Source organism: Allobosea sp. 117 (assembly GCF_000702305.1).
Classification (GTDB): Bacteria; Pseudomonadota; Alphaproteobacteria; order Rhizobiales; family Xanthobacteraceae; genus Ancylobacter.
Window position 1 is genome coordinate 225,826 of the sequence record NZ_JNLC01000017.1, and the last position, 92,283, is coordinate 318,108.

The window sequence follows — 92,283 nt, forward strand, 5'->3', positions numbered from 1 at the left end:
CATGTAATCGAATGTTTTCGGGATATTGCGGCCGCTCATGGTCTATATTGCTCGCGTGAACGACCTTTCCGGCCCCCTGCAGACGCACTCCGTACTTGGACGCGTGAGCGTTCATCGCAGCTTCGCGCCGGCCGCCTGTGCCTGGCGCCAGTTGGAGAGCGAGGGGCTGCTCACCCCCTATCAGCATCTCGACTTCGTCGAGACGTGGTGGCGGGAGATCGGCCAGAAGGACAATCAGCGCCTTCTGATCGCGGTCGGGCGCGGTGCGCTGGACGAGCCCACCTTCCTCTGGCCGCTGAGGGAGCGGCGCGTCGGCCCGCTCGTGCTCGCCGAGCCGCTCGGGGGCAAGCATGCGAGCTATCATTTCGGACCCTGGAGCCCGCGCGTGCTGGCGGAAGGGCCAGCGGCCATCAGCGCGGCGGTCGCCCAGTTCGCCGCCGCCGCCCCGCATGTCGATGCGCTGATCCTGCCGCGGCAGGTCGCCGAATGGCGCGGGCACGCCAATCCCATGGTGGCGCTCTCGTCCTCCCCCTCGGTGTCGAACGCCTATCGCACCCGGCTGGAGGCGGACCCTGATGCGCATATGCGCCGGGTGATGAGCCACGACGCGCGCAAGCAGGTGCGCTCCAAGACGCGCAAGTTCGAGGCCCTGCCCGGCTTCCGCGTCGTGCGGGCGAGCGAGCCCGGCGAGGTCGACCGCCTGCTGGACGCCTTCATGCGGCAGAAGGCGGAGCGTTTCGCCGAGCTCGGCATCGCCAATCCCTTCACCGTGCCCGGCACGCTCGACTTCTTCCGCCTGCTGGCGAATGAGACGCGCGACGAACCCTCCTTCTCCTTCGAGCTGCTCGGCCTCGAGGCGGGCGGCGAGGTACAGGCGGTCATGGGCGGGATCGGCGACGGCCGCCGCTTCTCGGCGATGATCAATTCATTCGCGGTGGAGCCCCATGGCCGGCTGACGCCGGGCTACGTGATCACCGGGCTCCTGATCGCCGATCTCTGCCGTCGCGGGTACGAGGCCTTCGACCTCGGCGTCGGCGAGGCGCGCTACAAATCGCAGTTCTGCGATGAAACCGAGACGCTGGTCGATGTGCGCATACCGCTCACGGCGGCGGGGCGCGCCTATTCCCGTGCCAGCCAGGAAGTGCAGCGGCTGAAGCGGACGGTGAAGCACACACCGGCGCTGTGGAGCACGGTCTCCCGCCTGCGACGGGTCTGGACCTTCTAGAGCTGTTACGCCGCCTCGGCGGCCGTCGTCTCAGTGCTCTCAGCGAAGGTCACCATGGCGATGTCGCTGAAGCCGCGGCGGGCGAGCCCGTCGAAGGTCTCGACGGCGTCGGTCGCCGCTCCGCCCGGAGGCGTGACGAGGATCACCGTCGGCTTCAGCGCGGCGATGCGCTCGGCGCCCTCGACATGGCCGAGCGGCTGCGCGGCGACCACCACATGGTCATAGGTCTGGGCCAGGGCGCTGAGGATCAGGATCAGCCGGTCCGCGGAGGCCAGACCGTCCGGGTTGCTGCCGCCGCGGCCCGGCGGGATCACATGGCAGCGCGATCCGGTCTCGCGGTGGATCGCCTCGGAGAAGGTGGCGACACCGAACAGCAGGTCGGTGAGGCCGGGCGCGCGGGGGTCGGGCGTGAGCTGGTGCAGCGCCGCGGCATCGGTGTCGAGGCACACCAGGGCGCTGCGCCGGCCGGAAGCGGCGAGCGAACGGGCCAGCGCGAGGGCGCAGCGGCTGGCGCCGTCGTCCCCTTCCATGCCGGTCACCACGACGAGGCGCGCCTCGGCCTCGCGCAACTGGATCAGCCGCGTCAGGTCGGCGAGCGTGCTCTCCGGGGCGGAGGAGCCGTTCGCCATCGCCTTGTCGCCGAGGTTGTCGTCGGACGAGCGGCCGCCGATCCACGGCAGATGCTGCGGGCGCCCATTGTCGGCCGGGCCGGGAACCGGCGACGGCGTGCTGGGGCCGGTGGGGGCCGGCGCGCCGAAGATGGCGCTGCCGACGGACAGGGACGCGATCAAAAGGAAGGTGCCGAGCGTCACGATGAGGATGATGGGCACCTTCTTCGGGAAGGTCGGCTCGAGCGCGGGAGCGGCGCGCGAGATGATCCGCGCATCGGGCTGCACGGAGGCCGGGTCCTCGCGGGAGGCGGCGTCGCGATAGCGGCCGAGATAGCTTTCGAGCAGCTCGCGCTGGGCACGCGCCTCGCGCTCCAGCGCACGTAGCTGCACATCCTGCTCGCCGGCGACGCTCGCCTGCTTCTTGAGCTGGTCGAGCTGGTTGGCGATCTGCTCGGCGCGAACGCCGGCGATGCGGGCATCGTTTTCGAAGCTGCGGACCACCGCCTCCGCCTCGCGGCGGATCTGCTGCTCGAGGTCGGCAAGCTGCGCCCGCAATTCGCGGATGCGCGGGTGGCGCGGCAGCAGGGTCGCCGACTGCTCGGCGAGCGCCGCCTGCAGCAGGATGCGGCGCTCGACCAGCGCGCGGATGAGGCCGGAATTCAGCATGTCGGTCGATTCGATCGAACCGCCGCTCCGCAGCATGGAACGGATCGCCGCCGCCCTGCTTTCGGCATCGCCCTTCTGGGCGCGCGCGGTGGTGAGCTGGGTGGTCAGTTCGCCGAGCTGCTGCGCCGAGAGAGTGACGCCGCCGGCGCCGACATAGAGATTCGCCTGCGAACGGAAGGCTTCGACCTTCGCCTCGGCTTCCGCTACGCGCGGACGCAGGCTGGCGATCTCGTTGGACAGCCACTGCGTGCTCTGCCGGGTCGCGGCGGCGCGCGAGACCTGCTGCAGGCGCAGATAGGCGTCGGCAACGGCATTGGCGATGCGCGCCGCGAGCTCGGCATTGGTCGAGGTGAACTCGATGACGATCACGCGGGACAGGTCGACGTGATAGGCGTGCAGGTTCTTCTGGAAGGCCGCGAGAACCCGCTCTTCCTGCGTCTGCACCGACGGGCCGACATTGATGCCGAGCCAGTTGAGGACGCGGATGAGCCTGCCCGGCTTCTGGGCGAATTCGGGAAGCTGGTCGAGCTTCAGTTCCTGGATCACCTCCCGCGCCAGATCGCGCGAGGAAATGACCTGCACCTGGCTCAGGATCGCCTCGGGATTGACGACGTCACTGCCCTGCCCCAACGAGTCGCTGGCCGGCCGGTTGAAGACCGTCTGCCCGCTCTCGATCAGGACGCGGGCTTCCGAGGAGTAGTAGGGCGCGATGAAATTCACCGCGACCGCGGCCAGCAGCCCGACGACGATCGTCGGTATGATGATCCGAAACCGCCGCCGCCAGAGGTGGCGACCGAGGGCGCGCACGTCGATCTCCCGTCCGCCTTCGGCGTAGGGCGACGATTCCCGGGGAAGACTCGCATTCTCGATGTTCGACATGGCGGCATAGTGCGAGATGTTGGTTTCCACCACGTTAAGGATGCGACATCCGCCGGTTACCAATCATTAACCATGGCGCGGCACTACTGCATTGCATTCAAGAACTGGGGCCGGGGATTCTTCATGTATGCGCGCCTTGCGGTGGTGCTGTTGAGCCTGCTGATTTCGGCGTGTGCGTCGCGTCAGGCGATAACGGTCGATCCGGCTTTCGAGGCCCCCTACACGCTCGACGCCGGCGACCGGCTGCGCGTCGTCGTGTTCGGCCAGGCCAGCCTGTCGAACACCTATGCGGTCGACGCCTCCGGCAAGATCGCGATGCCGCTCGTCGGTATGATCGAGGCGCGCGGGCGGACGACCTCGGAAATGCAGAAGGCCATCCAGGCGAAGCTGAGCCAGGGTTTCGTGCGCGATCCGAACGTCGCGGTCGAGGTCGAGACCTACCGGCCCTTCTTCGTGCTCGGCGAGGTGACCAATGCAGGCCAGTTTCCCTATGTCGCCAATCTGACGGTGGAGACCGCCGTTGCCATCGCCGGCGGATATTCTCCGCGCGCGGTAAGGGATTCTGCACGGCTTTCACGCAATGTTGACGGCCAGATCGTCACCGCGACGGTGCCCTCCACCTATCCGGTTCGCCCCGGCGACACCGTCAACATCCAGGAACGCTGGTTCTGATCATGGACGCGTCCGAACGCCCGCTGCGCATTCTGCATGTGCTCCGGGCGCCCGTCGGCGGCTTGTTCCGCCATGTGCTGGACCTTGCCGCCGCGCAGGCCGAGCGCGGGCACCGCGTCGGTATTCTCGCCGATTCGATCACCGGCGGAGCGCGCGGCGCCGAACAGTTGGCGCGGATCGCGCCGGAGATGGCGCTCGGCGTGAAGCGAATCCCGATGAACCGCCTGCCGAGCCCGCTCGACATCCCCGCCATCTGGAAGGCTTCGGCCCATGCGCGGGCCGTCAAGGCCGACATCATCCATGGCCACGGCGCCAAGGGCGGTCTCTATGCCCGTCTCGCCCGCGGCGGGGCGGCGACGGCCTATACGCCGCACGGCGGCAGCCTGAACTTCAACCGGAACACCCCGGCCGGGTTTCTCTATCTGAGCTGCGAGTCGGCGCTGCGCGCCTTTACCGACATCTCCCTGTTCGAGAGCGCCTACGCCCGCAACGTCTACGAGGCGAAGATCGGCAGGCCGCACGGCGTGCAGCGCATCGTGCACAACGGCATCGCACCCGCCGAGTTCACGCCGGTCGAGCCGGCCGCCGACGCGACCGACCTGATCTTCATCGGCGAGATGGCGGTGCGCAAGGGCGTCGACATCCTGTTCCAGGCGCTGAACCGCCTGAATGCCCGCAACGTCCGGCTGACCCTCACCGCGGTCGGCTCGGGACCGGAGGAAGAGGCGCTCAAGCTTCTTTCGCAGGAACTCGGACTGTCCGGCCAGATCACCTTCCGCCCTCCGATGAACGCCCGGCAGGCCTTCGCGCTCGGCCGGGTGCTGGTCGTGCCGTCACGGGCCGAGTCGCTGCCCTACATCGTCCTCGAAGGCCTCGCGGCGGGCCGGCCGATGGTCGCGACGAATGTCGGCGGCATGCCGGAGATCTTCGGTCCCCATACCGATTCACTGGTTCCGGCCGGTGATGTCGAGGCGCTCGCCGCGGCGATCAGCAAGGATCCCGGCGCCCTTGCCGCCCAGACCGCGGACCTGCGCGATTTCGTGAAACGCGGCTTTTCCATCAGCGCGATGTGCGATGGGATTATGGATGCTTACCGCGCAGGGTTAGATTTGCGACATTCGGCTTAATTATTGCTCGACCGGAAGCTGGCATGATCCGTCCGCGCTTGAGGGGGCGGGCAGTTTCGACCGGCCGATGGGATTGCATTCAATATGACCGATGAAAATTCGCGTGGACCGTTGCAGGCATCCGCCATCGACGTGTCGTCGCTGGGGCGTGCCCGCAATACGTCGGGCCCGACAATCGAACTCGGCCCGCTCGCCGCGCAGATCGCCGCCCGGCCGGTCGTTCCGGCGATATCGCGCGTCGTGCTGGCGGGCGCCGTGCGCCTGGTCGATTTCGCGCTGATCACGCTCGTCGGCCTCGCGCTGCAGCTCGCCTACGTCTTTCCGGTCGAGGGCATTCCGCTCTCCTATGTGATCGCCATTCCGGCGACCGCCCTGCTCGCGGTCGCCTCCTTTCAGACCGCCCGCGTCTACGACGTGAGCACGCTGCATCAGATCGTGCCACAGCTCGGGCGCATCGCCGCCGCCTGGGCAGCCGCCTTCGCGATCGCGCTCGCGGTCGTGTTCTTCGCCAAGCTCGACGGCATGTTCTCGCGCGTGTGGCTGACCACATGGTTCTTCGCCGGCTTCTTCGCGATCATCGCCGAGCGCAGCATCCTCGCGCGGCTGACATCGCACTGGATCGCCGAGGGTCGCCTGACCCGGCGCACCGTCATCGTGGGCGGCGGCGAAGCGGGCGAGGAGCTGATCGAGGCGATCCAGGACGACGAGCATGGCGACGTCGAGATCATCGGCTTCTTCGACGACCGCAGCGACGACCGCTCGCCACCCATGCTGCGCGGCATCGCCAAGCTCGGCACGGTCGACGACCTCGTCGAGTTCGCCCGCCTCACCCGCATCGACCTGCTGATCGTCTCGTTGCCGGTCACCGCCGAGGAGCGGGTGCTGGAGATGCTCAAGAAGCTGTGGGTGCTGCCCGTCGACATCCACCTGTCCGCCCATTCTAGCCGGCTGCGGCTGCGCCCCCGCTCCTATTCCTATATCGGCTCGGTGCCGGTGCTGCCGATCTACGACAAGCCGATCGCGGACTGGGACGTGGTGCAGAAATGGCTGTTCGACCGCATCGTCGGCGGGCTGATGCTGCTCGCCTTGTCGCCGGTGATGCTCGCCGTCGCCATCGCGGTGAAGCTCGACAGCCGAGGCCCGGTATTCTTCCGCCAGCGGCGCTACGGCTTCAACAACGAGCTGATCGAGGTGTTCAAGTTCCGGTCCATGTATGTGGACCAGAACGACGCCACGGCGGCGAAGCTGGTGACCAAGGGCGATCCAAGGGTGACGCGCGTCGGCCGCTTCATCCGCAAGACCAGCCTCGACGAGCTGCCGCAGCTCATCAACGTGGCGATCTTCGGCAATCTGTCGCTGGTCGGCCCCCGCCCCCACGCCCTGCACGCCAAGGCCGAGAACAAGCTCTACAACGACGTCGTGGACGGCTATTTCGCCCGCCACCGGGTGAAGCCGGGGATCACCGGCTGGGCGCAGATCAATGGCTGGCGCGGGGAGACCGACACCAGCGAGAAGATCCAGAAGCGCGTCGAGTATGATCTGTTCTACATCGAGAACTGGTCGGTGCTGTTCGACCTGATCATCCTGATACGCACCCCCTTCGCGCTGCTGAAGACCGACAACGCCTACTGAAAGGCGCGCCGCTCAGGGCGCGACGAGGTAGTGCTGGCCCCACTCGTCCTTCGGGATGGCGTCGCCGAGCGAATAGTCGAAGGAGCGGACGTCGAGACCGTCGGCCGTCGTCTCGCACTGATAGGACATGTGGTACCAGGTGCTGCCGCTGCGGATCGCCGCGCCGGGCGCCTTGATGGTCGAGCCGGTGATCTTGGTGTCCTTGTAGGCATAGGCGACCAGCTCGTCGGGCTTCATGTCCCTGTGGTCGCGGCCGACCTCGCCCATGCCGCGCGCATTGCAGCGCTGCTCGATGCGGGCGGTGGGATCGAGCTCCAGCATCTCGTTTTCGCGCACGCCCTTGTCGCGCGCCGCGGCGGTCTCGGTGCCCGAGCGCTTCGCCTCGGCGGCGGAGCTGGCGATCGCCATTGCCGCCGCCAGAATCAAGAGGGTGTGACGCTGCATGCCGCTGCCCTATGTTCGAACCTGTCGCCACCTTCTCGCGAACGGATGTGGCGGCACTGCGTCGAACCGCGCCGGCGAAGGCCCGTTCGGCCCGCCACCGGATACCCGCATGTGGGGCGAGATGAGAATGGTCGGAGCGAGAGGATTTGAACCTCCGACCCCCAGTCCCCCAGACTGGTGCGCTAACCGGGCTGCGCTACGCTCCGACGGAAACGGCGCGGACTATAGTGATAAGGTCCTGCCGGCGCAACAGCCGGAAAAGCGTTGCAAACACTGAAATCGAGACCGGGCTTTCGCGATGCACCATCACGCTCACGCTGCTTCCGCGACCGACGAGGCCGATGCCGCGCCGCTGCTGATTCCCGAGAGCGCGGAGATGCTGGCCCGGCTCGAGCAACGCCGCTCGGTGCCGCTGCGCTCGCTCGCTGAACCCGGCCCGACCGCCGGCGAGCTCGATCGCATGCTGCGGCTCGCGGCGCGGGTGCCGGACCATGGCCGGCTGGTGCCGTGGCGATTCGTGGTGATCGAGGGCGAGGCGCGTCGCGCGCTCGGCGCGCGGCTCGACGCGCTCTATGCCCGGCAGAACCCCGGCCTCGCGCCGGCGAAGTCGGACATGTGGACGCTCTATTTGATGCGCGCGCCGGTCACCGTCGTCGTGGTCAGCCGGCCCGATCCGGGCGCGAAAGTGCCGGAATGGAACCAGGTGCTGTCCGCCGGGGCAGCCGGCATGGCACTGACGGTGGCGGCGAGCGCCATGGGGTTCGCCACGCAATGGCTGCTCAAGTGGCCGGGCCGCGACCGCGAGGCCGCCACCCTCCTCGGCGTCTCAGCCGGCGAGAGCGTCGCCGGCTTCATCCATATCGGCCGGCCGACGCGGCTCGCCGAGGACCGGCCCCGGCCGGACCCGGCGAGCATCGTCACCCGCTGGAGCGCGGATCAGTCCTCGATGTCGAACGACACGCCCTGAGCCAGCGGCAGGGTGCGCGAGTAGTTGATGGTGTTGGTGGCGCGCCGCATATAGGCCTTCCACGCGTCGGAGCCCGCTTCGCGCCCGCCGCCGGTCTCCTTCTCGCCGCCGAAGGCGCCGCCGATCTCGGCGCCGGACGGGCCGATATTCACGTTCGCAATGCCGCAGTCCGAGCCTTCCGCCGAGACGAAGGCCTCGGCCTCGCGCATGTCGTTGGTGAAGATCGAGGAGGACAGGCCCTGCGGCACGTCGTTCTGCAGGGCGATCGCCTCCGGCAGCCCGGTGACGCGCAGCACATAGAGGATCGGCGCGAAGGTCTCCTGACGCACGATGTCCGCCTGCTCGTCGATCTCGACGAGGGCGGGACGCACGTAATAGGCGCCCGATGCGCGGTCGGCATGGACGCGCTCGCCGCCATGCACGCGGGCGCCGGCGGCGCGGGCGGCGTCGAGCGCCTTCTGCATGCCGGCGAAGGACGCCTCGTCGATCAGCGGGCCGATCAGCGTGCCCGGCGCGCGGGGATCGCCGATCGCCACCGAGCCATAGGCCTTGATCAGGCGCGGCACGAGCGTGTCGTAGACGCTCTCATGCACGATCAGACGCCGCAGCGTGGTGCAACGCTGGCCGGCGGTGCCCATGGCAGCGAAGGCGATGCCGCGCAGCGCGATGTCGAGGTCGGCCGAGGGGCAGACGATGGCGGCATTGTTGCCGCCGAGCTCCAGGATCGAACGGCCGAAGCGGCGCGCCACGCGCTCGCCGACGATCCTTCCCATGCGGGTGGAGCCGGTCGCGGAGATCACCGGCACGCGGGCATCGTCCACCAGCGCGGCGCCAACCTCGCCGGCGCCGACGAGCACCTGCGACAGGCCCGCGGGGGCATCGCCGAAGCGGGCGGCGGCGCGCTCGAACAGCGCCTGCACGGCGAGCGCGGTAAGCGGCGTCTTCTCCGACGGCTTCCACAGCACGCTGTCGCCGCAGACGAAGGCGAGCGCGGCGTTCCACGACCACACCGCGACCGGGAAGTTGAAGGCGGTTACCACGCCGACCGGCCCGACCGGGTGCCAGGTCTCCATCATGCGATGGCCCGGCCGCTCGGAGGCGATGGTGAGGCCATAGAGCTGGCGCGAGAGGCCGACCGCGAAATCGCAGATGTCGATCATCTCCTGCACCTCGCCGAGGCCCTCGGAGACGATCTTGCCGGCTTCCAGCGTGACGAGGCGGCCGAGCGCGGTCTTGTGCGCGCGCAGCTCCTCGCCGAGCAGGCGGACGAGCTCGCCACGGCGCGGCGCCGGCACGGTGCGCCAGGCGCGGAACGCCTCGACCGAGCGGGCCACGGCGGCGGCGACATCCGCGACGGACGCGTCGCTCACCTGGGCGACGACCTCGCCCGTCACCGGCGAGCGCACCGCTCGCCCCCCACCCTGCCAGGCGGAGGCCGGCACGCCCATGCCGTTGAGCAGCTCGGCAACCTCGGTCGCGGCGTCGTTCAGATTGGGCTGGATGGTCATGTCAGGGCTCCCGGCACTGGTGGCTTCCGGCTGGCGTCGAAGCCGCTTTCCTTATCACTGCGGCGGCGCGTCGCAATCCCGTCGCTCGTCGCGGCCTCGCCCCGACATATGCCGCCATGGCATGACGGGAGACGATCTCGTCATCGCAGCATCGTAATAATAAGCGCAAAAATCGTCTAAATAAGCGGCTTTCCAGACCATCGCGCGCGATGTAAAGCTCATCTCTTCCGCAGTGCGAAGACCTCCGATTTCACCTTGCGGATCTACGCTATGCAGAGCGTGGCATTACGGCCGCAGCCGGCCGTAATGCGTATCCGAGGATCCAGTCTTCTCGAAATCGCCACAAGGTGGCACAATCGCGGCCACATTTTCTTGTTCATCGACCGTTCACCTGTCAACGGGAGAAGGAACGAGCGATTGAAGGCTTGGGGATTTGGACGAATCGCCCGCATGGGGGTTCTTGCGGGTGGTGTCGCCGTCGGTGCTTCCGCCCTTGCGTGCACCGGGGCCGTCGCAGGCGAAGCCAAGAGCGGCGCCAAGGCCGGCACCATGAGCGGCATGGCATCCTATTACGGCTATGGCGGACGCACCGCCAATGGCGAGCGGCACAACGCGCAGGCCATGACCGCCGCCCACCGCACCCTGCCCTTCGGCACCAAGGTGCGCGTCACCAACACCTCGAACGGCCGCTCGGTCGTGCTGCGCATCAATGATCGCGGTCCCTTCGTGAAGGGACGGGTGATCGACGTGTCGACCGGCGCCGCCGAAGTGCTCGGCTTCCGCTCGCGCGGCGTGGCCAAGGTGCAGCTCGCCGTCGTCGAATAATCAGCGGGAACGCGCCGGCACGGCCGGCGCTCAGCCCTTGCCTCCCGACGCCGCGTCGAGGATGCGCCGGCATTCCTGCAGCTCGTAGAGCGTGGCCTGCAAGCGGCGAACGTCGTCGCGCGACAGGTTGAACTGGGCCTCCGGCACGAAGCGGCCCGCTGCCGTCTGGGATGCCTGCACCGGCTCGCGAGGCGGCGGTGCCGCCTGGGGCTGGCGCGGCTCCGGTGGCGGAGCGCTCTCGCGCGGCGCCTCCTTCGCGCTGCCCGGCCCGGCGGGCCGGAACGGGAAGCTCGGCATGTCGCTGCGGGTCGGATTACTCCACGCCTCCTGCCTCGGGGCCGGCGGCGGATCACGGCGCAGCAGCGGCGCGGGATGAGGCTCGCGCCGGGCTTCCGGAACAAGCCCGCGTGCCGGCTCCCGACGCGGCGGCAGGTCGAGAATGTCCGGCAGCTCCTCGGGCAGCACGGGGCCCTTGGCGTCGTCGCGGCCGCGCAGAACGGGAAGCAGGTTGAGCAGCCCGCCGAGCGTGCCCCCGTGCTGGCCTTCGGAGCCGCGACCGGCCTTGCGCGCGGCCGGAACGCCGGGATGGCCCGCATCCACCAGCTCGGCCGCGACCTGATCGGCCAAGCCGTCGGGCTCCTCCCCCTCCGCCTCCAGCCAGATCATCTGGACATAGCGCGGCCCCTGCTCCTTGAGGATGCGCTGGACGCCGCGGATGGTGTAGCCCTCGGAATAGAGCAGGTGCCGGATGCCGCGCAGCAGCTCGACGTCGTCGGGGCGGTAATAGCGCCGGCCGCCGCCGCGCTTCAGCGGGCGGATCTGCGGGAAGCGGGTTTCCCAGAAACGCAGGACATGCTGCGGCAGACCGAGGTCTTCGGCGACCTCGCTGATCGTGCGAAAGGCGTCCGGTCCTTTCTCCACGTGCAGCTCCTCCGGCAAGGCGGCGGCACCAGGGCCGACGCATCGAGTTCCAGTCTGGCGGGCTACTTGCCGTCGGCAGCGCCGCCGTTGATCTGCTGCTTCAGTATGTTGGACGGCTTGAACACCATGACACGGCGCGGCGCGATCGGCACTTCCTCGCCGGTCTTCGGGTTGCGGCCGACCCGCTCGCCCTTCTGGCGCACCACGAAGGAACCGAAGGAGGAGAGCTTTACCGTCTCCCCCCGCGCCACGCAGTCAGCGATTTCGGAGAGCACGGTCTCCACCAGCGCGGCGGATTCCGTCCGCGACAGGCCGACGCGCTGATAGACCGCTTCACACAGGTCCGCGCGCGTAATCGTCCGACCGCTCATGAGCTTCTCCGTCCCCTGACAGGCTGTTTTGACAAAGCGTTAGCCTAGGCGCCGCCGCCGTCAATGGTCAACGCTGATGCGGTCCTACCACCGTACCAGTGCCGAACCCCAAGTAAAGCCGCCGCCCATCGCCTCCAAAAGCACGACATCGCCTTGCTTTATGCGCCCGTCCGCATGGGCCGAGGCGAGCGCCAGGGGGATCGAGGCGGCCGAGGTGTTGCCGTGCTGGTCGACGGTAATGACCACCTTCTCGGGCGCGATTCCGAGCTTGTGGGCACTGCCGTCGATGATGCGGCGATTCGCCTGATGCGGCACGAACCAGTCGATGGTGCCGGCGTCGATGCCGGTCGCCCGGAAGGCGTCCTCGATCACGTCGGTGATCATGCCGACGGCATGGCGGAACACCTCGCGGCCTTCCATGCGCAGATAACCGACCGAGCGGGTCGAGGAGACGCCGCCGTCGACATAGAGCTTGGTCTTGTAGCGTCCGTCCGAGCGCAGATGCGTGGTCAGCACGCCGCGCTCGTCGTCCTTCCCCTCGTCCGGCACGGCTTCGAGCACCAGCGCGCCGGCGCCGTCGCCGAACAGCACGCAGGTGGTGCGGTCGGACCAGTCGAGGATGCGCGAGAAGGTCTCGGCGCCAATGACCAGAGCGCGCTTGTGGCTTCCCGATTTCAGGAAATTGTCGGCGGTGGCCAGCGCGAAGACGAAGCCGGAGCAGACCGCCTGCAGGTCGAAGGCGGCGCCATGGGTGATGCCGAGGCCGGACTGCACGCTCACCGCGGTCGCCGGGAAGGTGTTGTCCGGGGTCGAGGTGGCGAGCACGATGAGGTCGATGTCGGCCGGCTCGAGCCCGGCATCTTCGAGCGCGGCGCGGGCGGCGCTGAGCGCGAGATCGGAGGTCACCTCCCCTTCGGCGGCGATGTGCCGCGCGCGGATGCCGGTACGCTGGACGATCCATTCATCGGAGGTGTCGACCATGAGCGCGAGGTCGGCATTGGTGAGGATACGCGCGGGCAGATAGGAACCGACGCCGCGTACGACCGATCGAAGATGACTCACGATTGAACCTGCAAATCGTCCGAATGCTCGGCGTCCTGCGCCGACCCGGCGGAAGCCGATCCGGAGACGCGCGGACGGCCGCTGATGCCTGCCTCGATGCGCGACAGAAGATCGTAGCGCACCATGTCGTAGCCGATGTCGACGGCGGAGGCGAAACCCTCCGCGTCGGTGCCACCATGGCTCTTGATGACGACGCCGTTGAGGCCGAGGAACACGCCGCCATTGGACTTGCGCGGATCGAGCTTCTCGCGCAGCGCGCGGAAGGCGCTCCGCGCGAAGAGATAGCCGATGCGCGCCATGAAGCTGCGCTGGATCGCCGCGCGCAGATAGTCGGCGACCTGCCGCGCCGTCCCCTCGGCGGTCTTCAGCGCGATGTTGCCGGCGAAGCCCTCGATCACCACCACGTCGACGGTGCCCTTGCCGAGGTCGTCGCCCTCGACGAAGCCGCGATAGTCGAGGCCGGGATGGTTGGCGGCCCGCAGCGCGGCACCGGCCTCCTTCACCTCCTCGACGCCCTTGATCTCCTCGACGCCGACATTGAGCAGGCCGACGGTCGGTCGGTCGATGTCGAAGACGATGCGGGCCATGGCGGCGCCCATCACCGCCATGTCGATGAGATGCTGGGCGGTGGCGCCGATGCTGGCGCCGATGTCGAGCACCACGCTCTCGCCGCGCAACGTCGGCCACAGGCCGGCGATCGCCGGGCGGCCGATGCCGGCCATGGTCTTCAGATTGACCTTGGCCATCGCCATCAACGCGCCGGTGTTGCCGGCCGAGACCGCGCAATCCGCCTGATGCAGGCGCACCGCATCGATGGCGCGCCACATGGAGGAGACCCGCCGGCCGCGCCGCAGCGCCTGGCTCGGCTTGTCGTCCATCTGCACCACGACATCGGTGTGGAAGATCTCGCTCGCCGCCGCGAGCTTGGGGCGCGGCGCCAGCAGCTCGCGGATGCGCGCCTCGTCGCCGAACAGCAGGTAGCGGATGTCGGGATGGCGGGTCAGCGCCATCTCGGCGCCGGGAATGACGACTTCCGGCCCATGGTCTCCGCCCATGACGTCGAGCGCGATGCGGACGAGCGATGACATAGACGGCGTGGATCCCGGTCGGTCAGAAGGTGGGGTGGTCGCCCCGATGTGGTTCAGGGCATGCCCCAGTCGCGGGGGCGTGACAATAGCGGCTCGGCGTTCCGGCGCAACTATTCCTCGTCATCGGGCTTTGCTGCGCCGCGGCGAAGCCCCGCGAGGGCGGCGAAGGGCGAGCCCTCGCCCGTCGTGTCGGCCGGCGGCTGGAATACGGCGCCCGGCTTGCGCGGATAGGGATCGAGCCCGAGGGCGAGAAACTCGCTCGCCACCGCGCCGACATCGATGATGCCGTTGACGATCGGATCGGGGATGTCGTCCGCGCTTACCTCGACCTCGGAGCCGGGGCGCACCTCGGGCAGCCGGCCCTCCGGCACGAAATGCATCTCGATCTCCTCCGACAGCGGCGCGTCGAAGGGCTCCAGCGTGGCGACGCAGGTCTGCCGCACCGTGGCGTCGACGCGGCCCTCGACATTCACGCCGCCGCGTCCGTCCGGCACGAGATGGACGATCGCCCGCAACGCCGGGACGGCGACGATGTCGAGCTGCTTCGCCAGCGCCGCGCGGGTGCCCTCGTCGGGTTCGAGATGGAAGGTCGCGCCGCCTTCCGGTAGCTGCGCGACGACGACGGGATGGCTGAGGGCGGGTGCGGCGGTCATGAGGGCTGTCCTTGCTGCGCGATGCGTCCCTGCGCGGCGGGGAAATCGATCCGCCCGGACGCCAGCGTCTCGAACGGCTGGGCGGCGAGGCCTGTGGCCGCCGCCCTCATATAGTCCGCCAATGCGGCAGCCTCGCGCAACCGTCCCTCGGCGCCGGCATAGACGTTGCGCAGCAGGGCGGCGGCGAGCTCGCCGGGGTTGGGGGCGGCGAGCGCGGCGTCATAGACGCCGACCCGGCCGTAGAAGGCTTCGGCGACGCGCTTCATCTTCTTGGGCACGGTGAGATCGCCGACGCCCATCTCGCGCAGGTTCGCGTCCATGTCGAAGCAGAACCGGTCGAACACCTTCTGGCCGAGCGCGCGGCGCTCCTCCGGCTCGTCCCTGAGCCGGTGGAACAGGGCGAAGGCGTGCACGAGGATCATCTCGAAGCGGCCTTCGATCGTGTCCGGAACGCCATAGTCGGTGTAAAAGGCCGGATCGCGCGCCTGCGCCACGATCGCGCCATAGAGGCGCTGAATGGTCTCGCCTCCGTCGTCGCGGCGGAACCACCGCAGAATCATGGCAGGCCCTCCCGCCTGTTGCGCAGGCCCCAGGCCTGCTGCGCGGCGGGTTAGCGCGGGCGTGGACGGGTGGCAAGGGGCGTGGCGGCCGCACGGGTCGCGCCGCATCTGCCCATGCGGCATGGTAAAGACGGCCGGTTTCGCGCTAGACAGCGCACCGGACGACGACTGGACCGGAGAGTTGATGGTGTTCGACCGAGTGATGAACGGCGCGCCCCGCGGCGGCTCGAAAGGCGGCTTGGGACGCGGCGCTGCGCGCGCCACCCTGCTCGTGGCGGCAGCCGCGGGCCTTGCGGTGTCGGGCTGCTCGAACATGCCGCTGCCGACCGCCAGCCTCGGCCTGGCCCGCAGCCCGACCGGCTTCGTCACCGAACAGCAGCGCGGCTATGTGACGGCACAGGGCGCGCTCGACCAGATTCCCATCGGGTCCAGCCAGGAGCAGGTGCTGCTGGTGCTGGGCACGCCCTCGACGGTCGCCACCGTGGACGGCGACGTCTTCTATTACATCTCGCAGAAGACCCGGAAGGTGATGTTCCTGAAGCCGGAGATCGTCGACCAGCGGGTGCTCGCGGTCTATTTCGACCCGAAGGACAAGCGCGTCACCCGCATCGCCGACTACGGCATGAAGGACGGCGTGGTGTTCGATTTCGTGTCCCGCACCACGCCGACCAGCGGCCAGGAGCTCTCGATCCTCGGACAGTTGCTGCAGGCATCGCTCGGCATGAACCCCTAGCGGCCGCGTCGCGGAGGACTCCCGCCGCCGGAGCGGCGGGAGCAGTTCCCTCAGAGCCCTTCCGATCAGGTGGAATCACCTGATCGGGAAGAAAGTGCTCTCACTCAATAGTTTGGAGCATGTTCTCATCGCGAAAGTCTTTCAACTTTCGCGGAACATGCTCAGTGGGCCAGCATGGCCAGCAGCAGCAGCGCGACGATGTTGGTGATCTTGATCATCGGGTTCACGGCCGGGCCGGCGGTGTCCTTGTAGGGGTCGCCGACGGTGTCGCCGGTCACCGCCGCCTTGTGGGCGTCGGATCCCTTGCCGCCATAGTGGCCGTCCTCGATGTACTTCTTGGCGTTGTCCCAGGCGCCGCCGCCCGAGGTCATCGAGATGGCGACGAACAGGCCGGTGACGATCACGCCGAGCAGCATGGCGCCGACCGCCGAGAAGGCCGCCGACTTGCCGGCCGCCCCGCCGCCGGCGATCACGTAGATCGCGAAATAGCACACCACCGGCGAGAGCACCGGCAGCAGCGAGGGCACGATCATCTCGCGGATCGCCGCGCGGGTCAGCATGTCGACGGCGCGCTTGTAGTCCGGCTTGTCCTGCCCGGTCATGATGCCGGGCTTGTCGCGGAACTGCCGGCGCACCTCCTCGACGATCGAGGACGCGGCCCGGCCGACCGCGGTCATGCCCATGGCGGCGAAGAGGAAGGGCAGCAGGCCGCCGAACAGCAGGCCGACCACGACATAGGGATTCTCCAGCGAGAAGTTCGGCTGCACGCCCTCGAAATAGGGATGGGCCGAGACATTGCCGATGAAGAACTTCAGGTCCTGGTTATAGGCGGCGAACAGCACCAGCGCGCCGAGGCCGGCCGAGGCGATGGCGTAGCCCTTGGTGATCGCCTTGGTGGTGTTGCCCACCGCGTCGAGCGCGTCGGTCGCCTTGCGCACGTCCTTCGGCAGGCCGGCCATCTCGGCGATGCCGCCGGCATTGTCGGTGACCGGGCCGAAGGCATCGAGCGCCACCACCATCCCGGCCAGCGCCAGCATCGTGGTCGCCGCGATGGCGGTGCCGAACAGTCCGGCGAGCCCGTAGGTGGCGAGGATGCCGGCGATGATGGCGATCGTCGGCAGCGCGGTGGATTCCAGCGAGATGGCGAGGCCCTGGATGATGTTGGTGCCGTGTCCGGTCACCGAGGCCTGCGCGATGGACGTCACCGGGCGATAGCCGGTGCCGGTGTAGTACTCGGTGATCCAGACGATGGCGCCGGTCACCGCGAGGCCGACCACCCCGCAGAGGAACAGCGACAGGCCGGTCATGCCGGTGGTGCCGATCGGGCCGAAGCCGATCAGCAGCCAGGTCACGATGGCCACCGCCACCACCGAGAACGCCGCCGTGGCGAAGAAGCCGCGATAGAGCGCACCCATGATCGACTGGTTCATCGGCAGCTTCACGAAGAAGGTGCCGGCGATCGAGGTGATGATGCACACGCCGCCGATGGCGAGCGGATAGAGCAGCATCTGGCCGAGCAGCACGCTGTCGCCGGAGAAGAAGATCACCGCCAGCACCATGGTGGCGACCAGCGTCACCGCATAGGTCTCGAACAGGTCGGCCGCCATGCCGGCGCAGTCGCCGACATTGTCGCCGACATTGTCCGCGATGGTCGCCGGGTTGCGCGGGTCGTCCTCCGGAATGCCGGCCTCGACCTTGCCGACGAGATCGCCGCCGACATCCGCGCCCTTGGTGAAGATGCCGCCGCCGAGGCGGGCGAAGATCGAGATGAGCGAGGCGCCGAAGCCGAGCGCGACCAGCGCGTCGACCACGGTGCGATCGCCCGCCGCATAGCCGAGCCCGTGGGTGAGGAAGGCGAAATAGACGGTGACGCCGAGCAGCGCGAGGCCGGCCACCAGCATGCCGGTGACCGCGCCCGCCTTGAAGGCGATGTCGAGGCCGCCGGCGAGCGAGAGCGTCGCCGCCTGCGCGGTGCGGACATTGGCGCGCACCGACACGTTCATGCCGATGAAGCCGGCGATGCCCGACAGCGCCGCGCCGATGAGAAAGCCGATGGCGACCAGCCATCCGAGCAGTGCCCCGACGATCAGGAAGATGACCACGCCGACGATGCCGATGGTCGTGTATTGCCGCGCGAGATAGGCCTGCGCGCCCTCGCGAATCGCGCCGGCGATCTCCTGCATGCGCGCGGTTCCGGGGTCGGCGGCCATGACGGAGCGTATCGCCCATACGCCGTAGACGATCGAAAGCGCTCCGCAGAGTACGATCAGGAAGAGAGAAAGCATGAGTTCGATCCCACCTAGGCTTGTTTCCTCGAAGGCGGGATCGTTCTTGCTGTTATGAGCTCGCGTTGGCGCGGCGTCGTCGCCCCTGCCCGCCGTCCGGAGCGCGAATGCGGGGGAGCGTGCCAAAAAGCCGCGCCTGCCGCAATGCGGCAATCATCGGCAGACAAAGGAAATCTCTGGAATACCAAATACATAAATCCAGACACGGAACGCGCCCCGCCGAGGTCAGCCGAACCTCGCGACGCTGAAGGGCGCGGGATCCGTGAAGGGCGCCTCGCCGGTCATCATTTCCGCCATCAGCCGCCCGGTTACCGGGCCGAGGGTGAAGCCGAGATGCTGGTGGCCGATGGCGAGCCAGAGTCCCTTGCGCGTGCGCGCCGGTCCGATCACCGGTAGCATGTCCGGGAAGGCGGGCCGGTAGCCGATCCACGGCTCGGGATCGACCCGGGCGCCGAGAGGAAGCAGTTCACGGGCGATCTTCTCGGTCCAGTCGAGCAGGACGGGCGTCTTCGGCGCATCGCGGCGGGCGAACTCGACGCCGGTGGTCAATCTTATGCCGGCTTCCATCGGGGTGACGACATAGCCGCCCTCCTCGTCCAGCACCGGGCGCGTCAGGCCGCCGCCGGGCGGCACCGCGTAGTGCATGTGATAGCCGCGCTTGACCGCCAGCGGCAGGCGGATGCCGAGCGGACGCAGCAGGTCGGACGACCAGGGGCCGAGCGCGACGACGGCGTTCTCCGCCGTCTCGCCGCCATGGGGACCGGCGGTCACCGCCTTCCAGCCGCCCGGCACGGGGGCGAGCGCCCGCGCATCCGCCTGCACGATCCGGCCGCCCAGCGCCTCGAAGCGCGCGGCATAGGCCTTGGTCACGCCGCCGGGCGAGGAGACCGAATGCGGGTCCGACCACAGCACGGCGCCGTGGAAGATCGGCCGCAGGCTCGGCTCCAGCGCCAGCGCCTCGTCGATCGTGAGCTCGCGGGCGGTCAGTCCGTATTCGCGGGCGAGCGGGAACTCGGTGCGCTCATTGGCGAGCCCGGCCTCGGTCCGGTAGAGCTTCAGCCAGCCGCCCTCGCGGAAATAATGCGCGGCGCCGCTCTCCGCCGCCAGCGCATCGTGCTCGGCGACGCTGTGCGAGAGCAGCTTCTGCATGATGCGGGCATAGTCGAGGATGCGGTCGGGGGCGCTCGCCTTCCAATAGGCGTAGAGCCACGGCGCCAGCCCCGGCAGCGCGCTCCAATGGTAGTTGGCCGCCGGGTTGCGCTTCAGCGCCACCTCGATGAGCGCGCGGAGCGAGCGCGGGAAGGCAACCGGATAGAGCGAGGCCGCCTCGACGAGGCCGGCATTGCCGTAGGAGGTCTCCTCACCCGGCGCCTTGCGGTCGATGAGCGTCACCTTCTGGCCGCGCTTGGCCAGATGCAGCGCGATCGAGGTGCCGACGATACCGGCGCCGAGGACGAGCGTATCGGTTTTCATGATGGCTCCAGACATGCGAACGGCGGCGGGTGGTCTCCCGCCGCCGTAGTGCGCCCTGCCCGTTCAGTTGATCGGGAAGGGGAAATATTTCGCGTTGATCTTCTGGTAGGTGCCGTCGGCGACGACCTCCTTGATCGCCTTGTTCAGCATCTCGCGCAGCTCATTGTCTTCCTTGCGCACGGCGATGCCGGTGCCCTGCGGATTGACGTCCTTGAGGTCCGGGCCGACGAACTTGCAGCACTTGCCGGCGTCGGTCTTCTCGAGCCACTCATAAAGCACGAACTTGTCGGCCAGCACGGCGTCGAGGCGGCCGGCCGCAAGGTCGGCATTGGCTTCGTCCTGCGTCGCGTAGAGCTTGATGTCCGAGCCCTTGTAGGTGTCCTCGAGATAGGTCGCGCCGGTGGTCGAGGACTGGGCGCCGATGGCCTTGCCCTTCAGTGCGGCGGGCGAGATGTCGGTGATCTTGGTGTCCTTCGGCGCGATGAAGTTGCCGGGCGTCAGATAATAGGGATCGGTGAAGGCGACCTTCTGCTTGCGCTCGTCGGTGATCGACATCGAGGCGACGATGGCGTCGAACTTCTTGGCGAGCAGCGCCGGAATGATGCCGTCCCAGTCCTGCGCGACGAAGGTGCACTCGACCTTCATCTTCTCGCACAGCGCCTTGGCGATCTCGATGTCGAAGCCGACCAACTGGCCGGAGGTGTCGACCGAGTTGAAGGGAGGATAGGCGCCCTCGGTGCCGATGCGGACCTTCTTGATCTCGGCATGGGCGAGGCTCGCCGAGAGAGCGAGAGCAGCCGCTGCGGCCAGTAGCTTTGCGATTTTCATGTCGGTGTTCCCGATGCTGGAAGCCTGGAGCGCGCCTGCCGCGCGAGCGGCGGAACGCTCCGGCGCGACCGAGGCTAGGGCGGCGATTCCACAGTGGCAATCGGAGTTTTACTAGCCTTTGGTACAGGCTCAGAAATGCGAGAAGCTGCCGCGCGCGAGCGTCATCGGTGCGCCGTCCGCGCCGACCACCTGCAGCCCCTCGCCTTCGCCGGTGCGGCCGATGACGGTGACGGGAATGCCCAGCGCCGTCGCCTGCACGCCGAAGATGTCGAGCCGGTCCGCCGGCATGGTCGCGAGGATCTCGTAGTCGTCGCCGCCGCCGAGCACGGTCTCGATCAGCCGGGGATCGGCCGCGACCGCCGCCCGCGCAGCGGATGACATCGGCACGCGGGTCGCTTCCAGCCGGCCGGCGACGCCGGAGACGGCGAGCAGCTTGGCGAGGTCGCCGACGAGGCCGTCCGAGACGTCCATGGCGGCGCTGGCATGGGTGCGCAAGGCCTTGGCGAGCGCCAGACGCGGGCGCGGATGCAGGTAGCGTTCCAGCAGATGATCCCGTTCCGCCGCCGGGAGGCCGGCGAAGGCCGGTGCATCGGGCGTGAGGCGCAAAGCGAGGCCGAGCGCGGCATCGCCGACAGTGCCGGTGACGATGATCGCTTCCCCTGCCCGCGCACCCGACCGGCGGACCATGGTGCCCGAAGGCACGGCGCCGAGCGCGGTGACGGAGACGGTGAGCGGACCCGGCGTCCTCACCGTGTCGCCGCCGAGCAGCGGCGCGCCATAGGCCGCGCAGTCGTCGCCGAGACCGGCGGCGAAGGCTTCCAGCGCGGCCGCGTCCATGTCCGGCGGAATGGCGAGGGCGAGCAGCACGCCGAGCGGCTCGGCGCCCTTCGCCGCGAGGTCGGAGAGGTTCACCCTCAGCGCCTTGCGGGCGACGGAGGCCGGCGGATCCTCGGCGAAGAAATGCACGCCGGCGACCAGCGCATCCTTGGTCAGGACGAGGTCATGGCCGGGCGGCGGGGTCAGCAGGGCCGCGTCGTCGACGAGGCCGAGCGCGCCGGGGTGGCGGGCGATCGGCTTGAACAGCCGGGCGATCAGCCTGTCCTCGCCGGAACCGCCCTCGCCCATCGCCACGCATCCTCAGCCGGTGAACTCGTCGGCCCGCATGTCGCGGGCGAGCCCGTCGAGCACGGCATTGACCATGCCGGTCTCCTCGCGGTCGAGGAAGGCGGCGGCGACGTTGGTGTACTCGTTCACCACCACCCGCGCCGGGATGTCGGTGCGGCCGGAAAGCTCGTAGGCGCCGGCGCGCAGCACGGCGCGCAGCACGGTCTCGATGCGCTTGAGCGGCCAACCCTTGACGAGCGCCGCGTCGAGCACCGGGTCGATCTGGCGCTGCTCGCGCAGCACGCCGCCGACGATGTCGCGGAACAGGGTGAGATCGGCCGGGGCGATCTCGTCGCCCTCGATCTCCTGCCCGATCCAGTGGCTCTCGAACTGCGCGAGGATCTCCGGCAGTGGCGTCGCGGCGACGTCCATCTGGTAGAGCGCCTGCACGGCGTTGAGGCGGGCGGCGCTCTTGCGGATCGGCTTGTGGTTCACCGGCTTGGGCGTCGCGGGCGCTTTGGGGGTCACGGGCGCTTTGGGGGTCACGGACATGGCGGCCTCACGCGATGCCGCGCTTGAGGCGCAGCAGGGCGAGCGCGGCCAGCACGGCGCCGCCGCCCTTGTCGCCGCCATTGTCGACGCGGGCACGCGCCCAGGCCTGCTCGTCATTCTCGACGGTGAGGATGCCGTTGCCAAGCGGCACCCGGCGGGCGACGGCGAGGTCCATCAGCGCGCGCGAGGACTCTCCGGCGACGATCTCGAAATGATAGGTCTCGCCGCGCACCACGCAGCCGAGCGCCACCACCGCGTCATAGGGACGGCCGGAGGCCTCCCCCGCATCGAGCGCGATGGCGATGGCGGTCGGGATCTCGAGCGCGCCGGGCACGGTGACGACCTCGTAGCTGGCGCCCGCCGCGGCGAGCGCCGCGGTCGCGCCGGTCAGGAGCTCGTCGGCGATATCGTCATAGAAGCGCGCCTCGACGATGAGCACACGGGCGCTGCCGAGAGGCGCCACGGCGTCGGATGCACGCGGCGGGCGGGGGCTCGCCATGGATTACCTCATAAAGCTGGTCGGGCCGACGACGTACAGGCGTCAGCGGAACTCCGCAAGCCGCGCGGCGTAGCGGGCCATCATGTCGACTTCGATATTGACACGCCGCCCGACATCGACCTCGCCCCAGGTGGTGACCGCAAGCGTGTGCGGAATGAGCAGGCAGGAGAAGCGGTTGCCGTCGACCTCGTTCACCGTGAGCGAGGTGCCGTCGAGGGTGATCGAGCCCTTCATGGCGATGAAGCGGGCGAGATCGGGCGGCGCGGCGAAGGTGAAGCGCGTGGTCTCGCCGAGGTCCTCGCGACCGACCACCTCGGCGACGCCGTCGGCATGGCCCTGCACGATATGGCCGCCGAGCTCGTCGCCGATCCTCAAGGCGCGCTCCAGATTGACCCGCGTGCCGGACCGCCAGTCGCCGACGGTGGTGACCGCCAGCGTCTCGGGCGCGGCCTCGACGTCAAAGGTGCCCTGCCCGGTCGAGACGACGGTGAGGCAGACGCCCGAGCAGGCGATCGAGGCGCCGAGATCGATGCCGGCGGTGTCGTAGCGGGTGAGAACAGTGAGCCGGCGCACGTCGTTGCGCGGCGTGACGGTGGCGATCTCGCCGATGTCGGAGATGATACCGGTGAACATGATACTCAGGGGCGCCGCAGCACGGTGAGGATGTCGGGCCCGTGCCGCTCGGTTTCGGTTTCCGTCAGATAGGCATCGAGAGCGGAGAGCGGCAAGCCCTCCAGCGCGTCGATCGCGCCAGCGCCCAGTTGCAGCGGCGCCATGAAGACATTCGCCTCGTCGACGAGACCGGCCTTCAGGAAGGCGCCCGCGACGCGTGGGCCGGCCTCGACCATCAGCCGGGTGATGCCGCGCAACGCAAGCAGCCGGGCGACCTCGTCGAGATCGAGCCCCCCGGCAGCGCCCCGCGGCACCCGCATCACCTCGACGCCGGCCTCGCGCAGCGCGAACTCGGCATCCGCCGGCGCGTCGATGCCGGCGATCACCCACACGGGGGCCTCGGACAGCGTGCGCAGCAGCGCGGCGCCGAGCGGCAGGCGCAGCGCGCTGTCGAGCACGACGCGAACCGGCGAGCGGTCCTCAATGCCCGGCAAGCGGCAGGTGAGCTGCGGGTCGTCGGCGAGGATGGTGCCGATGCCGGTGAGCACCGCGTCATAGGTGGCGCGCATCATGTGGACGCGCCCGCGCGCCACCTCGCCGGTGATCGGGGCGGGCCGGCGGCCGGCGAGCCCGGCCTTGCCGTCGGCCGAGACGGCGAGCTTCAGCATGATGTGCGGCCGGCCTCTGGTGACGCGGCTGATATGCCCGGCATGGGCGAGCCGTGCCTCGGCGGCGCCCGGCCCGACGCCGACCTCGATACCGGCGGCGCGGAGCATGGCGTGCCCCCTGCCCGCCACCCGCGCGTCGGGGTCCTCGATCGCCGCCACCACGCGCTTGACGCCGGCGGCGATGATCGCCTCGGCGCAAGGCGGCGTGAGGCCGTGATGCGAGCAGGGCTCCAGCGTCACATAGAGCGTGGCGCCGCGCGCCGCCTCCCCGGCCGCGGCGATCGCCTGCGGCTCGGCGTGCGGGCGTCCGCCGCGCGCGGTCCAGCCATGGGCGAGCACGACGGGGCCCGTTGGTGTCTCGCGCACCAGCACGGCGCCGACGGCGGGATTGGGCCAGGTCTGTCCGAGATTGCGCCGGCCGACCGCGAGGGCGGCGGCCATCAGCGCCTCATCCCGTGCGGCGCCCAGCGACGAGGCCGCGCGGGGCGGCGCGTTCATTCATCCGCCCCGGCGCGGCCGGGTTTCGGCTCCGCCTTGCCGTCGGCGTCGGCCTTCGGGTCCTCGGACTTGGTGTCCTCGGGCTTTCCGAGCTCGCCGAGCACGGCGGAGAAATCCTTGGCCTCGCGGAAATTGCGATAGACCGAGGCGAAGCGGACATAGGCGATGTCGTCGAGCTGCTTCAGGCTCTCCATGACCAGCTCGCCGATGGTCTCGGAGGAAATCTCGCTCTCGCCCTGGCTCTCGAGCCGGCGGACGAGGCCGGAGATCAGGCGCTCCAGCCGCTCCGGGTCGACCGGGCGCTTGCGCAGCGCCACCTCGATGGAGCGGGCGAGCTTGTCGCGGTCGAACGGCACGCGCCGCCCCGACCGCTTGACGACGGTGAGCTCGCGCAACTGCACGCGCTCGAAGGTGGTGAAGCGGCCGCCGCAATCCGGGCAGATGCGGCGGCGCCTGATGGCGGAGCTGTCCTCGGTGGGACGGGAATCCTTGACCTGCGTGTCGAGGCTCCCGCAATAGGGACAGCGCATGACGCGACCTCAGTTGTAGATCGGGAAGCGGGCGAGCAGCGTGCCGACCTTCTCGCGCACCGCGGCCTCGACCAGGCTGTCCTCGTCGACGCCCTTCTGCGACAGCACGTCGAGCACCTCGGCGATCATGTCGCCGACCTGCTGGAACTCCGCGATGCCGAAGCCGCGCGTCGTGCCCGCCGGGGTGCCGAGCCGCACGCCGGAGGTGATCGCCGGCTTCTCGGGGTCGAACGGGATGCCGTTCTTGTTGCAGGTGATGTGAGCACGGCCGAGGGCCAGCTCCGACACCTTGCCGGTCAGCTTCTTCGGACGCAGATCGACCAGCATCAGATGCGTGTCGGTGCCGCCCGAGACGATCGAGAAGCCATGACCCTTGAGGTTTTCCGCAAGCGCCTTGGCGTTTTCCACGACGTTCTTCGCGTAAAGCTTGAACTCGGGACGCAGCGCCTCGCCGAACGCCACCGCCTTGGCGGCGATGACGTGCATCAGCGGCCCGCCCTGGGTGCCGGGGAAGACGGCGGAGTTGAACTTCTTCGCCAGATCCTCGTCATTGGTCAGGATCATGCCGCCGCGCGGGCCGCGCAGGGTCTTGTGGGTGGTGGTAGTGGTGACATGGGCGTGCGGCACCGGGCTCGGATGCGCGCCGCCGGCGACGAGGCCGGCGAAATGGGCCATGTCGACCATCAGATAGGCGCCGACGCTGTCGGCGATGGCGCGCATCTTCACGAAGTCGATGTGGCGCGGATAGGCCGAGCCGCCGGCGACGATCACCTTCGGCTTGTGCTGGTCGGCGAGCGCGGCGACCTCGTCATAGTCGATGCGCTGGTCGTCCTGGCGCACATTATAGGGAACCGGCTTGAACCACTTGCCCGACAGGCTCACCGGCGCGCCGTGCGTCAGGTGGCCGCCGGCCGCGAGGTTGAGGCCGAGGAAGGTGTCGCCGGGCTGCATGAGGGCGAAGAACACGGCGGTGTTCGCCTGCGCGCCCGAATGCGGCTGGACATTCGCGAAGCCCGCGCCGAACAGCTTCTTGGCGCGGTCGATGGCGAGCTGCTCGGCGACGTCGACGAACTGGCAGCCGCCGTAATAGCGCCGGCCGGGATAGCCCTCGGCATATTTGTTCGTCAGCACCGAACCCTGCGCTTCGAGCACCGCACGGGAGACGATGTTCTCCGAGGCGATCAGCTCGATCTCGTCGCGCTGGCGACCGAGCTCGGCGTCGATGGAACCGGCGAGTTCCGGGTCGGTCTCGGCAAGCGAGGAGGAGAAGAATCGGCTGATCGCCGAATCGGCGGCGTGGGCTTCAGATGTCATGAACCGGCCTCCATGGCTCGGACTGGGGATCGATGGCGGCGTCTGTGGCGCCTGGCGACCGCAAGTCAGAGCGGTCGCTTACCACAGCGCTCACGGTGTTCAAAGCACGCTGGACGCAGCCCCGCCTTGCACGGAGGCGACACCGGCGGCGGAGCAAACACCGCGCCGGCGATAGCGGCTTGCCGCCGCGCCGCGCAGCTTATTGAAATGGAGCCCTTTCCTGCCGATCAGGCGATTCCACCGGATCGGAAACGGCTCTAGTAACGTGCGATCCCCAGTAAAGGGCACACAGGCTGGAACGTCCACATGAAGACCGTCTATTCCCCCCGCCATTTCGGCCATTCCGGCCATGTCGAGCTCTATGACGGCGCCGTGGTGCCGGCCTTCGAGAAGCCCGAACGGGCCGAGATGATCCGGGCCGCCATCGAGGCGCGCGGCTTCGGGGAGATCGTGGCGCCGGCCGCGCACGGCCTCGACCCCCTCCGGAAGGTCCACGGGGCGGACTATGTCGGCTTCCTCGGCCGCGCCTGGGAGCTGTGGACCGCCGAGGGGCGGACCAACCCGGCCCTGCCGAGCTTCTGGAAGGCGCCGGGCATGCGCGCCATCGAGCCGGAGGCGATCGACGGCAAGCTCGGCCATTTCTCCTTTGACGCCGGCTGCTGCCTCGTCGCCGGGAGCTGGGACGCCATACAGGCCTCGGCCGACGCCGCGCTCACCGGCGCCGACCTGATCGCCGGCGGCGCGCGGGCGGCCTTCGCGCTGTGCCGGCCGCCGGGCCACCACGCCCACGCCGCCAATATGGGCGGCTATTGCTACATCAACAACGCCGCCGTGGCGGCGCAGGCGTTCCGCGACCGCGGCGCCGGGCGGGTCGCGGTGCTCGACGTCGACTACCATCACGGCAACGGCACGCAGTCGATCCTCTATGAGCGCCCGGACGTGCTGGTGTGCAGCATCCATGCGGACCCTCGGCTGGAATATCCCTATTTCCTCGGCCATGCCGACGAGACGGGGGCCGGCGCGGGCGAAGGCTTCAACGTCAATTTCCCGCTGCCCTGGGGAACCGATTTCGAGAGCTGGCATGCCGCGCTGGAGGCGGCGGCGCGTCGCATCGGCGACTATGGCGCGGAGATCGTCGTGGTCTCGCTCGGCGTCGACACCTACAAGGGCGACCCGATCTCGCGGTTCCGCCTCGACAGCCCGGACTATCTCTCGGTCGGCGCCCGCATCGCGCGGATGGGCCTACCGACGCTGTTCGTGATGGAAGGCGGCTATGCGGTGGAGGCGGTCGGCCTCAACGTCGCCAATACGCTGGAGGGTTTCCTGCAGGGGTGAGGCCGCTCAGGCCCGCACCTGGTTCCGGCCGCCGCGCTTGGCGCGGTAGAGCATCTCGTCGGCGCGCTCCATCACCGCATCCAGCGGCTCGTCCGGCCGCGCCTCGGCGATGCCGAAGCTCGCCGTGAGGGCGCTTTCCTTCACCGCGCCGAGGCGCAGCTCGCCGATGCGAAGGCGCAGCCGCTCGGCCAGCGCCCGGGCCTCGTCGAGGCCGCCGCGCGCGAGCAGGATGACGAACTCCTCGCCGCCGATGCGCGCGGCGCAATCCTCGCGCCCCAGCTCGCCGGCGACGAGCTCGCCGACCGCCCGGATGACCTCGTCACCGGCGGCATGGCCGTAGCTGTCGTTGATCGCCTTGAAGCGGTCGATGTCACAGTAGATCAGTGCCGCTGGCGCGCCGTGCAGCCCGGCCAGCCGCCGGCCGGCCTCCTCCTCGAAGCCGCGTCGGTTGAGCAGCGGTGTGAGGCTGTCCTCGTTCCGGTCGCGCCGCAGGTCGTCGACGACGTCGAGCGCCACGGCCAGCAGGAAGGTGAGGCACAGCAGCAGCGCCAGAATGACCAGCGCGAAGCTCAGCAGCGAGTAGAACAGCGAGCGCGCGAAATTCTCCGGCGTGATCATGCCGGCGGGCACGTCGACCAGCATGGTCAGTATGGTGCGCGGCAGGAAATGCAGCCCGGTGAGCAGCACCACCCAGAACAGCACCCGGTCGATCGGCTTGCGCGCCGGCGCCGTGCGCAGGCGGAGCGCGGCGAAGCACAGCATCGCGCCCGCACCGAGGTTCTGGACGTAGATGCGCGTGCTCAGGCTGTCATGGACGTAGAAGAAATAGGCGATTGCGCCGAGGATGACCGCCGAGATGGCGAGGATCCATCGCCGGTTGTCCACCAGGCCGACCCGGGTGAGCATCGCCTCGACGAAGAGCCCGATGGCCGACTGGTAGAGCACGGCCGAGACCATCGTGTTCAGCCCGACCCTCGGCATCGGCGGGATGGTTATCTGCGCCGTCACGGCAAGCGCATAGGCCGCCGAGGCGCCGGACATGAGCAGTATGTAGGGGCGGTTGCGCTGGTTGAGCCACAGCAGCAGGAACACCGTCGCGAAGACGATGCCGATGGCCGGGTTCAGCAGGGTGAAGAGGCGCAGCGGAGTCACGATGGGGCGGCTCTGACCGAAGGCAAGGGCGGCATGCCTCGCCGCCCGGCCTTGGTATCAGATAGCGGGGCCCGCGCCGAACGCGGCCTCGCTCACAGCCGATACAGGATCTGGTCGGTCCAGAAGCGCTCCAGGCGCTGCAGCGCCTTGTTGATGACCACGAAGTCCGCCGGGCCGATGCCGCCGATCTGCTCGATGGTGGCGATGTGCTTCTGGTAAAGCTTCGCGATGATGTCCCGGACCTCCTCGCCCTTGTCGGTCAGCTTGATGCGGACCGAGCGGCGATCGATGCGCGAGCGCTGGTGATGCAGATAGCCCATCTCCACAAGCTTCTTGAGATTGTAGGAGACGTTCGAGCCAAGATAATAGCCGCGGGTGCGCAGCTCGCCGGCGGTCAGCTCGGCATCGCCGATGTTGAACAGCAGCAGCGCCTGGACGGCATTGACGTCCGAACGGCCGCGGCGGTCGAATTCGTCCTTGATCACGTCGAGAAGTCGGCGGTGGAGGCGCTCGACGAGGGTGAGCGCCTCCATATAGAGCGGCCGGATCTCTTCACGACGTTCGTCACGCGGGGCGGTTTCGACCGCCTTAGCTGAGCTCTTCATGTCAGACGCCTCAAGTTTTATTTTGATTTGAGAGATTACTTCCCTCTGATGCGTACTGTTTTACGTGAAGCTCTCTAAAATCCGTTTAAACGGCACGATGAATGTTTAGTGACCCGTCATTGTTTACGGTCAGTGAATCGGATAGGCAAAACCAAAGGACTTCAAAGGTTTGTGCGCCAACTGGCGCGACGGCCCGGCGCGCGCCATTTACACGGGCCTAACCATTTCAGCCGACTTCGAAATTCGGCGCAGACCGAAAAATCAGTCTTCCATCTCGCGCGCCGCCTTGTAGGCGAGGAAGCCGTAGCCCGCGACAAGAAGGGTCTCCACCACGGCGACGACGATCAGGCTGCCCACGCCTTCCGGCGCCGAGGCGTTGATCATGATCTGCACCATGGTGGTGACCAGCCACAGCACCACGCCCCAGGCCGCGCCGAGCCACAGCCCGACCGCCGCCACCGGGTTCATGATGGCCGCCCAGATCACCGCCGACTGCGCGGCCAGCGAGAGCGTCTCGAAACGCGTCGTCTGGCCGTCCCAGATGCCGCAGACCAGCGTCCAGCTATAGACGGTCTTGAGCAGCAGGAAGCAGGCGAGCGCGCGCAGATAGAGCAGCACCCGCTGCTGCCACGGGCCCAGCGGGTTGGTCGCCGGACCGAGCGCGGCGTCAATCGGATCGTAATGCGTCATCGGCGGGGCCGGCCTCAGGAGGGAAGGACGAGTTCGTCGGGCAGAGGCTGGTCGAACAGGGCGGCTATGGCGGCGGGGTCCACCTCCTCCAGCCGGTCGGGCTTCCAGCGCGGCGCCTGATCCTTGTCGATCAATACAGCACGCACGCCTTCATAGAAATCGTGACCGTCGAGAACGTGGGTGACCGCGCGGAATTCGAGCCTGAGGCAGCCGGCGAGATCGTGCTCAAGACCACGGCGCATCTGCTCGAAGGCGATATGGACGCTGGTCGGCGAGACGCGCCGCAGCGTCGCCACCTGCAGCGCGGCGAATTCGGCGAGCGCTCCGGTGCCGCGGGCGGCATGTTCGAGGGCGGCCAACACCGCCAGCACCGAGCCGCCGGCGAAGATGCGGTCGATCTCGCCATAGAGCGGCGCCAGGGCGGGCGCCGGCGGCACCACGGCGAAGCGGTCCAGCAGCGGCCCCATCTCGTCACCGGCGGCGAGCGCGTCCAGAAGGTCCGGCCAGCGTTCCGTCGGCACGTGGTGCGTATAGAGGCCGACCGCCATGGCGTCGGCCATGCCGATGCGCGCGCCGGTCAAAGCGAGGAAGGTGCCGGTCCAGCCCATCAGGCGCGGCAGCACGAAGGTGCCGCCGACGTCCGGAAACAGGCCGATGGCCACTTCCGGCATGGCGAAGGCGAGCTTTTCGCCGGCGACGCGGTAGCGGCCATGGCCGGAGACGCCGAAGCCGCCGCCGAAACACAGGCCGTCGACCAGCGACAGATAGGGCTTGGGATAGCGCGAGATGAAGTGGTTGAGCGTGTATTCGTCGCGCCAGAAGGCACGCGCTTCCTGCTTGCCGTCGGCACGTCCCAGATCGTGCATCGCCCGGATGTCACCGCCGACGCAGAAGGCCCGCTCATTTGCCGAGCGCAGCACGACATGGGCGACCTCGGGGTCCGCCGCCCAGGCGTCGAGCCGCGCCTGCATGGCGCGGATCATGCCGTGCGTGAGTGCATTCAGCGCCTTCGGGCGGTCGAGGATGATGATGCCCGCATGCCCGCGCCGCTCGAACCTTATGCCTGGTGCCTCGTTCACGAATCCCTCGATCGGTTGCCCTCGGCAATATCGCCTGCCGCGCCGTTTGATAAGCCGCGTGCCCGTAGGGCGGCGGTGCCCCTGCGCATCGATAGAGCCGTCTCTCCCGTCCGCGTCAACGTGCCCTGCGGCCGAATGACGTTTGCCTACGCAATGCTGCGGGTGTCTTGCTCGCGCTCAGGCGATTATGACGTTATAAGCGTTCGAAACTGGCCGAGACCGAGATGACCATGCCCATCCCCTTCGCCCGTCCGCGCCACGCCACGGCGACGGAAGCCTCCTCCCGGCTCGATCTTGCGCAGCGCCTGCGCCGCAACCGCAAGGCGGAATGGTCGCGCCGGCTGGTGCGGGAGAACACGCTCACCGTCGCCGACCTGATCTGGCCGATCTTCGTGATGGACGGCAGCGAGGCACGGGTCGAGGTCGGCTCCATGCCGGGCGTCGAGCGTCTCACCGTGGACGAGGCGGTGCGCGAGGCGGAGCGGGCGGCCTCGCTCGGCATTCCGGCCCTCGCGCTGTTCCCCTATACCGATCCGGAGCTGCGCACGGCGGACGGGCGCGAGGCGCTCAACACCGGCAATCTGGTGTGCCGCACGCTGCGCGCCATCAAGGCCGCGGTGCCGGATATCGGCCTCATCACCGACGTGGCGCTCGATCCCTATACGAGCCACGGCCATGACGGCCTCGTCTCCGAGGACGGCCGCATCCTGAACGACGAGACGGTCGCGGTGCTGGTCGAGCAGGCGCTGGTGCAGGCCGATGCCGGCGCCGACGTGATCGCCCCCTCCGACATGATGGATGGCCGGGTCGGCGCCATCCGCGCCGCGCTGGACGCCTCGGGCCATCTCGATGCGCAGATCCTCGCCTACAGCGCGAAATACGCCTCCGCCTTCTACGGCCCGTTCCGCGACGCGGTCGGCTCGTCCGGCTGCCTCAAGGGCGACAAGCGCACCTACCAGATGGACTTCGCCAATGGCGAGGAGGCGCTGCGCGAGGCGGCGCTCGACGTCGAGGAAGGCGCCGACATGCTGATGGTGAAGCCCGGCCTGCCCTATCTCGACGTGATCTACCGGCTGAAGGAGACCTTCGGCCTGCCGACCTTCGCCTATCAGGTGTCCGGCGAATACGCGATGATCGAGGCGGCGGCCCGCAATGGCTGGCTCGACGGCGAGAAGGCGATGATGGAGAGCCTGATGGCCTTCAAGCGCGCCGGCGCCGACGGCATCCTCACCTATTTCGCCCCGCGGGTGGCTGCGAAGCTCGCCCGCGAGGCGTGATAGCCGCCGGCGTCTGGCGCCGGTCCCCGAGAGATAAAACTCAGGACGCGGCGCGCCTGCCCTGCCGGCGCAGATAGACGATCTGTGCGCTCACCCCGACGACAAGGGCGACGAGGATGCCGGCCATAACGCCGAGAAGAAGCGGCGACTTCGGATCCGTGACGATGGGATGGCCGTCGGGGACGCGGCGCAGCGTTTCGGAGACGGTCGGCACCATCAGCAGGAACACCGTCAGGCTCAACAGGACGGTTTCCAGATAGCGGGCGGCTCGCCCGAGGCCCGGCATCCGTCCGACCCCGTAGCCCGCGAGCAGCACCACGATCGTCACCGCGCCAATGCCGCTGCTGATCGGCTGCTTGGCGACAAGAAACACCGTGGTGGCGCCGATCAGCATCGAGACGAAATAGATCGCGCCGGCCGGCGACCGGGGCACGATCCGGCCGTATCGGGCAATCATGTAGAACGCTGCGGGAATCGCCGGCAGGCTGCCGAGCGTGTGCACCCAACCGAGGGGAGAAATACCGAACATGACGATGCCTTTCATCGTGTAGAGAAATGGCTACCTACTAGTCGGTAGCCTGCGAGGGCGAAGAGAGCGCAGACCCTGCCCCAAGGTCATAGGGTTCACTGTGGAACGGCCAGGCGTTCCAGCATCGGACGGGTGACGAGGCCGAACATCCCGGCGTCACCATAGGCGCGGGCGGAGAGCATGGCGCCGTGGACGGTGGCCAGGAAGATTTCAGCCTCGACATCGGCGGTCGCGGTCAGCCGGACGCGGCCCTGCTTGGCACCGCGCTCCAGCACCGACGACAGCCATGCCGCCAGTGCCCGGAAATGCGCACGCACCTCGCGCGCGACCTCTTCGGGAAGCTGCGGGAGCTGGCTCGCGAGCAAAGCGCAGACACAGAATGGAGCGGTGCCGTCGCCTATGCAGGCTTCCCAGTAGCCGACATAGGCACGAAGCTGCTCGACCGGATCGGAGACGTGCTGCTCCAGGGCTGCAAGCCCGTGCTCGGCCTCCTCGCGGTAGCTGGCGACGAGCGTGCGGACGAGATCGGACTTGCCGGGAAAATGATGGTGGATGCTCGCATTGCGGATGCCGACCACTTTCGCGATGTCGGCATAGCTGAAGCCGTTATAGCCACCCTCGACGATCAGCGCGCGGGCACAGTGAAGGATGTCATCGGATGTGGTGGACGGGTTGGGCATGGCCGATATCTACCTTCTAGTAGGTAGATGGTCAAGTGCTATCCCAGAGTGGTCCCGACTGCTGGCCGACGTGCCGAGACTGTGTCACGAAACGTCGGTGCGCCAGCCTCCGCCCTCTCCCGTTCGAAGCGCGCCACCGCAACAGAGCCCACCGCCACGCCATGCGCCCGCTCCTGCTCCTCGTCTCCATGCTGCTGCTCGCGGGCTGCGCGCGGGTGATGGACGCGGACCAAGCGCGGCTGTGCCGGGCGGTCGCCCCGGCGCTGCACGAGGACGACACCGTCATCAAGGAGAGCGCGCTGGCGCCGCTGCCCGGCTCGCAGACGAGCCTGCGCCTTGCCTATACCGCGCGCCGGTACGGCGTGACGCGTCCGCACTGGATCATCTGCACCTTCGGCGGCACCTCCGGCGTCGACCGCTTCGACCTCGTCGCCGTCGAGACCGACCGCGGAACGCTGAGCGATATCAAGCTGGCGATCATGAAGCGCTGGTGGCTGCCGGATGCGGTGGCAATGCAGGCCGAAGCTCCCTTCCGGCTCGACGGCCGGTCCGCCTACTGGCTGCAGCAGGCGATGAACGGCCTGTCCCTCGCCGGCATCTACGGGCTTGTCGCCGTCTCCTTCGCGCTGGTCTACGGGCTCGTCGGGCGGATCAACCTCGCCTTTGGCGAGATCGCGGTGGCCGGCGGCGTCAACATGCTGATCGTGACCGGCATCGCCAGCGGTTCCGGCCGGCTCGGCGGCCCCGCCCTCATCCTCGCGCTCGCCGCCGGCGTGGCGGCGGCGGCGCTGTGGAGCTGGGCCATCGGGCGCTGGGTCGTGCTGCCGCTCACCGCCCGCTCGCGCTCGCCCCAGCCCGTTCTCATCGGCACGATCGCGCTCGCCATCGTGCTGGGGGAGCTCATCCGGATCACCGCTCGGCAGCGCGAGAACTGGCTGCCGCCGCTGATGAACCTGCCGGTGCCGATCGCCGGCGGCGCGGAGTTCACCGCGACGGTGACGCCCGCGCAGATGCTGACCGCCGGCCTCGGCTTCTCAGCCGCCTCCTTCGTGCTGGGACTGCTCGCCTTCACATCCTTCGGACGGGGCTGGCGGGCCTATGCCGACGACCCGCTGATGGCCGCGCTCATCGGCGTTCCCATCCCGCGGCTGCTGGCCGGCACCTTCCTGCTCTCGGGCGCGACCGCCGGGCTGGCGGGCACCATGGTCGTGTTGTCCTACGGCACCATCGAGGCCGGCGCGGGCATCGGCATCGCCCTCAAGGCGCTGATCTGCTGCCTCATCGGCGGAATCGGGTCGATTCCCGGCGCGTTTCTTGGCGCAATTCTTCTCGCCGGTATCGAAACGCTCTGGTCTGCGACCTTCAATATCGTGTATCGCGACGTGGTGATCTATTCGCTGCTGGTCGCCGTCCTCGTCTTGCGGCCCGCCCGCAGTTCCCTCCCCCCGCGGGAAATCTGAGCCTCGTCATGACCCTGCCTGTCTCGCCTGCCGATGTCGCCGCCGCACGTCACCTGCTCACCGGAGCGGTGCTGCGCACGCCCACGCTTCCGGCGCCCCGGCTTTCGGCGATTACCGGCGCGCATGTTTTCGTGAAATACGAGAACCTCCAGGTCACCGCGAGCTTCAAGGAGCGCGGCGCGCTGGTGAAGCTCGCCAGCCTCTCGGCCGAGGAGCGCTCGCGCGGCGTCGTCGCCATGTCGGCCGGCAACCACGCGCAGGCCGTCGCCTATCACGCCCGGCGCCTCGGCATCCGCGCCACCATCGTGATGCCGGAGTCGACGCCAATCGTGAAGGTCGCGGCGACGGAGGCGCATGGCGCCCGCGTCGTCCTGCACGGCGAAACCGTCGCGGAGGCGAGCGAGGAGGCCGACCGCATCGCGCAGGCCGAGCGCCTCGTCTGGGTTCACCCCTATGACGACCGGCACGTCATCGCCGGCCAGGGCTCCATCGCGCTGGAGATGCTGGAGGATGCGCCGGACCTCGACGCGCTGCTGGTGCCGGTCGGCGGCGGCGGCCTGATCTCCGGCATCGCGGTGGCGGCGCGCGACCTGCGCCCGAGCATCGAGATCGTCGGCGTCGAGACCACGCTCTTCCCCTCGATGTGGAACGCGCTGCACCAGCAGGATCGTCCCTGCGGGGGCGCGACACTGGCCGAGGGCATCGCCGTGAAACACCCCGGCGTGCTGACCCGCGAGATCGTCTCGGCGCTGGTCTCCGACGTGGTGCTGATCGACGAGCCGACCTTCGAGCGGGCGGTCAACATCTTCCTCACCCAGCAGAAGACGCTCTCGGAAGGTGCCGGCGCCGCCGGTCTCGCGGCGCTGCTGGCCGAGCCGGACCGCTATCGCGGGCGCAATGTCGGCCTCATCGTCAGCGGCGGCAACATCGATCCGCGCATCGTCGCCTCGATCATGCTGCGCGAACTGGAGCGCGAGGAGCGCATCGTCTCGTTCCGCTTCTCGATGCTCGACCGGCCGGGCGAGCTCGGCATCATCTCGACGCTGCTCGGCCAGCTCGGCGCCAACATCCTCGAAGTGGAGCACAAGCGCCATTTCCTCGACGTGCACGCCAAAGGCGCCCGCCTCGACGTCACCGTCGAGACGCGCGACCGCGCCCATGCCGAACAGGTCTACCAGGCGCTGGTCGCCGACGGCATGGATGTGGTCCGCGTGGACTGGCAGTCGGGCAACTGAACGCCACGCGTAATTTCCTACCGAGAGCCCTTTCCGATCAGGTGGAATCGCCTGATCGATAAGAAAGTGCTCTCAATTCAACAGGCTGGAGCATCCCCTGATCGCGAAAGTCGATCAACTTTCGCGGGAAATGCTCTAAGGGCATCAGGAGACGGCGCCGGCTCTTGCCGGCGCGGTCCGGCCGCACCACCTGATCGGCTGAGAAGCAGGAGCCGGCCATGTCCGACATTCATCGCATCGACAGGTCCGAGGGCTACAAGCCCTATGCCTACGATCCGGCGACGCAGCCGGAATATTTCGACGGTGTGCTGTCGCGCCGCATCGTCGCCTTCTGCATCGACGTGGTGATCATCTTCGCGCCGATGGTTCTGGCGGCGCTGTTCATCTTCGTGTTCGGCCTCGTGACCTTCGGGCTGGGCTGGTTCCTGTTCGGCCTGCTCAGCCCGGCCTTCGTGCTCTGGGCGCTGGTCTATACTGGCCTGACGCTCGGCGGCGACAAATGCGCCACGCTCGGCATGCGGGCGGTCAATATCGAGATGCGCCTGTGGTACGGCGCGCCGATGTACCATCTGCTGGCGGTGCTCAGTGTGGTGATGTTCTGGGTATCGGTGAGCGTGCTGACGCCCTTCGTGCTGCTGGTCGGCCTGTTCAACAGCCGCCGCCGCCTGCTGCACGACCTGATCCTCGGCACCATCGTCGTGAACAACGAGGAGCGGGCGACCAGCCTGCGTCGCCCGCGCTGAGCCGGCCGGCCGCCCCGTTCATCACAACTTCTACAAAGTAACGAACAGGCTTTGACGCGGCGGCCGGCGCGCGCGATCCTGATGCGAGTCATCCCGACGCAACAACCGTGACCGAACACCCGCGCGATACACCGCAATTCTACCTGACGGCACCCTCGCCCTGCCCGTACCTGCCCGGACGGGAAGAGCGCAAGGTGTTCACCCATCTGGTCGGCGAGCGGGCGACGCAGCTCAACGATGTGCTCACCCATGGCGGGTTCCGGCGCAGCCAGTCGATCGCCTATCGGCCGGCCTGCGAGAACTGCCGGGCCTGCGTCTCGGTGCGGATCTGCGTGGACGATTTCCGCGAGACGCGCGGTTTCCGGCGGGTGCGTCAAGCCAATGCCGACCTCGTCGGCGACATGCGCGCGGCGGTGCCGACCGCCGAGCAATATTCGCTGTTCCGCGCCTATCTCGACAGCCGCCACAGCGATGGCGGCATGGCCGACATGAGCGTGCTCGACTACGCGATGATGGTCGAGGACAGCCATGTGCGCACGCGCGTGATCGAATATCGCCGGCGCGGACCGGACACCGCGATCCACGGCCGCGGCCAGGGAGCCGTCCATGGAGTCGCGCTGACCGACGTGCTCGCGGACGGGCTTTCCATGGTCTATTCCTTCTACGAGCCGGACGAGCCCGCACGCTCGCTCGGCACCTTCATGATCCTCGACCATGTCGACAAGGCGCGCTCGCTCGGCCTCGCCTATGTCTATCTCGGCTATTGGGTCGATGGCTCGGCCAAGATGGGCTACAAGAGCCGCTTCCTGCCGCAGGAACGCCTCGCCCCGCATGGCTGGGAGCGGGTGGAGCGCTGAGGCCCTCCCCGCTCACTCGTCCAGCATGGTCTCGACGAAGCTCTCCGGCGCCAGGCAGAATTCGCGCATCATGCGGAAATGCATGGTGTCCCTGAGTTCGGCGGGCGTCAGGCCGTATTTGTCGAGCATCAGCAGCCGCGCGCCGGGATAGGCCATCAGGAACGGCGAATGGGTCGCCATGATGATCTGGGCGATACCGCTCTTCTCCATCCGCCTGAGAATCCTCATGAAGTCGATCTGGCGGCTCGGCGACAGCGCGCTTTCCGGCTCGTCGAAGATATAGACGCCCTGCCGGTCGCCTCGTTCGCTGAAGAAGCTGAGGAAGCCTTCGCCGTGGGATTTCATCAGCCAGTCGGGCGGCGCCGCATGGACCTCGATGGCCGCCCTCTCGACATATTCGGCAACGTCGAAAAAGGTCTCGGCGCGGAAGAAGAAACCTTCGCCGATCTTGGGCAGCCAACCCAATTTCAGCGTACCGGCGAGCGTAATCTCGTGGCGCGTGGTGCCACCCGCGTGCGCGCTGCCGCCGCCGAACAGGCCGAAGCCGGCGGCGATAGCAATGCCCTCCAGCAGGGTCGATTTGCCGACGCCGTTCTCGCCGACGATGACCGTCACCGCATGGTCGAACGCCATCTCGAAGCTGCGATGCCGGAACAGCGGCAGGCAGAAGGGATAGGCGTCCCAATCGCCGACCCGCTCCGGCATGAGTTCCACATGCCGGAGATAGGGAGCCGGGAGGCGGATGTCGCGCTTTGCTTTCGCCATAGGTTTCGACCGTTCGGATATGGTCGCCATTCTAGCCCGAGGATGCAGCGCCTTCGACGGTCGCGCAACGGAATACCTCCCGACTGTCATGGCTCTGTGACGCGGTCGGCCTAGCAATCTGGAACCGATCCAGATTGTCTAACGCCGGAGCTTGCACCATGACCGATCCCCGTTCGCCCGCCCATGACGATGACGTCTCGCCCTTCCGCACCAGCCTGCTGGAGGAGGCCGACGGCGCCGGCTCGAACCCGACGGCCAACCCCACCATGGGCGAACTCATCTCCATCCGCTTCTCGCGCCGCGGCCTGCTCAAGGGTTCGCTCGCCGTCTCCGCCATCGCCTCGACGGTCAGCCCGCTCGCGCTGCTGACGGCGGAGAAGGCCAAGGCGGCCTCCGGCTCGGCCTTCACCTTCACGGAAGTGGAGGCCGGCGTCGACCCCAAGCATCACGTCGCCGAGGGCTACGACGCCGACGTGCTGCTGCGCTGGGGCGACGCACTGTTCGCCGATTCGCCGGAGTTCGACCCGAAGAACCAGAGCGCCGAGGCGCAGCGCCGCCAGTTCGGCTACAACAACGACTATGTCGGCTTCATCCCGCTGAACGGCTCGGCGGAGCACGGCCTTCTGGTGGTGAACCACGAATACACCAACGAGCACCTGATGTTCCCGGGCATCGTCAGCGTCGCCGAGGGCAAGCTGAAGGTGGCGCCGGCCGACCAGAAGCGCGTCGACATCGAGATGGCGGCGCATGGCGGCACCATCGTCGAGATCCGCAAGGTCGACGGCAAATGGCAGGTGGTGCGCGACGGCAAGCTGAACCGCCGCATCACCTCCACGACCCCCATGGTGCTTAGCGGCCCGGTCGCCGGCCATGACCGCGTGAAGACCAAGGACGACACCGCCGGCACCCGCGTCATCGGCACGCTCAACAACTGCGCCGGCGGCGTGACGCCATGGGGCACCTATGTGATGGCCGAGGAGAACTTCCACGGCTATTTCCTCGGCAAGCTGCCGGAAGGCCACAAGGAAGCCGCCAACTACAAGCGCTACGGCGTGCCGGAAGGCGCCTATGAGTGGGGCAATTTCTACGAGCGCTTCGACCTTTCCAAGGAGCCGAACGAGCCGAACCGCTTCGGCTGGATCGTCGAGGTCGACGTGAACGATCCCAACTCGGTGCCGAAGAAGCGCACCGCGCTCGGCCGCTTCAAGCATGAGGGCGCCGAGTCGATCGTCGCCAAAGACGGCCGCGTGGTCTTCTATCTCGGCGACGACGAGCGCTTCGACTATGTCTACAAGTTCGTCACCGCCGGCCGCTTCAACCCGAACGACCGCGCCGCCAACATGGACCTGCTCGACGAGGGCACGCTCCATGTCGCGAAGTTCGAGGCCGACGGCTCGCTGACTTGGATGCCGCTGGTGTTCGGCCAGGGGCCTCTGACCGCCGCCAACGGCTTCGAGAGCCAGGCCGACGTGCTGATCGAGACGCGGCGCGCCTCCGATCTGCTCGGCGCCACCAAGATGGACCGGCCCGAGGACGTCCAGCCGAACGGCGTCAACGGCAAGGTCTATGTCATGCTGACCAACAACACGCGCCGCAAGGACGACCAGATCGACGCCGCCAATCCGCGCGCCAAGAACGCCTTCGGCCACATCATCGAGATCGCCGAGGCCGATGGCGATTTTGCCGCCACCAAGGGCAGGTGGGAAGTCCTGCTGAAGTGCGGCGATCCCTCCGTCGCCTCGGTCGGCGCGTCCTTCTCGACCGACACGACCAAGAACGGCTGGTTCGGCATGCCGGACAATTGCGCGGTCGACTCGGCCGGTCGCCTCTGGGTGGCCACCGACGGCAACAATCCGAAGGAGACCGGCCGCACCGACGGGCTGTGGGCGGTCGACGTCGAGGGCGAAGCGCGCGCCACCTCGAAGCTGTTCTTCCGCGTGCCGGTGGGCGCCGAGCTCTGCGGGCCGCTGTTCACGCCGGATGACCGCACCGCCTTCGTCGCCGTGCAGCACCCGGGCGACGGCGGCACCGACTGGGCGCCGTTCGGCCGGCCGTCCTACTATGAGGACCTGTCCACCCGCTGGCCGGATTTCCGCGACGACATGCCGGTGCGCCCGGCGGTGGTGGTGATCACCAAGCAGGACGGCGGCAAGATCGGCGCGTAACCGCACCTTCGGGCGGCTACCGGCCCTAGCTATCGACCGCATTCGCCCGGGCGTCCGCGTCCGGGCGAATTTATTTCAGGCGAATTTGTTGTTGCGCGGGAAGCCCTTGGGCGGCAGGCGGCCGGCGCCGGCACGCTCGCCCTGCCATTCGGCGAGCTCCGTCACCGTCCATGTGCGGCCGGAGGTGTCGGTCCAGGTGAGACCGTCCGCCAGCGTGAACACCTTCATGTCCGACAGGCCGCCATCCTTGTAGCGCTGCAGGCGCACGCCGCGCCCGCGCGCCATCTCCGGCACTTGGCTGAGCGGGAAGAGCAGCAGCTTGCGGTTCTCGCCGATGGTCGCCACCGTGTCGCCGACCGCAGGCACGACGCGCATGGCGTCTTGCCCGTCGACGCCGAGCACCTGCTTGCCCTTGCGGGTGTTGGCGACGCAATCGTCCTCGGCGACCACGAAGCCCCTGCCCTCCTTCGCGGCCACCAGCAGCCTGCGCCCGCCCTGATAGGCGAAGACGTCGACGATGTCGGCCTCCTGCTCGAGGTCGAGCGACAGGCGCAGCGGCTCGCCATGGCCGCGCCCGCCCGGCAGCTTGGAGGCCTCGAGCGTGTAGAACCGGCCATTGGTGGCGAAGACCAGCAGCTTCGACGTCGTCTCGGCGAAGAAGGACAGCTTCAGCTCGTCGTCGCCCTTGAAGGCGAGCGAGGCGAGGTCCGCGACATGGCCCTTCAGCGCGCGGATCCATCCCTTCTGCGAGACGACGACGGTGATCGGCTCGCGCTCGACCAGCGCCTCGCTCACCGCGTCGGCGTCGTGCGCTGCCGCCTCGCCGAAGCCGGTGCGGCGCCGCCCGAGCGGCGTGTCGGGAGCGAAGCGCTTGCGGGTCTCGCCGAGCTCCCAGGCGAGCGTCTTCCACTGGCGCGCCTCGGAGGCGAGCAGCTTCTCGATGCCGTCCTTCTCCGCGGTGAGCGCGTCATGCTCCTTGCGGATCTCGAATTCCTCGAGCTTGCGCAGGGAGCGCAGCCGCATATTGAGGATCGCCTCGGCCTGCACGTCGGTGAGCTCGAAGCGTGCCATCAGCACGGGCTTGGGCTCGTCCTCCTCGCGGATGATGCGGATCACCTCGTCGAGGTTGAGATAGGCGATCAGATAGCCGCCGAGCACCTCCAGCCGGTGCTCGATCTGGCCGAGGCGGAAGCGCGAGCGGCGGATCAGCACGTCGCGGCGGTGGTCGAGCCATTCCAGCAGCGCCTCGCCAAGGCTCACCACCTTCGGCACGAGCCCGCCGACCAGCACGTTCATGTTGAGCGGAAAGCGGATTTCCAGCTCGGTGAGGCGGAACAGGCTCTCCATCAGGAGATCGGCGTCGACGTTGCGCGCGCGCGGCTCCAGCACGAGTCGCACATCCTCGGCGGATTCGTCGCGGACATCGGCGAGCAGCGGCAGCTTCTTCTCGTTCAGCAGCTCGGCGATCTTCTCGACGAGGCGCGACTTCGGCACGCCGTAGGGGATTTCCGTCACCACGACGAGATAGGTGCCGCGGCCGGTCTCCTCCTTGTGCCAGCGCGCACGCAGGCGGAAGCCGCCGCGCCCGGTCGCATAGGCGTCGGCGATCACCGCCGGCGGATCGATGACCACGCCGCCGGTCGGGAAATCCGGCCCCTTCACGAAGGCGAGCAGCTCGTCCGTGGTGGCGTTGCGGTTGTCGATCAGGTGCAGCGCCGCGTCGATCAGCTCGGCCGCGTTGTGCGGCGGGATCGAGGTCGCCATGCCCACGGCGATGCCGGTGGAGCCGTTGGCGAGCAGGTTCGGGAAGGCGCCGGGGAGGACGACCGGCTCCTCGGTGGTGCCGTCATAGTTCGGGCGGAAGGCGACCGCGTCCTCGTCGATGCCTTCCAGCATCAGGCGCGCGACCTCGGTCATGCGCGCCTCGGTGTAGCGGTCGGCGGCGGCGTTGTCGCCGTCGATATTGCCGAAATTGCCCTGCCCGTCGACGAGGGGATAGCGCTGCGCGAAATCCTGCGCGAGGCGCACCATGGCGTCGTAGATCGCCGCATTGCCGTGCGGATGGAAGGAGCCCATCACGTCGCCGACGATCTTCGCCGACTTGCGGAAGCCGCCGCCGGGGTCGAGCCGCAGCAGCCGCATGCCGTAGAGGATGCGCCGGTGCACCGGCTTCAGCCCGTCGCGCGCATCGGGCAGCGCGCGGTGCATGATGGTCGAGAGCGCATAGGCGAGGTAGCGCTCCTCGAGCGCCGCCTTCAGCCCGACCGGCTCGATCGAACCTTCACCCGGTGGAATCGGTCTTTCTCCCATCCTTCCTCGGTACAAAAATCAAGCCGCCGGAACAAGACGCGAACGCGCATGGAGCCCCCGCGCGGCCTGCGGCACGGCACGCCCATATTAAATTTCGGCAATCTTCACGGCGCCGGCGAGGCCGGAACGGCGCCATTCGACCAACATCCTACCGTTCCGGCGGCCGCTGTTCTGCTTCCGTTAATATGGCTGAACGTCCATTCAGCTCTGTGGCTGGACTTGGATATTCCAAACATTTTCGGAACTCAATCTGCGAATACTCAATTCTCCTGTCGGTTCATTTGATCTTTCGAGATCGATCAGGAGGCACTCATGCGTAAGGTTCTGCTTGCCGCCATTGGTTCCGCTGCTCTTGGCCTGTTCGCGGCGGGAACCGCCTCGGCCACTCCCCTTTCCGCCGGCGGGCGTGCCGTCATCGGCACCGAAGCCACCGCCCCGATCACGCAGGACGTCGCCTGGCGCACGGTCTGCAAGAAGCGCGTGGTCTGGCGCCGCGATCGCTGGGGTCGCCCGATCCGCGTCGCGGTGCGCGATTGCGACCGCGTCTGGGTGGGCCACCGCTATCCGCCGCGCTATTACGGCGCGCCGCGTCCCCATGGCGGGTACTACGCCGAGCCGTACTACCACCACCCCCGCCCCTATTATTGATCGGTCCGGCGTAGCCGCCCGATAGACGCCAGAAACGCCGCGCGGGTCTCCGGCATCGGGAGCCCGCGCGGCTCGAAGACCCGGCGGGCGAGGAAGAAGCCGGTCAGCTCGAAGGCCGCGTCGACATCGCCCGCCGCCGGCACCTCGGCCACCTCGCCGACCAGGAAATAGGGCAGCGCCAGCAATTGCGTGCGCCAGGGCTCTCCGGCGTCGCGGCTCACCGCCCGGCCCGATTTCGGCGAGACATAGAGGAGATCGTGGCGCCCGCCGGTCGCCGCGCAGCGGTCGAGCTCCAGCCCGAAGCCGAGCTCCGACAGCATCATCAATTCGAAGCGCGCCACCAGCATCCCGGCCATGTCGGGCTCGGCGAGGTGCTCCAGCACGAAATCCAGCGTGTCGTGGAGATCGGGATGCGGGTCCCGCTCGGGCAGCATGCGGACCATCGCCGCCAGATGCGCGAAGGCATAGGCGGCATGGGCGCTCGCCATCAGCCGGTCGGCGCGCGCCCGCGTCGCCTCGATGACGAAGCTGCCGAGATGCTCGTCGAGCCGCGCCCGCCATGTCGCCCGCACGCCGTTGCCCGGCTGCAGCGCCGGCGCCTGGCGCCGCGAGCCGCCGCCGCGCACGAGGCCGAGATGGCGCCCATGCGCAGCCGTCAGCAATTCGACAATGGCATTGCCCTCGCCATGGCGGCGCAGGCCGAGAATGATGCCGTCGTCGATCCACTCCATGCGATATCGCGTCCGGCCTCGCGCCCGTCCCTGCCGCCCGTCAGTCCGGCGGGGGGAAGTCGAGCCCCATCTCGCGGTAGCGTTCCGGATCGTCAGCCCAGTTCTCGCGCACCTTCACGAACAGGAAGAGGTGCACCTTGCTCTCGACGATCTCGGCGAGCTCCGCGCGGGCGGCCGAGGAGATCGCCTTGATCGTCTCGCCGCCCTTGCCGAGCACGATCTTACGCTGGCTCTCGCGCTCGACGAAGATGGTCTGCTCGATGCGCACCGAGCCGTCGCGCAGTTCCTTCCACGACTCGGTCTCGACGGTGGAGCGGTAGGGCAGCTCGTCGTGCAGCCGCAGGAACAGCTTCTCACGGGTGATCTCGGCGGCGAGCATGCGCATGGGCGCGTCGGAGATCTGGTCTTCCGGATAGAGCCACGGGCCGGGCGGCATGGTCGCGGCCAGCCACTGGCGCATCTCGGCGAGTCCGTCTCCCTTCAGCGCCGAGATCATGAACAGCTTGTCGAAGCTGAGCTTGTCGGCGATGGCGCTCGCCAGCGTCAGCAGGTTCTCGCGCGGGATCAGGTCGATCTTGTTGAGCACGATGGCGCGGGGCCGGCGCACCTCGGCGAGCCCGCGCATGATGGCGTCGACCTCCTCGGTGATGCCGGCGCGCGCGTCGACCAGCAGCATCACCGCGTCCGCGTCCCCCGCCCCGCTCCAGGCCGAGCGCACCATCGCCTTCTCCAGGCGGCGCTTGGGCGCGAAGATGCCGGGCGTGTCGACGAGGATGATCTGCGTCGCGCCCTCGATGGCGATGCCGCGCACGAGGCTGCGGGTCGTCTGCACCTTGTGCGAGACGATGGACACCTTGGTGCCGACCAGCGCGTTGGTGAGCGTCGACTTGCCGGCGTTCGGCGCGCCGATCAGGGCGACGAAGCCGCAGCGCGTATCGGATGTCTGGTCGGTCATGCCTTCACCTGCGCGAGGAAGGCGGCGGCGGCCGCCTTCTGTGCATTCTGCTTGGAACGGCCCAGACCTTCCACCGGCTCGTGGCCGGGCAGCTCGACCGCGACGCGGAATTCGGGGCTGTGGTCGGGGCCGTGCTGGTCGATCATCCGGTAGTTCGGCGGCGGCAGGCCGCGCGCCTGCGCCCATTCCTGCAGCGCGGTCTTGGCGTCGCGTAGCTCGCCCTGGAAAAGCGCGAAGCGCGGGCGCCAGAAGCGCTCCACCGTCTTTTCCGCCGCCTCATAGCCGGCGTCGAGATAGACCGCCGCCAGCACCGATTCGGCGATGTCGGCGAGGATGGCGCGCCGCTCGTGGCCGCCCGCCCGCACCTCGCCGGCGCCGAGCCGGATGAACGGGCCGACGCCCATCTCGCCGGCGACCTCGGCGCAGGACTTCTCGCAGACGAGCTCGGCGAGCCGGCGCGACAGCTCGCCCTCCTCGGCGTTCGGATAGGCACGGTAGAGCATGTCGGACACCACGCAGCCGAGCACATGGTCGCCGAGGAATTCGAGCCGCTGATAGGAACGCACCCGCGCCGCCGCGCCCTGCACGCCGATGACGGCGCTGATGTGGGTCAGCGCCAGCGCCAGATGGCTCCGGTCGGCGAAGACATGGCCGAGACGTTCTTCCAGTGCGCCGAGATCGGCGTCACCGCCCGGGCGCTTGCCGCCCCTCGTCATCTGACGAAGGTGAAGAGACGGTCCCAGCGGACCGTCCACGGCCATTTCCAGAACTGCCACGCGGCATCGCCCTCGTGCACCGAGAAGAAGATCATCTGCGCGCGGCCGATGAGGTTCTCGTAGGGCACGTAGCCGACCTGGCTCAGCACGCGGCTGTCGGTCGAGTTGTCGCGGTTGTCGCCCATCATGAAGAAATGGCCGGGCGGCACGGTGTAGACCGGCGTGTTGTCGTAGAAGCCGTTGTCGACGAGATCGAGCGTGTAATAGCTCACCCCGTTGGGCAGCGTCTCGCGCCAGCGCTTGACCTTCTGGACGTTGCCGCCGCCCTCGTCGTCGTCCCAGGTGCCGGCCGGCTCGCGCTGGACCGCCTGACCGTTGATGTGCAGCACGCCGGCGATCATCTGGATCTGGTCGCCCGGCAGGCCGATCACGCGCTTGATGTAGTCCGTCTCCTCGTCGCGCGGCAGCTTGAACACCACGACGTCGCCGCGATTGGGCTGGGACCCGAAGATGCGACCGTCGAACAGCGGCGGCGAGAGAGGCAGCGAGAAGCGGCTGTAGCCGTAGCTGAACTTCGACACGAACAGATAGTCGCCGACCAGCAGCGTCTCCTTCATCGAGCCCGAGGGGATGTTGAAGGGCTGGAACAGGAAGGTGCGGATGATGATGGCGATGAGGAACGCGTGGATGACGACGCGGACGGTTTCGCCGAGGCCGCCTTCCTTCTTCGGTTCCGTGGTCGAGGTCATGTCGGATTCCGCTGCGGAGCGACGCCGCGGAAAGGGTCCGAGCGCCGCATGGGTCCGCTCCTATAGCCGCTCGGCCGGCCTGCGGCAACGCGCACCGGTCACGATCCGACGAGCTTCCGCACGGTCACGGCGCGGGTGCCTTGGGCACGGCGCTGATGATCACGAAAGCCTGCGCCATCGGGCCGTCATCGGTGATGGTGAGGTCGATGCGGGCGTCGAAGCCCGGCGGCGTGATGGCCTCGAGCCGCGCGCGGGCGCCGCCGGTCAGCAGCAGGGTCGGCGCGCCCGAAGGCAGGTTGACGACGCCCATGTCGCGCCAGAACACGCCCTGCGCCAGGCCGGTGCCGAGCGCCTTGGCGCAGGCTTCCTTGGCGGCGAAGCGCTTGGCGTAGCTCTCCGCGCGCCGCTTGCGGCGCTCCGACTTCGCGCGCTCGACGGGCGTGAACACCCGCTCGAGGAAGCGCTCGCCATGGCGCTCCAGCACCTCGGCGACGCGCCGGGCGTCGATGATGTCGGAGCCGATGCCGAGGATCATGGAAACCTCATCACGGGTCTGCCTCGTGCTCAGGCGACGGCGAGCGCGGCCTTGCGCCCGTGCGCGATCACCTGACGCATCCGGCGGACCGAGGCTTCGAGACCGACGAAGATCGCCTCGCCGATCAGGAAATGCCCGATGTTCAGCTCGCGCAGCTCGGGAAACACCGAGATGGCCTCGGCGGTTTCATAGTCGAGGCCATGGCCGGCATGGACCTCCAGCCCGAGCGCCGCGGCCTGGGTGGCGGCACGGCGCAGGCGCTCGAACTCGGCTTCGGCCTCCGCGCCATGGCCGGCGGCACGCAGCTCGCACCAGGCGCCGGTGTGCAGCTCGACGACGGCCGCGCCGATGTCCGCGCTGGCGGCGATCTGGTCCGGATCGGGCGCGACGAAGAGCGAGACGCGGATGCCGGCCCTGGCCAGCGTGTCCACATGCCGGGCGAGAGTAACGCCGCCGCCGAGCACGTCGAGGCCGCCTTCCGTGGTGCGCTCCTCGCGCCGCTCGGGCACCAAGCAGCAGGCATGGGGCGCGGCTTCTAGCGCGATGCCGACCATCTCGTCGGTCGCCGCCATCTCGAAATTCAGCGGCACCAGCAGCTCCGCCTTCAGCCGGCGGATATCCTCGTCACGGATGTGGCGGCGATCCTCGCGCAGATGCGCGGTGATGCCGTCGGCGCCGGCGGCGACCGCCAGCAGGGCGGCGCGGACGACGTCGGGATGGACGCCGCCGCGCGCGTTGCGCACCGTGGCGACGTGATCGACATTGACGCCGAGGCGGATCGCCGGCGGCTGGCGGTGAAGTGCGGTCACGGCTTTGCACCTTGAATGCCGCGGCTGCCGGGCTTCACCGCCGGGATGGCGGCGAGTTCCGGCGGCAGCGCGTCGGGAGCATAGGTCGGGATGTCGACCGCGGCGAGCGCGACCAGCGGCACGCCGAGATCGGCCTTGCCGCCGGAGCGGTCGATGAGGCAGGCGGCGCCGACCACGGTGCCGGGCGTGTCGGCGATGGCGGCGAGGCATTCGCGCGACGAAAGCCCGGTGGTGACAATGTCCTCGACCATGACGACGCGGGCGCCCTCGGGGATGCTGAAGCCACGGCGCAGCGCGAACTTGCCGTCCTCGCGCTCGACGAATACCGCCTTGGCGCCGAGCTGGCGCGCCGTCTCGTAGCCCGGCACGATGCCGCCGATGGCCGGGGAGACGACGTAATCGATCGTGCCGAACCGCGCCTCGATCTTGTGCGCCAGCGCCCGGCACAGGCGTTCGGTGCGCGCCGGGTCCATGAAGATGAACATCTTCTGCAGGAAGACCGGGCTGCGCAGGCCGGAGGAGAGGATGAAATGGCCTTCGAGGAGCGCCCCGGCGTCGCGGAACTCCTGCAGAACCTCGTCTTGAGTCATGTCGGGACGGCCCAGCGGTGACGGATCGGCGCTAGATAACTGATCCGCCCCGCGCCGTCATCCGCCCTCACAGCCTGTTTGGGCATGAGCGAAAGGCACCGTGGTACGTCCTTCGAGGCCCGGCTGCGCCGGGCACCTCAGGATGACGGCGTTTCTAAAAGCCGATGGACCAACGGCGTCATGCTGAGGCGCTCGCCCGCAGGGCGAGCCTCGAAGCACGCACGGCCTCGTCGCTCAGGCGGCGGCGCTGCCGACACGGCGCGCATGGGCCGGCAGCTCGTCGGTCCACACCTCGAAATGCGCGAGCCGGTGCGGGCCGAAGGTATTGACGATGGCGACGTCGGTGGCGTCGCGGCCGCGACCGATCACCACCCGGCCGGTACGCGGGCGATTGTGGCGCGCGTCGAAGGCGTACCACCGCCCGTCGAGATAGACCTCGAACCAGGCGGAGAAATCCATCGGCGCAGGATCGCGCGGCACGCCGATGTCGCCGAGATAGCCGGTGCAGTAGCGCGCCGGGATATTGGTGGCGCGGCACAGCGTGATGGCGAGATGGGCGAAGTCCCGGCACACGCCGCGCCGCTCCTGATAGGCGCGGAAGGCGGAGCGGGTGCAATCCGCGTGCTGGTAGCCGAACTCGATATGCTCGTGCACGAAGTCGCAGATCGCCTGGACGCGCGACCATCCCTCCGGGACGCGGCCGAACAGGCGCCAGGCCTCTGTCGCCAGCAGGTCGGTCTCGCAATAGCGGCTGCCGAGCAGATAGGCCATCGCGTCGGCCGGCAGCTTGGCGAGCGGCACCTGGCAGGCCGCGAGATTGACGAGGTCCGGCTTCCCGTCGTCCTCGATGACGCCGTCCTGCTCGATGGTGGTCACCCCGGCGGGCAGAACCAGCCTGTGCACCACGTTGGAAAAGGGATCGAAGCCCCGGCTGATGGGTACGCTGGGCGTGACGATCAGCGGCGTCTGCTCGACGATGTCGTCCGCGCGCGAGGGGTGGACATCGACCATCAGCGTCGCGACGGTCGGCTGCGGGCACTCCAATGCGATGCGGAAGCCGATATTGATGCGCATGTCGTCCTCGCCGGTTACGGTCGATGAGCCTGGAAGCCCGCACGCGAGAGCGGCGGGGACTGTGGCTCTGGCAACCGCCGAGGAAGGTTAAAGTTCCGCCCGTCGTTAGCGGTCCGATCAACCGTTGAGGCGTTCGACGCTGGATACCACCGGGCGCGAGCGCAGGTCGGCGATGATGCCGTTGAGGTGGCGCAGATCATAGACCTCGACGTCGATCACCATGCGGGTGAAATCGTTCGAGCGCGAGGTCATGCGCAGATTGTCGATGTTGCCGTCCCGCTCGCCGATCACCTGCGCTATCTGGGCGAGCGAGCCGGGTTCGTTCGAGGCGGTGACGACGAGCTGCGCGGGAAAGCGCTGCGGGTCGTCCTCGTCGACGTCCCAGCGCACGTCGAGCCAGCGCTCCGGCTCCTCCTCGAAATCCTGCAGCGCCGGCGACTGGATCGGGTAGACGGTGATCCCCTCGCCCGCCGTCAGGATGCCGACGATGCGGTCGCCCGGCACGGCCCCGCCGTTCGGTGCGAAGCGCACCGGCAGGTCGCCATTGATGCCGCGGATGGGGATGGCGGTCATCGGGTCCGGATCGGCCTCGATGCCGGGGATCTTGAACTTGAGGCTCTGCCCCGCCTTGAGCTCGAACCACCCCTCGCCGCGCGGAGCGCTCGCGCGCTCCTCCGGGGCGCGGGCGCCCGTCCATTCCGGGTGCAGCGCCTTCACCACGTCGTCGGCGCGCATCTCGCTGCGGCCCACGGCGGCGTAGACATCGTCGAGCGAGGTGCGGGCAAGGCGGCTCAGCGCCCCCGACAGGCGCTCCTCCGAGAAGGGCTTGCCGGCGCGGGCGAAGGCGCGCTCGACGATCTTGCGTCCGAGCCCGGCATATTGCGCGCGGACCGCCGCGCGGGTGGCGCGGCGGATGGCGGCGCGCGCCTTGCCGGTGACCACGATCGATTCCCAGGCGGCGGGCGGGGTCTGCGCGGTCGAGGTGATGATCTCGACCTCGTCGCCATTGTGCAGCTCGGAGACCAGCGGCGAGACCTTGCCGTTGATCTTGGCGCCGACCGCCATGTTGCCGACGTCGGTGTGCACCGCATAGGCAAAGTCGATCGGCGTCGCGCGGCGCGGAAGCGCGATCAGCCGGCCTTTCGGGGTGAAGCAGAACACCTGATCGTGGAACAGCTCGAGCTTGGTGTGCTCGAGGAATTCCTCGGGGCTGGAGCCTTCCGCCAGCAGCTCGATGGTGCGGCGCAGCCAGCCATAGGCGTTGGAGTCGCGTGCCAGCAGATCGGCGGCCGGACTGTTGTCCTTGTACAGCGCATGGGCGGCGATGCCGTACTCCGCGATCTCGTGCATCTTGCGGGTGCGGATCTGCAGCTCGACGCGCTGGCGGCCCGGCCCCACCACCGTCGTGTGGATGGAGCGGTAGTCGTTCTGCTTCGGGGTCGAGATGTAGTCCTTGAAGCGGCCGGGCACGACCGGCCACTTGGTGTGCACCACGCCGAGCGCGCCATAGCACTGCTCGACGCTGTCGACGATGATGCGGAAGCCGTAGATGTCCGAGAGCTGCTCGAACGCCACCGCCTTCTGCTCCATCTTCCGCCAGATCGAATAAGGCCGCTTCTCGCGCCCCTTGACCGAGGCCTGCACGCCCTTCTGCGCGAGCGCGTCGGAGAGCTCGCGCTCAATGGCCGCGAGGACCTCGCCGCTGCTCTCCTTCAGGGTTTCGAGCCGCGCCCGGATCGATTCATAGGCCTCCGGCGAAAGCTGGCGGAAGGCAAGGTCCTCCAGCTCCTCGCGCATGTCGTGCATGCCCATGCGCCCGGCGAGCGGGGCATAGATGTCCAGCGTCTCCTGCGCGACGCGGTTGCGCTTCTCCTCGGGCACCCATTTGAGGGTGCGCATGTTGTGCAGCCGGTCGGCGAGCTTGACCAGCAGCACGCGCACGTCGTCGGCGATGGCGAGCAGGAGCTTGCGCAGGTTCTCGGCCTGCTTCGCCTGCTTGGAGACGAGGTCGAGCTTCTTGATCTTGGTGAGGCCCTCGACCAGCGCGCCGATCTGCGGCCCGAACAGCCGGTCGATCTCGTCGCGGGTGGCGTCGGTATCCTCGATGGTGTCGTGCAGCAGCGCGGCGACGATGGTGGCGTCGTCCAGCTTCAGGTCGGTGAGGATCGCCGCGACTTCGAGGGGATGCGAGAAATAGGGATCGCCGGAGGCGCGCGTCTGCGTGCCATGCGCGCGCATGGCATAGACGTAGGCGCGGTCGAGCAGCGCTTCGTCGGTGTTGGGGTTGTACCGGCGTACGCGCTCGACGAGCTCGTACTGCCGCATCATGACAGACTTGACCCGTGCGATGCCGGCGCGCGGCCGGCTGAGCTAGATATCATCCGCGCCCATAGTCGACGCAAGCCATCGCGTTGAAAATAGGTGCAAAAACGAAGGCCCGGCGCATGGCCGGGCCTCTGTGTCGCAGGCGACCGAGGGACGGTCGATCAGCCTTCGTCGTCGTCGCTCGGCTCGGGCGGCACGAGGCCCTGCAGGCCGGCGAGCAGTTCCTCTTCGGTCATGCGGTCGAGCATGACGTCGGAATCGTCCGAACCACCCTCGCCGCTCGAGGCGATCATCGGAACGGTCTCGGGCTCCGGCTCATCCACCTCGGTGAACTTCTGCAGCGAGTGGATGAGGTCCTCCTTGAGGTCCTCGGGCGAGATCGTCTGGTCGGCGATCTCGCGCAGCGCGACGACGGGATTCTTGTCGTTGTCGCGATCGACGGTGATCGGCTGGCCAGAGGAAATCATCCGGGCGCGATGCCCGGCGAGAAGAACGAGTTCGAAGCGATTGTCGACCTTGTCGATGCAATCCTCGACGGTGACGCGAGCCATGCCTCGGCGCTCCTGTTCGATAATCGGGAAACGGCACGCTTTAACCGAACAGCGGGAAAAGGGCAAGTTTTCGCATTTCGTCCCGCGATTTCGTGGTCCGGCGCCTCCCGCCGCGGCCGCGATGATGATAAGAATGCCGGAACTGGGCCATCGGCGCGCCGATCATTGCCGGCGGGGCCCTTCTCCACAATAATTAGCGTGCCGGCTTCATATCCGCGTGCTTTGCCTTGCACACGCCACAAATTGCCTATGTGAGTAAGAACCGGTGCGGCAAGTGATCGTATGCGTGCGATCATTTTCGATTACCGCGACGTACCACTATATTCTGAGTAACGGTTAATCATGGAAAAAACCGCTCTTTTCATCGACGGCGCCAATCTTTATTCAGCGACCAAGTCGCTTGGCTTCGACATAGACTACAAGCGCCTGCTGAAGGAATTTCAGGCGCGGGGCCAGGTCCTCCGAGCGTTCTATTACACGACGCTGGTCGAGGACAGCGAGTATTCCTCCATCAGGCCGCTGCTCGACTGGCTGGACTACAACGGCTATTCGGTCGTCACGAAGCCCGCGCGCGAGTTCACCGACAGCCAGGGGCGCCGGCGGATCCGCGGCAACATGGACATCGAGCTCGCCGTCCACGCGATGGAGCTGGCGCCGCATCTTGACCACATCGTGATCTTCTCGGGCGACGGCGACTTCCGTTCGCTGGTCGAGGCGGTGCAGCGCAAGGGCGTGCGCGTCAGCGTGGTGTCGACGGTGAATACCCAGCCGCCGATGATTTCCGACGAGCTGCGCCGGCAGGCCGACGCCTTCATCGATCTCGTCGATCTTCAGGCGAAGATCGGCCGCGACCCCGCCGAGCGCGCCGGCCGCATGCAGGAGACGCCGCGCTTCCTCGAGAAGCGGGGTGCGCCGCCGTCGAGCCCGTCCGACGAACTCTCCGAACCCTGATCGCCATGAGCGGCGATATCGCGCGCGCCGAGGCGGAACCGGCGCGCGACTGCCCGATATGTCCGCGGCTGGTGGCATTCCGCGAGCATTGGCGCACCGAGGAGCCCGGCTGGCACAACGCGCCGGTCCCCTCCTTCGGGCCGGCCGATGCGCGCCTGCTGATCGTCGGGCTCGCGCCGGGCCTGCGCGGCGCGAACCGTACCGGCCGTCCCTTCACCGGCGACTATGCGGGCGACCTGCTCTATTCGACCCTGCTGACCTACGGTTTCGCGACGGGCCGCTTCGAGGCGCGCCCGGATGATTCACTCACGCTCGTCGATGCGCGGATCACCAATGCGGTGCGCTGCGTGCCGCCGGAGAACAAGCCGACCACCGACGAGATGCGTGGCTGCCGGCCGTTCCTCGCCGCGACCGTCGGCCTGCTTCCCGGGCTCAGCGCCGTCGTCGCGCTCGGCAAGATCGCGCATGACCAGGTGCTGGCGGCGCATGGCGAGAGGCTGTCGCGCTTCAAGTTCGCCCATGGCGCGCAGCACCGGATCGGCGACCTCGCCCTTTTCGACAGCTATCACTGCTCCCGCTACAACACGAACACCGGCGTGCTGACGCCGGAGATGTTCCACGCCGTGTTCGCGGCAGTGCGCGCCTATCTCGACAATACCCGCTGATTACGGCGCCACCGGCGCCCAGAGCACCTGCTCGATCCGCTCGGCGCCGGTCAGCAGCATGGCCAGCCGGTCGATGCCGAGCGCGATGCCGGAGGCTTCCGGCATCACGGCAAGCGCGACAAGGAAATCCTCGTCGATCGGATAGCGCTCGCCATAGATGCGCTGCTTCTCGTCCATCCACGCCTCGAAGCGCCGGCGCTGCTCGGCGGCGTCGGTCAGCTCGCCGAAGGCGTTCGCCAGCTCGACGCCACAGGCATAGAGCTCGAAGCGCTCGGCGAGCCGCGGCTCGCCGGGCTTCGGGCGCGCCAGCGCCGCCTCGCTGATCGGGTAGTCGCACAGGATGGTCGCCCGGCCCATGCCGAGATGCGGCTCGACCTTCTCCACCATGATGCGGGTGAAGACATCCGCCCAGATATCGTCCTCCGCGACGCGGATGCCGGCCGCGCGCGCCGCGTGCCACAGCGCATCTCGGTCGGTCGTCCCATCGGGGGCGATGCTGGCCATGAGATCGATGCCGGCAAAGCGCTCGAAGGATTCCGGTACCGTCAGCCGCTCCGGCGGCGCGAACGGGTCGGCCTCGAAACCGCGGAACCGCAACCTGCCGGCTCCGGTGGCCTCGGCGGTGGAGGCGAGCAGCGCCGCGCAGTCATCCATCAGCGCCTCATAGGTCTCGCGGGCGCGATACCATTCGAGCATGGTGAATTCGGGATGGTGCAACGCGCTGCGCTCGCCGTTGCGGAACACGCGGGCGAGCGTGAACAGCCTCCCCTCGCCGGCCGCGAGCAGCTTCTTGGCGGTGAATTCCGGCGAGGTGTGGAGATAGCGCGTCGCGGTCGATCCATCCGATCCGGTCAGCCGGGTCGCGAAGGCATGCAGATGCGTCTCGTTGCCCGGCGAGACCTGAAGGATCGGCGTCTCCACCTCGACGAAGTCGCGCGCTGCGAAGAAGCCCCGGATCGCCGCCAGCATCGCCTGCCGCGCCAGCAGGAACGGGCGGCGGTCGGCATGGCGCTCGGGCGCCCACCAGGGCGAGACGGGAACGGGCATGGGTCCTGCTGCTTCGGCTTCTGAGAGCCCGTTTGGAAATTCCCGGCGGTGAGGCCGTGCGTGCTTCGAGGCTCGCCCTGCGGGCGCGCACCTCAGCATGACGCCGTTGGTCTACTGACTTTTCGCAACCTCGTCATCCTGAGGTGCCCGGCGCAGCCGGGTCTCGAGGGATGCACCACGGCGCCTTCACGCGCGGGGTTGGCGGAAGGCAGACGCGCTTGTATAGGAACCGCCCAACAGAATCCTGATGTCGCGCCCGTCTTCGCGCGGCACCCAACAGCCAGAGGACCGCAATGGTCAAGGTCATCGCCAGCACGCTGCGCAAGGGCAACGTGGTCGACATCGACGGCAGGCTCTATGTCGTGCTCACCGCCGAGAACATCCATCCCGGCAAGGGCACCCCGGTGACCCAGCTCGACATGCGGCGCATCTCGGACGGCACCAAGATCTCCGAGCGCTACCGCACCACCGAGCAGGTCGAGCGCGCCCATGTCGAGGACCGGCCCTACACCTTCCTGTATTCGGACGGCGAAGGGTACCACTTCATGAACCCCGAGAATTACGACCAGGTGGCCGTGCAGGCCGATGTGGTCGGCGATCAGGCCGCCTATCTCCAGGAAGGCATGCAGGTGATGCTCTCGGTGCATGAGGGCAACGCCATCGCCATCGAGCTGCCGCAGCGCGTGGTGCTGGAAGTGGTCGATACCGAGCCGGCGATGAAGGGCCAGACGGCGTCCTCCTCCTACAAGCCGGCGGTGCTGTCCAACGGCGTGCGCTCGGCGGTGCCGCCGCATGTCGGCGTCGGCACCCGCATCGTCGTGATGACGGCGGACGGTTCCTATGTGGAACGCGCCAAGGACTGAACGCTCAGAGCGGACATGAAAAAGCCAGGCCAAGTGCCGGGCTTTTTTGTTGTTTCCGCTTTTCGTCATCCCGGCCGAAGCGCAGCGCAGAGCCGGGATCGCTCGCGATGTCTGCGCGATCCCGGATCGGCCTTGTGGCCGTCCGGGATGACGAAAAAGACCTACCCGCGATCGCGCATCAGCCGCTGCTTGTCGCGCGCCCAGTCCTTCTCCTTCGCCGCCTCGCGCTTGTCGTGGGCCTTGCGGCCGCGCGCGATGGCGAGCTCGACCTTGGCGCGGCCCTGCTCGTTGAAATAGATGCGCAGCGGCACCACGGTCATGCCCTCGCGCTCCACCGCCTGCCACAGCTTGGCGATCTCGCGCTTGTGCAGCAGCAGCTTGCGCGGCCGGCGCGGCTCGTGGTTGAAGCGGTTGGCCTGCAGATATTCCGGGATGAAGGAATTATAGAGGATCGCCTCGCCGCTCTTCGCCGAGACATAGCTCTCCCCGACGGTGGCCTTGCCGCCGCGCAGGCTCTTCACCTCGGTGCCGGACAAGGCGATGCCGGCCTCGAAGGTCTCGCCGATATCGTAATCGAAACGGGCCCGGCGGTTGTCGGCGACGACCTTGCGTGGAAGGGCCTTTTTCTCAGCCATGGTGGTGTGCTCCGGACCGGAGCGCGCGCCCCGATCTCAATTCAGTTGATCAGCCCGGCATGCACCATGGCGGCGCGGACGACCTCGCGGGTCCGCTCGGTCACCGGCACCATGGGCAGGCGCGCCTCGTCGGAGATGCGGCCCAGCACCGAGAGGGCGTATTTGGTCGGGCTCGGATTGGTCTCGACGAACAGCGCCTGGAACAGCGGGAACAGGCGGTCCTGCACGTCCAGCGCCGCCCGGTAGTCGCCGGCGAGGCAGGCGTTCTGGAGCTGCGCGCAGAGCTTCGGCGCGACATTGGAGGCGACCGAGATGCAGCCGTCTCCGCCATGCGCCATGAAGGCGAGCGCGGTGGCGTCCTCGCCGGAGAGCTGGTTGAAGGCCGGCCCCATCGCCTGGCGCTGCATGCTGACGCGGGCGAGATTGGCGGTCGCGTCCTTCACGCCGGCGATGTTGTCCAGCTCGAACAGCCGCGCCATGGTCTCGACCGACATGTCGATCACCGACCGGCCGGGAATGTTGTAGATGATGATCGGAATGCCGATCGCATCGTTGATCGCCTTGTAGTGCTGGTACAGGCCCTCCTGCCCCGGCTTGTTGTAGTAGGGCGTGACCACCAGCACCGCGTCCGCGCCCGCCTTCTCGGCATGGCGGGCGAGGTCGACGGCCTCGATGGTGTTGTTCGAACCGGCGCCGGCGATCACCGGGACGCGGCCGCCCGACTGATCGACGCACCACTCGACGACCAGCTTGTGCTCCTCATGCGACAGCGTCGGGCTCTCGCCGGTCGTGCCCACTGGAACGAGGCCGTGCGTGCCTTCGTCGATCTGCCAGTCCACGAGCTCACGGAACGCTTTCTCGTCGAGCGCGCCGTCGCGGAACGGCGTGACGAGAGCCGTGTAAGAGCCACGAAAAGGCGGCTTGTGAGACATGGCGCGCTCCTGAAGACCCGGTACTGTGTCGTTGGCGTCGATCTGTTCGGCGTCGTAATATGGGTTCGCACGGCTCCCGCTGCGAGGAGAGGCGCGAAGGGCGCATCGAATATCGCGTCGGGGCCTCGGAAGAAAGGGTATTCTTGGCGTTGCCGGCGGGTTGGGGCACGCTGCCCCGGTTTCGCCTGCTTGTGAGGGCAGAACACGTTTTCCGGGAGACGCTCAGGGGTACGCGTCCCGGGTTGTGGTTAGCGTTTCGTCAATAAGATCGCAGGACATTAGCGGTCTGGACTCAGCGTCCGCCCGCCGCCTTCTGTCTTCAAGTCCTGCGCCCGATCGGGGGAGAGCGTAAGCCATGCGCAGCATTCGCGCCCGTCATTTGCGTGCCGCCACCAGCCTGAGCGTGGCGGCGCTGTTGGCGTCGGCCATGGCCTTTTCGCCCGCCTCGGCCGAAACCAAGCCGACCCCGCCGCCGAAGCCGCCGCAGAAGTCGAGCGCCGCCAAGCCCGCCGAGAAGAAGACGGCGGACAAGAAGGTTGCCGACAAGAAGGTCGCGGACAAGAAGGCGGGCAGCAAGGCGACCGCTTCCCAGAAGGTGGATCCCAAGCCGACCGGCGCCTTGGCGCAGCCGGACAGCTCCTTCGACGGCGCGCCCGGCGATCTCCGGCAGGCGGTGAGCCTCGTCGAGAAGGGCCAGGGCGCGGAAGCGCTCGCGGCGGCCGATCAGCTCCGCGACCCGGCTGCGCGCGCCCTCGTGCGCTGGCTGGCGCTGCGCGTCACCGCCCGTCAGGTCGGCTTCGACCGCGCGGTGCGGATTCTTCAGGAGCACCCCACCCTGCCGACGCCGACCGTGCTGCGCCGGCGCCTCGAATATCTGCTTTATGCCGAGAACGCCGACGCCGGCACGATCACCGCCTTCTTCTCCGGACAGGCGCCGATTTCCGGCGAGGGCAAGATCGCGCTCGCCCGCGCGCTGTTCGCCTCGGGCGACCGCACCGGCGGCACCGCGTGGCTGCGCGACGCGTGGCGCGAGGACGCGCTGTCGGAGGACGTCGAATCGACCGTCATGGTCGAGTTCGGCGGCGTGCTGACCCGCGCCGACCACAAATATCGCGCCGACAAGCTGCTCTATGCCGAGGACGCCTCGCGCGGCCTGCGCGCTGCCGAGCGGGCCGGCTCCGACGTCGCCGCGCTTGCCCGCGCCCGCATCGCCCTGTTCGGCAAGGGCGACGCCAGCAAGGCGCTGGCCGCCGTGCCGGGCTCGCTGCGCTCCGACCCTGCCTATATCTACACGCAGGCCAAGATCGCGCGGCGTGCCGGCGACGATGCGACCGCCGCCCGCCTGCTTTCCAGCGCGCCGAAGGATGCCTCCGCCCTCATCGACACCGATGAATGGTGGATCGAGCGGCGGCTGGTCGCCCGCGAGCTGCTCGATCTCGGCGATGCCCGCACCGCCTACAAGGTGGCGCGCGAGGCGGCGCCGCCGGAAAACGACCATCTGCGCGCCGAGCAGCAGTTCACCGCCGGCTGGATCGCGCTGCGTTTCCTGAACGACCCGCGCACGGCGCAGCAGCATTTCGCGAAGATCGCGGAAGGCCAGACGCATCCGGCGACGATCGCGCGCGGCTTCTACTGGCAGGGTCGCGCCCTGGAGGCGGCGGGCAGCACCGCCAATGCGCGCAACCAGTATCAGACGGCGGCGGCCTACCCGACCGCCTATTACGGCCAGCTCGCCCGCGCCAAGCTCGACATCGCCGAGGTCGCGGTGCGCTCGGCGCCGGCCGCCAGTCTCGCCCAGCGCACCGCCTTCGCGCGCGATGAAGGCGTGCAGATCTTCAAGCTGCTGCAGCAGCTCGGCAAGCGCGACCTGTCGATCGCCCTCGCCTCCGACCTGTCGGATCGTCTCGACGCCGCCTCGCTCGGCCTGCTGGCGGAGGTCGCGCAGTCCAATCGCGACGCCCGCGCGATGGTGGTGATCGGCAAGAACGCGCTGAGCCGCGGCATGGCGCTCGACGACGTGGCGTTCCCGACCATCGGCATTCCGAGCTACCGGCCCATCACCTCCGAGGTGGACCGTGCGCTGGTCTACGCGATCGCCCGCCAGGAGAGCATGTTCAACGCCTCCGTGGTGTCGCGCGCCGGAGCGACGGGCCTCATGCAGGTGATGCCGGCCACCGGCAGGACCATCGCCAGCCGCAACGGCGTGTCGTTCGACGCGCGCAAGCTGCACAGCGATCCCTCGACCAATGTGCAGTACGGGGCGGCGGAGCTGCGCAGCCTCCTGGACAACTACCAGAACAGCTACGTGCTCACCTTCGCGGCCTATAATGCCGGGCGCGGCAGCGTCGCCAAATGGATTGCCGCCTATGGCGATCCGCGCGACGCCGGCGTCGACCCGATCGACTGGGTCGAGCGCATCCCCTTCTCCGAGACGCGGAACTACGTCCAGCGGGTGATGGAGAACGCGCAGGTCTACAAGTCGCGCTTCGGCGGCCGGCGGACGCTGCAGATCGAGGCCGACCTGCGCGGCGCGCGGGTCGAGTGAGGCGACGCTCGGTGCAGTCGGTGCGGCGGGATCAGCCCGCCGGCCGGCCGCGCAATATGCGCCTGAGCCAGCAGCCGGCGACGCAGCCCGCGACATAGGCGACCAGCAGCAGCGCGCAGGTCTCGACGGCGAACCAGTTCACGGCCGAACCTCCGTCTCATCCCCGGCTCCGCCGGTGCGGCGCGAGACGGCCGGCTTGCAGCCGCACAGCCATCCGGTGGCGAGCCCTATGGCGAGGGCGCCGACGAGATAGGGCCAAAGCTCGGTCGCCAGGAACCACATCCGATCACCTCACGATGAAGTCGATGCCGGGCGCGCGCGGGGTGCCCGCCGCCTCGGCGCCATTGGCGATCGCCAGCAGCCGCCCGGCGGAGACGCCGGACTGCGCCATATAGTCGACGACGGCCTGCGCGCGCCCCGCCGCCAGCGTCTGGTCCTCCGCCGAGGCGCCGGCGCGGGCGGCGATCGCCACCGTCGCCTCGGGGCAGCCGCCGAGCGCCGCCGCCAGATGGTCGAGCAGCCCGCGGCTGATCGGGTCGATGGCGGTGCCGCCCTCGACGAAGCGGATGCTGCCGCGCGCCAGCAGATCGGACAGCGCCTTCTGGCAGCTCGGCCCGTCCATCAGCGGCGGCGGCGGCGCGACCTCCAGCGCGATGTCCACCACGAAACCGGGCGGCAGATCGGCCGTCAGCGCGGCCCGGATCGAATCGATGGCGGCCGGCAGCATGGCGACGCCGGAGAAGCGGAGCTTCTGGTCGTCGAGGCGCACCTCCCCCGATTCGAGGCGGGCGAGCTCGCGCAGGGCCACATTGGCGGCACGCGCGAAGCCGGGCGGCGCGCCCTGCGCCACCGCCGAGACGTCATTGACCGGCGCGCCGAGGAACTCGCCGCGGGCGAGCTCGAGCATGTTGTCGTGATCGCGCCGGTCGGGATAGAAGCCGGAGACGGTCAGACCCTGCGCGTCGCGCCGCAGCCCGAAGACGTAGGGCTTCACCACCGGCGGGCGCACATCGGGCCGGTCCAGCGCGAAGCCGCCGGGAATGGCGCCGCCGAGCGCGCCCGTCACCGCGCCATAGGCGGCCGAATCGAGCGCCTCGCCGGAGATGACGAGCTTCTGGCCGCTACCCCTCACCTCGCCGACGCGCAGCCGCGCGAGCTGGTTGACGCCGAAGGTGGCGCCCGCCACCCAGGCCTCGGCCGATGGGCCGCCGGAGGCGATACGCATCTCGTCGCTGGTCGCGACGCCGGGGAAGCCGGAGCGGAGCGCGTCGACCAGCAGGCGCTTGGCGTCCTCGGAGGGCGCATAGCCGACGAGGCGGAGGCCGGTCGCGTTGCGCAGCACGCCCCAGGTGAAGGGCGAGACGATCGGCGGCTCGACGGCGAAGCGCGTCAGCGTATAGCCCTCCGGCACCGCCCGCCGCGCCGCCGAGAGCGCGTCATAGGCCGCGAAGTCCGGCGCCTTGCCCTCGATGGTGATGGTGGTGTCGGACAGCGCGACCTTGCCGCCGGGCAGCCGGCCGAGCTGCTGCAGGGCGAAGCTCACCGCCTTGAGCCAGCCCTCGCTCGGCGGCGCGCCGTCGGCGAGGCGGAGCTGGTCGGAGATCGCCGCGCCCGGCACCGCGCCGCGCACCGCGTCGAGCAGCGCCCGCCGGGCATCGCCGAGCGGAATATAGCCGGCAAGCAGGACGCCGTCGGCGTCGCGCTGCGCCGACCAGACGAAGGGCGCGACCGCCGGCGGCAGCACGGCGAAGCGGGCGAGCTTGAAGTCGCCCGGCAGCTCGCTGCGCACCGTCACCTCGAGCGCGTCATAGGTGGCGAAATCCGGCGCGCGCCCCTCGATCGAGAAGGCGTCGTCCGAAAGCGTCACGCGGCCCGCCGGCATCCTGGCGAGCTGCCGGATGCCGAAGGCGACGACGCCGGCGAAATCCCCCGCCGGCACGCCGCGCGCCCGCACGAGGCCTTCCTCGCCGACCAGCTTGAGGTTCGGCGCCGCCTCGCGGGCCGCCTCGACGATGCGGGTGCGGGCGTAGCGCGAGGGCACATATCCCTCCAGCCTCAGGCTCGTATTGTCGCGGATGATGGTGAAGGTGAAGGGCCGCCGCTCGGGCAGAAGGGTCGTGCGGTCCTCCACCACGCGCACCCCCGACATGCGGGCGAGCTCGGCGCGGACCTTGGCGCGCGCGTCCTCGGAGAGCGCCTCGCCCTCCAGCAGCGCGTCGCGCCCGTCGAAGCGGGCGCGGGCCCAGGATTCGCCGATGTCGCTGAGCAGGTCGGAGGCCCGCTCGGTGAGCGCGACCTCAAGCGGCGCACGGCCGAAGAACACCGCAGCCGCCGCCAGCAGCGCCAGGGGAATCAGCCCCTTCCACCACGCACGCCAGCGGCACATGCTTCTCGCCTCCCCACGCCGCGTCGCCGACTGCCCCATGCGACGCGGCGGGAGTTCATCATAGTTCGCCCGCATCAGGAAGCGACGCGATGTCCGATGCGGGCCATCAGACCCATTCGCCCTTGCGCATCACCGGTTCGGCGGCACCGGCCGCGGTGATGCCGTCGACGTCGACCGCTCCCGAGCCGATCATCCAGTCGATATGGATGAGGCTGGAATTCGCCCCGCGCGCGGCGAGCTCCTCGGGAGTCAGCGACGCGCCGTTGACGAAGCACTTCGAGTAGGACTGGCCGAGCGCGATGTGGCTGGCGGCGTTCTCGTCATACAGCGTGTTGAAGAACAGAAGTCCGCTCTTCGAGATGGGCGAGGAATGCGGCACCAGCGCCACCTCGCCGAGCCGGCGGGAGCCCTCGTCAGTGTCGAGCACCTTGCGCAGCACGTCGAGCCCGGTGCGCGCCTTCGCCTCGACGATGCGCCCCGCCTCGAACCGCACGGCGATGTCCTCGATCAGCGTGCCCTGGTAGGAGAGCGGCTTGGTGCTGGCGACGACCCCGTCGACCCGCAGCTTGTGCGGCGTGGTGAAGACTTCCTCGGTCGGGATGTTGGCGTTGCAGACGATGCCGTTCTTGGCGGTGGAGGCGCCGCCGGCCCATTCGTGATCGTCAGCAAGGCCCACGGTGAGGTCGGTGCCCGGACCGGTGAAGCGCAGCGCGGCGTAGCGCCGCCCGTTGAGCTGGCGGGTGCGCGCATTGAGGGCGGCATTGTGCTCCCGCCAGGCGGCGACCGGGTCCGGCGTGTCGACCCGCGAGGCCGCGAAGATGGCGTGCCACAGCTTGGCGACGGCGATGTCCTCCGGGTCCTCGGGGAACATGGCCTTCGCCCAGGCCGGCGCTGCATAGGAGACGATGGTCCAGTTGATGTCGAAGCCGGCGATCAGCGACAGCGCCGGCATATAGGCCTGCGAGCGCGCCCGGTTGGCCCGCGACACCCTGTCGGGGTCCTCATGGGCGAGCAGCGAGGGATTGTCGCCGGAGATGGCGAGGCGGGCGGCGCCGTTGCGGAAGGCAGTGGCCATGCCCTCATAGAGCCAGCCGGTGGCGCGGTCGAAGCTGTCCTCCGGCGCGTAGCGGAAGCGCATCAGCGTCGTCTCGTCGTCCGCGAACAGCGTGGTGACGAGGGAGGCGCCGGCCTTGTAGGCATGCTCGGTGATGCGGCGGACCAGCGGCAGCGCCTCGATGGAGGCGGTGATCACGAGCTCCTGGCCGGAAACCAGCCCAAGGCCCACGTGAACCGCGACCTGGCCGAGGCGGTCGAGCCGTTCTTCATGGGAGAGAAGCTCGGGGGCCGCTCCGGCGTGCTTGTTCATCTCGCGTCTCCGATCTGGCGCGGAATCCGATCCGTTCCATCATTCGATCAGGAGACTTGGGCGCCATCACGTCAAGAGCCCTGACGCAAAAAGGACGAGCCCGCGAAGGGCTCGTCCCCGTCAGCTCCGCCGCTCGAAATCGAGCAAATGCCAGTGTCTACTTCGTGCTGCGGTCGTTGGCGCGCGCCTGGTTCAGCACCGCGGCGTCACCCGGCATGACGAGGTTCTCATACTTGCCGGGGGTACGGCGGTAGGAGCGCGGATCGATGTAGTCCGGGCTCGAATAGCCCGGCGCGGCATAGACGCCCGGCCCATAGACGTTGCGGCCCTCATAGACCACGCCAGCGCGCGGGCCTCCATAGTACCGCTCCGCGTAATACGGGCTCTGAGCATAGGCATTCGCGACGCCGCCAAGGCCAATAATACCCAGGGTCGCCGCAGACAGGATAAGCTTGCGCATCATTCTCTCCGTATTCGGCTGCATTCGGTCCGGTCAGCGATGTGCCAATGCTGTCCGGCACACTTGCCCAGACAACGATCTCGCCGGGCGGTTGTTCCCGACCGCTCGGTTTGTCCGGCGGGATCTGGCGGCAGCGACGACGATTGGAGAGATGAAGCTCTTGGGGAGATGAAGCGGATATCCGTCGCGGCGGGAACGGCGGATGAATGGCGACCGCGGCTGGGCTCGAACCAGCGACCTGCCGCTTAGAAGGCGGCTGCTCTATCCAGCTGAGCTACGCGGCCGCGGGGATGTCCGATGTCCCGGCCGGCGCGGGCGCAATCAGTGCGTCCACGACCCCACACGGCGATAGGAGAAATTGTCCGCATAGGCGATGCGCCGGCGGGTGGGCTCCTTCGTCTCCTGCACCTGATAGGCGATGCCTTCGCGCTCGGCATAGGCGATCGCCTCTTCCTTGCTGTCGAAGCCCAGCCGCAGCTGGCTCTTCATGTCGTTGGAGCTGGTGTAGCCCATCAGCGGCTCGACCTCGCGCGGGCGCTCGGGCTCGTAGTCGAGCACCCACGCCTTGGTCTTGGCGGTGCCGGACTGCATCGCGTTCCGGCTCGGCTTGTAGATGCGCGCTACCATCTGTCCCTCGCTCCCTCGTCATCGCATGGCGCGATTGTGCCGCGTCCGGCGCCAAGCGCAATGCGACGGCTGGTCGGGGCAGCAGGATTCGAACCTGCGACCTGAAGTACCCAAAACTTCCGCGCTACCGGACTGCGCTATGCCCCGAAACCAAAAATGCCTTTCAACACAACGCCATTGCCGCCTATCGGCCGACTGCGGCGCGCCATGGAATGGCATATAGCGGGAACTAAATGCAAGTGCCGGAGCCGAAAGTCCGAACAAAGTCCCAGACGCACGAGGCCTAGGAGAACAGACGCAACCAACTCCGCTTCGGCGCTTTGGTGATCACCACCTTGTACCACCCATTGTTATTCGTCGCCGCGACGCGCCATGCGTCGCCGAGATAGTTGCTCAGCAGGACGACGTGGCCGCGGTTCCAGACGACAACATCCCCATGCTCCGTTGGCATGAAGTTCCACTGGTGCAGGCCGTTGTAGTTCTCGTTCACGCCCTCGTTGACGTAGCCGACGAAAACGACAGCTCCCGTGGGCTTAATCGTCGCGAGCATCGCCTTGATTGCTGCAAGAGGATCGTAGCAATGATCAAGGGCATTGCGCGAGAAGGTTATGTCGAACAGACCTAGCCCGTATTCGTCGACCTTCTCGGCCTCGCCATAGAGCGTCGGGACAAGCGGCTCTATGCCGTTGCGCGCGAGCATTTCGGCGTAGTGAGAAGCGAGAGGGTCGATGGCGACGACTTCCAGCTCCTTGGGACCGTCGTTCCGCCCGACAACAGTCTGCGGGCCGGCACCTACATCCAGCACCCGCATCTTGCCGCTGACTGGGATGAACGGCTTCAATTCGCTAGGAAATGGGCAATCTCCGGTCGCTCTCCGACGAAGATTTTCGTGATACTCGGCGCGGGCTCCGTCCGCTACCTCGGCCCAGAACTCAACCTCACTCGGAAGGCCGGATTCCCACTTCGACTTGTCCATCGATCGCCACCCCGCGCTACCAGTGCGGTGAACATATACCTCCTGGCATGTCACGGCCAAGCGTATGCGTCGATCTCCGCGATGGTGGTGATCGTGGCCAAGAAAAGGGAGCCGAGCCGCGCGGCTCAGTCCTTCGGAAAGAGGCGGTGCACCACCCGGTCGCCGACCGCGATGCCGCGCGCCTTGGCGGTGCCGCCGGCGAGCTCCAGCACGGCGCGCACCGGCCCGCCGGAGGAGATCGTCTCGGTGGAGAGCGGCGTCGTGTTCTCGGCGATCGCGGCGACGTGCCCGTCGGAGCGGATGAACACCATGTCGAGCGGGATATAGGTGTTCTTCATCCACATATAGACCGGCTGGTCGGCGCGGAAGTCGAACAGCATGCCGGCATCCGGCTTGAGCTCGGTGCGGTACATCAGCCCCTTGGCGCGCTCGTCGGGCGTCACCGCGATCTCGACGGTGAAGGCCGCGGGGCCGCGCTTGGTCTGGATGGTCAGCGGCTCGAAGCTGGCGGCGTGCACGCCGGGCAGGCCGAGCAGAAACAGAAGAGCGAGGGTGAAAGACGCGCGCCGGCTGATGCCGGCCGCAAGGGGCTTCAGAACACGGGTCATGGTGCGGCGCGCGCGGCGCTCCTCGTTCGGGATTCGCCAGTGACGCTGCATCGGATTTGCGTCGAGAACATGCCGGACGTGCTACGCCGCATTGCTACAGGGTCAGATCTTTTGACCAGTCAGTGCGACGAGGGAATCGAGGTGCCGTCCGGGCGTACTTCGGCGGCCATCAGCCCCTTGGGGCCGGGACCGAAGCGCACCAGCACCATCTGGCCGGGGCGCAGCTCGGTGAGCCCATGCCGGCGCAGCGTCTCCATATGGACGAAGATGTCCGGGGTGCCCTCCCCGCGCGACAGAAAGCCGAAGCCGCGCAGGCGGTTGAACCACTTCACCCAGGCCCGCTCGAAGCCGCCGGTCGGCTGCACCGTCACATGGGTGCGGGCGGCCGGGAGCTGGGAGTGATGGACCGCCGTGCTCTCATCCATCGAGACGATGCGCAGCGCCTGGTAGCCCCGCTCGCGCGCCACCGCCTCGCAGACGATGCGGGCGCCCTCCTGGGCGGTCTGGTAGCCGCCCCGCCTGAGGCAGGTGACGTGCAGCAGAACATCGGTGCCGCCGCTGTCCGGCACGATGAAGCCGTAACCCTTCGAGACGTCGAACCATTTGATGGTGCCGGCGATTTCGACCAGGTCGACGTTCTCGGGCGAACCAAATTCTTCGGTCGACTCGCTGAACGAGCTCCGACCGTACCGGGGTCCAGATCCTTCGGACGCCATCGATTCACGCCCCCGCCACACACCTCCGGCATTCCTACATCGGGATGCCGCCGAATCCTGCCAAATCACAGCATAACACTGCATCCCGCCACGAAAACACCCAAATTGATTCGGGTGACGAGTTCGTGCACGACTTATTAACGCTCCGTCGGCGCGGGCGTGCCGTGGAGCCCGTCCAGCACGTCGCCTATGTCGGCGTGGATGACGAGATCGGCATAGGGGTCGAGATCGGTCGGCTCGCGGTTGAGAATCACCAGCGTCGCACCCGCCTGCTTCGCCTCCAGCGGCAGCGCCGCCGCCGGATAGACGACCAGCGACGAGCCGATGGCGAGGAAGACGTCGCATTGCTGCGCCATCCTGCGGGCGCGGATCATCTCGCCGACCGGCATGGCCTGGCCGAACGAGATCGTCGCGGTCTTCACCGGGCCGCCGCAATCCGGGCAGTCCGGCGCCGCGCCGCCGGCCGCGTCGAAGCACTCGCGCACCCAATCGAGCTCGTAGCGCGTGTCGCAGTCGAGGCAGGTCGCGTAGGTCGAATTGCCGTGCAGCTCGACGAGATCGGCCGCCGGCACGCCGGAAGCCTGGTGCAGCCCGTCGATGTTCTGGGTGACGACGCCGATGAGCCGGCCGTCGGCCAGCATGCGGGCGATGGCGCGATGCCCGCGGCCGGGCTCGGCGCTGCCGAACGCCTCCTCCATGGCGAAGCGCCGGCGCCAGGCTTCCGTGCGCATGGCGCGGCTGGCGAGGAATTCATCCAGCGGAATCGGCCGGTTGCGGGTCCACAGGCCGCCCGGCGAGCGGAAATCGGGGATGCCGCATTCGGTGGAGATCCCGGCGCCGGTGAAGGCGACGCCGGCCCGCATGTCCTTTAGAACCTCGCCGAGCGCGGCGCGTGCCGCCTTGATGTCCGTGCGATCCGCCATATGGTGCTGCCGCTCTGCTCGCGCCGCCCCGGCCGGCGCCCCCTTCGTTTTCAGGCGAGGTTTCTAATGAAATATCTGCACACCATGGTGCGCGTCACCGATCTCGACGTCTCGCTCGATTTCTACGTGAACAAGCTGGGCCTCCAGGAGGTGCGCCGCAAGGAGGTGCCGGCCGGCCGCTACACGCTGGTGTTCCTTGCCGCACCCGGCCAGGCGGGCGTCGCCGAGGTGGAACTGACCTACAATTGGGACCCCGAGGTCTATGGCGAGGGCCGCAATTTCGGCCATCTCGCCTATGAAGTCGACGACATCTACGCGACCTGCGCGAGCCTGCAGGCGGCCGGAGTTACCATCAACCGCCCGCCGCGGGACGGCTACATGGCGTTCGTCCGTTCGCCGGACAACATCTCCATCGAGCTTCTGCAGAAGGGCGGCGCGCGCCCGCCGCAGGAGCCGTGGGTATCCATGCCGAACACCGGCAAGTGGTGAGACCAAACTGGCGAGACCTCTGCGCGCGGGCACCGGCAGGTGGCGCCGGCGCGCGGCGGGAACGACACGGGCCGGTCGGGCGGCGCACCCGATCGGACATGCAGGCAGGCCCCGACAGCCGGCGCGCGAGCTGTGGACGATGCCATGCGCGATGACTTGTGCGCGGCCCCGCCCTTCCCTATAAGGGCCGCGCCTGCGCGCCCTTCGTCTATCGGTTAGGACGCCACCCTTTCACGGTGGAGAGAGGGGTTCGACTCCCCTAGGGCGCGCCAATAATTTCAATGGGTTAGCTGTTGCGGGCCCACACTTGTCGATTATCCATAAAATAAACGCTGACGCACGTGGATGGATCGGTGCGGCGGCGGCGATCGATATTCGCCGTCGGTGGTAGCATTTGGCAGTGCTCCATTTGGCCGAATCGAATGAAAAAGCGCCCCACCATCGAGCCCAACCTATGGCCGATTGCTCTGATGTTGATGGCGGTAGCCCTCATCGTCGGCACGGCAATCGATCGCCCGATCCTTGATGCTGCCGTAAAGGCGAACTCCGAAGACTGGCTCGGCTTTGCGGGATCGATCATTGGCGGAATTCTGGCAGGCGGCGTAGCCGTTCTCGCTGCCTACGTTGCTGCGCGACCCGTTTTCAGCCAGTTATCCGAGATGCGTAGGCAGACTGCAGCCGCAGCGAGATCAGCTCTGACGGATGCTACGTCAGAGCTAGACCGAGAATTGGAAGCTTTGCGCGGACTTCGATCGGCCGGCAGGGAAGCGGACCGGCTCCTTTCGTCCTTTGATCACGTCGCCGCGCTAGGATCGCCAATAATGGAGATGGGCGACAAGACCTTAACAAGCCTGCAGGATGCCATCGACGATTTGAACTATTTCGTAGGCCGGTATCCCGACGACCATGAAACGTCTTATTCTAGACGATCAACGTTGCGCTCATTTAAAGAATTAAATCTCAGCATGAACACTATTTTTGTTCAGATAAAAGAAATTGTTACAAAGAGAGACGTATATCCCATATTTAATGACGTTGAGATGGGCTTCTTTAAATCTAAACTTAGACGCGAAATTAATGATGCGATGATGAACGTTATAGCTCATCAGGAGTCAACACAGAAACATCTCAGCCGCTTGTGGGCGCGGCTGCGGGAACTAGAGGAAATAGCTTTAGCCGAAGACGGAGCATAGTCCCGCCCCCGGCTTTCACCGGGGGCGGAGGGAACCGACACGAACAGGCCGGAGAGACCCATGGCGGCGTCGATCGCGGGGAACCACTCCCGGCCGCCTGACCGTCGATCGCAGCACTCTTGGCATTCGGCGGCGCGCTGCGATCTCAAGGGCTCGGTCGAAGCCCCATAACTTGCCGCCTTGATCGTGCCCCGCGCGCCGGACGCGCGCGCAGCTTTCGGGTTCGATCTGCCCGGATGCGCCTCGCCGACCTTGGCCCCGCAATGATCGCCCCGGCGGGAAGGAGGTCGGCTTTCCGTTGTCGGGCTGGCGCTTCGCCCTCAAAGACCCCGCCGGGGCAGCTCAGATCAGATGGTGGGGATCAGCTTGACGTTGACCGTCGCGCTCGGGTTCGCAGCGGCGGTGACGGCGACGCCGAGCTTCGCGTTGCCGGAGCTGGTCTTCGTCACCAGCTTCGTCGCGGCGTCGAAATAGACGACATCGCCGACCGCGATGGCGAGCGCGGACACCTTGGGAAGCGTGAAGACGCCGGTCGTCTCTACGTCGACGTCGGCACCGCTGAGCGCGTCACCAGCGGCGATTCCGATGATCGAACCGGCGATGACGACGGCGCCGGACAGAACGTCGGCGGGAGTCGGGATGGTGAGCGCATCACCGGGTTGGACGAAATTGCGCATGGTCAGAGACCTTTCGAGGTGCTGAAGCGGATGGTGGAAGGCCGGCGACCGGACAGGGCCGCCAGCCTGCTTTCAAGATCGGCGATCGCGGCCACCAACTCGCGGTCGGATCGATACTCGACTTCGCGGTCTGCAAACCGCGCCCGGCGAAGGCCGGATGCGCGAGCTGCGCGAAGCTTGTCGAGCTGATCGGTGAGGGTGGCCGCGTCGCTCATTATCAGGCGCCCGGATTGCGTACGGCGCCGCGCCAGTCGACGGCGCCGGCACCGAAGTCGAGCACCACTCGGTATTCGGTGCTGAGGACGTCCCAGCCCTCGCGGCTCGCCATCTGCGGACCCGGCGCGCTCGACAGGTAGGAATATTCGAGCACGGGCGCCGACGCCGGATCGGCGAAGACGTACCAGGCATCATCGGTGATGCGCGGCTCCACCAGCAGCGTGAGCTTGCCTGCGAAGGGGTTCACGCCGTCGACGGTCGTCGCGGTGATCGTTGCGAGTACCTGCTCGGCGGTGGTTTCGAGCTCCGGCCCGACGACCAGATACCTCGGCGTCACGGTGATGACCGTCTTGCCGTCGAGTCCCTTCATCGTCCGCAGCGCCAGCCGCGCGGCGCTCAGAGACGTGACGCTGAGGGCGGCTCCCGTGAGGGCGTTGCCGTGTGGTCCGCGTGAAAGAGGCGCTTGGCGTCCTCGTTCATCAGCGGCCCGGCACCGCTCGCCTGCGAGAGCAGCGACCAGAGCACTCCGGCCTCGGTGGCAGCGGCGGCCTGTCCGGCCGCCCGCGACCAGTCCGCGAAGGCGTTGAGGTCGTCGTTGATCAGCGCCTTGCGGGTGATCGCGAACATCCCGGCGTAGGTGTCGAGCACATAGCTCTCGGCGGCTTCCGATCGAGAGACCGCTTTGATCTCGCCGCTCTCAGTCACCTTCGACAGGGCGGAGAGCTCGCCCAGCTTCAGGGTCGAACCGGCCCGGAAGTCCGCCCGCGAGCCCTGCCGGGCGATTTGCTTGAGCGGCGAGGCGGCGGCGGTGTAGCTCGCCAGCAGCGTGCGGGCGCCGACACCTTGAAGAAGCTGCGGGAAGTCGCTGGTCGTGTGCGCGGCGCGAAAGAGCTCGTCCGGGTTCATGCCCCGCGTCGAGATGCCCCGCGCTCGAAGGCAGTCGGTGGCCATGTCCCGAAGACTGGCACCGATGAAAGGCCGGGCCGCTTCCGGGGGCGCGGTGCCGGCGAGCCGGGCGTCGAGCGCTTCGCCCATGGCGCGAAGCCGAACAGCCGGATCATCCTGCGGCGGCGCCTGCACCCGGATAATCGGCGTCTGCCGGCTCCGCTCGATCATCGCCGTGCGGGCGGCGCTGCGCGCCTGCTCGACGGTGGCGCCGACTGCGATCTGTGCTTCGGCAAAGGAAGGCGGTAGGTCCGCCAATTCGCCAAGGCTGCGAATGCGGGCCTGATCGGCCTCGGGCATTTCGGTGGCGATGGGCGGGGATTCGATTTCGGTATTGTCCGGCATGAGGCCGCTCCTGATTTTGGCCTGCCGGTCAGCCGGCGCGGCGACAAGGGACGCTTCGAAGATGGAAGGGGTAACAGTCACGATCCGCTCGCCGGCTTCCGTCCGTTCGGACCGGCTCGCCTCGCGGTAGCCGATCGAGACGGAGAGGAGTCCGTCGCGGGCGCGCTCTGCGATCGGAGTGATATCGGCCGCCATCCCGAGGCGGATGCGGGCGACGATGGCGCCGCCTTTGCGCGTCGCGGTGAGGATTGCACCGATCGCGTCGCGTGCGCTGCCCTGACGGTGATTGTCGAGAACGGGGAGACCGGCGAGACCGCCGAGCTCGACGGCCGAGAGGTCCAGTAGCTCGGTGTACGTGCCCCGCGCATCGCGGCGGCGGACAGCGGCGCCGGTCGAGATCACCGCGTCGAACTCGCGGGTTTCTTCCGACCAGCTCGCGGGCCGCGTGTCCGCTGGCAGGCGGCGTGTGATCTCGGGTTCAGCCATTTGCGGCTTCCTTCTTCGGCGTGGCCGTGGCGAAGGACAGCCCGAGCGCCGCCTCGCGCTGGCGATCGGCGGCGATCTCGCGATCGAGTGTTTCGATGCTGAAGCCGAGCGAGGCAACCGCCTGCCGGCGGCTCATCAGCCCTGCATTCATCATTTCGACGGTCGCGGTCGCATCCTTTTGCGGGTCGACCCACGGCGGCCTCGGGAAGTACCATTCGACCTTAAAATGGTCGGGCGTCAGCTCGACATCCGCTAGGGCAACCCAGCGAGCCCAGATGCGATCAAAGGCGGGAGCGAGGATGCAGAACTGAATCTGTTCGAGGTATTGCCTAAACTGCACCAGCGCCGTCCGAGCGCTCGAATAATTCACCGACCGCATATCACCGGAAAGCAGGAATTCCGGGATCGACAGCCCGGCGGCGATCATACGGATACTGTGCGCCGCGTAGTCGACCGATTTTTCCATTTGCTGCGGCGAAGAGAAGGTCACATCGTAGCCGCTCGGCAGCACCCGCATCAGCCCAGGCTCAAGGCTGATATCGGCAAGATCGCCCGAAACCTGCCCATCCGCGAACGCCGTACCGCTGCCGTTCACGTCGCGAACGAAGCCGCACATCATCGCCTGAATTTTCGCCGAGACAAGAAGCGCATCATGGAGTTGCGAGAGTTCGTTCAGCGGAATGACGACGCTGGCGTACCAGCTCAGCCCACGGTGCTGCCCGGCCCCATCGCGGCGAAAGAGATGAAGGCAATCGGTGGCATCGATCCGCACGGACGGTTCGGCAGTTGCAAAAATATCCGTCAGGCGATGGCGGCGGACGTGGTAGGCGACTGGTTGATCGTCAGGGCCGAATTCGATGCCGGCGGCGACGTAGCGCCCATCGGCAAACTGCATCGTCAGGCTTTCGTCGAGAAGTTCGACGGGGACATGCTGAAGCCGGAGCGCGCCCGCCTCATCGGTGCGCATGATCAGCAGCGCTTCGCCATCGGTTACGAGGGCGTCGACCACCTCACCCTGAAGTGCTCCAAAACCGGATGATCCCGCCCATTCGGCGAACCGCGCATCCAATCCTCGCGCACCGTAGCGTCGGGATGCGCCGATGCAGCGGTGACGCCGTAGCCGACGAGTCCGGTCTTTAAGATGGTCGCGGCATTGGCGGCGAGCGGATCGTTATGCCGAAGGTGCCGCGCCCTGCCGCGAACTGCGGATGCGCCGGCCATGACTTCCGTCGAGAGCGGTCCGAAAGGGGGCACTCGATCCCAGCGCTTACCGCTCGCGCCTTCCAGCATGCGGGTGCGGGTCCGGCCAGGCAGAAGGCGACGGAGCGCGGCGAGCATCAGTCGTCGCCTCCCGCCTTCAGCGCTGCGGCAACCTCGAACGCAATAGCGTTGAGGTCGATCACCAGAACGATCGGATCGGTGAACCAGCTTAGTTCTTCAGCAACCGAGTTGGCCTTGTTGAGGCCGCGGACCTCAAGCTCGTCGGAGTCAAGCTTTCGACCTATGCCGATCAACGGCGCCCCTCCATGGGCGGCACGTTCGAAAATAGGCCCCATATGGTTGATCAGGTCCACCGCGTGCTGCGCTTCGAACCCGCGCTGTGACAGCAGCACAAGTGCGCGCACTGCGATCACGTCTGCGAGCGTAAAGCGGCTCCACCCGCCGATCGCCGGCTGGTCACCGAAAAGGTGGTTTCGGTTTCGCCACGCGCGCAACGTGCTTGCGATGCAACCGGCGGCGGCGCAGATTTCAGAGGCAGTGTACGTGCTCATATTGATGAGAATGTATCGTTTTTATTAAATCGATACAAGCGCATCGGTACCGGCGCTCTGTGCAATTGCGAGCGGTTTTGGGGGAAGCAATGGCCAACAATGGGTGGTGTTTCGATTGCGGTATGACGCTGCACTCAGATGTCTTTTACGTCGGCGAGAGCAACGAGGCGGAGGCACGTGAACTGGTGAGAAAAGCGGCGCCGGAAGCCGTGATCAAGTCTGCTCGCAAGATACCGAAAGGCCTTCGCGATTTCATGAACCTGACGGACGGCCGTGTTATACGTGGGGTTGTTATTGAAACTTCAAAACGCACCGAATTAGGCAACTAACGCTTCATCCAAGCGCTTTGGATCACCCTCGGCGCCGGCTTCATGGCCGGCGCGCCCTTCAAATCTTCTTCGCGGCGAGTGAGATTTATGGAGACAAGCCCACGCACGGCGATCGCGTAAACGGTTGCATCCAAGCATTCAGCTCTCAGGCCGAGCTTGCGCTCCCAGAGGCGCGTGGGAACGCCGCGTATGTATTTCACAACCACGCGCTCAGAAGCAATCTCATCGAAATAGCGAAGTTCGAGGTCGCGACTGAACCGGATACCGGCGCCCCGCGCTAGGCGCGCAAGAAGCCGGCTCTTCTCGCCGTCAACGCCAACGATAAACAGTTTGGAGCCCTTGGTCTTGCTGGGGACGATTGCAGGTCGATTCCCGCTGGCGCCCTTGATGGCGACGATGCGCCGACCAAACCTTGGCTGACAGAACGACAGGACCCTATCCATAGTACCACCGTCACCGGCATCGATTGCGGCAGCGTCGATGCGAAGGACGCCGCCGTTTGGGTGTGGCCATGTTGAGCGCAATAGCTCATCGAGTTCGGCCCATGTGCCGTCGTCCTCGGGCAAACCCCAAATGACCGCATTGCCGAGCACGAATAGTTCATCCCGGCCGTGGCCTATGAAGACGACTTCCAATCGATCACGCTGCACGTCGACCCCAGCGGTCACAATCAGCGCACCAGCCGGAATCGCCCTCAAGCCAAACGGCTCAGCGCGGGAGGCCAGTGCGGTTTCGTCAACTTCCTCGAGCGCCTCGCGCCAGCCCTCGGCCATAAGGGTGTTCGTCCACGTCTGAAGCTGATCGACATTCCGCCTCGCGCCGAGGAACTCCTTGGCGATGTTGCCCCAGGATGCGTTCGCCAGGGTGCTGACCAGCACATTGCATCGGAATCCAGCATGCCCTCGAACCTTGGGCTGGGTCGCGCGCCAACGGCCGAGCGCGACCATCTCGGGCTTATGGTCCTCTTCGACAACGCACCCGTTCGCCTCGCAAACGAAATGCGCCCGTTCCGGCTCGCCGTCAGGCCATTGGATGTGCCGCCAGAGTATTTGCTGAAAGGCGCCACATGACGGACAGCAGACCTCAAAGACACGCTGGTCGCTGTTACGATAGCTTCGTAGAACGTGGCTCGTTTACTCAAAAATGGGCGTGCTGCCCATGATGATTTTCCTGTTCGGAAAGCTCAGCGTACGCCGCTCCGCTAGCGTGATCGGCGAGCCTTCCGGCCCGGACTCCATCGCGTCTGCCTCGTCTATCAGCAACACGCGAACGTTGTGCCTACGCAAATTTCTTGGTGACTTCGCCGCGACGATCTTCAACGATCCGCCCGGAAACTTGCGGCTCAGCAGCGTACTGCGACCGGTTTCATCGACATCGCCAGTCAAGAGTCTGCGCAATTCCGGCGAGGCCGCAAAAATCGGTTCGAGGTCCGACACAACGTAATCTCGGGCATCAGCCTCAGTGGGTAGCAGGGCTAGGATCGCACTCGGCTCGTTTGCGACATAGCTGGCAATTGTGGCGGTTAACAGCGTCGACAAGCCAAGGCGTACCGGCTTCACAAGAGTAACTCGCTCCGTCGCCGGATCGCCGATCGCCTCGGCAATTCCACGCTGGACGGGATTCAAGCGGAGGACGCCGGGAGACGCCGAGACGGACGCCGGAAGGCGCACGTTGCCCTCAATCCATTTTACAAGTTCGATGCTCGGCGGCGGAATGAGCGCCCGAAGCGCCCGTGCTCGGATGGTTTCCGCACTGGTCTCCACTCCGATCAGCGGGATGGTGCTACCATTGCTCTCGTCGGTTCTCGATAGGGCAAACCCCATGCAAATCCCCACTCTTCCCACGGATAATCTTTATAAGTTCGTTACCGTCTTGGGGTTCGTCGCCCTGATTGCACCAATTTTATACATGGCTTTTGTATTAAGGGACGTCGAGTCAAAAATCGCTGCAACAGAGGCGAATATTAGTGTCCTTGACCTTAGGCAAAAGTTTAATTCTACAATGATTGAAAAGTTTTCATTCGCCATCAGTAAGGACAATTTAACAACAGACGATCTGATAAAACTATCTTCAGAACTAAAAATATATCAGAATGATACTTTTAGTAATCTCAACGACATAGCCGCAACACAATACGTGCAAGGGGCTCGAATTCGAGCGCTTCGCGAAGATATTTGGTACTGTATAGCCATATCATTTGTCGGCATGTTGGCGTCTACGTTTGGAATATATTATTGGTATACGCGACATCAGAAGTATCAGGATGATCTAGCGCGCTATCAAGCGGTTTCCGCGCTAAGAGACATCGAGACGGCGAAGGCTTCAGGCTAAGCACTACAATCGGTGCCGCACTCGGTGAGCGCTTGTCGAATTTCGGAGTCGATCGCAGCAATGTCGACCGCCGCGAGGTTCATACGACCAGCGATCCGGCCAGGAATCGCCAGCATGGCCGCGCGCAGGTCGGTCAGAACGCGAACCCATACCCGTTCCACCTCAGCCGCAGATACTAGCTCCCGACGCGATGTCGCATTCGCGAGTGCCAGTCGGTCGGCCCGCTCTCGCGCCTCCCGCAACCGCTCGGCGGCAATAGCCGAATTGCCGCCGTCTCGACCGGCGGCCTGTTCCCGGAGGTGAGCGCAATACCGGGCGACTGAATCAGGCGCGAAGGCGCCCCGAGCGACCTTCTGAATGATGCCTCGCGCGGCGAGGTCGTGCACGGCCCGGAGCGATACGCCCAGCGTATCGGCCAGCTCGCGCCCCTTCAATGCCTCGGTTTGCACTGAAGAACCCCCTCAAAATTTCCTGCGGAGCGTGAAATGTCGGGCGGCAGCGACCCCGCTCTGGTCGCGCCGGACAGGGACCCGTCGTCGCCTCTCGCCGTCACCCATCGATCGAGGTCATGCATCCGCGCCTCCATCGGCGAGTCGATACGACCCGCGCATCGGCGAGACGATGAGGCCGGCGCGCTTCAAACGTGAGAGCCACGGCCGGACGGTCGTCTCTCGCAGGCCGCTCGCAGCGATGATGTCACCGACCTTCGATGCGCCGCCCCGGAGGGCGGCGATCACCCGATCCACGTCGGTGTCGGGACGCAATGTTGCAGCTTTGCGTGTAACGCTCCCATTATTCTTAGGAGCGTTACATTCGGTTGCAATATTGCAGGCGGCGAGCGTAACGCTGTTTGAGCGTTGCATTTGCTTGCTTTCCCTATGTTTCGCCACGCGGAGGCGCGTTTTCTCGCGGCGGCGCATGTTGCAACGATCGAGGCGCTCTGCGCGGCTCTCATCGCGAGGCGTGAGGGTCGTGATCAGACTGCCGTCCGCCGCCATCTCGGCAGCTTCAATCCCAACCAGTTCGGCAAGCCGGCCGGCTTCGATTGCGGAAATTAGCCGGTCCGTCATCGCGGGTTCGGCGAGGATATCAGCGAGGTCCGCGTCGCTGATCAGCGCGCCCGGCGGGAGCTGGCGGCGGACGCCGCTGGCGTCACGTCGCCATCGCTCGATCCCGTCGAGGTGGTGCAGTGCATCCGCGCCGACCCGAGCCCAACCGACTGGATCGGACAGAACACCGTAGCGCGCCCGCCAAGATGCGAGGCGCGCCAGCTCTGCAAGCCTCTTCGCCGCGCGATGTTGAAGCCGGGATTTGGGGTGTTGCGGAGATGCACCGATCCACTCGCCCAGAAGCGCGCCGCCGAGCCGGACTTCGCCAGCTCGTTTCGCGAATGGCACGCCCACAACGCTGCTATCCTTGCACCTTCGCGAGAGCCGCCATCGCTGCAAGCACCGCGCGACCGATAGCCGTGTCGACGAAGTATGGATCAAAGCGTTTGGCGTGGAAGGCGCGCGCGATAGCCTCGATCGCTTCTTTCAAGTTGCGACGCGAGCGCATCAGTGCGCCTCACGCCGACAGGCGGGCAAGAAACGCCTTCAGCTCGGCGTCGGGAACCAGTCGGCGGCGGCCGATGTAAACGGACCGCAGCTTGCCCTCATCAAGCAGCGAGTACAGCGTCGAGCGGCCGACGCCGAGAATTTTCGCAGCGTTCGGAATCGGATGAAGCAGGACAGGCGCGGCGGCTACGTCAACAGTTTCGCGGGGCTGAATCATAAATCTCTCTATCTGCTGGGATGCCCTAGCATCCGCTCGGATGGCGGAGAGATTCAGCGAACGAACGACTTCAAACTACCGAAGTAGGCTCCGACATTTGAGACATCTGAATTCGGTATTCACAGAGTCTCGCAGTACGATGCGAGCGTGTCGTCGATACCCTCGCGCGCATCGAACTCAAGGTCGCTCCAGGCCGCAATGACAAAGCGAGCGAAGCGACCGTCCTTCGACTTCGGCGCATTCGTTTTCGTGGTCGCGCGCCACATCTGCTTCATCATCAAAACAAAATGATGTTCGAGCGGCTTTGAGTTGCCAAGGGAAGGCTTTCTACCGACGCGGTACTTTTTACGAAAAGCCTCGACCTTCGCTCGAAGCAGCGCGACCTCCTTGATCACATCTTCGATTGCACGCGCTTGTTCGTCGGCACGTTCAGCCGGACTTTCTAAGTCGTCATCGTCGATCTCGAAATCATCATCGAAGATGCCCGCGATACGATCAGCATCGGTACGCATGAGCACCCCAGCGCGATCGAGCAATAGCTGTAGGTTTGCGTCGAACACGCTTGCGGCTGCATATGCCGCGCCAGCATCGAGGTCGTGCGTCGCCCAGCGGTGCGCCGATCGTCCTGCGATATCGATGATCATGCGAGCTTCGCGCACAGGATCAGCCAAAAATGGGCCTAATAGCTCATGCGCCATCGCGTCGATAGCATATATTCCAACGGGCGCGTCGAAATCTATCACGCAGATCGGTTCGAAAAGTCCCGGCGCGATTTCTGCATGGATCGGTCGGCGAGGTAGCTTAGCGCGAGGCCGCCCTTTTGTCGCACGGCTCATTCGGCGCCCCCGACCGCGCGCGGGCGCGGGATTGCGACAATTTCAGCGGGCGCGGAGACGAGCGGCACGACTGCCTTCGCCGCCAATTCATCGAGAGCACTGACAATGAATGCCGAATAATGCGCCTCGATCATCGCACTAGAGGTGTCGTGCAGGGCCGCGACCAAACGCACAGGGAGAAGCTGCCGCAGCCCGCGAACGATTGAACTATGCCGCAGCGCGTACGGTACGACACCGGCTGGCAGACCGGCCCGCGCGGTTATCAATTTCCATGCTGGCGCGAACTCTGCAGAGGTTCCCCATGGTCCGCGCCCTACCCGCTCCCAGTGCGTCGGTGTGGTCTGTTTGTATCGCCACCGCACAAGCAGAGGCTCGGAGCCAATCCGACCGGCGACGGCCGGCCGAAGAGCGTCGATGACATCGTCGCCGACGGGGACGCCAATCTTCCCGACCTTCACTCCCCGGCCTTTGAAGCTGGTCGGCACCATCAAGCGCCGCTGCACCGCCTGGACATCGCCGACCGTTAGGCGGATGACCTGACTGAAGCGCGCGCCCGTGGCGGCGAGCACGACGATGAGGCGTGCAAGATCGCCTTCCCATTTCTGCTCTGCCGCGTCGACCTCCCATGCCGCAGCGATGATCCGCCGGACGTCCGCGTCCGGCAGAACCTGCGCCTCGCGGGCGACGGGCGAATGCCCCTCAGCGGCCGCGAGACCATGCTTGATTTCGAGCGGCAGCGCCGCTGGCAAGCGCGCATGATGCAGTTCCACAGCCATATTCAGGGCCGCGCGGAGGTCGCTGGATACGCGCCGCACCGTGTCGACGACCAACCCCTTGTCCGTCACGCGCTTCCGCCATGCCTTGAGGTCGCTGCGCGTCAGTTCGTGGAGCAGCTTGTCGGCGATTTCGTCTGGAAGCACATGCCGGCCAAGCTGGCCGCGAGCCGCCTTCCTGCTCAGCTTCCCGCCCGTGCGAGCGCGAATGCGAGCCTCGTGTCGCTGGATGTAAGCCTCAGCCGCCACCCGTACGGTAGGGGCCGGCCCTTCCGCCTCCGCCTTGGCAGCGACGCGGGCGACCTCAATGTGGTCGCGGGCAGCGCGACATGCTGCCTCAAAGTCGAGAGTGCCCTCGCGCACAATATCATCGGCCGTTCCGATGGTTTCTTGCCGATATCCCTTCCCTGCCCGCCAGCGCACCAGCCACACGCCCCCGCGCTTGGCCTTCCGGTAGCCGAGGTGCACCTCTGGATCGATGCCCCGCCAATGGACCCCAGCAGCCAGCGAGGCACGCGCGTTCCGCGTCGTGATAGGTGCTTCCGCCAGCCTCTTGCCCATATCGCCGTACCGAAAAGTTGTCGAATATTCGTCGAATATATCAACCTGTACGTGCTCGGACAATGACGGAACGAATTTCTATAAAGCCTTGATATTATTGAATACAGACAAATACCAGCACACGCAAAAAGCGCAACAATCGGGCACTTTCACGGTGGAGAGAGGGGTTCGACTCCCCTAGGGCGCGCCATTCCTTTTGCATGCCAGGATACGCCTTGGCCCTCTTAATGCGAGCAGGCTGACATAATTTTCAGTCGTTTTCAGCAATCATGTCAGCATCGGAAGTTCCGAATAGTTCGCGGGGCTTTTATTACTATCGCGCTTGGCATTATAAGCCCCAGATATATAGATATTAGTAATCAATATTTACGGACATTTATACTTTTGTCGGCGGCACTGCGGATTTTGTCCGGCCGCCTCGCGGCGACAACCATTCATTTACTGCGAGGGTGTAACAAGAGGTTCGACTATGCATTGCTGGACAAAGCCGTGAAGCCAGTCGCGTAGCGCCATGATGGCCGGGTCATTCCATCGGCGGGCTGGTGCGATGAAATAATAGGCGCCCAGCCGGACGTCGGCCCGGCATACTTCCGTCAGTTCGCCGGTCGCGAGCATCTCGCCGGCCATGAGATCGCTCACCAAAGCCACGCCTTGCCCCAACCGTGCCGCTTCCACGGCGAGATGCCCGTGCCACAGCTTTGGCCCCTTCAGCGGCGGAATGTTGACGACGCCGGCATGCTCCAGCCAGTTTTCCCACTGCCGAGTGGAACGCTCGTGGAGGAGCGGCAGCTTCACCAGATCGTCCGCTGTGCGCAGGTGCGGATGCACTTCGCTAAACGCGGGGCTCGCAACCGAGAGAATGCGTGGCCGATAGACGATTTCCCCGCGCAGATCGGGCGGAAAATTGGGATATTCGAGGTAGTTTATCTCTGCGTCGACCTCTCCTTGGCTGAAGTCCGGTCGTGCGGAAATCGGCTGGAGAATGATCTCGCGCCCGCCGAGGAAACGTTCGATTTCCGGCAGTCGTGCCAACAGCCGTCGCGACGCAAGCCCCGCCATGCAACAGATATGGAGCGCATCACTGCTGCCTCCCCACAACTCGCCCGTCGCGCTGGCAATCAAATCCAACGCGCGGCTGAGTTGCCCGGCATAGCGCTTGCCCTCGCGAGTGAGGCTGAGGCCGCGCCCGGACTTCTGGACCAGCTTCACGCCGATCGCGGATTCAAGGTTCTGAATATGACGCGAGACCACCGTGTGCGACACGGCGAGTTCGTCTGCGGCGGCCCTCACCGTTCCGGTTCGGCCAAATGTCTCAAATGCACGTAACGCCAGAAGAGGCGGCAGGCGCCGGCGGAAGGGTTGAGGCATGGGGAGCAACTCCTGCGACGGCGAACCATGGCGTTCACCCTTAGCTCATGGCGTAGATGACGCGCTTCGCCCGGCGCCCGTCAAGCACCCGACAGATGCGCGCGATGCACCAATGGGCAGGCTTCAAACTGCTTGTCGGAGGGTTGAAACGACATAGGCTCGATGGCGAGACAGATGGGAAACTCGCGTGGCCAGCATCTCGGGAAAAGCGTCAATCGTCGGTGCATTTGAGTCGCCACGCCGGCAAGCGCCGCGCCTTCACCCCTTTGCGCTTCAGATGGAGTGTATCGCCGGGGCGCTGGACGACGCTGGCATCGCGCTCTCCGAGGTGGACGGGCTCTGCGTGGCCGCGAGCGACTGGGCGGAAGGCGGCGGCGTAAGCAGCCTCACCGAGTTCGCCGAATATGCGGGCGTCACGCCAACCTTTTTCGACAGCACCGATGTCGGCGGGTGTTCCTACATCGTCCATGCTGGCCATGCGGCAGCGGCAATCGCGGCAGGCCTCGCGGATGTCGTAGTCATCAGCTACGCGGCCTGCCCGCGCTGGTGGCCGCTGGGCACGCCGTCCTTCGACCCCTTTGTGCTTCCGGCTGGCCCGGGCCAATTCGAATTGCCCTACGGGCCGACCCTGATTTCGGCTTATGCCATGTTCGCCCAGCGCCACATGGAGCTTTACGGCACGACATCCGAGCAGCTCGCCAAGGTCGCCGTCACCTTCCGCCAGCATGCGGCCAACAATCCCCATGCCCGCTTTTCCGCGCCGATCACCATCGACGATGTGCTTGCCTCCACGCCGATCGCATCTCCCTTGCGCAAACTCGATTGCTGCGTCGTCACCGATGGCGGCGGCGCCATCGTGATGACCAGCGCGGAACGTGCAAAGGATTGCCGCCGCCGTCCCGTTCATCTTTCCGGCTTCGGAAGCGCAGCGGCCCGTACCCAGCTCAGCCAGATCGCGCTCGATCTTTCGACGCCGGCGGCGATCTCCGGGCCACGGGCCTTTGCCATGGCCGGGATTGGGCACGACGATATCGACGTCGCGCAGATCTACGACGCCTTCACGATAACCCCGATGCTCGCGCTGGAAGATCTGGGATTCTGTGGGCGCGGCGAAAGCGGCGGCTTCGTCGACGATGGGCATCTGACGCTTGGCGGGCGTCTTCCGACCAATACCGACGGTGGCGGCCTGTCCTCGAACCATCCTGGAAAGCGCGGCATCTTCACGCTCATCGAAGGGGTCCGGCAACTGCGGGGCGAAGGACCGGGCCTGCAGGTTCCCGATGCTGAGGTTGCTCTGGTCCATGGGCTGGGGGGCACATTCTGCGCCGCGGCCACCGCCATTCTCACAGTGTGAGGCCGCAGCGATGACCAAGGGCATGTCTCCCGTGACCGATGTGACCTCCGATCCCTTCTGGGAAGGGGCTCGTGAGGGTCGACTGATGATCCAGCGCTGCCCAGTCACCGGCAAACATCAATGGTATCCGCGCGCCCATTCCATCCATTCCCCCGGCGCTTCGCCGGAATGGGTCGAGGCGAGTGGGTGCGGCACCATCTTCTCTTTCACAACCATCCGGCGCGGCATGAGCGCGTTTGAGACGCCCTATACCTGCGTTCTGGTGATGCTCGACGAGGGAGTGCTTGTGCTCTCGCGACTGGAGACGGAGCCGGGTGCCGATATCCGAGTGGGAATGCCGGTGGAGGTCTTTTTCGGCACCGTCGCGGAAACTCCGGATCTGCCGCTGTTCCGTATCAAGGGGGAACGTCCATGAGCGTTGCCTTCGCCGCTATCGAGGTCGGCCAGCGCCTGACATCGGCCCGCGTGACGATCACAGAGGCGCATATCGTCCAGTTCGCCGGGCTGACGGGCGATTTCAACCCGCTGCACATGGACGCCGAATTCGCCACCGCGCATGGCTTCGGCAAGCGCGTCGCCCACGGCATGCTCGGCCATGCGCTGAGCACGGGCCTGCGCTCGCCCATCGACGACTGGGCGATCGAGGCGTTTCTGGAAACTCGGCGCCGCTTCGTGGCCCCCATCTTCGTTGGGGACACGCTGCACTATCAGGCCAATGTGCTGGAGACGCGCCCCAGCCGATCGCGGCCGGGCGCTGGAATCGTGCGCGTCGCCCTGACGCTCAAGAACCAGAGCGGCGAGCCGCTTCAGGAAGGCGAAGACGTTTTCCTCATCGGGTCCGGCGAGCAGGTGGAAGCGCCGTGACAGCGCAGCGTCTCGAAGGACATGTCGCGCTGGTGACCGGCGGTGCGGGGGGGATCGGCAGCGCGATCTGCGAACGCCTCGCCGCTGAGGGGGCGCGGGTCGTCGTTGCCGACCTCATGCTCGATCAGGCTGTCAGTCGCGCGGAGCATCTCGCGGCGCAGGGGTATGAGGCCTGTGCGCTGGCACTGGACGTCGCCAGCCGTGTGAGCTGGGAAAGCGCGATGGCCGCGTTGCCTCCGACGTTCGCAGGCGTGGATATCGTGGCGAATGTCGCGGGCATCGTGCGGGACCGCTCCCTGCCGAAGATGACCGACGATGAATGGAACCAGGTCATCGATATCAGCCTTCGCGGCACGTGGCTCGGCTGCCAGGCCGCCTTCTCGCTTATCGGCAAGCGGGGCTGGGGCCGCATCATCAACACGTCCTCGACCGCCATTTTCGGTGCGTTCGGTCAGTCGAACTACGCGGCCGCCAAGGCCGGCATCGTTGGCCTGACGCGGACCGTGGCGCTGGAAGGGGCGCGTCGCGGCATCCTCGCCAACGCCATCGCTCCCGGCATCGTCGAAACCGCGATCCTGAAGGACGTGCCGCAGGATCTGCGTGATAGCTGGATCGCAAAGATGCCGCTGGGACGGACCGCGCAGCCTTCCGAGATCGCCTCCGTCGCGGCCTTTCTTGCCTCCGATGATGCCAGCTACGTCACCGGGCAGGTGATCGTCGTCGATGGCGGCGCGACCACGGGGGACTACTGACCGCCTTCCAGAGAAGCTTGGTTCATAACAATGAGGGGAACCGACTGATGGCAGATTTTACCAGACGACATGTATTGATGGGTGGCGCCGCCGGCTTGGCCGCCTCCGCGCTCCGGATCTCTCCTGTGAGCGCCGCGGACGATGCGCTTTACGCGGCCGCGAAGAAGGAAGGTGCCCTCAATCTGTACTGGGGCTCCTATGAGCAGAAGACGATCGAGGAGATCCGCGATGCCTTCAAGGCGAAGTACCCAGGCATCGAGGTAAGCCTGCTTCGCCAGGCGTCGCAGACGATCTTCACGCGCCTGCGCCTTGAAATCCAGAACGACGCCGTGCAGTGCGATTCGATCGGTACGACGAACCTGCTGCATTACAAGGATCTGCAGAAGCTCGGCGCCATCCAGCCGTTCAAGCCCGCCAATATCGACATGGTGCCGGAGGCATTCCGCAGCATCGACCCCGAGAACACCTATCACGTCGGCGCCATCAGCCTGACCACGATCAATCAGTCCAGCTCGGTCGCCGCACCGCCGGCATCGTGGACCGCGCTGCTCGACGCGCCATGGGTCAACCAGATCACCACCGGCAGCCCGGCCTTTTCCGGCGATGTGGCGAGCTGGGTCGTCGCCATCCGCAAGAAGTATGGCGACGACTTCCTCCGGGCCTTCGCCAAGCGGAAGCCGAAGGTCGGCCAATCGAATGTCGACACAGTGACCGACATTCTCTCCGGCGAACGCAAGGTGGGCTCCGCCGCACCCTTCAGCTACTCGCTAACCCAGCAGGCGGCCGGCAACCCGATCGGCGTCACGGTTCCCTCAGATGACGCAATCCTCAATCTCGGCCTGACTGCGGTTCCTACCAAGGCGCCGCACCCGAATGCGGGCAAGCTCTTCACAGACTTCCTGTATTCGGTGGAAGTGTCGAACATCCTCGCCAAGAATTTCTGGCCGACCCTGCGCACCGATGTTCCCTGGGCCGAGGGGCGTACGCTCCAATCGATCAAATGGTACCGCAACCCCGTGGACAATCTCGCCGCCGAAGTGGCGGAAGGCATTGCCAAGTGGAAAGAAATCATCGGCTGACATCCAGCCGGTCGTGGCGGTCCGGCGCCCTTTATGTCGCCGGACCAGCATCCTTCTCGGATTGATTCACGTCACCGCTGTGTCTGCCCATTTTACGAACCCGGAAGTGTACCCATGGCCTCATCCCTCCCGATGAGCGCGGCGCGTTCCGCCTTGGACGGCTATCGGCGCCACCATGCGTTCCGGTTGATCGTGCTTGTCATACTGCTCGCGGTGCTGGCGCTGCTGATTGTTCAGCCGCTCGGCTGGATCGTGTTCAACAGCTTCCACGACGATGACACAGGCCAGTGGACCCTGCGCAACTACGTGCAGATCTTCGCCTCCACGTCACTTTGGGCGCCGCTGTTCAATTCGCTGCTACTGGCGACGGCGGTCGCCGTCATCTCGACGCTGCTGGGTGTGCCGCTGGCATGGCTGGTCGCCCGAACAGACATGCCCATGCGCGGATTCATTCGCCTCTTCACCATGGCGGCGTTCGTCACACCCTCCTTCATCGGCGCCCTCGGCTGGATCCTGCTCGCCGCGCCTAATTCGGGTTGGCTCAATGTCGGCTGGCGGGTGCTGAGCGGCACCGATTGGCCGCTTCTGAACATCTATTCGATGATCGGCACCATTTTCGTCTGCTCGATCTATACGGTGCCCTACACCTTCACACTGGTTTCCAGCGCGCTGGAGGAAATGCCGGTCGAGCTCGAAGACGCGGCCACGACACTTGGCTCGGGCGTGGTGCGGACCATGCGTTCGGTGACCATTCCGCTGGTCATGCCGGCCGTGCTGGTGGGCTTCATCCTCTCCTTCATCCAGGGCATGACCCTGTTCGGCGTGCCGGCCTTCCTGCTGACGCCGAGCGGCACGCTGGTGGTCACGACCAAGCTGGCAGAGTTCTATCAGCTCTTTCCGCCCGCCCTGTACATGTCGGCTGCCTATTGCATGCCGCTGATCGCAATCACCGGCATGCTGTTCTATGCGAGGCGCCGCATTCTCGGCCGACGCCAGTTCACCACCGTGGGTGGCAAGGGGCGTGCCGGGCGAAAAATCCGGCTGAGAGCCTGGCGCCTGCCGGCGCTCGCCTTTGCCCTGATCGTGCCGGTCACGGCGGTCGTGATGCCCTACATCGCCATCGTGCTGGTGTCGCTGAGCCGGGCCTGGGGGCTCGGGCCCGTCCCTTCCAATCTCACGCTGCACTGGTATCGCTGGGCGATCTTCGAGAATGCCGAGACCCAGCGCGCCATCGTCAACAGCCTGGTCTATGCCGGTGTCGCCGCCAGCTTCTGCATGATGATAGGCATTCTGGTCGCCTACATTGTCGAACGGAAGCTGCTGCGCAGCGCGGGCCTGCTCGCGGCGCTTGTCACCATCCCGATCATCATTCCCGGCATCGTTCTGTCGGTCGGGTTTTTCTCGGCCTATACACGGCAGCCACTGAATCTCTACGGCACCGCCACGCTCATCATCGCGGCCTTCGTGGCAACGTTCCTTCCGATCGCCTATTCGCAGGCCGGGTCGATCCTCAAGGGCATCAGCCCGGATCTCGAACGCGCGGCCCGCAGCGTCGGCGCCAGCGAGGCCCGCACATTCGCTTCCATCACGGCACCGCTGATGCGCGGCGGGCTCGTGGCGGGTTGGCTGCTGGTCTTCATCCCGATCATGCGGGAATTGTCGGTGGCGATATTCCTCGTCTCGCCCCGAACCAACGTCATGACAACCTTGATCTACAACTATAAGGACGGCGGCAATTACGAGGCCGTCTGCGCCGCCAGCGCCCTGCTTCTGTTCGCCACGCTCATCGTCGTTCTCCTCTCGCGCTTCGTCACCGAGGGCGCCGCCTATCGCCGCCGCAACGCGGCCAGCCTCGGAGCTGCCCCATGAGCGACATTGATATCCGCCAGCTATCGAAATCCTACGGCGCCTACCAGGCCCTGAAGTCGATCGACCTGAATATCCCCAATGGCGCCCTGCTCGCGCTGCTGGGTCCCTCGGGATGCGGGAAATCGACAACGCTGCAATTGCTGGCCGGCTTCGACACGCCGAGCGGTGGCGAGATCCGGGCCGGCGGAGAACTCATCTCCAGCCCGCAGCGCGTTGTTCCGCCCGAACGGAGGGGGATCTCGCTGGTCTTCCAGAACTACGCTGTCTGGCCGCACAAGACGGTCGCGGAGAATGTCGCTTTCGGGTTGCATCTGCGAAAGCTGTCCCGTGCCGAGCTCGAGGCGCGGCTGTCCAAGGCGCTGGAAGCCGTGCGCCTTACGCCGCTGCGCGAGCGCTACCCTTTCGAGCTTTCCGGCGGACAGCAGCAGCGCGTCGCGCTGGCTCGGGCATTGGCCGTCGAGCCGCGAATTCTCCTGCTCGACGAGCCTCTGTCGAACCTTGACGCCCATCTGCGCGAGGAAATGCGCTTCGAGATCCGCCGCGTGCATGACGAACTCGGCATCACCACGGTCTACGTCACCCACGACCAAGGCGAGGCTCTGGTCACGGCCGACGAGGTGGCAGTGATGCAGGGCGGGATCGTCCAGCAGTTGGGCTCGCCCGAAGACATCTTCGAGCGGCCGAGCAATGCTTTCGTCGCCTCGTTCATCGGCAGCAACAATGAAATCCCCGGTCGGCGCGAAGCCCTGGGCCAGCTGAGGGTTGCGGACACGCTTCTTCACGCAGAGGACCGCAGCGGATTGCCCAGCATTGGTACCAAGGCGGTGCTCTGCATCCGTCCCTCTCGCGTAAGGCTCGGTGAGGCCGGCGGTGCGAACAATCTGAACGGCGTCGTGCGGCGTTCGGCCTATCTCGGCGAGTATCGCGATGTGCTGATCGAAATCGCCGCGAACACGACGTTGCGGGCCTTCGTCAGTCCGCATCTACGCCCTCAGCCGGGGGAGTCCGTTCAGGTGCATCTGCCCCCGGAGCACTGCCAGATTTTCGCGACACCCGACGACGCACCGGCACGCTAGATACCTTTAGGACGTCCCGATGACCTCTCACGACATGGATACGCCCCATCTCGTCCGCCGGCGCGAAGGGGCCGTCGAATGGCTCGTCTTCAACCGGCCGCGCGTACGCAACGCGATGTCGGCGCGCATGGAGGATGAGCTCGTTGCCGCGCTCGCGGAAATCTCCGACGACGACACCGTCCGGGCCGTGGTGTTCACCGGCATGCGCGGCGACAAGCCGGCCTTCATGGCAGGCGCGGACATGGGCGCGCTGAGTGAGGCGGCGGATCCCGTGGCGGCCGTCGCACTGGAGCGCGAGGCGGAGCGCCTGATCGTCGCCATTGAGCAGTTGCGGGTTCCCACCGTTGCGGCGATGGCCGGCGCCTGCGTTGGCCAGGGCGCGCTCCTCGCCTCAGCCTGCGATGTACGGATCGCCGCATCGTCGCTGCGCTTCGGCTTCCCAATTGCACGCACGGTCGGCAACTGCCTCAGCCTTACCAATTATGCGCGCCTCATCGCCATGACCAGCACCGCCATGACCCGCGAGATGATCTTCAGCGCCAAACTGCTTGGTGCCGAGGACCTGCTCGCGGTTCGTGCGATCCGCACGGTGGTGGGCGATGACGAGATCGACGCAAAGGCGCAGGAGGTTGCGGAGGCGCTGACTCAGCTCGCCCCGCTCACGCTTTGGGCGACACGGCAGGCGCTGCTGCGCCTGCGCGACCATGGCGTGCCGGCCGATGCCGACGACGACCTGCTGACCGCTTGCTACGGTTCGCAGGACATGCAGGAGGGGATCTCCGCCTTTCTTAGCAAGCGCACCCCGGTCTGGCAGGGCCGCTGAGGGCGCCGGGCCTACCGCCGGGCGCCTCTTTCGCGGCGTTTCCAAGCAGGGTGGCGGGCGCATCCCGCACCGCTCAGATCACCGCTTCCGCACGGAGAGCGTCGATCTCTTCCGGCGAGAAACCGAAATCGGCGAGGATTTCGTCGTTGTGCTCGCCCAGAGCCGGAGGCGCCTTCTCGTCGGGAAGCGGCGTGTGCGGCATCTGGATCGGCATGGAGACGAAGCGCAGCCCCGAGCCGGCGGGAACCTCCTTCACCATGTTGCGCGAGACGACCTGAGGATCTTGCAGTGCCTCAGGCACGGAATTGATGGCGCTGGCCGGCACGTCGGCCTTGTCGAGGACCGCCAGCCACTCGGCGCGTCCGCGCGAGCGGAAGAGTTCGGCAAGGATCGGTTCGAGCTCGGCATGCCGGTCGGCACGCACCGACCCGCTGGGGAAACGCGGGTCCGCCAGGAGGTCCGGCCGAGCCAGCGCGCCGCAGAGCCGCTCCCACTGCTCGGCGGTGTCGACGCAGACCGCGATCGGCTCGTCGGCGGTCGCGAAGGCCTGGAACGGAGCGATGAGGGGATGACGGCTGCCGAGGCGGCGGGGCGTCTCGCCAGCATTCAGGAAGCGTGCGATCGCATTCTCCATCAGCGCCAGCTGGCAATCGAGCATCGCCACATCGACGAAGGTGCCGCGGCCGGTGCGCTCGCGTTGCTGCAATGCCGACAGCACGCCGATCGTGGCGAACAGGCTGGAGCCGATGTCGCCGATGGAGGCGCCTACGCGTGCCGGGGGGCCCGCCTCTTCGCCGGTGATGCTCATCATGCCGGAAAGTGCCTGCGCAATGGCGTCGAAGGAGGGCTTGTGCCGGTAGGGGCCGGTCTGGCCGAAACCGGAGATCGATGCATAGACCAGCCGTGGGTTGAACGCCGCCACCGTCTCATAGCCAAAGCCGAGGCGGTCCATGACGCCGGCACGGTTGTTCTCGACAAACACGTCGGCGCCCGTAAGCAGACGCTTCATCACCGCTTTGCCGCGAGGGTGCTTGAGGTCGAGCGTGAGACTGCGCTTGTTGCGGTTCACGCTCATGAAATAGATGCTCTTCTCGTCCTTGAAGGGAGCGATGATGCGCGTGAAGTCGCCCGCGCCCCGCCGCTCGATCTTCACGACGTCGGCACCAAGCGCCCCCAGCAGCCATGTGCAATAGGGCCCGGCCAGCATGTGCGTGGCATCGATCACGCGAAGGCCGGACAGCGGACCGGACGCCCCTCTGTCTTCGGGGGACGTGGCGTCTGCGTTCATGAAGTTAAGGCTCCTCGAACCGTCGCTGCACGCTGCGCTGCGCGCGAGGCTTTGATGCGCAACTTTCATCAAATGCCGCGACGTGGACAATCAGCTATTTCGCCCGCGTTTCGTGCATGGGATGCACCAGTCGACACGAGCGGCGTCCAAGGCGAGCCTCAAAATCGCAAGACTGAGCTTGTGGCGGTATTCGCACGCACGGGACATGTGTGCATCACAGCAACCAATCGCGAAGACACAAGCTGATAGTCGGCGCTGGGGACGATCGATAGTCTGGCCGCCAGCTTTCCGGATGTTGCGACCCATGCCCAATCACCTGATCGACCGCCTGCGCGCCGGCGGCAAGGACTCCGCTCGTCCCTTCTCCGAGACGCCGGACGGGCGGCGCATCACCTGTGGCGATCTGGAGCGGCGCACCGCGCAATATGCCAATGCCCTCGTGGCGCTCGGCGTGAAGCCGGGGGACCGGGTGGCGCTGCAGGTGGAGAAGAGCCTCGAGGCAGTGTTCGCCT

At 67.0% G+C, this 92,283-nt stretch carries 97 protein-coding genes, 4 tRNA genes and 1 pseudogene; 33 read left to right on the forward strand and 69 right to left on the reverse strand.

Features of this window, described 5'->3' with window-relative positions; all coding sequences use genetic code 11:
• Positions 1-37: 37 nt before the first annotated feature.
• Complete coding sequence (locus U742_RS0119475; protein ID WP_029356100.1) at positions 38-1,225, forward strand: GNAT family N-acetyltransferase; 1,188 nt, start codon at positions 38-40, stop codon at positions 1,223-1,225.
• A 5-nt stretch (positions 1,226-1,230) separates the two neighbouring features.
• Here the strand turns inward: U742_RS0119475 and U742_RS0119480 are convergent, their stop codons facing one another.
• Positions 1,231-3,309 carry a GumC family protein gene (locus U742_RS0119480; RefSeq protein ID WP_197028294.1) on the reverse strand — a complete coding sequence of 693 codons (2,079 nt, stop codon included), beginning with the start codon at positions 3,307-3,309 and terminating at the stop codon, positions 1,231-1,233.
• Here U742_RS0119480 and U742_RS0119485 point away from each other — a divergent pair.
• The 3 genes from U742_RS0119485 to U742_RS0119495 all read left to right on the forward strand — a co-directional run bounded on the left by U742_RS0119485 (position 3,289) and on the right by U742_RS0119495 (position 6,812).
• On the forward strand, positions 3,289-4,053 hold the full coding sequence (locus U742_RS0119485; protein ID WP_348981018.1) for a polysaccharide biosynthesis/export family protein: 765 nt from the start codon (positions 3,289-3,291) through the stop codon (positions 4,051-4,053). The genes U742_RS0119480 and U742_RS0119485 overlap by 21 nt on opposite strands.
• A gap of 2 nt (positions 4,054-4,055) precedes the next feature.
• Positions 4,056-5,180: a glycosyltransferase gene (locus U742_RS0119490; RefSeq protein WP_029356106.1), complete on the forward strand. Its 1,125-nt coding sequence runs from the start codon at positions 4,056-4,058 to the stop codon at positions 5,178-5,180.
• An 84-nt stretch (positions 5,181-5,264) separates the two neighbouring features.
• On the forward strand, positions 5,265-6,812 hold the full coding sequence (locus U742_RS0119495; RefSeq protein ID WP_029356109.1) for an undecaprenyl-phosphate glucose phosphotransferase: 1,548 nt from the start codon (positions 5,265-5,267) through the stop codon (positions 6,810-6,812).
• A gap of 12 nt (positions 6,813-6,824) precedes the next feature.
• Here the strand turns inward: U742_RS0119495 and U742_RS0119500 are convergent, their stop codons facing one another.
• Positions 6,825-7,256, reverse strand: a complete 432-nt coding sequence (locus tag U742_RS0119500; RefSeq protein ID WP_248310428.1) for a DUF930 domain-containing protein — start codon at positions 7,254-7,256, stop codon at positions 6,825-6,827.
• Positions 7,257-7,384: 128 nt separating this feature from the next.
• Positions 7,385-7,462, reverse strand: a tRNA-Pro gene (locus tag U742_RS0119505).
• Positions 7,463-7,554: 92 nt separating this feature from the next.
• Between U742_RS0119505 and U742_RS0119510 the strand changes: the two genes are divergently transcribed.
• The gene (locus tag U742_RS0119510; RefSeq protein WP_029356112.1) at positions 7,555-8,223 is read left to right on the forward strand and encodes a nitroreductase family protein; all 669 of its coding nucleotides are present in this window, start codon (positions 7,555-7,557) and stop codon (positions 8,221-8,223) included.
• Here U742_RS0119510 and U742_RS0119515 read toward each other — a convergent pair.
• Positions 8,193-9,731, reverse strand: a complete 1,539-nt coding sequence (locus U742_RS0119515) for an L-piperidine-6-carboxylate dehydrogenase (RefSeq protein WP_029356114.1) — start codon at positions 9,729-9,731, stop codon at positions 8,193-8,195. The two genes, U742_RS0119510 and U742_RS0119515, sit on opposite strands and share 31 nt — an antisense overlap.
• Positions 9,732-10,181: 450 nt before the next feature.
• Here U742_RS0119515 and U742_RS0119520 point away from each other — a divergent pair, with 450 nt between their 5' ends.
• The gene (locus tag U742_RS0119520) at positions 10,182-10,556 is read left to right on the forward strand and encodes a septal ring lytic transglycosylase RlpA family protein (protein ID WP_029356116.1); all 375 of its coding nucleotides are present in this window, start codon (positions 10,182-10,184) and stop codon (positions 10,554-10,556) included.
• Between the two features lie 30 nt (positions 10,557-10,586).
• On the opposite strand, the gene U742_RS23795 is transcribed toward U742_RS0119520, so the two are convergent.
• The 6 genes from U742_RS23795 to U742_RS0119550 all read right to left on the reverse strand — a co-directional run bounded on the left by U742_RS23795 (position 10,587) and on the right by U742_RS0119550 (position 15,211).
• Positions 10,587-11,477, reverse strand: a complete 891-nt coding sequence (locus U742_RS23795) for a MerR family transcriptional regulator (RefSeq protein WP_029356118.1) — start codon at positions 11,475-11,477, stop codon at positions 10,587-10,589.
• 62 nt (positions 11,478-11,539) lie between these two features.
• Complete coding sequence (locus tag U742_RS0119530; protein WP_029356120.1) at positions 11,540-11,848, reverse strand: integration host factor subunit alpha; 309 nt, start codon at positions 11,846-11,848, stop codon at positions 11,540-11,542.
• 84 nt (positions 11,849-11,932) lie between these two features.
• Entirely contained in the window at positions 11,933-12,910 is a 978-nt protein-coding gene (locus tag U742_RS0119535) for a beta-ketoacyl-ACP synthase III (RefSeq protein ID WP_029356122.1), read from the reverse strand.
• Positions 12,907-13,998: a phosphate acyltransferase PlsX gene (gene plsX / locus U742_RS0119540; protein WP_029356124.1), complete on the reverse strand. Its 1,092-nt coding sequence runs from the start codon at positions 13,996-13,998 to the stop codon at positions 12,907-12,909. Before plsX ends, U742_RS0119535 begins: the two co-directional genes overlap by 4 nt.
• A gap of 110 nt (positions 13,999-14,108) precedes the next feature.
• Positions 14,109-14,651, reverse strand: a complete 543-nt coding sequence (locus U742_RS0119545; protein WP_029356125.1) for a YceD family protein — start codon at positions 14,649-14,651, stop codon at positions 14,109-14,111.
• Positions 14,648-15,211 carry a ubiquinol-cytochrome C chaperone family protein gene (locus tag U742_RS0119550; protein ID WP_051661346.1) on the reverse strand — a complete coding sequence of 188 codons (564 nt, stop codon included), beginning with the start codon at positions 15,209-15,211 and terminating at the stop codon, positions 14,648-14,650. Before U742_RS0119550 ends, U742_RS0119545 begins: the two co-directional genes overlap by 4 nt.
• 313 nt (positions 15,212-15,524) lie before the next feature.
• Here U742_RS0119550 and U742_RS0119555 point away from each other — a divergent pair, with 313 nt between their 5' ends.
• Positions 15,525-15,944 (forward strand): outer membrane protein assembly factor BamE, encoded by a 420-nt coding sequence (locus U742_RS0119555; RefSeq protein WP_248310439.1) that lies wholly within the window; start codon positions 15,525-15,527, stop codon positions 15,942-15,944.
• 161 nt (positions 15,945-16,105) lie between these two features.
• Here the strand turns inward: U742_RS0119555 and U742_RS0119560 are convergent, their stop codons facing one another.
• From U742_RS0119560 to glyA, 10 genes are all read right to left on the reverse strand, one after another.
• Positions 16,106-18,229, reverse strand: coding sequence for a sodium-translocating pyrophosphatase (locus U742_RS0119560; protein ID WP_029356131.1), 2,124 nt, complete (start codon positions 18,227-18,229; stop codon positions 16,106-16,108).
• Positions 18,230-18,454: 225 nt separating this feature from the next.
• Entirely contained in the window at positions 18,455-19,702 is a 1,248-nt protein-coding gene (locus tag U742_RS0119565; RefSeq protein ID WP_029356133.1) for an NAD(P)/FAD-dependent oxidoreductase, read from the reverse strand.
• A 63-nt stretch (positions 19,703-19,765) separates the two neighbouring features.
• Positions 19,766-20,530, reverse strand: a complete 765-nt coding sequence (locus U742_RS0119570) for an ABC transporter substrate-binding protein (RefSeq protein ID WP_029356135.1) — start codon at positions 20,528-20,530, stop codon at positions 19,766-19,768.
• 129 nt (positions 20,531-20,659) lie between these two features.
• Positions 20,660-21,655: a thiamine-phosphate kinase gene (thiL, locus tag U742_RS0119575; RefSeq protein WP_029356138.1), complete on the reverse strand. Its 996-nt coding sequence runs from the start codon at positions 21,653-21,655 to the stop codon at positions 20,660-20,662.
• A 12-nt stretch (positions 21,656-21,667) separates the two neighbouring features.
• Positions 21,668-22,186 carry a transcription antitermination factor NusB gene (nusB, locus tag U742_RS0119580; RefSeq protein ID WP_081853108.1) on the reverse strand — a complete coding sequence of 173 codons (519 nt, stop codon included), beginning with the start codon at positions 22,184-22,186 and terminating at the stop codon, positions 21,668-21,670.
• A 7-nt stretch (positions 22,187-22,193) separates the two neighbouring features.
• Complete coding sequence (gene ribH / locus U742_RS0119585) at positions 22,194-22,685, reverse strand: 6,7-dimethyl-8-ribityllumazine synthase (protein ID WP_051661347.1); 492 nt, start codon at positions 22,683-22,685, stop codon at positions 22,194-22,196.
• A gap of 42 nt (positions 22,686-22,727) precedes the next feature.
• Positions 22,728-23,318: a riboflavin synthase gene (locus tag U742_RS0119590; RefSeq protein ID WP_029356144.1), complete on the reverse strand. Its 591-nt coding sequence runs from the start codon at positions 23,316-23,318 to the stop codon at positions 22,728-22,730.
• 5 nt (positions 23,319-23,323) lie between these two features.
• Entirely contained in the window at positions 23,324-24,463 is a 1,140-nt protein-coding gene (ribD, locus tag U742_RS0119595; RefSeq protein WP_051661348.1) for a bifunctional diaminohydroxyphosphoribosylaminopyrimidine deaminase/5-amino-6-(5-phosphoribosylamino)uracil reductase RibD, read from the reverse strand.
• A complete protein-coding gene (nrdR, locus tag U742_RS0119600; protein ID WP_029356148.1) occupies positions 24,460-24,993 on the reverse strand; it encodes a transcriptional regulator NrdR in 534 nt (177 codons plus the stop codon). The genes ribD and nrdR overlap by 4 nt, the downstream gene beginning before the upstream one ends.
• 9 nt (positions 24,994-25,002) lie before the next feature.
• The gene (gene glyA / locus U742_RS0119605; protein ID WP_029356150.1) at positions 25,003-26,307 is read right to left on the reverse strand and encodes a serine hydroxymethyltransferase; all 1,305 of its coding nucleotides are present in this window, start codon (positions 26,305-26,307) and stop codon (positions 25,003-25,005) included.
• Between the two features lie 306 nt (positions 26,308-26,613).
• Here glyA and U742_RS0119610 point away from each other — a divergent pair, with 306 nt between their 5' ends.
• Positions 26,614-27,642 carry a histone deacetylase family protein gene (locus U742_RS0119610; protein WP_029356152.1) on the forward strand — a complete coding sequence of 343 codons (1,029 nt, stop codon included), beginning with the start codon at positions 26,614-26,616 and terminating at the stop codon, positions 27,640-27,642.
• A gap of 6 nt (positions 27,643-27,648) precedes the next feature.
• On the opposite strand, the gene U742_RS0119615 is transcribed toward U742_RS0119610, so the two are convergent.
• The 4 genes from U742_RS0119615 to U742_RS0119630 form a co-directional block, all read right to left on the reverse strand.
• Complete coding sequence (locus U742_RS0119615) at positions 27,649-28,794, reverse strand: GGDEF domain-containing protein (protein WP_051661349.1); 1,146 nt, start codon at positions 28,792-28,794, stop codon at positions 27,649-27,651.
• A 92-nt stretch (positions 28,795-28,886) separates the two neighbouring features.
• Positions 28,887-29,399: a transcriptional regulator LdtR gene (locus tag U742_RS0119620; RefSeq protein ID WP_029356156.1), complete on the reverse strand. Its 513-nt coding sequence runs from the start codon at positions 29,397-29,399 to the stop codon at positions 28,887-28,889.
• 261 nt (positions 29,400-29,660) lie between these two features.
• Positions 29,661-30,089, reverse strand: a complete 429-nt coding sequence (locus tag U742_RS0119625; protein ID WP_029356158.1) for a DUF6163 family protein — start codon at positions 30,087-30,089, stop codon at positions 29,661-29,663.
• A gap of 14 nt (positions 30,090-30,103) precedes the next feature.
• Positions 30,104-31,168: an enoyl-CoA hydratase/isomerase family protein gene (locus U742_RS0119630; protein ID WP_029356160.1), complete on the reverse strand. Its 1,065-nt coding sequence runs from the start codon at positions 31,166-31,168 to the stop codon at positions 30,104-30,106.
• Positions 31,169-31,398: 230 nt separating this feature from the next.
• Between U742_RS0119630 and hemB the strand changes: the two genes are divergently transcribed.
• Positions 31,399-32,445, forward strand: a complete 1,047-nt coding sequence (gene hemB, locus U742_RS0119635) for a porphobilinogen synthase (RefSeq protein ID WP_038362221.1) — start codon at positions 31,399-31,401, stop codon at positions 32,443-32,445.
• Between the two features lie 40 nt (positions 32,446-32,485).
• Here the strand turns inward: hemB and U742_RS0119640 are convergent, their stop codons facing one another.
• Together U742_RS0119640 and U742_RS0119645 are read right to left on the reverse strand one after the other, a co-directional pair.
• Entirely contained in the window at positions 32,486-32,974 is a 489-nt protein-coding gene (locus U742_RS0119640) for a hypothetical protein (protein ID WP_029356164.1), read from the reverse strand.
• A 95-nt stretch (positions 32,975-33,069) separates the two neighbouring features.
• Positions 33,070-33,654, reverse strand: coding sequence for a TetR/AcrR family transcriptional regulator (locus U742_RS0119645; RefSeq protein ID WP_029356166.1), 585 nt, complete (start codon positions 33,652-33,654; stop codon positions 33,070-33,072).
• A gap of 161 nt (positions 33,655-33,815) precedes the next feature.
• Between U742_RS0119645 and U742_RS0119650 the strand changes: the two genes are divergently transcribed.
• The 4 genes from U742_RS0119650 to U742_RS0119665 all read left to right on the forward strand — a co-directional run bounded on the left by U742_RS0119650 (position 33,816) and on the right by U742_RS0119665 (position 37,949).
• Positions 33,816-35,114 carry a branched-chain amino acid ABC transporter permease gene (locus U742_RS0119650; protein WP_029356168.1) on the forward strand — a complete coding sequence of 433 codons (1,299 nt, stop codon included), beginning with the start codon at positions 33,816-33,818 and terminating at the stop codon, positions 35,112-35,114.
• 8 nt (positions 35,115-35,122) lie between these two features.
• Entirely contained in the window at positions 35,123-36,349 is a 1,227-nt protein-coding gene (locus U742_RS0119655) for a threonine ammonia-lyase (RefSeq protein WP_029356170.1), read from the forward strand.
• A gap of 218 nt (positions 36,350-36,567) precedes the next feature.
• Entirely contained in the window at positions 36,568-37,092 is a 525-nt protein-coding gene (locus U742_RS0119660; RefSeq protein WP_029356173.1) for an RDD family protein, read from the forward strand.
• A gap of 107 nt (positions 37,093-37,199) precedes the next feature.
• Positions 37,200-37,949 carry an arginyltransferase gene (locus U742_RS0119665; RefSeq protein ID WP_029356175.1) on the forward strand — a complete coding sequence of 250 codons (750 nt, stop codon included), beginning with the start codon at positions 37,200-37,202 and terminating at the stop codon, positions 37,947-37,949.
• Positions 37,950-37,961: 12 nt separating this feature from the next.
• On the opposite strand, the gene U742_RS0119670 is transcribed toward U742_RS0119665, so the two are convergent.
• The gene (locus tag U742_RS0119670) at positions 37,962-38,714 is read right to left on the reverse strand and encodes an AAA family ATPase (protein WP_029356177.1); all 753 of its coding nucleotides are present in this window, start codon (positions 38,712-38,714) and stop codon (positions 37,962-37,964) included.
• Positions 38,715-38,872: 158 nt separating this feature from the next.
• Between U742_RS0119670 and U742_RS0119675 the strand changes: the two genes are divergently transcribed.
• A complete protein-coding gene (locus U742_RS0119675; protein ID WP_029356179.1) occupies positions 38,873-40,879 on the forward strand; it encodes a PhoX family protein in 2,007 nt (668 codons plus the stop codon).
• A gap of 75 nt (positions 40,880-40,954) precedes the next feature.
• Here the strand turns inward: U742_RS0119675 and parC are convergent, their stop codons facing one another.
• Positions 40,955-43,189, reverse strand: a complete 2,235-nt coding sequence (gene parC, locus U742_RS0119680) for a DNA topoisomerase IV subunit A (RefSeq protein WP_029356181.1) — start codon at positions 43,187-43,189, stop codon at positions 40,955-40,957.
• Positions 43,190-43,501: 312 nt separating this feature from the next.
• On the opposite strand from parC, the gene U742_RS0119685 reads away from it, so the two are divergent.
• Positions 43,502-43,837, forward strand: coding sequence for a hypothetical protein (locus U742_RS0119685; protein WP_029356183.1), 336 nt, complete (start codon positions 43,502-43,504; stop codon positions 43,835-43,837).
• Here U742_RS0119685 and recO read toward each other — a convergent pair.
• The 10 genes from recO to rpoZ form a co-directional block, all read right to left on the reverse strand.
• A complete protein-coding gene (gene recO / locus U742_RS0119690; RefSeq protein ID WP_029356185.1) occupies positions 43,831-44,568 on the reverse strand; it encodes a DNA repair protein RecO in 738 nt (245 codons plus the stop codon). The genes U742_RS0119685 and recO overlap by 7 nt on opposite strands.
• A gap of 40 nt (positions 44,569-44,608) precedes the next feature.
• Positions 44,609-45,523, reverse strand: coding sequence for a GTPase Era (era, locus tag U742_RS0119695; protein ID WP_029356187.1), 915 nt, complete (start codon positions 45,521-45,523; stop codon positions 44,609-44,611).
• Entirely contained in the window at positions 45,520-46,278 is a 759-nt protein-coding gene (rnc, locus tag U742_RS0119700) for a ribonuclease III (protein WP_248310429.1), read from the reverse strand. Before rnc ends, era begins: the two co-directional genes overlap by 4 nt.
• Entirely contained in the window at positions 46,236-46,988 is a 753-nt protein-coding gene (lepB, locus tag U742_RS0119705) for a signal peptidase I (protein ID WP_029356191.1), read from the reverse strand. Before lepB ends, rnc begins: the two co-directional genes overlap by 43 nt.
• 124 nt (positions 46,989-47,112) lie before the next feature.
• The gene (gene acpS, locus U742_RS0119710; protein WP_029356193.1) at positions 47,113-47,523 is read right to left on the reverse strand and encodes a holo-ACP synthase; all 411 of its coding nucleotides are present in this window, start codon (positions 47,521-47,523) and stop codon (positions 47,113-47,115) included.
• Positions 47,524-47,552: 29 nt separating this feature from the next.
• Complete coding sequence (locus U742_RS0119715) at positions 47,553-48,332, reverse strand: pyridoxine 5'-phosphate synthase (RefSeq protein WP_029356195.1); 780 nt, start codon at positions 48,330-48,332, stop codon at positions 47,553-47,555.
• The gene (pyrE, locus tag U742_RS0119720) at positions 48,329-48,922 is read right to left on the reverse strand and encodes an orotate phosphoribosyltransferase (RefSeq protein WP_029356197.1); all 594 of its coding nucleotides are present in this window, start codon (positions 48,920-48,922) and stop codon (positions 48,329-48,331) included. Before pyrE ends, U742_RS0119715 begins: the two co-directional genes overlap by 4 nt.
• A gap of 234 nt (positions 48,923-49,156) precedes the next feature.
• The gene (locus tag U742_RS0119725; RefSeq protein ID WP_029356199.1) at positions 49,157-49,996 is read right to left on the reverse strand and encodes a transglutaminase-like domain-containing protein; all 840 of its coding nucleotides are present in this window, start codon (positions 49,994-49,996) and stop codon (positions 49,157-49,159) included.
• Positions 49,997-50,113: 117 nt separating this feature from the next.
• Complete coding sequence (locus U742_RS0119730; RefSeq protein ID WP_029356201.1) at positions 50,114-52,324, reverse strand: RelA/SpoT family protein; 2,211 nt, start codon at positions 52,322-52,324, stop codon at positions 50,114-50,116.
• Positions 52,325-52,482: 158 nt separating this feature from the next.
• The gene (gene rpoZ / locus U742_RS0119735; RefSeq protein ID WP_029356204.1) at positions 52,483-52,872 is read right to left on the reverse strand and encodes a DNA-directed RNA polymerase subunit omega; all 390 of its coding nucleotides are present in this window, start codon (positions 52,870-52,872) and stop codon (positions 52,483-52,485) included.
• Between the two features lie 342 nt (positions 52,873-53,214).
• On the opposite strand from rpoZ, the gene U742_RS0119740 reads away from it, so the two are divergent.
• Positions 53,215-53,823, forward strand: coding sequence for a LabA-like NYN domain-containing protein (locus U742_RS0119740; RefSeq protein ID WP_029356206.1), 609 nt, complete (start codon positions 53,215-53,217; stop codon positions 53,821-53,823).
• A gap of 5 nt (positions 53,824-53,828) precedes the next feature.
• Positions 53,829-54,488 carry a uracil-DNA glycosylase gene (locus U742_RS0119745; RefSeq protein WP_156034280.1) on the forward strand — a complete coding sequence of 220 codons (660 nt, stop codon included), beginning with the start codon at positions 53,829-53,831 and terminating at the stop codon, positions 54,486-54,488.
• Here U742_RS0119745 and epmA read toward each other — a convergent pair whose 3' ends face one another.
• Positions 54,489-55,535 carry an EF-P lysine aminoacylase EpmA gene (epmA, locus tag U742_RS0119750; RefSeq protein ID WP_029356210.1) on the reverse strand — a complete coding sequence of 349 codons (1,047 nt, stop codon included), beginning with the start codon at positions 55,533-55,535 and terminating at the stop codon, positions 54,489-54,491.
• Positions 55,536-55,828: 293 nt separating this feature from the next.
• On the opposite strand from epmA, the gene efp reads away from it, so the two are divergent.
• Positions 55,829-56,398 (forward strand): elongation factor P, encoded by a 570-nt coding sequence (efp, locus tag U742_RS0119755; RefSeq protein ID WP_029356212.1) that lies wholly within the window; start codon positions 55,829-55,831, stop codon positions 56,396-56,398.
• A 161-nt stretch (positions 56,399-56,559) separates the two neighbouring features.
• Here efp and smpB read toward each other — a convergent pair whose 3' ends face one another.
• Together smpB and dapA are read right to left on the reverse strand one after the other, a co-directional pair.
• On the reverse strand, positions 56,560-57,033 hold the full coding sequence (gene smpB / locus U742_RS0119760; protein ID WP_029356214.1) for an SsrA-binding protein SmpB: 474 nt from the start codon (positions 57,031-57,033) through the stop codon (positions 56,560-56,562).
• A 41-nt stretch (positions 57,034-57,074) separates the two neighbouring features.
• Positions 57,075-57,965: a 4-hydroxy-tetrahydrodipicolinate synthase gene (gene dapA, locus U742_RS0119765; RefSeq protein WP_029356216.1), complete on the reverse strand. Its 891-nt coding sequence runs from the start codon at positions 57,963-57,965 to the stop codon at positions 57,075-57,077.
• Positions 57,966-58,320: 355 nt separating this feature from the next.
• Between dapA and U742_RS0119770 the strand changes: the two genes are divergently transcribed.
• A complete protein-coding gene (locus U742_RS0119770) occupies positions 58,321-60,510 on the forward strand; it encodes a lytic transglycosylase domain-containing protein (RefSeq protein WP_029356218.1) in 2,190 nt (729 codons plus the stop codon).
• A 138-nt stretch (positions 60,511-60,648) separates the two neighbouring features.
• On the opposite strand, the gene U742_RS23445 is transcribed toward U742_RS0119770, so the two are convergent.
• The 11 genes from U742_RS23445 to U742_RS0119830 form a co-directional block, all read right to left on the reverse strand.
• On the reverse strand, positions 60,649-60,792 hold the full coding sequence (locus U742_RS23445) for a hypothetical protein (RefSeq protein WP_197028295.1): 144 nt from the start codon (positions 60,790-60,792) through the stop codon (positions 60,649-60,651).
• 4 nt (positions 60,793-60,796) lie between these two features.
• Positions 60,797-62,896: an OmpA family protein gene (locus U742_RS0119785; protein WP_248310430.1), complete on the reverse strand. Its 2,100-nt coding sequence runs from the start codon at positions 62,894-62,896 to the stop codon at positions 60,797-60,799.
• A 106-nt stretch (positions 62,897-63,002) separates the two neighbouring features.
• Positions 63,003-64,262 carry an aminopeptidase gene (locus U742_RS0119790; RefSeq protein ID WP_029356222.1) on the reverse strand — a complete coding sequence of 420 codons (1,260 nt, stop codon included), beginning with the start codon at positions 64,260-64,262 and terminating at the stop codon, positions 63,003-63,005.
• 157 nt (positions 64,263-64,419) lie between these two features.
• Positions 64,420-64,722 (reverse strand): hypothetical protein, encoded by a 303-nt coding sequence (locus U742_RS0119795; protein ID WP_156034281.1) that lies wholly within the window; start codon positions 64,720-64,722, stop codon positions 64,420-64,422.
• A gap of 207 nt (positions 64,723-64,929) precedes the next feature.
• Positions 64,930-65,006 (reverse strand) — tRNA-Arg (locus U742_RS0119800).
• Positions 65,007-65,043: 37 nt separating this feature from the next.
• On the reverse strand, positions 65,044-65,349 hold the full coding sequence (locus U742_RS0119805) for an ETC complex I subunit (RefSeq protein WP_029356225.1): 306 nt from the start codon (positions 65,347-65,349) through the stop codon (positions 65,044-65,046).
• A 70-nt stretch (positions 65,350-65,419) separates the two neighbouring features.
• Positions 65,420-65,496: transfer RNA gene (locus U742_RS0119810), tRNA-Pro, on the reverse strand.
• Positions 65,497-65,632: 136 nt separating this feature from the next.
• Positions 65,633-66,325, reverse strand: a complete 693-nt coding sequence (locus U742_RS0119815) for a class I SAM-dependent methyltransferase (RefSeq protein ID WP_156034282.1) — start codon at positions 66,323-66,325, stop codon at positions 65,633-65,635.
• A gap of 125 nt (positions 66,326-66,450) precedes the next feature.
• Positions 66,451-66,933, reverse strand: a complete 483-nt coding sequence (locus U742_RS0119820; protein WP_051661367.1) for a DUF192 domain-containing protein — start codon at positions 66,931-66,933, stop codon at positions 66,451-66,453.
• Between the two features lie 119 nt (positions 66,934-67,052).
• Entirely contained in the window at positions 67,053-67,649 is a 597-nt protein-coding gene (locus U742_RS0119825) for a cold-shock protein (RefSeq protein ID WP_029356231.1), read from the reverse strand.
• A gap of 137 nt (positions 67,650-67,786) precedes the next feature.
• Complete coding sequence (locus U742_RS0119830; protein ID WP_029356232.1) at positions 67,787-68,572, reverse strand: SIR2 family NAD-dependent protein deacylase; 786 nt, start codon at positions 68,570-68,572, stop codon at positions 67,787-67,789.
• 66 nt (positions 68,573-68,638) lie between these two features.
• Between U742_RS0119830 and U742_RS0119835 the strand changes: the two genes are divergently transcribed.
• The 3 genes from U742_RS0119835 (at position 68,639) to U742_RS23275 (ending at position 70,254) form a co-directional block, all read left to right on the forward strand.
• Positions 68,639-69,061, forward strand: a complete 423-nt coding sequence (locus U742_RS0119835; RefSeq protein ID WP_029356234.1) for a VOC family protein — start codon at positions 68,639-68,641, stop codon at positions 69,059-69,061.
• Positions 69,062-69,258: 197 nt separating this feature from the next.
• Positions 69,259-69,333 (forward strand) — tRNA-Glu (locus U742_RS0119840).
• Between the two features lie 150 nt (positions 69,334-69,483).
• The gene (locus tag U742_RS23275; RefSeq protein WP_156034283.1) at positions 69,484-70,254 is read left to right on the forward strand and encodes a hypothetical protein; all 771 of its coding nucleotides are present in this window, start codon (positions 69,484-69,486) and stop codon (positions 70,252-70,254) included.
• A 347-nt stretch (positions 70,255-70,601) separates the two neighbouring features.
• Here the strand turns inward: U742_RS23275 and U742_RS0119845 are convergent, their stop codons facing one another.
• The 7 genes from U742_RS0119845 to U742_RS0119865 are packed head-to-tail and all read right to left on the reverse strand — an operon-like array spanning position 70,602 to position 74,695.
• Complete coding sequence (locus tag U742_RS0119845) at positions 70,602-70,931, reverse strand: DUF2190 family protein (protein ID WP_029356236.1); 330 nt, start codon at positions 70,929-70,931, stop codon at positions 70,602-70,604.
• Positions 70,932-70,933: 2 nt separating this feature from the next.
• Positions 70,934-71,146, reverse strand: a complete 213-nt coding sequence (locus U742_RS0119850; protein WP_029356238.1) for a phage head-tail joining protein — start codon at positions 71,144-71,146, stop codon at positions 70,934-70,936.
• Between the two features lie 2 nt (positions 71,147-71,148).
• Positions 71,149-71,517, reverse strand: coding sequence for a phage major capsid protein (locus U742_RS23655; protein WP_051661350.1), 369 nt, complete (start codon positions 71,515-71,517; stop codon positions 71,149-71,151).
• A gap of 26 nt (positions 71,518-71,543) precedes the next feature.
• Positions 71,544-72,923: a phage major capsid protein gene (locus U742_RS23660; protein WP_051661351.1), complete on the reverse strand. Its 1,380-nt coding sequence runs from the start codon at positions 72,921-72,923 to the stop codon at positions 71,544-71,546.
• Positions 72,916-73,932 carry a phage portal protein gene (locus tag U742_RS23045; protein ID WP_248310431.1) on the reverse strand — a complete coding sequence of 339 codons (1,017 nt, stop codon included), beginning with the start codon at positions 73,930-73,932 and terminating at the stop codon, positions 72,916-72,918. The genes U742_RS23660 and U742_RS23045 overlap by 8 nt, the downstream gene beginning before the upstream one ends.
• The gene (locus U742_RS23280) at positions 73,914-74,261 is read right to left on the reverse strand and encodes a hypothetical protein (RefSeq protein WP_156034284.1); all 348 of its coding nucleotides are present in this window, start codon (positions 74,259-74,261) and stop codon (positions 73,914-73,916) included. Before U742_RS23280 ends, U742_RS23045 begins: the two co-directional genes overlap by 19 nt.
• Positions 74,261-74,695 carry a MerR family transcriptional regulator gene (locus U742_RS0119865; RefSeq protein ID WP_029356240.1) on the reverse strand — a complete coding sequence of 145 codons (435 nt, stop codon included), beginning with the start codon at positions 74,693-74,695 and terminating at the stop codon, positions 74,261-74,263. The genes U742_RS23280 and U742_RS0119865 overlap by 1 nt, the downstream gene beginning before the upstream one ends.
• A gap of 122 nt (positions 74,696-74,817) precedes the next feature.
• On the opposite strand from U742_RS0119865, the gene U742_RS23285 reads away from it, so the two are divergent.
• Complete coding sequence (locus U742_RS23285; protein ID WP_156034285.1) at positions 74,818-75,024, forward strand: hypothetical protein; 207 nt, start codon at positions 74,818-74,820, stop codon at positions 75,022-75,024.
• On the opposite strand, the gene U742_RS23800 is transcribed toward U742_RS23285, so the two are convergent.
• Positions 75,021-75,971, reverse strand: coding sequence for a terminase gpA endonuclease subunit (locus U742_RS23800; protein ID WP_348981020.1), 951 nt, complete (start codon positions 75,969-75,971; stop codon positions 75,021-75,023). The two genes, U742_RS23285 and U742_RS23800, sit on opposite strands and share 4 nt — an antisense overlap.
• Positions 75,963-76,847 (reverse strand): annotated as a pseudogene (locus U742_RS23805) (phage terminase large subunit family protein); the annotation flags it as partial. The gene U742_RS23800 and the pseudogene U742_RS23805, both read right to left, overlap by 9 nt.
• Between U742_RS23805 and U742_RS23290 the strand changes: the two are divergent.
• Positions 76,846-77,355 (forward strand): hypothetical protein, encoded by a 510-nt coding sequence (locus U742_RS23290; RefSeq protein ID WP_156034286.1) that lies wholly within the window; start codon positions 76,846-76,848, stop codon positions 77,353-77,355. The pseudogene U742_RS23805 and the gene U742_RS23290 sit on opposite strands and share 2 nt — an antisense overlap.
• Here the strand turns inward: U742_RS23290 and U742_RS0119875 are convergent.
• From U742_RS0119875 to U742_RS0119900, 7 genes are all read right to left on the reverse strand, one after another.
• Positions 77,352-77,804 carry a hypothetical protein gene (locus U742_RS0119875; protein ID WP_029356242.1) on the reverse strand — a complete coding sequence of 151 codons (453 nt, stop codon included), beginning with the start codon at positions 77,802-77,804 and terminating at the stop codon, positions 77,352-77,354. The genes U742_RS23290 and U742_RS0119875 overlap by 4 nt on opposite strands.
• Before the next feature lie 117 nt (positions 77,805-77,921).
• Entirely contained in the window at positions 77,922-78,758 is an 837-nt protein-coding gene (locus U742_RS23295; RefSeq protein ID WP_156034287.1) for a hypothetical protein, read from the reverse strand.
• 7 nt (positions 78,759-78,765) lie between these two features.
• Positions 78,766-78,912, reverse strand: coding sequence for a hypothetical protein (locus tag U742_RS23300; RefSeq protein WP_156034288.1), 147 nt, complete (start codon positions 78,910-78,912; stop codon positions 78,766-78,768).
• A 9-nt stretch (positions 78,913-78,921) separates the two neighbouring features.
• Positions 78,922-79,128 (reverse strand): excisionase family DNA-binding protein, encoded by a 207-nt coding sequence (locus tag U742_RS22285; RefSeq protein ID WP_038362196.1) that lies wholly within the window; start codon positions 79,126-79,128, stop codon positions 78,922-78,924.
• Positions 79,129-79,247: 119 nt separating this feature from the next.
• A complete protein-coding gene (locus U742_RS0119890; protein WP_029356246.1) occupies positions 79,248-79,772 on the reverse strand; it encodes a hypothetical protein in 525 nt (174 codons plus the stop codon).
• Between the two features lie 188 nt (positions 79,773-79,960).
• The gene (locus tag U742_RS0119895; RefSeq protein WP_248310432.1) at positions 79,961-81,361 is read right to left on the reverse strand and encodes a tyrosine-type recombinase/integrase; all 1,401 of its coding nucleotides are present in this window, start codon (positions 81,359-81,361) and stop codon (positions 79,961-79,963) included.
• Between the two features lie 375 nt (positions 81,362-81,736).
• Entirely contained in the window at positions 81,737-82,666 is a 930-nt protein-coding gene (locus tag U742_RS0119900) for a LysR family transcriptional regulator (protein WP_051661354.1), read from the reverse strand.
• A gap of 187 nt (positions 82,667-82,853) precedes the next feature.
• Here U742_RS0119900 and U742_RS0119905 point away from each other — a divergent pair, with 187 nt between their 5' ends.
• Genes U742_RS0119905 through U742_RS0119940 form a run of 8 tightly spaced genes read left to right on the forward strand, consistent with a single transcriptional unit; the run spans position 82,854 to position 90,483 of the window.
• Positions 82,854-84,020 carry a thiolase C-terminal domain-containing protein gene (locus tag U742_RS0119905; RefSeq protein WP_029356251.1) on the forward strand — a complete coding sequence of 389 codons (1,167 nt, stop codon included), beginning with the start codon at positions 82,854-82,856 and terminating at the stop codon, positions 84,018-84,020.
• A gap of 10 nt (positions 84,021-84,030) precedes the next feature.
• Positions 84,031-84,435 (forward strand): Zn-ribbon domain-containing OB-fold protein, encoded by a 405-nt coding sequence (locus U742_RS0119910; protein WP_029356253.1) that lies wholly within the window; start codon positions 84,031-84,033, stop codon positions 84,433-84,435.
• The gene (locus tag U742_RS0119915) at positions 84,432-84,884 is read left to right on the forward strand and encodes a MaoC/PaaZ C-terminal domain-containing protein (protein ID WP_029356255.1); all 453 of its coding nucleotides are present in this window, start codon (positions 84,432-84,434) and stop codon (positions 84,882-84,884) included. The genes U742_RS0119910 and U742_RS0119915 overlap by 4 nt, the downstream gene beginning before the upstream one ends.
• A complete protein-coding gene (locus U742_RS0119920; RefSeq protein ID WP_029356257.1) occupies positions 84,881-85,636 on the forward strand; it encodes an SDR family oxidoreductase in 756 nt (251 codons plus the stop codon). The genes U742_RS0119915 and U742_RS0119920 overlap by 4 nt, the downstream gene beginning before the upstream one ends.
• A 47-nt stretch (positions 85,637-85,683) precedes the next feature.
• Complete coding sequence (locus U742_RS0119925; RefSeq protein WP_029356258.1) at positions 85,684-86,715, forward strand: ABC transporter substrate-binding protein; 1,032 nt, start codon at positions 85,684-85,686, stop codon at positions 86,713-86,715.
• A gap of 33 nt (positions 86,716-86,748) precedes the next feature.
• Positions 86,749-88,584 (forward strand): ABC transporter permease, encoded by a 1,836-nt coding sequence (locus tag U742_RS0119930; protein ID WP_197028298.1) that lies wholly within the window; start codon positions 86,749-86,751, stop codon positions 88,582-88,584.
• On the forward strand, positions 88,581-89,660 hold the full coding sequence (locus U742_RS0119935; protein ID WP_029356262.1) for an ABC transporter ATP-binding protein: 1,080 nt from the start codon (positions 88,581-88,583) through the stop codon (positions 89,658-89,660). The genes U742_RS0119930 and U742_RS0119935 overlap by 4 nt, the downstream gene beginning before the upstream one ends.
• Before the next feature lie 19 nt (positions 89,661-89,679).
• Positions 89,680-90,483 (forward strand): enoyl-CoA hydratase, encoded by an 804-nt coding sequence (locus tag U742_RS0119940; RefSeq protein WP_029356264.1) that lies wholly within the window; start codon positions 89,680-89,682, stop codon positions 90,481-90,483.
• A 73-nt stretch (positions 90,484-90,556) separates the two neighbouring features.
• On the opposite strand, the gene U742_RS0119945 is transcribed toward U742_RS0119940, so the two are convergent.
• Complete coding sequence (locus U742_RS0119945; RefSeq protein ID WP_197028299.1) at positions 90,557-91,861, reverse strand: CaiB/BaiF CoA transferase family protein; 1,305 nt, start codon at positions 91,859-91,861, stop codon at positions 90,557-90,559.
• A gap of 214 nt (positions 91,862-92,075) precedes the next feature.
• On the opposite strand from U742_RS0119945, the gene U742_RS0119950 reads away from it, so the two are divergent.
• The coding region (locus U742_RS0119950) for an AMP-binding protein (RefSeq protein WP_029356266.1) at positions 92,076-92,283 on the forward strand (208 nt) is incomplete at its 3' end.

What these genes read in the sequence shown, in the direction of transcription:
- U742_RS0119475 (WP_029356100.1), top strand. Translation starts at nt 38, where the DNA reads ATGGTCTATATTGCTCGCGTGAACGACCTTTCCGGCCCCCTGCAGACG.
- U742_RS0119490 (WP_029356106.1), top strand. Translation starts at nt 4,056, where the DNA reads ATGGACGCGTCCGAACGCCCGCTGCGCATTCTGCATGTGCTCCGGGCG.
- U742_RS0119495 (WP_029356109.1), top strand. Translation starts at nt 5,265, where the DNA reads ATGACCGATGAAAATTCGCGTGGACCGTTGCAGGCATCCGCCATCGAC.
- U742_RS0119500 (WP_248310428.1), bottom strand. Translation starts at nt 7,256, where the DNA reads ATGCAGCGTCACACCCTCTTGATTCTGGCGGCGGCAATGGCGATCGCC.
- U742_RS0119510 (WP_029356112.1), top strand. Translation starts at nt 7,555, where the DNA reads ATGCACCATCACGCTCACGCTGCTTCCGCGACCGACGAGGCCGATGCC.
- U742_RS0119515 (WP_029356114.1), bottom strand. Translation starts at nt 9,731, where the DNA reads ATGACCATCCAGCCCAATCTGAACGACGCCGCGACCGAGGTTGCCGAG.
- U742_RS0119520 (WP_029356116.1), top strand. Translation starts at nt 10,182, where the DNA reads ATGGGGGTTCTTGCGGGTGGTGTCGCCGTCGGTGCTTCCGCCCTTGCG.
- U742_RS0119530 (WP_029356120.1), bottom strand. Translation starts at nt 11,848, where the DNA reads ATGAGCGGTCGGACGATTACGCGCGCGGACCTGTGTGAAGCGGTCTAT.
- plsX (WP_029356124.1), bottom strand. Translation starts at nt 13,998, where the DNA reads ATGTCATCGCTCGTCCGCATCGCGCTCGACGTCATGGGCGGAGACCAT.
- U742_RS0119545 (WP_029356125.1), bottom strand. Translation starts at nt 14,651, where the DNA reads ATGACCGCCGCACCCGCCCTCAGCCATCCCGTCGTCGTCGCGCAGCTA.
- U742_RS0119550 (WP_051661346.1), bottom strand. Translation starts at nt 15,211, where the DNA reads ATGATTCTGCGGTGGTTCCGCCGCGACGACGGAGGCGAGACCATTCAG.
- U742_RS0119555 (WP_248310439.1), top strand. Translation starts at nt 15,525, where the DNA reads ATGCCGCTGCCGACCGCCAGCCTCGGCCTGGCCCGCAGCCCGACCGGC.
- U742_RS0119560 (WP_029356131.1), bottom strand. Translation starts at nt 18,229, where the DNA reads ATGCTTTCTCTCTTCCTGATCGTACTCTGCGGAGCGCTTTCGATCGTC.
- U742_RS0119565 (WP_029356133.1), bottom strand. Translation starts at nt 19,702, where the DNA reads ATGAAAACCGATACGCTCGTCCTCGGCGCCGGTATCGTCGGCACCTCG.
- U742_RS0119570 (WP_029356135.1), bottom strand. Translation starts at nt 20,530, where the DNA reads ATGAAAATCGCAAAGCTACTGGCCGCAGCGGCTGCTCTCGCTCTCTCG.
- thiL (WP_029356138.1), bottom strand. Translation starts at nt 21,655, where the DNA reads ATGGGCGAGGGCGGTTCCGGCGAGGACAGGCTGATCGCCCGGCTGTTC.
- nusB (WP_081853108.1), bottom strand. Translation starts at nt 22,186, where the DNA reads ATGTCCGTGACCCCCAAAGCGCCCGTGACCCCCAAAGCGCCCGCGACG.
- ribH (WP_051661347.1), bottom strand. Translation starts at nt 22,685, where the DNA reads ATGGCGAGCCCCCGCCCGCCGCGTGCATCCGACGCCGTGGCGCCTCTC.
- U742_RS0119590 (WP_029356144.1), bottom strand. Translation starts at nt 23,318, where the DNA reads ATGTTCACCGGTATCATCTCCGACATCGGCGAGATCGCCACCGTCACG.
- ribD (WP_051661348.1), bottom strand. Translation starts at nt 24,463, where the DNA reads ATGAACGCGCCGCCCCGCGCGGCCTCGTCGCTGGGCGCCGCACGGGAT.
- nrdR (WP_029356148.1), bottom strand. Translation starts at nt 24,993, where the DNA reads ATGCGCTGTCCCTATTGCGGGAGCCTCGACACGCAGGTCAAGGATTCC.
- glyA (WP_029356150.1), bottom strand. Translation starts at nt 26,307, where the DNA reads ATGACATCTGAAGCCCACGCCGCCGATTCGGCGATCAGCCGATTCTTC.
- U742_RS0119610 (WP_029356152.1), top strand. Translation starts at nt 26,614, where the DNA reads ATGAAGACCGTCTATTCCCCCCGCCATTTCGGCCATTCCGGCCATGTC.
- U742_RS0119620 (WP_029356156.1), bottom strand. Translation starts at nt 29,399, where the DNA reads ATGAAGAGCTCAGCTAAGGCGGTCGAAACCGCCCCGCGTGACGAACGT.
- U742_RS0119625 (WP_029356158.1), bottom strand. Translation starts at nt 30,089, where the DNA reads ATGACGCATTACGATCCGATTGACGCCGCGCTCGGTCCGGCGACCAAC.
- hemB (WP_038362221.1), top strand. Translation starts at nt 31,399, where the DNA reads ATGCCCATCCCCTTCGCCCGTCCGCGCCACGCCACGGCGACGGAAGCC.
- U742_RS0119640 (WP_029356164.1), bottom strand. Translation starts at nt 32,974, where the DNA reads ATGTTCGGTATTTCTCCCCTCGGTTGGGTGCACACGCTCGGCAGCCTG.
- U742_RS0119645 (WP_029356166.1), bottom strand. Translation starts at nt 33,654, where the DNA reads ATGCCCAACCCGTCCACCACATCCGATGACATCCTTCACTGTGCCCGC.
- U742_RS0119650 (WP_029356168.1), top strand. Translation starts at nt 33,816, where the DNA reads ATGCGCCCGCTCCTGCTCCTCGTCTCCATGCTGCTGCTCGCGGGCTGC.
- U742_RS0119655 (WP_029356170.1), top strand. Translation starts at nt 35,123, where the DNA reads ATGACCCTGCCTGTCTCGCCTGCCGATGTCGCCGCCGCACGTCACCTG.
- U742_RS0119660 (WP_029356173.1), top strand. Translation starts at nt 36,568, where the DNA reads ATGTCCGACATTCATCGCATCGACAGGTCCGAGGGCTACAAGCCCTAT.
- U742_RS0119670 (WP_029356177.1), bottom strand. Translation starts at nt 38,714, where the DNA reads ATGGCGAAAGCAAAGCGCGACATCCGCCTCCCGGCTCCCTATCTCCGG.
- U742_RS0119675 (WP_029356179.1), top strand. Translation starts at nt 38,873, where the DNA reads ATGACCGATCCCCGTTCGCCCGCCCATGACGATGACGTCTCGCCCTTC.
- parC (WP_029356181.1), bottom strand. Translation starts at nt 43,189, where the DNA reads ATGGGAGAAAGACCGATTCCACCGGGTGAAGGTTCGATCGAGCCGGTC.
- U742_RS0119685 (WP_029356183.1), top strand. Translation starts at nt 43,502, where the DNA reads ATGCGTAAGGTTCTGCTTGCCGCCATTGGTTCCGCTGCTCTTGGCCTG.
- recO (WP_029356185.1), bottom strand. Translation starts at nt 44,568, where the DNA reads ATGGAGTGGATCGACGACGGCATCATTCTCGGCCTGCGCCGCCATGGC.
- era (WP_029356187.1), bottom strand. Translation starts at nt 45,523, where the DNA reads ATGACCGACCAGACATCCGATACGCGCTGCGGCTTCGTCGCCCTGATC.
- lepB (WP_029356191.1), bottom strand. Translation starts at nt 46,988, where the DNA reads ATGACCTCGACCACGGAACCGAAGAAGGAAGGCGGCCTCGGCGAAACC.
- acpS (WP_029356193.1), bottom strand. Translation starts at nt 47,523, where the DNA reads ATGATCCTCGGCATCGGCTCCGACATCATCGACGCCCGGCGCGTCGCC.
- pyrE (WP_029356197.1), bottom strand. Translation starts at nt 48,922, where the DNA reads ATGACTCAAGACGAGGTTCTGCAGGAGTTCCGCGACGCCGGGGCGCTC.
- U742_RS0119725 (WP_029356199.1), bottom strand. Translation starts at nt 49,996, where the DNA reads ATGCGCATCAATATCGGCTTCCGCATCGCATTGGAGTGCCCGCAGCCG.
- U742_RS0119730 (WP_029356201.1), bottom strand. Translation starts at nt 52,324, where the DNA reads ATGATGCGGCAGTACGAGCTCGTCGAGCGCGTACGCCGGTACAACCCC.
- rpoZ (WP_029356204.1), bottom strand. Translation starts at nt 52,872, where the DNA reads ATGGCTCGCGTCACCGTCGAGGATTGCATCGACAAGGTCGACAATCGC.
- U742_RS0119740 (WP_029356206.1), top strand. Translation starts at nt 53,215, where the DNA reads ATGGAAAAAACCGCTCTTTTCATCGACGGCGCCAATCTTTATTCAGCG.
- U742_RS0119745 (WP_156034280.1), top strand. Translation starts at nt 53,829, where the DNA reads ATGAGCGGCGATATCGCGCGCGCCGAGGCGGAACCGGCGCGCGACTGC.
- epmA (WP_029356210.1), bottom strand. Translation starts at nt 55,535, where the DNA reads ATGCCCGTTCCCGTCTCGCCCTGGTGGGCGCCCGAGCGCCATGCCGAC.
- efp (WP_029356212.1), top strand. Translation starts at nt 55,829, where the DNA reads ATGGTCAAGGTCATCGCCAGCACGCTGCGCAAGGGCAACGTGGTCGAC.
- smpB (WP_029356214.1), bottom strand. Translation starts at nt 57,033, where the DNA reads ATGGCTGAGAAAAAGGCCCTTCCACGCAAGGTCGTCGCCGACAACCGC.
- dapA (WP_029356216.1), bottom strand. Translation starts at nt 57,965, where the DNA reads ATGTCTCACAAGCCGCCTTTTCGTGGCTCTTACACGGCTCTCGTCACG.
- U742_RS0119770 (WP_029356218.1), top strand. Translation starts at nt 58,321, where the DNA reads ATGCGCAGCATTCGCGCCCGTCATTTGCGTGCCGCCACCAGCCTGAGC.
- U742_RS23445 (WP_197028295.1), bottom strand. Translation starts at nt 60,792, where the DNA reads ATGTGGTTCCTGGCGACCGAGCTTTGGCCCTATCTCGTCGGCGCCCTC.
- U742_RS0119785 (WP_248310430.1), bottom strand. Translation starts at nt 62,896, where the DNA reads ATGTGCCGCTGGCGTGCGTGGTGGAAGGGGCTGATTCCCCTGGCGCTG.
- U742_RS0119790 (WP_029356222.1), bottom strand. Translation starts at nt 64,262, where the DNA reads ATGAACAAGCACGCCGGAGCGGCCCCCGAGCTTCTCTCCCATGAAGAA.
- U742_RS0119795 (WP_156034281.1), bottom strand. Translation starts at nt 64,722, where the DNA reads ATGCGCAAGCTTATCCTGTCTGCGGCGACCCTGGGTATTATTGGCCTT.
- U742_RS0119805 (WP_029356225.1), bottom strand. Translation starts at nt 65,349, where the DNA reads ATGGTAGCGCGCATCTACAAGCCGAGCCGGAACGCGATGCAGTCCGGC.
- U742_RS0119815 (WP_156034282.1), bottom strand. Translation starts at nt 66,325, where the DNA reads ATGGACAAGTCGAAGTGGGAATCCGGCCTTCCGAGTGAGGTTGAGTTC.
- U742_RS0119820 (WP_051661367.1), bottom strand. Translation starts at nt 66,933, where the DNA reads ATGACCCGTGTTCTGAAGCCCCTTGCGGCCGGCATCAGCCGGCGCGCG.
- U742_RS0119825 (WP_029356231.1), bottom strand. Translation starts at nt 67,649, where the DNA reads ATGGCGTCCGAAGGATCTGGACCCCGGTACGGTCGGAGCTCGTTCAGC.
- U742_RS0119830 (WP_029356232.1), bottom strand. Translation starts at nt 68,572, where the DNA reads ATGGCGGATCGCACGGACATCAAGGCGGCACGCGCCGCGCTCGGCGAG.
- U742_RS0119835 (WP_029356234.1), top strand. Translation starts at nt 68,639, where the DNA reads ATGAAATATCTGCACACCATGGTGCGCGTCACCGATCTCGACGTCTCG.
- U742_RS23275 (WP_156034283.1), top strand. Translation starts at nt 69,484, where the DNA reads ATGAAAAAGCGCCCCACCATCGAGCCCAACCTATGGCCGATTGCTCTG.
- U742_RS0119845 (WP_029356236.1), bottom strand. Translation starts at nt 70,931, where the DNA reads ATGCGCAATTTCGTCCAACCCGGTGATGCGCTCACCATCCCGACTCCC.
- U742_RS0119850 (WP_029356238.1), bottom strand. Translation starts at nt 71,146, where the DNA reads ATGAGCGACGCGGCCACCCTCACCGATCAGCTCGACAAGCTTCGCGCA.
- U742_RS23655 (WP_051661350.1), bottom strand. Translation starts at nt 71,517, where the DNA reads ATGAAGGGACTCGACGGCAAGACGGTCATCACCGTGACGCCGAGGTAT.
- U742_RS23660 (WP_051661351.1), bottom strand. Translation starts at nt 72,923, where the DNA reads ATGGCTGAACCCGAGATCACACGCCGCCTGCCAGCGGACACGCGGCCC.
- U742_RS23280 (WP_156034284.1), bottom strand. Translation starts at nt 74,261, where the DNA reads ATGCTCGCCGCGCTCCGTCGCCTTCTGCCTGGCCGGACCCGCACCCGC.
- U742_RS0119865 (WP_029356240.1), bottom strand. Translation starts at nt 74,695, where the DNA reads ATGAGCACGTACACTGCCTCTGAAATCTGCGCCGCCGCCGGTTGCATC.
- U742_RS23285 (WP_156034285.1), top strand. Translation starts at nt 74,818, where the DNA reads ATGACGCTGCACTCAGATGTCTTTTACGTCGGCGAGAGCAACGAGGCG.
- U742_RS23800 (WP_348981020.1), bottom strand. Translation starts at nt 75,971, where the DNA reads ATGGTCGCGCTCGGCCGTTGGCGCGCGACCCAGCCCAAGGTTCGAGGG.
- U742_RS23290 (WP_156034286.1), top strand. Translation starts at nt 76,846, where the DNA reads ATGCAAATCCCCACTCTTCCCACGGATAATCTTTATAAGTTCGTTACC.
- U742_RS23300 (WP_156034288.1), bottom strand. Translation starts at nt 78,912, where the DNA reads ATGCGCTCGCGTCGCAACTTGAAAGAAGCGATCGAGGCTATCGCGCGC.
- U742_RS22285 (WP_038362196.1), bottom strand. Translation starts at nt 79,128, where the DNA reads ATGATTCAGCCCCGCGAAACTGTTGACGTAGCCGCCGCGCCTGTCCTG.
- U742_RS0119890 (WP_029356246.1), bottom strand. Translation starts at nt 79,772, where the DNA reads ATGATCATCGATATCGCAGGACGATCGGCGCACCGCTGGGCGACGCAC.
- U742_RS0119900 (WP_051661354.1), bottom strand. Translation starts at nt 82,666, where the DNA reads ATGCCTCAACCCTTCCGCCGGCGCCTGCCGCCTCTTCTGGCGTTACGT.
- U742_RS0119910 (WP_029356253.1), top strand. Translation starts at nt 84,031, where the DNA reads ATGACCAAGGGCATGTCTCCCGTGACCGATGTGACCTCCGATCCCTTC.
- U742_RS0119915 (WP_029356255.1), top strand. Translation starts at nt 84,432, where the DNA reads ATGAGCGTTGCCTTCGCCGCTATCGAGGTCGGCCAGCGCCTGACATCG.
- U742_RS0119925 (WP_029356258.1), top strand. Translation starts at nt 85,684, where the DNA reads ATGGCAGATTTTACCAGACGACATGTATTGATGGGTGGCGCCGCCGGC.
- U742_RS0119930 (WP_197028298.1), top strand. Translation starts at nt 86,749, where the DNA reads ATGTCGCCGGACCAGCATCCTTCTCGGATTGATTCACGTCACCGCTGT.
- U742_RS0119935 (WP_029356262.1), top strand. Translation starts at nt 88,581, where the DNA reads ATGAGCGACATTGATATCCGCCAGCTATCGAAATCCTACGGCGCCTAC.
- U742_RS0119940 (WP_029356264.1), top strand. Translation starts at nt 89,680, where the DNA reads ATGACCTCTCACGACATGGATACGCCCCATCTCGTCCGCCGGCGCGAA.